Source organism: Mucilaginibacter calamicampi, from assembly GCF_042676765.1.
Taxonomy (GTDB): Bacteria; Bacteroidota; Bacteroidia; order Sphingobacteriales; family Sphingobacteriaceae; genus Mucilaginibacter; species Mucilaginibacter calamicampi.
This window is the reverse complement of record NZ_JBHTHU010000022.1, coordinates 57,672-173,014: the sequence shown is the minus strand read 5'-3', so window position 1 is coordinate 173,014 and position 115,343 is coordinate 57,672. Positions and strand designations below refer to the sequence as shown.

General features: G+C 43.2%; 107 protein-coding genes, 1 tRNA gene and 1 riboswitch (2 of these 109 cut by a window edge). Of the genes, 48 read left to right on the top strand and 60 right to left on the bottom strand.

Translation table 11 applies throughout. The features are described from left to right. On the top strand, positions 1-1,180 hold the 3' end of the coding sequence (locus ACFQZS_RS18275) for a M1 family aminopeptidase (protein WP_377102448.1). Its footprint begins 1,304 nt before the window's first position; 1,180 of the gene's 2,484 nt are visible here — the last part of the coding sequence; its start codon lies off the left edge, out of view; the stop codon is at positions 1,178-1,180. 108 nt (positions 1,181-1,288) lie between these two features. On the opposite strand, the gene ACFQZS_RS18270 is transcribed toward ACFQZS_RS18275, so the two are convergent. Further along, positions 1,289-1,362, bottom strand: a tRNA-Asp gene (locus ACFQZS_RS18270). A gap of 196 nt (positions 1,363-1,558) precedes the next feature. Continuing rightward, the gene (locus ACFQZS_RS18265; RefSeq protein WP_377102446.1) at positions 1,559-1,801 is read right to left on the bottom strand and encodes a helix-turn-helix domain-containing protein; all 243 of its coding nucleotides are present in this window, start codon (positions 1,799-1,801) and stop codon (positions 1,559-1,561) included. Positions 1,802-2,158: 357 nt separating this feature from the next. Between ACFQZS_RS18265 and ACFQZS_RS18260 the strand changes: the two genes are divergently transcribed. Together ACFQZS_RS18260 and ACFQZS_RS18255 are read left to right on the top strand one after the other, a co-directional pair. Beyond that, on the top strand, positions 2,159-3,298 hold the full coding sequence (locus ACFQZS_RS18260) for an acyl-CoA dehydrogenase (RefSeq protein WP_377102445.1): 1,140 nt from the start codon (positions 2,159-2,161) through the stop codon (positions 3,296-3,298). 39 nt (positions 3,299-3,337) lie between these two features. After that, positions 3,338-4,564 (top strand): TlpA disulfide reductase family protein, encoded by a 1,227-nt coding sequence (locus ACFQZS_RS18255; protein ID WP_377102443.1) that lies wholly within the window; start codon positions 3,338-3,340, stop codon positions 4,562-4,564. 72 nt (positions 4,565-4,636) lie between these two features. On the opposite strand, the gene ACFQZS_RS18250 is transcribed toward ACFQZS_RS18255, so the two are convergent. Next, positions 4,637-6,850: a YfbK domain-containing protein gene (locus ACFQZS_RS18250; RefSeq protein WP_377102442.1), complete on the bottom strand. Its 2,214-nt coding sequence runs from the start codon at positions 6,848-6,850 to the stop codon at positions 4,637-4,639. A 97-nt stretch (positions 6,851-6,947) separates the two neighbouring features. On the opposite strand from ACFQZS_RS18250, the gene ACFQZS_RS18245 reads away from it, so the two are divergent. Continuing rightward, entirely contained in the window at positions 6,948-7,520 is a 573-nt protein-coding gene (locus ACFQZS_RS18245) for an RNA polymerase sigma factor (protein ID WP_377102441.1), read from the top strand. Continuing rightward, positions 7,507-9,216, top strand: coding sequence for a hypothetical protein (locus tag ACFQZS_RS18240; RefSeq protein WP_377102440.1), 1,710 nt, complete (start codon positions 7,507-7,509; stop codon positions 9,214-9,216). The genes ACFQZS_RS18245 and ACFQZS_RS18240 overlap by 14 nt, the downstream gene beginning before the upstream one ends. A 9-nt stretch (positions 9,217-9,225) precedes the next feature. Here the strand turns inward: ACFQZS_RS18240 and pepT are convergent, their stop codons facing one another. Next, positions 9,226-10,479, bottom strand: coding sequence for a peptidase T (gene pepT, locus ACFQZS_RS18235; protein WP_377102439.1), 1,254 nt, complete (start codon positions 10,477-10,479; stop codon positions 9,226-9,228). Between the two features lie 57 nt (positions 10,480-10,536). Here pepT and ACFQZS_RS18230 point away from each other — a divergent pair, with 57 nt between their 5' ends. Genes ACFQZS_RS18230 through ACFQZS_RS18220 form a run of 3 tightly spaced genes read left to right on the top strand, consistent with a single transcriptional unit; the run spans position 10,537 to position 12,246 of the window. After that, positions 10,537-11,232: a hypothetical protein gene (locus ACFQZS_RS18230; RefSeq protein WP_377102437.1), complete on the top strand. Its 696-nt coding sequence runs from the start codon at positions 10,537-10,539 to the stop codon at positions 11,230-11,232. Positions 11,233-11,245: 13 nt separating this feature from the next. Continuing rightward, positions 11,246-11,605 carry an MmcQ/YjbR family DNA-binding protein gene (locus ACFQZS_RS18225; protein ID WP_377102435.1) on the top strand — a complete coding sequence of 120 codons (360 nt, stop codon included), beginning with the start codon at positions 11,246-11,248 and terminating at the stop codon, positions 11,603-11,605. 5 nt (positions 11,606-11,610) lie between these two features. Continuing rightward, positions 11,611-12,246: a rhomboid family intramembrane serine protease gene (locus ACFQZS_RS18220; RefSeq protein ID WP_377102434.1), complete on the top strand. Its 636-nt coding sequence runs from the start codon at positions 11,611-11,613 to the stop codon at positions 12,244-12,246. On the opposite strand, the gene ACFQZS_RS18215 is transcribed toward ACFQZS_RS18220, so the two are convergent. From ACFQZS_RS18215 to ACFQZS_RS18205, 3 genes are read right to left on the bottom strand one after another with little or no spacing between them, the layout of a single operon-like run. Then, complete coding sequence (locus tag ACFQZS_RS18215; RefSeq protein WP_377102433.1) at positions 12,212-13,201, bottom strand: hypothetical protein; 990 nt, start codon at positions 13,199-13,201, stop codon at positions 12,212-12,214. The two genes, ACFQZS_RS18220 and ACFQZS_RS18215, sit on opposite strands and share 35 nt — an antisense overlap. Before the next feature lie 45 nt (positions 13,202-13,246). After that, the gene (locus ACFQZS_RS18210; protein ID WP_377102431.1) at positions 13,247-13,549 is read right to left on the bottom strand and encodes a DUF2752 domain-containing protein; all 303 of its coding nucleotides are present in this window, start codon (positions 13,547-13,549) and stop codon (positions 13,247-13,249) included. Next, a complete protein-coding gene (locus tag ACFQZS_RS18205) occupies positions 13,542-13,949 on the bottom strand; it encodes a DUF4199 domain-containing protein (protein ID WP_377102430.1) in 408 nt (135 codons plus the stop codon). Before ACFQZS_RS18205 ends, ACFQZS_RS18210 begins: the two co-directional genes overlap by 8 nt. Before the next feature lie 102 nt (positions 13,950-14,051). On the opposite strand from ACFQZS_RS18205, the gene ACFQZS_RS18200 reads away from it, so the two are divergent. The 3 genes from ACFQZS_RS18200 (at position 14,052) to ACFQZS_RS18190 (ending at position 20,336) form a co-directional block, all read left to right on the top strand. Then, positions 14,052-15,419, top strand: a complete 1,368-nt coding sequence (locus ACFQZS_RS18200) for a tetratricopeptide repeat protein (protein WP_377102429.1) — start codon at positions 14,052-14,054, stop codon at positions 15,417-15,419. 44 nt (positions 15,420-15,463) lie between these two features. Further along, positions 15,464-18,817, top strand: a complete 3,354-nt coding sequence (mfd, locus tag ACFQZS_RS18195) for a transcription-repair coupling factor (protein ID WP_377102428.1) — start codon at positions 15,464-15,466, stop codon at positions 18,815-18,817. A 286-nt stretch (positions 18,818-19,103) separates the two neighbouring features. Then, positions 19,104-20,336 (top strand): MFS transporter, encoded by a 1,233-nt coding sequence (locus tag ACFQZS_RS18190; protein WP_377102426.1) that lies wholly within the window; start codon positions 19,104-19,106, stop codon positions 20,334-20,336. 286 nt (positions 20,337-20,622) lie between these two features. Here the strand turns inward: ACFQZS_RS18190 and ACFQZS_RS18185 are convergent, their stop codons facing one another. From ACFQZS_RS18185 to ACFQZS_RS18165, 5 genes are all read right to left on the bottom strand, one after another. Further along, positions 20,623-21,945 carry an endo-1,4-beta-xylanase gene (locus tag ACFQZS_RS18185; RefSeq protein WP_377102424.1) on the bottom strand — a complete coding sequence of 441 codons (1,323 nt, stop codon included), beginning with the start codon at positions 21,943-21,945 and terminating at the stop codon, positions 20,623-20,625. Between the two features lie 163 nt (positions 21,946-22,108). Beyond that, on the bottom strand, positions 22,109-23,398 hold the full coding sequence (locus ACFQZS_RS18180; protein ID WP_377102423.1) for a voltage-gated chloride channel family protein: 1,290 nt from the start codon (positions 23,396-23,398) through the stop codon (positions 22,109-22,111). 53 nt (positions 23,399-23,451) lie between these two features. Beyond that, a riboswitch (Fluoride riboswitch) is annotated at positions 23,452-23,517 on the bottom strand. A 12-nt stretch (positions 23,518-23,529) separates the two neighbouring features. Then, complete coding sequence (locus tag ACFQZS_RS18175) at positions 23,530-24,348, bottom strand: N-acetylmuramoyl-L-alanine amidase family protein (protein ID WP_377102422.1); 819 nt, start codon at positions 24,346-24,348, stop codon at positions 23,530-23,532. A 51-nt stretch (positions 24,349-24,399) separates the two neighbouring features. Further along, positions 24,400-24,831: a Fur family transcriptional regulator gene (locus tag ACFQZS_RS18170; RefSeq protein ID WP_377102421.1), complete on the bottom strand. Its 432-nt coding sequence runs from the start codon at positions 24,829-24,831 to the stop codon at positions 24,400-24,402. Between the two features lie 67 nt (positions 24,832-24,898). After that, a complete protein-coding gene (locus ACFQZS_RS18165) occupies positions 24,899-25,336 on the bottom strand; it encodes a MerC domain-containing protein (protein WP_377102420.1) in 438 nt (145 codons plus the stop codon). Positions 25,337-25,519: 183 nt separating this feature from the next. Between ACFQZS_RS18165 and ACFQZS_RS18160 the strand changes: the two genes are divergently transcribed. After that, entirely contained in the window at positions 25,520-25,927 is a 408-nt protein-coding gene (locus tag ACFQZS_RS18160; RefSeq protein WP_377102418.1) for a response regulator, read from the top strand. 3 nt (positions 25,928-25,930) lie between these two features. Here the strand turns inward: ACFQZS_RS18160 and rsmA are convergent, their stop codons facing one another. After that, a complete protein-coding gene (gene rsmA, locus ACFQZS_RS18155; RefSeq protein WP_377102417.1) occupies positions 25,931-26,710 on the bottom strand; it encodes a 16S rRNA (adenine(1518)-N(6)/adenine(1519)-N(6))-dimethyltransferase RsmA in 780 nt (259 codons plus the stop codon). 64 nt (positions 26,711-26,774) lie between these two features. On the opposite strand from rsmA, the gene pdxA reads away from it, so the two are divergent. Beyond that, positions 26,775-27,830, top strand: a complete 1,056-nt coding sequence (gene pdxA, locus ACFQZS_RS18150; protein ID WP_377102416.1) for a 4-hydroxythreonine-4-phosphate dehydrogenase PdxA — start codon at positions 26,775-26,777, stop codon at positions 27,828-27,830. A 4-nt stretch (positions 27,831-27,834) separates the two neighbouring features. On the opposite strand, the gene ACFQZS_RS18145 is transcribed toward pdxA, so the two are convergent. From ACFQZS_RS18145 to ACFQZS_RS18135, 3 genes are all read right to left on the bottom strand, one after another. Next, on the bottom strand, positions 27,835-28,569 hold the full coding sequence (locus ACFQZS_RS18145; protein ID WP_377102415.1) for a 3-keto-disaccharide hydrolase: 735 nt from the start codon (positions 28,567-28,569) through the stop codon (positions 27,835-27,837). A gap of 122 nt (positions 28,570-28,691) precedes the next feature. After that, positions 28,692-29,183 carry an SRPBCC family protein gene (locus ACFQZS_RS18140; protein WP_377102413.1) on the bottom strand — a complete coding sequence of 164 codons (492 nt, stop codon included), beginning with the start codon at positions 29,181-29,183 and terminating at the stop codon, positions 28,692-28,694. 17 nt (positions 29,184-29,200) lie between these two features. Beyond that, positions 29,201-29,503 (bottom strand): ArsR/SmtB family transcription factor, encoded by a 303-nt coding sequence (locus ACFQZS_RS18135; protein ID WP_377102412.1) that lies wholly within the window; start codon positions 29,501-29,503, stop codon positions 29,201-29,203. Positions 29,504-29,695: 192 nt separating this feature from the next. Here ACFQZS_RS18135 and recA point away from each other — a divergent pair, with 192 nt between their 5' ends. Continuing rightward, positions 29,696-30,706, top strand: a complete 1,011-nt coding sequence (recA, locus tag ACFQZS_RS18130) for a recombinase RecA (protein ID WP_377102411.1) — start codon at positions 29,696-29,698, stop codon at positions 30,704-30,706. A 277-nt stretch (positions 30,707-30,983) separates the two neighbouring features. Continuing rightward, positions 30,984-31,826, top strand: coding sequence for a phosphatidylinositol-specific phospholipase C/glycerophosphodiester phosphodiesterase family protein (locus tag ACFQZS_RS18125; RefSeq protein ID WP_377102410.1), 843 nt, complete (start codon positions 30,984-30,986; stop codon positions 31,824-31,826). Here ACFQZS_RS18125 and ACFQZS_RS18120 read toward each other — a convergent pair whose 3' ends face one another. The 3 genes from ACFQZS_RS18120 to ACFQZS_RS18110 all read right to left on the bottom strand — a co-directional run bounded on the left by ACFQZS_RS18120 (position 31,827) and on the right by ACFQZS_RS18110 (position 35,303). Beyond that, positions 31,827-32,621, bottom strand: a complete 795-nt coding sequence (locus ACFQZS_RS18120) for a DUF4249 domain-containing protein (RefSeq protein ID WP_377102409.1) — start codon at positions 32,619-32,621, stop codon at positions 31,827-31,829. It lies immediately after the preceding gene. Positions 32,622-32,623: 2 nt separating this feature from the next. Further along, positions 32,624-34,963 (bottom strand): TonB-dependent receptor, encoded by a 2,340-nt coding sequence (locus ACFQZS_RS18115; RefSeq protein ID WP_377102408.1) that lies wholly within the window; start codon positions 34,961-34,963, stop codon positions 32,624-32,626. A 91-nt stretch (positions 34,964-35,054) separates the two neighbouring features. Continuing rightward, positions 35,055-35,303 carry a DUF4342 domain-containing protein gene (locus ACFQZS_RS18110; RefSeq protein WP_377102407.1) on the bottom strand — a complete coding sequence of 83 codons (249 nt, stop codon included), beginning with the start codon at positions 35,301-35,303 and terminating at the stop codon, positions 35,055-35,057. Positions 35,304-35,452: 149 nt separating this feature from the next. Here ACFQZS_RS18110 and ACFQZS_RS18105 point away from each other — a divergent pair, with 149 nt between their 5' ends. The 3 genes from ACFQZS_RS18105 (at position 35,453) to ACFQZS_RS18095 (ending at position 37,448) form a co-directional block, all read left to right on the top strand. Then, the gene (locus ACFQZS_RS18105; RefSeq protein WP_377102405.1) at positions 35,453-35,938 is read left to right on the top strand and encodes an RNA polymerase sigma factor; all 486 of its coding nucleotides are present in this window, start codon (positions 35,453-35,455) and stop codon (positions 35,936-35,938) included. Continuing rightward, a complete protein-coding gene (locus tag ACFQZS_RS18100) occupies positions 35,928-36,422 on the top strand; it encodes a hypothetical protein (RefSeq protein WP_377102404.1) in 495 nt (164 codons plus the stop codon). Before ACFQZS_RS18105 ends, ACFQZS_RS18100 begins: the two co-directional genes overlap by 11 nt. A gap of 438 nt (positions 36,423-36,860) precedes the next feature. After that, entirely contained in the window at positions 36,861-37,448 is a 588-nt protein-coding gene (locus ACFQZS_RS18095; protein ID WP_377102403.1) for a fasciclin domain-containing protein, read from the top strand. A 77-nt stretch (positions 37,449-37,525) separates the two neighbouring features. On the opposite strand, the gene ACFQZS_RS18090 is transcribed toward ACFQZS_RS18095, so the two are convergent. The 5 genes from ACFQZS_RS18090 to ACFQZS_RS18070 all read right to left on the bottom strand — a co-directional run bounded on the left by ACFQZS_RS18090 (position 37,526) and on the right by ACFQZS_RS18070 (position 43,942). Then, positions 37,526-38,128, bottom strand: coding sequence for an HPP family protein (locus ACFQZS_RS18090; protein ID WP_377102402.1), 603 nt, complete (start codon positions 38,126-38,128; stop codon positions 37,526-37,528). Between the two features lie 151 nt (positions 38,129-38,279). Beyond that, on the bottom strand, positions 38,280-39,686 hold the full coding sequence (locus ACFQZS_RS18085) for a sialate O-acetylesterase (RefSeq protein WP_377102400.1): 1,407 nt from the start codon (positions 39,684-39,686) through the stop codon (positions 38,280-38,282). A 175-nt stretch (positions 39,687-39,861) separates the two neighbouring features. After that, entirely contained in the window at positions 39,862-40,785 is a 924-nt protein-coding gene (locus tag ACFQZS_RS18080; protein WP_377102398.1) for an RraA family protein, read from the bottom strand. 24 nt (positions 40,786-40,809) lie between these two features. Then, the gene (locus ACFQZS_RS18075; RefSeq protein WP_377102397.1) at positions 40,810-42,456 is read right to left on the bottom strand and encodes a hypothetical protein; all 1,647 of its coding nucleotides are present in this window, start codon (positions 42,454-42,456) and stop codon (positions 40,810-40,812) included. Between the two features lie 145 nt (positions 42,457-42,601). Next, positions 42,602-43,942, bottom strand: coding sequence for a cupin domain-containing protein (locus ACFQZS_RS18070; RefSeq protein WP_377102396.1), 1,341 nt, complete (start codon positions 43,940-43,942; stop codon positions 42,602-42,604). Positions 43,943-44,344: 402 nt separating this feature from the next. Here ACFQZS_RS18070 and ACFQZS_RS18065 point away from each other — a divergent pair, with 402 nt between their 5' ends. Beyond that, positions 44,345-44,902, top strand: coding sequence for a helix-turn-helix domain-containing protein (locus ACFQZS_RS18065; RefSeq protein ID WP_377102395.1), 558 nt, complete (start codon positions 44,345-44,347; stop codon positions 44,900-44,902). Between the two features lie 78 nt (positions 44,903-44,980). Here ACFQZS_RS18065 and ACFQZS_RS18060 read toward each other — a convergent pair whose 3' ends face one another. The 9 genes from ACFQZS_RS18060 to ACFQZS_RS18020 all read right to left on the bottom strand — a co-directional run bounded on the left by ACFQZS_RS18060 (position 44,981) and on the right by ACFQZS_RS18020 (position 54,719). Then, positions 44,981-46,273: an MFS transporter gene (locus tag ACFQZS_RS18060; RefSeq protein ID WP_377102394.1), complete on the bottom strand. Its 1,293-nt coding sequence runs from the start codon at positions 46,271-46,273 to the stop codon at positions 44,981-44,983. A gap of 192 nt (positions 46,274-46,465) precedes the next feature. Further along, positions 46,466-47,479: an AraD1 family protein gene (gene araD1, locus ACFQZS_RS18055; RefSeq protein ID WP_377102393.1), complete on the bottom strand. Its 1,014-nt coding sequence runs from the start codon at positions 47,477-47,479 to the stop codon at positions 46,466-46,468. Between the two features lie 9 nt (positions 47,480-47,488). Then, a complete protein-coding gene (locus ACFQZS_RS18050) occupies positions 47,489-48,265 on the bottom strand; it encodes an SDR family NAD(P)-dependent oxidoreductase (RefSeq protein WP_377102392.1) in 777 nt (258 codons plus the stop codon). Continuing rightward, positions 48,266-49,435 (bottom strand): enolase C-terminal domain-like protein, encoded by a 1,170-nt coding sequence (locus ACFQZS_RS18045; protein WP_377102390.1) that lies wholly within the window; start codon positions 49,433-49,435, stop codon positions 48,266-48,268. It lies immediately after the preceding gene. Positions 49,436-49,633: 198 nt separating this feature from the next. Next, entirely contained in the window at positions 49,634-50,947 is a 1,314-nt protein-coding gene (locus ACFQZS_RS18040; RefSeq protein ID WP_377102389.1) for a BamA/TamA family outer membrane protein, read from the bottom strand. Next, positions 50,920-51,051: a hypothetical protein gene (locus tag ACFQZS_RS18035; protein WP_377102388.1), complete on the bottom strand. Its 132-nt coding sequence runs from the start codon at positions 51,049-51,051 to the stop codon at positions 50,920-50,922. Before ACFQZS_RS18035 ends, ACFQZS_RS18040 begins: the two co-directional genes overlap by 28 nt. A 120-nt stretch (positions 51,052-51,171) precedes the next feature. Further along, the gene (locus tag ACFQZS_RS18030; RefSeq protein WP_377102387.1) at positions 51,172-53,181 is read right to left on the bottom strand and encodes a hypothetical protein; all 2,010 of its coding nucleotides are present in this window, start codon (positions 53,179-53,181) and stop codon (positions 51,172-51,174) included. Then, complete coding sequence (locus ACFQZS_RS18025; protein ID WP_377102386.1) at positions 53,159-53,764, bottom strand: hypothetical protein; 606 nt, start codon at positions 53,762-53,764, stop codon at positions 53,159-53,161. The genes ACFQZS_RS18030 and ACFQZS_RS18025 overlap by 23 nt, the downstream gene beginning before the upstream one ends. Beyond that, positions 53,751-54,719, bottom strand: a complete 969-nt coding sequence (locus ACFQZS_RS18020; protein ID WP_377102385.1) for a hypothetical protein — start codon at positions 54,717-54,719, stop codon at positions 53,751-53,753. Before ACFQZS_RS18020 ends, ACFQZS_RS18025 begins: the two co-directional genes overlap by 14 nt. Before the next feature lie 351 nt (positions 54,720-55,070). Here ACFQZS_RS18020 and ACFQZS_RS18015 point away from each other — a divergent pair, with 351 nt between their 5' ends. Further along, entirely contained in the window at positions 55,071-55,619 is a 549-nt protein-coding gene (locus ACFQZS_RS18015) for a hypothetical protein (RefSeq protein WP_377102383.1), read from the top strand. Between the two features lie 389 nt (positions 55,620-56,008). Next, positions 56,009-56,557, top strand: a complete 549-nt coding sequence (locus tag ACFQZS_RS18010; RefSeq protein ID WP_377102382.1) for a type 1 glutamine amidotransferase domain-containing protein — start codon at positions 56,009-56,011, stop codon at positions 56,555-56,557. Between the two features lie 404 nt (positions 56,558-56,961). Here ACFQZS_RS18010 and ACFQZS_RS18005 read toward each other — a convergent pair whose 3' ends face one another. From ACFQZS_RS18005 to ACFQZS_RS17990, 4 genes are all read right to left on the bottom strand, one after another. After that, entirely contained in the window at positions 56,962-58,545 is a 1,584-nt protein-coding gene (locus ACFQZS_RS18005) for an aldehyde dehydrogenase (NADP(+)) (protein ID WP_377102380.1), read from the bottom strand. Between the two features lie 36 nt (positions 58,546-58,581). Next, on the bottom strand, positions 58,582-59,421 hold the full coding sequence (locus tag ACFQZS_RS18000) for a fumarylacetoacetate hydrolase family protein (protein ID WP_377102378.1): 840 nt from the start codon (positions 59,419-59,421) through the stop codon (positions 58,582-58,584). A gap of 89 nt (positions 59,422-59,510) precedes the next feature. After that, positions 59,511-59,882 carry a response regulator gene (locus tag ACFQZS_RS17995; RefSeq protein ID WP_377102376.1) on the bottom strand — a complete coding sequence of 124 codons (372 nt, stop codon included), beginning with the start codon at positions 59,880-59,882 and terminating at the stop codon, positions 59,511-59,513. Between the two features lie 97 nt (positions 59,883-59,979). Then, positions 59,980-61,023, bottom strand: coding sequence for a hypothetical protein (locus ACFQZS_RS17990; RefSeq protein ID WP_377102375.1), 1,044 nt, complete (start codon positions 61,021-61,023; stop codon positions 59,980-59,982). A 407-nt stretch (positions 61,024-61,430) separates the two neighbouring features. Between ACFQZS_RS17990 and ACFQZS_RS17985 the strand changes: the two genes are divergently transcribed. Then, positions 61,431-62,123 (top strand): Crp/Fnr family transcriptional regulator, encoded by a 693-nt coding sequence (locus ACFQZS_RS17985; protein ID WP_377102374.1) that lies wholly within the window; start codon positions 61,431-61,433, stop codon positions 62,121-62,123. 9 nt (positions 62,124-62,132) lie between these two features. Here the strand turns inward: ACFQZS_RS17985 and pfkA are convergent, their stop codons facing one another. The 4 genes from pfkA to ACFQZS_RS17965 are packed head-to-tail and all read right to left on the bottom strand — an operon-like array spanning position 62,133 to position 66,095. Next, positions 62,133-63,110, bottom strand: coding sequence for a 6-phosphofructokinase (pfkA, locus tag ACFQZS_RS17980; protein WP_377102373.1), 978 nt, complete (start codon positions 63,108-63,110; stop codon positions 62,133-62,135). Between the two features lie 50 nt (positions 63,111-63,160). After that, positions 63,161-64,855, bottom strand: a complete 1,695-nt coding sequence (locus tag ACFQZS_RS17975; protein WP_377102372.1) for a protein-disulfide reductase DsbD family protein — start codon at positions 64,853-64,855, stop codon at positions 63,161-63,163. Between the two features lie 8 nt (positions 64,856-64,863). Continuing rightward, positions 64,864-65,322, bottom strand: a complete 459-nt coding sequence (locus ACFQZS_RS17970) for a protein-disulfide reductase DsbD N-terminal domain-containing protein (protein ID WP_377102371.1) — start codon at positions 65,320-65,322, stop codon at positions 64,864-64,866. Positions 65,323-65,324: 2 nt separating this feature from the next. Beyond that, positions 65,325-66,095, bottom strand: a complete 771-nt coding sequence (locus ACFQZS_RS17965) for a biotin--[acetyl-CoA-carboxylase] ligase (protein ID WP_377102370.1) — start codon at positions 66,093-66,095, stop codon at positions 65,325-65,327. A 48-nt stretch (positions 66,096-66,143) separates the two neighbouring features. Between ACFQZS_RS17965 and rsfS the strand changes: the two genes are divergently transcribed. From rsfS to ACFQZS_RS17930, 7 genes are all read left to right on the top strand, one after another. Continuing rightward, a complete protein-coding gene (gene rsfS, locus ACFQZS_RS17960) occupies positions 66,144-66,518 on the top strand; it encodes a ribosome silencing factor (RefSeq protein WP_377102368.1) in 375 nt (124 codons plus the stop codon). A 45-nt stretch (positions 66,519-66,563) separates the two neighbouring features. Beyond that, positions 66,564-68,675 carry an ATP-dependent zinc metalloprotease FtsH gene (gene ftsH / locus ACFQZS_RS17955; protein WP_377102367.1) on the top strand — a complete coding sequence of 704 codons (2,112 nt, stop codon included), beginning with the start codon at positions 66,564-66,566 and terminating at the stop codon, positions 68,673-68,675. A gap of 79 nt (positions 68,676-68,754) precedes the next feature. Next, on the top strand, positions 68,755-69,393 hold the full coding sequence (locus ACFQZS_RS17950) for a LutC/YkgG family protein (protein ID WP_377102366.1): 639 nt from the start codon (positions 68,755-68,757) through the stop codon (positions 69,391-69,393). 346 nt (positions 69,394-69,739) lie between these two features. After that, positions 69,740-70,672, top strand: a complete 933-nt coding sequence (locus tag ACFQZS_RS17945; RefSeq protein ID WP_377102365.1) for a hypothetical protein — start codon at positions 69,740-69,742, stop codon at positions 70,670-70,672. A gap of 14 nt (positions 70,673-70,686) precedes the next feature. Further along, entirely contained in the window at positions 70,687-71,364 is a 678-nt protein-coding gene (locus ACFQZS_RS17940; protein WP_377102364.1) for a hypothetical protein, read from the top strand. Beyond that, positions 71,343-72,161 (top strand): sensor histidine kinase, encoded by an 819-nt coding sequence (locus tag ACFQZS_RS17935; protein ID WP_377102363.1) that lies wholly within the window; start codon positions 71,343-71,345, stop codon positions 72,159-72,161. The genes ACFQZS_RS17940 and ACFQZS_RS17935 overlap by 22 nt, the downstream gene beginning before the upstream one ends. Beyond that, positions 72,133-72,768 carry a response regulator gene (locus tag ACFQZS_RS17930; protein WP_377102362.1) on the top strand — a complete coding sequence of 212 codons (636 nt, stop codon included), beginning with the start codon at positions 72,133-72,135 and terminating at the stop codon, positions 72,766-72,768. Before ACFQZS_RS17935 ends, ACFQZS_RS17930 begins: the two co-directional genes overlap by 29 nt. On the opposite strand, the gene ACFQZS_RS17925 is transcribed toward ACFQZS_RS17930, so the two are convergent. Both ACFQZS_RS17925 and ACFQZS_RS17920 read right to left on the bottom strand, forming a co-directional pair. Then, a complete protein-coding gene (locus tag ACFQZS_RS17925; protein ID WP_377102361.1) occupies positions 72,765-73,850 on the bottom strand; it encodes a metallophosphoesterase in 1,086 nt (361 codons plus the stop codon). The genes ACFQZS_RS17930 and ACFQZS_RS17925 overlap by 4 nt on opposite strands. A gap of 56 nt (positions 73,851-73,906) precedes the next feature. Then, complete coding sequence (locus ACFQZS_RS17920; protein ID WP_377102359.1) at positions 73,907-75,499, bottom strand: hypothetical protein; 1,593 nt, start codon at positions 75,497-75,499, stop codon at positions 73,907-73,909. A 154-nt stretch (positions 75,500-75,653) separates the two neighbouring features. Here ACFQZS_RS17920 and ACFQZS_RS17915 point away from each other — a divergent pair, with 154 nt between their 5' ends. Continuing rightward, positions 75,654-76,724: a PA0069 family radical SAM protein gene (locus ACFQZS_RS17915; protein WP_377102358.1), complete on the top strand. Its 1,071-nt coding sequence runs from the start codon at positions 75,654-75,656 to the stop codon at positions 76,722-76,724. On the opposite strand, the gene ACFQZS_RS17910 is transcribed toward ACFQZS_RS17915, so the two are convergent. The 4 genes from ACFQZS_RS17910 to ACFQZS_RS17895 are packed head-to-tail and all read right to left on the bottom strand — an operon-like array spanning position 76,721 to position 79,906. Then, the gene (locus ACFQZS_RS17910; protein ID WP_377102357.1) at positions 76,721-77,227 is read right to left on the bottom strand and encodes a shikimate kinase; all 507 of its coding nucleotides are present in this window, start codon (positions 77,225-77,227) and stop codon (positions 76,721-76,723) included. The genes ACFQZS_RS17915 and ACFQZS_RS17910 overlap by 4 nt on opposite strands. Further along, the gene (locus tag ACFQZS_RS17905) at positions 77,224-78,279 is read right to left on the bottom strand and encodes an ABC transporter permease (RefSeq protein WP_377102356.1); all 1,056 of its coding nucleotides are present in this window, start codon (positions 78,277-78,279) and stop codon (positions 77,224-77,226) included. The genes ACFQZS_RS17910 and ACFQZS_RS17905 overlap by 4 nt, the downstream gene beginning before the upstream one ends. After that, on the bottom strand, positions 78,276-79,427 hold the full coding sequence (locus ACFQZS_RS17900) for a BT_3928 family protein (RefSeq protein ID WP_377102355.1): 1,152 nt from the start codon (positions 79,425-79,427) through the stop codon (positions 78,276-78,278). Before ACFQZS_RS17900 ends, ACFQZS_RS17905 begins: the two co-directional genes overlap by 4 nt. Next, positions 79,424-79,906, bottom strand: a complete 483-nt coding sequence (locus tag ACFQZS_RS17895) for a DUF1599 domain-containing protein (RefSeq protein WP_377102711.1) — start codon at positions 79,904-79,906, stop codon at positions 79,424-79,426. The genes ACFQZS_RS17900 and ACFQZS_RS17895 overlap by 4 nt, the downstream gene beginning before the upstream one ends. A 224-nt stretch (positions 79,907-80,130) precedes the next feature. Here ACFQZS_RS17895 and folP point away from each other — a divergent pair, with 224 nt between their 5' ends. After that, positions 80,131-80,991: a dihydropteroate synthase gene (gene folP, locus ACFQZS_RS17890; protein ID WP_377102354.1), complete on the top strand. Its 861-nt coding sequence runs from the start codon at positions 80,131-80,133 to the stop codon at positions 80,989-80,991. An 11-nt stretch (positions 80,992-81,002) separates the two neighbouring features. Here the strand turns inward: folP and ACFQZS_RS17885 are convergent, their stop codons facing one another. Continuing rightward, positions 81,003-81,758 carry a LytR/AlgR family response regulator transcription factor gene (locus ACFQZS_RS17885; protein ID WP_377102353.1) on the bottom strand — a complete coding sequence of 252 codons (756 nt, stop codon included), beginning with the start codon at positions 81,756-81,758 and terminating at the stop codon, positions 81,003-81,005. A 3-nt stretch (positions 81,759-81,761) separates the two neighbouring features. Then, complete coding sequence (locus ACFQZS_RS17880) at positions 81,762-83,555, bottom strand: sensor histidine kinase (RefSeq protein ID WP_377102352.1); 1,794 nt, start codon at positions 83,553-83,555, stop codon at positions 81,762-81,764. Positions 83,556-83,788: 233 nt separating this feature from the next. Here ACFQZS_RS17880 and fumC point away from each other — a divergent pair, with 233 nt between their 5' ends. The 7 genes from fumC (at position 83,789) to ACFQZS_RS17845 (ending at position 92,716) form a co-directional block, all read left to right on the top strand. Further along, the gene (gene fumC, locus ACFQZS_RS17875; protein ID WP_377102350.1) at positions 83,789-85,186 is read left to right on the top strand and encodes a class II fumarate hydratase; all 1,398 of its coding nucleotides are present in this window, start codon (positions 83,789-83,791) and stop codon (positions 85,184-85,186) included. A 116-nt stretch (positions 85,187-85,302) separates the two neighbouring features. Further along, positions 85,303-85,797 (top strand): fumarate hydratase, encoded by a 495-nt coding sequence (locus tag ACFQZS_RS17870; protein WP_377102348.1) that lies wholly within the window; start codon positions 85,303-85,305, stop codon positions 85,795-85,797. A gap of 1 nt (position 85,798) precedes the next feature. Further along, positions 85,799-86,587, top strand: a complete 789-nt coding sequence (locus ACFQZS_RS17865) for a S1/P1 nuclease (RefSeq protein ID WP_377102347.1) — start codon at positions 85,799-85,801, stop codon at positions 86,585-86,587. 125 nt (positions 86,588-86,712) lie between these two features. Continuing rightward, positions 86,713-87,147, top strand: coding sequence for a low molecular weight protein-tyrosine-phosphatase (locus tag ACFQZS_RS17860; RefSeq protein WP_377102346.1), 435 nt, complete (start codon positions 86,713-86,715; stop codon positions 87,145-87,147). Positions 87,148-87,364: 217 nt separating this feature from the next. After that, positions 87,365-88,174 (top strand): hypothetical protein, encoded by an 810-nt coding sequence (locus tag ACFQZS_RS17855; RefSeq protein WP_377102345.1) that lies wholly within the window; start codon positions 87,365-87,367, stop codon positions 88,172-88,174. Positions 88,175-88,256: 82 nt separating this feature from the next. After that, complete coding sequence (locus ACFQZS_RS17850; protein WP_377102344.1) at positions 88,257-90,563, top strand: Rv1355c family protein; 2,307 nt, start codon at positions 88,257-88,259, stop codon at positions 90,561-90,563. 17 nt (positions 90,564-90,580) lie between these two features. Next, the gene (locus tag ACFQZS_RS17845; RefSeq protein ID WP_377102342.1) at positions 90,581-92,716 is read left to right on the top strand and encodes a sensor histidine kinase; all 2,136 of its coding nucleotides are present in this window, start codon (positions 90,581-90,583) and stop codon (positions 92,714-92,716) included. A gap of 45 nt (positions 92,717-92,761) precedes the next feature. Here the strand turns inward: ACFQZS_RS17845 and ACFQZS_RS17840 are convergent, their stop codons facing one another. Then, positions 92,762-93,424, bottom strand: coding sequence for a hypothetical protein (locus ACFQZS_RS17840; protein ID WP_377102341.1), 663 nt, complete (start codon positions 93,422-93,424; stop codon positions 92,762-92,764). A 117-nt stretch (positions 93,425-93,541) separates the two neighbouring features. Between ACFQZS_RS17840 and trhO the strand changes: the two genes are divergently transcribed. Further along, the gene (trhO, locus tag ACFQZS_RS17835; protein ID WP_377102339.1) at positions 93,542-94,519 is read left to right on the top strand and encodes an oxygen-dependent tRNA uridine(34) hydroxylase TrhO; all 978 of its coding nucleotides are present in this window, start codon (positions 93,542-93,544) and stop codon (positions 94,517-94,519) included. A 22-nt stretch (positions 94,520-94,541) separates the two neighbouring features. On the opposite strand, the gene ACFQZS_RS17830 is transcribed toward trhO, so the two are convergent. Further along, positions 94,542-94,904: a hypothetical protein gene (locus ACFQZS_RS17830; protein WP_377102337.1), complete on the bottom strand. Its 363-nt coding sequence runs from the start codon at positions 94,902-94,904 to the stop codon at positions 94,542-94,544. 72 nt (positions 94,905-94,976) lie between these two features. On the opposite strand from ACFQZS_RS17830, the gene ACFQZS_RS17825 reads away from it, so the two are divergent. Beyond that, positions 94,977-95,741 carry a M15 family metallopeptidase gene (locus ACFQZS_RS17825; protein WP_377102336.1) on the top strand — a complete coding sequence of 255 codons (765 nt, stop codon included), beginning with the start codon at positions 94,977-94,979 and terminating at the stop codon, positions 95,739-95,741. A gap of 31 nt (positions 95,742-95,772) precedes the next feature. Further along, positions 95,773-96,537 (top strand): DUF4846 domain-containing protein, encoded by a 765-nt coding sequence (locus ACFQZS_RS17820; protein ID WP_377102335.1) that lies wholly within the window; start codon positions 95,773-95,775, stop codon positions 96,535-96,537. A gap of 217 nt (positions 96,538-96,754) precedes the next feature. On the opposite strand, the gene ACFQZS_RS17815 is transcribed toward ACFQZS_RS17820, so the two are convergent. Then, positions 96,755-97,738, bottom strand: a complete 984-nt coding sequence (locus ACFQZS_RS17815) for a pyruvate dehydrogenase complex E1 component subunit beta (RefSeq protein WP_377102334.1) — start codon at positions 97,736-97,738, stop codon at positions 96,755-96,757. A gap of 149 nt (positions 97,739-97,887) precedes the next feature. Here ACFQZS_RS17815 and ACFQZS_RS17810 point away from each other — a divergent pair, with 149 nt between their 5' ends. Further along, on the top strand, positions 97,888-99,756 hold the full coding sequence (locus ACFQZS_RS17810; protein WP_377102333.1) for a DUF4153 domain-containing protein: 1,869 nt from the start codon (positions 97,888-97,890) through the stop codon (positions 99,754-99,756). A 46-nt stretch (positions 99,757-99,802) separates the two neighbouring features. Beyond that, entirely contained in the window at positions 99,803-100,288 is a 486-nt protein-coding gene (locus ACFQZS_RS17805; RefSeq protein WP_377102332.1) for a hypothetical protein, read from the top strand. A 64-nt stretch (positions 100,289-100,352) separates the two neighbouring features. Here the strand turns inward: ACFQZS_RS17805 and ACFQZS_RS17800 are convergent, their stop codons facing one another. The 5 genes from ACFQZS_RS17800 to amaB form a co-directional block, all read right to left on the bottom strand. Next, entirely contained in the window at positions 100,353-100,724 is a 372-nt protein-coding gene (locus ACFQZS_RS17800) for an ASCH domain-containing protein (RefSeq protein ID WP_377102331.1), read from the bottom strand. Next, positions 100,724-102,220, bottom strand: a complete 1,497-nt coding sequence (locus ACFQZS_RS17795; protein ID WP_377102330.1) for a PIN domain-containing protein — start codon at positions 102,218-102,220, stop codon at positions 100,724-100,726. The genes ACFQZS_RS17800 and ACFQZS_RS17795 overlap by 1 nt, the downstream gene beginning before the upstream one ends. After that, positions 102,204-102,740, bottom strand: a complete 537-nt coding sequence (locus ACFQZS_RS17790; RefSeq protein ID WP_377102329.1) for an ATP-binding protein — start codon at positions 102,738-102,740, stop codon at positions 102,204-102,206. The genes ACFQZS_RS17795 and ACFQZS_RS17790 overlap by 17 nt, the downstream gene beginning before the upstream one ends. A 247-nt stretch (positions 102,741-102,987) precedes the next feature. Further along, positions 102,988-104,625 carry a S8 family serine peptidase gene (locus ACFQZS_RS17785; RefSeq protein WP_377102327.1) on the bottom strand — a complete coding sequence of 546 codons (1,638 nt, stop codon included), beginning with the start codon at positions 104,623-104,625 and terminating at the stop codon, positions 102,988-102,990. 325 nt (positions 104,626-104,950) lie between these two features. Continuing rightward, complete coding sequence (amaB, locus tag ACFQZS_RS17780; RefSeq protein ID WP_377102326.1) at positions 104,951-106,492, bottom strand: L-piperidine-6-carboxylate dehydrogenase; 1,542 nt, start codon at positions 106,490-106,492, stop codon at positions 104,951-104,953. Between the two features lie 245 nt (positions 106,493-106,737). Between amaB and ACFQZS_RS17775 the strand changes: the two genes are divergently transcribed. Then, a complete protein-coding gene (locus ACFQZS_RS17775; protein ID WP_377102325.1) occupies positions 106,738-108,141 on the top strand; it encodes a tetratricopeptide repeat protein in 1,404 nt (467 codons plus the stop codon). A 95-nt stretch (positions 108,142-108,236) separates the two neighbouring features. After that, complete coding sequence (locus tag ACFQZS_RS17770; protein ID WP_377102324.1) at positions 108,237-108,992, top strand: phosphosulfolactate synthase; 756 nt, start codon at positions 108,237-108,239, stop codon at positions 108,990-108,992. 86 nt (positions 108,993-109,078) lie between these two features. On the opposite strand, the gene ACFQZS_RS17765 is transcribed toward ACFQZS_RS17770, so the two are convergent. Next, entirely contained in the window at positions 109,079-109,504 is a 426-nt protein-coding gene (locus ACFQZS_RS17765) for a hypothetical protein (protein ID WP_377102323.1), read from the bottom strand. Between the two features lie 168 nt (positions 109,505-109,672). Here ACFQZS_RS17765 and ACFQZS_RS17760 point away from each other — a divergent pair, with 168 nt between their 5' ends. Next, on the top strand, positions 109,673-110,941 hold the full coding sequence (locus ACFQZS_RS17760; protein ID WP_377102322.1) for a mandelate racemase/muconate lactonizing enzyme family protein: 1,269 nt from the start codon (positions 109,673-109,675) through the stop codon (positions 110,939-110,941). Between the two features lie 68 nt (positions 110,942-111,009). Next, positions 111,010-111,690 carry a hypothetical protein gene (locus tag ACFQZS_RS17755; protein WP_377102321.1) on the top strand — a complete coding sequence of 227 codons (681 nt, stop codon included), beginning with the start codon at positions 111,010-111,012 and terminating at the stop codon, positions 111,688-111,690. Positions 111,691-111,777: 87 nt separating this feature from the next. Here ACFQZS_RS17755 and ACFQZS_RS17750 read toward each other — a convergent pair whose 3' ends face one another. Further along, a complete protein-coding gene (locus ACFQZS_RS17750) occupies positions 111,778-112,953 on the bottom strand; it encodes a glycosyltransferase family 2 protein (protein ID WP_377102320.1) in 1,176 nt (391 codons plus the stop codon). 149 nt (positions 112,954-113,102) lie between these two features. Here ACFQZS_RS17750 and ACFQZS_RS17745 point away from each other — a divergent pair, with 149 nt between their 5' ends. Next, entirely contained in the window at positions 113,103-114,788 is a 1,686-nt protein-coding gene (locus ACFQZS_RS17745) for a glutamine--tRNA ligase/YqeY domain fusion protein (protein ID WP_377102319.1), read from the top strand. Between the two features lie 105 nt (positions 114,789-114,893). Here ACFQZS_RS17745 and ACFQZS_RS17740 read toward each other — a convergent pair whose 3' ends face one another. Beyond that, positions 114,894-115,343, bottom strand: the 3' portion of a protein-coding gene (locus ACFQZS_RS17740; RefSeq protein ID WP_377102318.1) for an N-acetylmuramoyl-L-alanine amidase. The gene runs 444 nt beyond the window's last position; only the last 450 of its 894 coding nucleotides appear in the window; its start codon lies beyond the right edge, outside the window; its stop codon occupies positions 114,894-114,896.

Below are 115,343 nucleotides of genomic sequence, written 5' to 3'. Positions count from 1 at the left end.
GCTGCGCAACTATTTAGGTAACGATGCTTTTTATAAAGGCCTTAACATTTATCTTAAAGCCAACGCCCTTAAAGCAGGCGAGGCCCATCAGTTAAGATTGGCCTTGGAAGAAGCCAGTGGTTTAGACCTTAACTGGTTCTTTAATCAATGGTACTTTGGTGCCGGCCACCCGCAACTAAGCATCAGCTATAAATGGGATGAGGCTAAAAAAACGCAAACTGTTTATTTAGCACAAACCCAACCCGGCGACGCCTTTATCTTGCCTATGGCTGTTGATATTTACGCGGGAGGCAAAACTACACGCCACAAAGTATGGATGCGCAGCAAAGCTGATACCTTAACTTTTGCTTCGGCTGTTAAACCAGACCTGGTGAATGTTGATGGCGATAAAGTGATCCTGGCAGAAAAGAAAGACACAAGAACCATGAGCGAATTCGCGTTCCAATATGCTAACGCGCCGTTGTATCTTGATCGCCTTGAGGCCATACAGGCTGCTGCACCGGCACAAGGAGACAAAGACGCGCAAGGCATAATAATTAAAGCGCTTAATGATAAATACTATGGCCTGCGTGCAACAGCAATTGCCGCGCTTAACATGACCAATGACCAGGTACGTAATGCCGCGCAACCTATACTTACCAATCTTGCGCAAACCGACCCTAATACATTAGTGCGCGCAAGTGCCATAGCTGTATTAGGTAAATTAAAGGCATCGGGTATGATGAATATATTTAAAGACGCTTTAAAAAGCGAATCATACGCTGTACAGGGAGCCGCGTTAAATGCCATTACACAGTTAGACGCACAACAAGGCTTCCAATTGGCTAAAGGCTTTGAAAAAGATAATAAAGGAGCACTTACTACTTCTATTTTGGGTGTTTATGCCGCAAATGGCAGCGATGCTGAATGGCCTTTTGTTTATGCGGAGTATAAAGAAGCAGGTGCCCAGACGAAATATAACCTGGCCCGCGCGCTGGGTACAATGGCAGCTAAAGTGAACAGTTCTGAATATGCCCAGCAAGCTATTGGCGAACTTAAGGCGTTCGGTATGCAATATAAAGCGCAAGGTATAGCACCAAACATTATCACCGTGCTTGAAGCCATAAAAGCGGCTCGTGCACAAAAGAACGACACTCCTTCAGTAGCAGCAACTGACGAGGCGATAAAGGCGCTTAAATAACGTTAAAATGCATTTTGAAAGAAAGGGAGACTGCCATGTGCGGTCTCCCTTTCTTTTTTTGGAGATTTTACGGTACAAAAAAGCCTTCAGAATTTCTGAAGGCTTTAGCGGAATGGACGGGACTCGAACCCGCGACCCCATGCGTGACAGGCATGTATTCTAACCAGCTGAACTACCACTCCGTTGGGGCTGCAAATATACCCTACATTTTTTATTACACAAGGTATTTTTTAAAAAAATTTAATTCAATCTGTCTGCTGGTCCGTAATGTCTATTGATCGCCTTGGTTTTAAGGGTGTTATTAACACAATGGGTGTTGTATAAAAAATACAACACTTGTATACAATAACAGACTTGTGTGCAGGATTTAAGACTATATCAATAAATACCCCTGAAGAAACCGGCCAATGAAACATCAAAATAATAGCAAACTTTTCTGAGTGTTTCTATACGGATATCAATTTTGCCAGACTCTAAACGGGCTATATTTATATTGGTGTCTGCATAAAATTTCTCCTGGGTCACCTGGTTTTGCCTCCTCAGCCTTTTAATTTGAAGCGACACTTTACGCTTAAAGGCATCGTCAGAACCATTAATATACTCAAAATCAGTTAACAACATAGGTTTGGGTTTTTTTACCTGTTTACGAAATATAAAATTAAACGTTTAGTCGTTATGCGGAGTAAATAAGTTTTAAACAAGGGCTCTAATTTTTCAAATATGACATATAAGTCAGTAGAAAGGCCGCGTATGGCGCTAATTTTGTTATAGCACATGTGGCCCTGCATATACATCTATGAAAAACAATACGCATCTGCCAAAAATTATTTGAATTCTCAGACGCCCAGGCTGAGGTTTTTTGTTCTTTGTTTTGGGTTTAATCAATAGTTTAAATTAATTAGGGGAAAGGGAGCTTCAAAAGAGCTCTCTTTTTTTTTGCAAAAATTTCTGATGTATATTTATTAAAAGCGTAGCGAGATGAATTTTGAATTGACCGAAGAGCAGCTAATGATACAGCAAACCGCGCGGCGTTTTGCAGCGGAAGAACTTAAACCCGGCGTAATAGCGCGCGATGATTTACAGCAATTTCCGGTAGAGCAGGTAAAGAAACTGGGTGAACTGGGTTTTTTAGGCATGATGGTTTCGCCGGAGTATGGAGGCAGTGGTATGGATACCTTGTCGTACGTGGTAGCTATGGAAGAATTTTCAAAGATCGATGCTTCCGCAGCTGTAATAGTTTCGGTCAATAACTCGTTGGTGTGTTACGGTTTGGAGAAATACGGCACCGAAGCACAAAAGCTAAAGTACCTGGTTCCGCTGGCAAGCGGCAAACAGATAGGTGCCTTTTGCCTTTCTGAGCCCGAGGCCGGTTCTGATGCATCGTCACAACGTACATCTGCCATAGATATGGGCGAATATTATTTGCTGAATGGGGTTAAAAACTGGATAACCAACGGCAGCTCGGCTACTACCTATATTGTTTTGGCACAAACCGACGCGGAAAAAGGACATCATGGCATAAACGCGCTGATTGTAGAAAAAGGCATGCCCGGCTTTACAGTTGGTGCAAAGGAAAATAAAATGGGTATGCGCGCATCCGATACGCATTCGCTGCACTTTACAGACGTTAAAGTACCTAAACAAAATAGGATAGGCGAAGATGGGTTCGGGTTTACTATGGCGATGAAACTATTGGAAGGTGGGCGCATTGGCATTGCTGCGCAGGCTTTAGGCATTGCCGCCGGGGCCTTTGAACTGGCTTTAAATTATTCAAAAGAGCGAAGAGCTTTCGGCAAAACATTAGCAGAGTTGCAGGCTATACAATTTAAACTGGCCGACATGGAAACAGAGATAGAAGCCGCGCGACTACTTTGCTACAAAGCCGCCTGGCTAAAGGACAACGGACAGCCCTACGGCCACGCCAGCGCAATGGCCAAGCTTTTCGCATCACAAATAGCCATGAGAACCACAATTGAAGCGGTGCAGATACACGGCGGTTACGGTTGCGTAAAAGAGTACCATGTTGAGCGCCTGATGAGGGATGCCAAGGTAACGCAGATCTATGAAGGAACGTCAGAAATTCAACGTATTGTCATATCGCGCGATATACTGAAGTAACGGTCTGTTTTTGGTTAACTTTGGTTAGATACAATTGCAATGAAAATATTCAGATTTCTGCCTGCGTTACTAATACCCCTTGTATTTTTAGCGGGATGCGCCAAACCGCAGTTACAAACAGGTATTTGGCGGGGCGCGCTTAAAACAGCTTCGGGCAACGAAATACCTTTCAATTTTGAAATTACTGATACCGCCGGCAAAAAACAGATGACCATTTTTAATGGATCTGAACGCTTTAAGGTGACGGATGTAAATATTAAGGGCGATAGCGTGGCGATTAAAATGCCGCTGTTCGACTCGGAGTTTAAATTGAAAATTGAAAAAGATGTTTTAATAGGTAAGTGGATAAAGCATTTGGCCGATAGCGACGCTGTATTGAACTTTAATGCCTTCCATAATGAGGATTGGCGCTTTAAAACGCAAAGCAAGCCCTCGGCGGATATTTCGGGCAGGTGGGCTACTACCTTTGGAGCAGCTGAGGATACCAGTTTTGCTGTGGGGGAGTTTAAACAACAAGGTGCCAAAATTACCGGTACTTTTTTAACCACTACCGGCGACTACCGCTTTTTAGAGGGTGTGGTTAGCGGGGACAGTCTTTACCTGTCTGCCTTTGACGGTGGTAATGCCTATCTGTTTATGGCCAAAGTGAGTGGTGATAAAATTATTGGGGGTAAACGTTATGCCGGAAAAAGCGGGTATAAGGAATGGACGGCGGTGAAAGACAATAATGCTAAATTACCCGATGCCTACTCGCTTACCGCGCTAAAGCCCGGCTTTAAAAAACTGGCTTTTACGTTTAATGATTTAAATGGAAAGAACGTTTCATTAAGCGACGAACGCTTTAAAAACAAGGTAGTGATAGTTCAGATAATGGGATCGTGGTGCCCTAACTGCATGGACGAAACCGTTTATATGGTAAACTACTACAAAAAATATCAGCCAAAAGGTGTTGAAATAGTGGGACTGGCTTATGAGCGAACTACAGATTTCGCCCGATCGCAAAAAGCGCTGCAGCACTTGAAAGAGCGATTTGATATTCCCTATCCCTTATTAATAACCGGCTATACACCCGCCACGGGCGAACCTGCCAAAAGCCTGCCTATGCTTGATAAGGTGCTGGGCTTTCCCACTACCATCATCATTGACAAAAAAGGTGACGTGCGTAAAATACATACCGGCTTTAGCGGCCCCGGAACCGGCGAGCATTATATTGAATTTATAACCGAGTTTGAAAAACTTACTAACGATCTGTTAGCCGAAAAATAACACCCAAGCCCCTCTACCTGAGGGAGAGGGGCTAAAAAAAGGTATTGCAGGTTTAGGTAGTTCGGTATCTTATCATTCGGCGGCCAGGGTGTTGCTTTTAGCCATGTCGCGGGTACTTTCCGCAAGGCGTATAAATTCTGCGCGGTAGCCTTGCTCATCCTTTCCTTTCGCGTTTTTGGCTAAGGTTATTACCTGGTTAAAATTGGCACTTTGCTTAAATTGAGAGTTGCGCAATAATAAACCATATTCTGCAACGGCTGCAGCAAAACGCATATCTTCTGTTGAATTATTCAGCTCAACAGTTTTGTTTTGTATCACAATTGATTCCATTTTGCTTACATCTGCATGAGGGTCTTTGTAGCGGAATTTTACCGTCATCAATTCATCTGATGCATTTTTAATAGCCGGGTTTTGCTCTTTTTGATATTTTAACGGATCTACGCTGGCTGAAAAAGCATCATCTTTTACTCCTGCCGGGATGATCTCATACAACGCGGTTACATTATGACCCACACCCATGTCGCCGCCTAATTTGGCATCATTATTAAAATCTTCTTTAGCTAATAACCTATCCTCGTAACCCAGTAAACGGTAGGCCTGCACTTTAGCCGGGTTAAACTCCACCTGTAGCTTCACATCTTTTGCAACGGTGAATAAGGTTCCGCCAAACTCGGTTACCATGCAGCGGGTGGCTTCTGTAACGTTGTCAATATAAGCGTAGTTGCCATGGCCCTTATCAGCCAGCAGTTCCATTTTACTGTCTTTATAGTTACCCATGCCGAAGCCTAAAATAGAGATGCTAACACCACTTTGGCGCTCCTGTTCAATCAAACCTTCCATATCCTTATCGCTCGACTGGCCCACGTTAAAATCTCCATCAGTAGCCATAACAATACGATTGTTGCCACCTTTTTTAAAGTTTTGGCGCGCAATGTTATAAGCCAGCTTAAGGCCGACACCTCCGGCTGTACTCCCTCCGGCACCTAACTGGTCAATGGCATCTTTAATTTTTTGTTTCTGATCGCCTGGTGTTGATGGTAGTACCAAACCGGCCGCGCCCGCATAAACTACCATTGCAACATGATCGATATTACGCAGTTGGTCCACCAACATCTTTAGGGATGTTTTTACCAGCGGTAGCTTATTGGGCGAATCCATAGAGCCAGAAACATCAAGCAAAAACACCAGGTTGCTTGGGGGCAGCTTGTCGTTATCAATGGTTTTGGCTTTTAAACCAATACGTACCAGTTGATGTTTGGCGTTCCATGGCGCGTTGGTAACTTCAGCCTGAATGGCTACCGGCTTGCCGGCTTTTGGCTCAGACAGATCATATTTAAAGTAGTTGATCATTTCCTCAATGCGTACAGCATTTTTAGGCGGTAGTTGCCCGGAGTTGATGTATCTGCGCACGTTGGCGTATGATGCCGCGTCTACATCTGTGGCTAGTGTGGATAGAGGTGTTGTTGTGGGATTGATAAATTGATTTTCAACAATGGGGCTATAAGATTCATTGTTATCCGCAATACGATTAACCACACCGCGTAACTGATTCATAGCAGGAGGTGCACTTATTGCCGTTGGATTTATTGTAGTTACCGAACCAACAACGGCTGCCTTTTTTTGCACACCGTACCCCGTTACTACAACTTCATTTAACGCACTGTTTTTAGTGTTAGTTAAGTTGAGCACCTTTGTTGGCTCGCCCGATTTGATACCTGTTTTGCCGGCAGAGTTGCCATAATCATCTATAACCTGAATATGTTCTATTATATCTGATGGAAGACTTTGAAGAGCTTGCGCCGCATCACCTCCCGTGTAATCTTTACCGGTTAACCTAACTTTGGTTACCGGCTGTCCCTGGAATGTTACGTTACCATTAGCATCTACTTCAAAACCCTCTATTTTTTTAATCATTTCGCTAACGCTTGCGTTGCTCTTTACCTTATAGTTGTTTGCAGCGTAAGCAGCTGTATCTGCTTTATAAATTACCGGCATTGGTTTCAGGTACACGTTAAGCGTATTGGTTTTGCCCGGCAGCAAGGTATCCGACTTGTAGCCTATAGCCGAAAATATTAACCGGGACTTATTTCCGGGCACGGCTATGGTGTAGTGCCCTTTTGAATCTGTATACACGGGCTTTTTATTCCCTTCAACCGTTACGGTTACCCCGGCCATTGACTTTTTATCAAGCGAATCGTAAACGATTCCGTTTATATTTCGTGGGGCGTTTGGGCTTACCTGTGTAAGGCAAACGGCTGCGGTTAGTGCAATTAAGTAAGTTCTCATAATAAATATTTTTAAGATTTATGGATTTCTGCCTGTATGATGCGTCATAGTATTAGTTTTCCATAAACGATGTAAAAAAAATTATTTTAGATGCTTGATGAACTTTCTTAAAAGCCATAACAATTACAGCAGATCAGCAGATGAAGTGCTGCTGTTAAAGTACCGGGAAACCGGCGACCTGGAAGTGCTTGCGGCTTTATATGAAAAATACATGCACCTGGTTTACGGCTTATGCATAAAGTATTTAAAGGATAAAGACAGTAGCAAAGACGCTGTAATGCAAATATTTGAGGAGCTGATCATCAAATCGGCCCGGCACGAGGTTAGCAATTTTAAAAGTTGGCTGCATGTGCTTACGCGCAATTTTTGCCTGTCGCAAATGCGGTCTGTTAAGAATAAGCAAAAAGAATCACTGGATGCTGTAGATAATATGTCTGATGGGGTACAACATGATCAGGGTTGGGATGACGAAATGTGGAAATTAGATCAGTGTAAACAGAAGCTTTCGCAAGAGCAACGAACGAGCATTGAACTGTTTTTTATTGCTGATAAATGCTACAAGGAAATAGCAGACAGCACCGGATATGATGTGAAGGAAGTTAAAAGCTACATCCAGAATGGTAAACGGAATTTAAAAATTTGTATGGAGAAGAGTCGTGGCAAAAAGTAAAACCAATATATCGCAACTCAACAAATACGTTAAGGGGAGGCTTAACGCGCAGGATATGCATCAACTGGAGCGGGAAAGTTACGATGATGCTTTTTTAAATGAGGCATTAGAGGGATACGAAGCGTTACCTGATGATGATCATGAGGAAACTTTTGCGCTGCTTAAAAACCAGCTACATCAACGGGCGGCAAAATCAAAACAAAAGCCGGTCGTATTTTGGCGTGTTTTGCCCATTGCGGCAACTGTATTGGTTTTGTTAGGAGCCGGATATTGGTTTTTAAAGCCGGAGCCAATTAAAACCCAGAATACACACGCAGCGCTAAAAAACAATAAAAGGCAAATTGCAATTACCGGGCCTGGGCTGCAAAAAGTAACAACCAAAGAACGCAAATTGGTGGCTGATGCCCATGTTGAGCCCGAACGTATAAAACAACCTGCACCCATTTTAAACGAAGTGGTTATTGCAGGCAATCCATCAGTCAAATATAAAGCGGACACCGTTGAGTACATAGCAAGCGATTATAAGGTAAAGAGCAAGGCAAGCGTTGATGAAATACTTAAGAAGGCAGAAGGTTTTGAGGTAAGCCCCGACGGATCTTTGTCCTTTAACGGAACCGAAGTATCAAAGGCTCGTTTAAATGGGAAGGATTATACCGGCGGCGACGTGGCGAAGGCGATTAAAAGCCTGCCCGCTGATATTATTGAAAAATTTCAGGTTGTGGACAATTATGGCGATCAGGCGGGCAAAACGGGTATCAAGTCGGGCGAGCCCGACAAAGTGCTCAACTTAACTACCGCTAAAAACAGCGTGTTAAATGAAGTTGTGGTAGTGGGCTACGGCGCGCAGAAGAAAACCGCCCTTACCGGGGCGGTAACTACATTAAAGCCAGCACCATTAAGCATACCGCCTGTTACAAACCGGTTAAATGGGGCGGGTAATGGTATTTCGGATAAGGTATTGAATCCGGGAACCCGGCCGGAACGGAATAAAAGTCTGGGAGCACCTGCCGGGAGTTACTTAAATGAGACGGTAATTTATATGCCTCAGATAATTTATAAAACGGACACTACTGAAATTATTACCAACAATTACCCTATATCAAACGCTGCAAAAGTTTTAAATGTAATACGCAGGACCCCGGGATTTGAACAGGAAGACCGCAATCTATATTACGAGGCGAAGCCGATAAAAAAAATCAAGGTAAATGGTAAAGAATATCCCGGCAGAGATTTGATTGAGGTTACGCGAAACTTACCTGCTGATATTTTAGAGAAAGTACAGGTGATAGATGATTATAGCAACGTGGCGAATAGAGGAATTAGAGACCCCGGCCCTGAAAAAGTAGTTAATCTTGTAGTCCGTGATATTAAAAACAGACGTTTACCTTGGGCGATTGACGGGAGAGGCGTAATAATACCCGGTGACACAGTAGCTAAGCCTAAGCCACAATTGGGTTGGAAGAACTATGTAGATTACATTCGCTTAAATGCTGCGGCATCAGCCAAATCTAGTGATGAGATTATGATTTTTTTCTATGTTGGCCCGGATGGTACGATATCAAATATTCAAGCAGTAGGTTATAGCTCAGCAGCACAGTATACTAAAGCGATATCTATTATTAAAAATGGCCCGGCTTGGTTGGGTTTTACAGAACCACGACAAATTTGGTTTAAAGTAAAACTTCCAAAAAAATAGAATGTTGCTTTACGCCCGCTCCTCCCAAATCATACACAAATGCAAAATGGTTTCAACGCCCTTTTGCATGTCCTGTACAGATACCCATTCCTGCTTGCCATGAAAAGCATGCTCGCCGGCAAAGATATTTGGGCAGGGCAAACCCATAAACGACAGGCGCGAGCCATCCGTGCCGCCGCGGATGCTGCACAGTTTGGCATCCAACCCAGCGCGACGGATGGCCTCCATGCCGTATTCAACTATTTGCGGGTGCTGGTCCAGCACATTCTTCATGTTGCGGTATTGCTGTTTTATTAGCAGTTCGTAGCTGCTTTCGGGATAATCAACTAACACGGCCTCGGTTATCTTACGTATCATCCCAGCATGTTCGGCCAGTTTTGCATCATCAAAATCGCGGATAATGAAATCAATTTCGGCTTGCTCTACATGCCCGCTTATACTTACCGGGTGCACAAAGCCTTCCATTTCTTCGGTGCCTTCGGGTGACAGATCATAAGGCAGTTGCGCCACTATACGCCCTGCTATTTTTATAGCGCTTTGCATTTTCCCCTTAGCAAAACCGGGATGCGAACTAACGCCGCGAATGATAAGCTTTGCTCCATCAGCAGAAAAAGTTTCATTCTCCATATTGCCCGCGCTTTCGCCATCCATAGTATAACCGGCATAGGCGCCCAGCTTTTGCATATCAACCTTATCAACGCCCCGGCCAATCTCTTCATCGGGCGTAAATAGTATGCGAATATCGCCGTGTTTTATTTCGGGGTGTTTGAGTAACTGGTAGCAGGCATCCATAATTTCGGCAAGCCCGGCCTTATTATCAGCACCCAGCAATGTGGTGCCACTTGCTGTAATGATATCATTGCCGATCTGGTTTTTCAGATCAGGGTGGTAAGCAAACCGCAAAACCTGCGTCGGGTCATCCGGCAGTACCAGGTCCTGGCCCTGATAGTTTTTGTGAACTATCGGCTTTACACCCTCGCCGCTGCAATCAGGCGATGTATCCATATGCGAGCAAAAACAGATCACCGGTACAGTTTTCTTTTCGGTATTAGATGATATGGTTGCATACACGTAACCATGCTCATCTAAATGCGCGTCGGTAGCGCCCATTGCCAGCAGCTCTTCAACCAGCAATCGTCCTAAATTTTTTTGCTTTTCTGTTGATGGACAAGTTGTTGATGCAGGGTCCGACTGTGTGTCTACAACTACATAGCGTAAAAAACGTTCGGTAACGGTAAAGCCTTCGGCTAACTTAAAGTTCATATATTTGTGCCGTGTTAATGTTTGTGTATTGCTTGTAAAAATGACCATTTTTTTATTGTGAAGAAGCTGCTTTTATTGTTTTTTGTTTTGGTGCTGGCCAACCCTGTTAAATCACAATCCTACAATTACAACACCTATGGTTTGGGGGTATACTATAACGCATTATATCCCTATGCAGACTTGGCCTCGGCCAAAAACAGCAGTGGCGTTAGTGTAGTAGGTTATTATAATCTGTCCTTGTTTTTGCCGCTTGGGCTTGAGTTCCAAACCGGCGAGTTAGCGGGCGGCGGGGTCCTTACAGATCTGCACGGTCGTGAATATAAAAATAAATACACCGCTATAATTGCGCGTGGCGACGTTTTCCTTGGCCAGATAATGGGGGATTATGGCTACCGGGGACCAATACGTTATTTAAAGGATTTTTATGCCGGCACGGGCGTAGGCCTTATTAGCAATAATATGGCATTTATTCAGCGCGTAAGTCCGGGCTCCAACTACGTTTTTCCGGGCAAGGATAAAAGTATGAATTTAATGGTGCCTATACGCGTAGGCTATGAATTGAAGATCAACAACAGCTACGGAGAGCCATTTATAGGCGTAAATTTAGGGTATGTAATGAATATTACCTGGGGCGAAGGTCTTGATGGCTATGATGACTCTGCGAAAGATTTTAAAAACAACGTACCTGATCTGTACCGCCAGATAGTTTTGGGTATTAAGGTAAACTTTGGGCCAAGCAAGTCAAACTATTAAAGAGAATAATATTTTGAATATAGAGCAAGTGCGTGATCATTGCCTGGCTAAGCCGGGAGCTACAGAAGGTTTCCCTTTTGATGAAGATACGCTTGTTTTTAAAGTTGGAGGAAAAATGTTTCTTCTGATAAGTTTATCCGCAGCCGGTAGTTTCAACGTAAAATGCGAGCCAGAGCTGGCTGTTGAGTTGCGCGAAAGGCACCCCGAAGTTAAACCCGGCTACCATATGAATAAAAAGCTATGGAACACTGTTGATATAACCGGCGCTTTAAGTGATAAACAACTGAAAGAAATGATAGATCAATCCTACCTTTTGGTGTTTGCCGGTTTGCCAAAAAAGGTGCAGGCCGAGATCAATACTTCTAAACCCTAATCAAAATGATGCAATACCTTACCCTGGCACCGGTTGCCTCGTTTATTTTTGCCATAACCATAGCATGTTCTATAATGGCGTTCTCTAATGCCGACTTGTACGGAAAAATGATATTGCATCCCTACAGTGTTGCCCGAAAACAGAACATGTTTACTTTGATAACCAGCGGATTGATTCATGCTGATTGGATGCACCTGGCCTTTAATATGTTCTCTTTTTACGCTTTTGCCTTCCAGTTAGAGGTTTTAATGGGGCACTGGCAGTTTGGGTTACTTTATTTTGCCAGTTTAATTATAAGCGACCTGCCAACGGTAGCCAAACATAAAGATCATTATCAATATCATAGCCTGGGCGCATCCGGAGCGGTAAGCGCGGTGATATTTGGGTTCATTCTGTATTCGCCGCTAACCACGTTGATGATAATACCGATACCCATACCAATTTATGCTATTGTGTTTGGCGTGCTATACCTTCTTTACTGCCATTTCGCATCTAAACACGCGCGAGACAATATTAACCATGATGCGCACTTTTACGGCGCTCTCTGCGGGCTTTTTATAACCGCCATTTTGCACCCTGAAATATTGCCGCTTTTTGCAGAGCAGATCAACGCGAAAATTCAATACTGGCGGCAGGCTTAAAGCCACCATGTTCATCCAGTAAAAAAGTCATTGGGTTTTCGGGGTCTTTAATGATCTCTAAAAGCAAAAAGCCCCAGTTTTTCCAAAAACTTTCCAACACCTGGCCGTAGGTTTTATTTTGCCAAAAATCAAACAGCGGCTTGCCCGTCATGCCGCGCAGCGGCATCGCCTCAATGTATATCTCATCATTTACAGGCATCACGGTATATTCGGGCAGGCGATTAAATAAGTAGGCGGAGTAAAACACCCTCGCGCTGATCTCTTCAAACTGAATGGGGTGAAGGGTTTGTCCCTCAACTTTTGTCAATATTTCGCGATGGTAACTTTTGTTAGCGCCGTTATCCTGGAAACAGATTATCAGGCCAAAATCGTTAATGCGTAATGCAAACGTGAGCGTATTTATCTCATCGCGATAACCAAATTCCTCTTCGGCATTATCAACCTTAAACAAAAACAGGCTGTAGGGGGTAAAATCCTCAAATATTATATTTTGATTAATGCTTTGCAGCATTAAATGCAGGTTGCTAAACTTGTGGATAATAGACTGAGAAATATTAAAATCTTCGCCATGTGAGCGCTGCAGTTTAATGCCCGATTGTATTTCGGTAAAGATTATACCATACAGCAATCGCCCTGCCCATTGAAACAGCTTTAAGGTATCTAATTGCTTAACCGCTTCGTATCCTTTTCCAAATGCATCAGCTATTTCTTTCTCAAGCGGTTCCAAATAGGCCTCGTTAATTGCTGCGCTGCATGGCAATTTAAGGTCCTTATAGGTGGCCATGCTCTCATCAAGCATTTTAAAAGGTTTGTCCTCCAGCTTGTAGCGCGTCATTAACCATTGCGGGAATATATTAATGCGTTCTTCTTCGCTATTGAGCGTTGCGCCTGTTAAAAAGCAATTGCGGTTGCTAAAATTAAAAGTATCAAAAGGCGAATAAATGGGTGCGGCCATAGGCGCAAAGATAGCAAAAGCTTGTAAGCCGTAGTTGTGCTACGGTCATTGAAAAGCCAGTTTGCGTGGTCGGATTACGTTGACAGACAATGTAATTATTCGCCAGCAAATAATGCCTAATGCAGGCAGACCAAGCCAATGGGCGTTAAAAGAACCGGCAATGTCGCCATGAAATAAAAAGGCGATTGCGTGGCCAATACCGCAGCCGGGGCACCAGGTTATGCCTAAAAGCTTAAAAGGGCAAAGGGTAAAATGGGATGGTTGGGCCGGATCGCAGACGGCGAGGGCTATCAATGCTGCGATCCAGAATACCAGTTCAAAATATTTAAAGAATAACTTTTTAATCAAGCTTGTTTGATTTGTTGGCTAGCAACAAAGATACGCCAAAAGCTGATAACACACCAACAAGCAGCGCGCCGAACAAACGCCCCGAGAAAGCGCTATAGTTATTGGCCTCGGTTACGTAGTTAATATAAACTATGCCTGCAAACGCGGCTATTATACCGCCAAACAGTAAAACTTTAAAACTTTGTATCAGGGCCTCTAAAAAGCTCATTTTGCCGCCCATATCCGTTTCTTTGTAGCTCTTAATAGCTAAAAGCAATACCACTACAGGTATAAGTACAGAGAAATATTCATAAGGCGACGCCTTATCATCCTTAATATCATACCCCATCCAGTGCATGATAAACAGCCATAATCCGCTAAGTATACCGATGACCAGGCCCCATGTTAGTGCATTTTTCATTTTATAAGGTTATTTGTTGTGAGTTATTATAATAAATACGTGTTAAAACACCATACGTTGCTTAACTACCATAAAAAGTGTTTTTAAGGCAATATTGTTTTTATGGATATTGCATTAAATATTAAATTAGCCAAAAGCTATCCTGTAAGCATGTTTAAAAAGCTCGCGATATTTATTCTTTTAACCCTCCCGTCTGTGGCTATTGCGCAGAGCACCACACAGATTGTAGACCAGGGCGATGAGAAATTTTTTGTTAAAGATTACGCCGGGGCAATAAAACTTTATACCCAGGCAATAGATGGAAACATGCGTTTTGCCGACGCTTATAATCGCCGCGGACAGGCTTATTTTGAATTGGGCGACTATAAAAACGCCTTTAATGATTTTACTTCCGCTATTACTGCCGACCCCAGCCATGCAAGTTATTATAACAGAAGAGGCATCTCCAGGTTTAAATTGACAGATTTACCCGGTGCCATTAACGATTATAACAACGCCTTGGCTTTAGACTCTGCATTTGAACTGGCTTATAATAACCGGGGCCTGGCAGAAACGTATTTAAAGAACTACCAGGCGGCAATTACCGATTACACCAGGGCGATTCTTTTTCGGTCTGAGTATCCGGAGGCCTACTTTAACCGGGCATATGCTAAACAAAATATTAAAGAATTTGCTGCCGCGTTAGAAGACTACAATCAGGCTATAGCGTTTAAGCCACGTTATAAAGATGCCTACTTTAACCGGGCCATGTTAAAAATGAGAACAGGCAATAAAGAGGGTGCGTATGTAGATTTTACAAAAGTGATCGATCTGGATTCGGCATCAGCAGAAGCCTATTTGAATCGCGGGGTGTTAAAAGCAGGCCAAAAAGATTACCAGGGCGCTTTGCTCGATTACAAAAAAGCGGGCGAAATTAAGCCTGCCGACGAGAGTTTATTAATTAACCGTGGAATTGCCGAGAGCGCTGTTGGTGATGTGAAAAGCGCGGTTAAAAGTTTTAACGCTGCCATATCTTTAAACCAGGGTAACGCTATTGCTTACAATAACAGGGCATTGGCCAAAAGTCAGCAGGGTGATTTTAACGGTGCTATTGCCGATTTCAATAAAGCAATTGAACTTAACAAGCTATATGCCGACGCGTACAACAACCGGGGGTATGCAAAAATCCAATTAAAGGCATTTACTACGGCTATTGCCGATATTAAAACATCGCTAAAGTTAGATTCCCAAAGCGCTGTTGCCTACTTAAATTTAGCTAATGCAACAGCATCATTAAAAGACTATAAGGGGGCTGTAACTTACTACGATAAGGCTTTACAAATAGACCCTAATTATGCTAACGCTTACAATAATAGGGGCCTTGCGCGGTATTTTGCAGGCGACAAGGCAGGGGCTTGTACAGATATGAAAAAAGCCACCGCACTTGAATTTCCGGCAGCTGCAGGCAATTTTTCTTTGTACTGTAAATAACCTCGCTCGTTTCGGCATACTATTTTCTGTATCTTTACCTCGGTTTGAACATCCGTGATATATTAGAAAAATATAAAGCTGATGACCGGGTAAAAGAGCTGGCTACGGCCATTAACAGCACTAAAAACCCCAGAATACAGCTACGTGGTTTGGTTGGATCAGGCGATGCAACCCTGGCGGTAGCTTTGTATTTTTTGCAGCATAAGCACATGGTTTTTGTGCTGCCCGAAAGGGAAGAGGCCGGCTATTTTCAGGCCGATCTGGAAAACCTGACCGGCAAAGAAGTTCTTCTTTTCCCATCATCCTACCGTAAACCCTTTGAATTTACCCAGCCCGACAGCAGCAATGTTTTGGCGCGTGCCGAGGTTTTGAATGAGTTAAATCACTCAACAGAATTCGGGCAGCTGATAGTTACCTACCCCGAAGCACTGGCCGAAAAGGTGATCGACCGCGCATCGCTTGAAAAAAACACCCTTGAGATAGCTGTTAACAACAAGCTCAGCATTGATTTTATAAATGAGTTTTTGGTAGAGTACGATTTTGACCGGGTTGATTTTGTTTACGAGCCGGGGCAGTTCTCTATCCGTGGGGGTATTGTTGATATCTTCTCTTTCTCACATGATCTGCCTTACCGGGTTGAGTTTTTTGGCGATTTGATAGAGTCTATCCGCACGTTTGAAATAGAAAGCCAGCTGTCTGTAGAGCAGGTGAAGAGCATCACTATTGTTCCTAATGTGCAATCAAAATTCTTAACAGAAAGTAACATATCCCTGTTGGAATATATTGATGCAGGCAGCCAGGTCTGGATAAAGGATGTGCAGTTTACTTTTGATATAATACAAACCGGATATAAAAAAGCGGTACAGCTGTGGAATGCCTTATCTGCAGACGAAAAAAATAAAAACCCCGACTGGATAGACCCCAAGTTTAGCTTTACCGATGATAAACTAATTGCCGACCAGCTGCACGATTTCCCCGTAATTGAGTTTGGCAAACAGTTTTTTTATCAGCCTACGCAAAGCTTTAATTTTGATATGCGCCCGCAGCCATCTTTCAATAAAGATTTTAGCCTGCTGATACATAACCTTAAAAATAACGAGGCCGAGCACATAGAGAATTTTATCTTAACTGATTCATCCAGACAGATAGAGCGATTGTACGCCATCCTGGATGACCTGGATAAAACAGTAAAGTTTACCCCGGTTAGCATCTCCATTCGCGAAGGTTTTATTGATCGGGAGCAGCAAATAGCCTGCTATACCGATCACCAGATATTTGACCGCTACTATAAATACAAGCTTAAAAAAGGCTATCAGCGCTCGCAGGCCATCACCCTAAAAGAACTGCGCGAGTTAAAGCCCGGCGATTACGTTACCCATATAGACCACGGCATTGGTAAATATGCCGGGTTAGAGAAAGTGGAAGTAGCAGGCAAGCAGCAGGAAATGATCCGCCTGATCTATGCCGATAATGACCTGCTTTACGTAAACATTAATTCGCTTAACCGCATCTCAAAATACAGTGGGAAAGAAGGCACCGTACCCAAAATGAATAAGTTGGGTACCGATGCCTGGGAGAAGCTAAAGAAAACCACAAAAAAAAAAGTTAAAGACATAGCCCGCGATCTGATTAAGCTTTATGCCGTACGCAAATCGCAGCAGGGTAATGCTTTTTCTCCCGATAGTTATTTGCAAACCGAGTTGGAAGCTTCGTTTATTTACGAAGACACCCCCGACCAGGAAAAAGCTACTACTGATTTTAAGCGCGATATGGAATCGCCGCACCCTATGGACCGCCTGATATGCGGCGACGTGGGTTTCGGTAAAACCGAAGTGGCCATCCGCGCGGCATTTAAAGCCGTTGCCGACAGCAAGCAGGTGGCCATATTAGTGCCCACCACTATTTTGGCAGCGCAACATTACAAAACATTTAGCGACAGGCTGAAAGGCTTCCCTTGCAATATTGATTACGTTAACCGTTTTAAATCAAGCGCGCAAATAAAGCTGACGCTGGAGAAGTTAAAAGAAGGTAAGGTTGACATTATCATCGGCACCCATCGCCTGGTGAGCAAAGACGTTAAGTTTAAGGACCTTGGCCTGATGATAATTGACGAAGAACAGAAGTTTGGCGTTAGCACCAAAGAAAAGCTAAAGCAAATGCGCGCCAATGTTGATACGCTTACGCTTACGGCTACGCCTATACCACGTACGCTTCATTTTTCTTTGATGGGCGCAAGAGACCTTTCCATTATATCAACCCCGCCACCCAACCGCCAGCCGGTGGTTACCGAGCTGCATGTGTTTAATGATAAGCTAATAAAAGAAGCTGTTGAGCATGAACTGGACCGTGGCGGGCAGGTGTTCTTTATCCATAACCGGGTGAATGACTTGCCGCAATTAGGTGGCATGATCCATAAGCTGGTGCCTAAAGCACGCATAGGCATAGCGCACGGGCAATTGGAGGGCGACGCGCTGGAAGATGTGATGCTTAAATTTGTAAGCCATGAGTATGATGTGCTGGTAGCCACCACCATTATTGAGGCCGGGTTGGATATTCCCAATGCCAATACCATCATTATTAACCACGCGCACATGTTTGGCCTGAGCGACTTGCACCAGATGCGGGGTAGGGTAGGCCGGAGCAACAAAAAGGCTTTTTGTTATTTGCTTAGTCCGCCGTTATCTACTTTAACCAACGAGGCGCGTAAACGCCTGAGCGCGATAGAGGAGTTTAGCGATCTGGGCAGCGGCTTTAACGTAGCCATGCGCGATCTGGACATTCGCGGCAGTGGTAACCTGTTAGGAGCAGAGCAAAGCGGCTTTATTGCCGAAATTGGGTTCGAGATGTATCACAAGATACTGGACGAAGCCATACAGGAGTTGAAGGACGATGAGTTTAAAGGCCTGTTCCCGGATGATAAGCCCAAGCCATTCATTAGCTTTACGCAGATAGATACCGATTTGGAGATACTGATACCGAACGAATATGTTACCAGTCTTTCTGAACGTTATAATCTCTACTCAGAATTGTCTAAACTGGAGAATGAAACCGAGTTGCTGGCATTTCAGCAGCAACTGCACGACAGGTTTGGCCCTATACCGCCGCAGGTTAATGACCTGTTGAACACCATGCGTTTGCAGTGGCTTGGCAAAGCCCTCGGTTTTGAAAAGATCTCGCTTAAAAAAGGCGTATTGCGGGGGTACTTTATTACCAACCAGCAATCTGCTTACTATGAAACCCCGGTGTTCCGCAATATCCTCAACTTTGTGCAGGGCAATCCCCGCCGTACTAATTTAAAGGAAGTAAAAAACACCCTGCGCCTGAGTATTGAAGGCGTGCGGGATATTGATGAGGGGATTGAATTGCTGAGTGGGATATTGGAGCCGGAGCGGGCGTAACCTCCTGCATAAGAATTAGACCGTTAGACATAAACCTTACGTCTTTGCGAGGAACAAAGCAATCTCTACACATGCTAATAAACGCAAGGTGATTGCACAGAGATCAAAAACGCTTCAAGCATCACCTAAAGAAATAATAGCCTATGCTTAACTCTCGGGGATTGCTTCGTTCCTCGCAAAGACGAGCGGTGGTGTTACTTGATGTGGAGAGCTACTTTTTAAGTTCTCGCTCACAAAGTTTAACTTAGCCACATTGAAAAACAGGATCAGACAAACTGATTTAGCTATGAAGGATACATTTAACACCACCACTCAAAATACCGATACCCAACAGGCCATCCAACAAACCGTATTCTCCATCCTGTTTACCATAAGCGCGGCGCATTTTATTAATGATGTGCTGCAATCTTTAATCCCGTCTATTTATCCGCTTATAAAAGCAAAATACAATCTCACATTCGCGCAAATTGGTTTAATTACCCTGACCAATCAGCTCACAGCGTCTTTGCTGCAGCCGGTTGTAGGCGCGTATACAGATAGAAGGCCCCGGCCGTACTCGTTAGCCATTGGTATGTGCTTTACGCTAACGGGCTTGCTTTTTATATCAGTTGCCGATAGCTTTATTCATCTTTTAATGTCGGTGGCACTTATAGGCATAGGCTCGTCAATTTTTCACCCTGAAGCATCGCGGGTAGCGCATTTAGCATCAGGAGGTAAAAAAGGCCTGGCGCAATCTATATTTCAATTGGGGGGTAACGCGGGCAGCGCTATTGGTCCGCTGTTGGCAGCTATCATTATAGTGCCGCACGGCCAGTTCAATGTTATTTGGTTTTGCTTGCTGGCTATTGTTGGCATTTTCCTGTTGTCTAAAATTGCCAGATGGTACCAGGCACACATGGCGCTAAAAGTGGCTAAAAAGTATGGCAGTGCCGACGATTCGCGACCGATGTTGTCTAAACAAAGAATCGCTTTCTCGTTGTTTATCCTGCTCATCCTGGTATTTTCTAAATATTTCTACATGGCCAGCATGACAAGCTATTACACGTTTTTTCTGATCCATAAATTTCATGTAACGGTACAGCAATCGCAGATCTACCTGTTTGTGTTTTTAGGGGCTGTAGCGGCTGGTACATTGTTTGGAGGGCCGTTGGGCGACCGCTTTGGCAGGAAATACATTATCTGGATCTCTATACTTGGCGTAGCACCATTTACTTTAATACTGCCCTATGCATCCTTGTTTTGGACTGTTGTGCTTTCGGGCATTATCGGCTTGATCCTGGCCTCGGCATTCTCTGCTATTTTAGTGTACGCTACCGAGTTGGTACCCGGAAAAGTAGGTATGATAGCGGGCCTGTTTTTTGGCCTTGCTTTTGGAATGGGTGGTTTAGGCTCGGCGCTGTTGGGTAAACTGGCAGACAATACCAGCATTGAGTATGTATTTAAGGTTTGCGCCTTTTTGCCGTTGATAGGCATATTTACGGGTTTGCTGCCTGATATTGAAGGCAAGAAAGGCCGCTAAAACAGGCGTTATTCGGGCGAAAAACATTATTTCTAACAAGCCGGGGTGTATACACCCAAAAGTTGTATTGGTCATTTTGGGCGTGTTTTTATAAATAGCAGCCGAATATTTTATGCATAAGCAATTAAATAAGAGTGTTTTATGCAAAAAAGTGTATACAGCATAAACAGAGTGAATACGCGTATACGGCTACACCTTAATTGTTTGTATTAGTCGCGCGATTCGCTAAATAAAAAAATCCCGCTTTGTGTTAACAAAGCGGGATTTTTTGTGGGATAATAATTTCTTATTTCTTAAAGTCGGTAACAGCAAAGTAAGCAGGTTTGCGCTCCAGGTTTACGCCAAATAAAAGCGGGTAAGCTTTTACCACCGGACCACGAGGACGACCTTGTCCAAATCCGGCAGGCGGGCCACCAGCACCAGGGGCACCGGCAGGACGATTGCCAGCAGCAGGAGGACCGCCGGCAGGAGGAGCACCCGCAGGAGGGCCGCCAGCTGGTGGAGCTCCGGCAGGTGCTGCTGTTGCAGCAGCGCCACCGGCAAACATGTTGCGGCCATCTAACCAGCTTCCGCGGTCAGAAACGTTCCAGAAAGTAACACTGTTAAGGGCTTTTTTATTCTCACGGAATATTTCGAACACTTCTTTGTAACGCTTGGTTTGTCTTTCAGACATTTCAGGACTGTATGCAGCTGCAGTGTCGGGTGTTTCACCACGTGGGCGTTGCTGACGGGCAGTTATATCCAATTCAGTAACCTGTAACTTTACACCTAACGATGCGTACTTAGCAAAGGCTGCTCTGATATCATCTGTGCTTGGGCTCTCTATTTTCCAGTGGCATTGCAGGCCTATACCGGTAATAGGGATCTTTTTCTCTAACAGGCTTTGAACCAATTTATATATTTTATCTCTTTTGCTCGGGTTACTTTCGTTGTAATCGTTGTAGTATAGTTCAACATTTGGGTCGGCAGCGTGCGCATAAGTAAATGCCGCTGGTATAAAGTCATCGCCGGCTATCTGGTACCACAGCGAATTACGCATAAAAACCTCTGGTTTATCATCAATGGCTTCGTTAACCACGTCCCAGGCATAAATTTTGCCTTTGTAACGGTTAACTACCGTGGTAATATGTGTTTTTAAACGCTGTAAAAGCACCTCTTTGCTAACGTTTTGACCGGTTAGGCTGTCCTTAAACATCCATGCGCCCACTTGTGAATGCCACAATAAATTATGACCACGTAATTTAATGCCGTTTTTAACGGCGAAGTCAGCAATTTTGTCGGCATTTGTCCAGTTCCACACGTGTTCTGAAGGGTGCACCGAGACCATTTTCATATCATTCTCGGGCGTTATGCTGTTAAATTCTTTTTTTATCAATTCCGTCTCGTCACCGCCGCCTGTATTACGGACGTTAACGGCTACGCCAATTTTAAAATAATCCTTGTAGTAGTCTTTTAAGCCTTTTTCTACCGCTGCGCGTGTTTTTGGGGCTTTTGGTTTAGGGTCCATCCATTGTACAGCTACAATGGCAGATCCCAGCGCTAATGCAATAACAGTTGTTTTTGCATGCCTTTTTTTGGCGGCGCTAATGGAACGATACAGATTTGACATTTTGTTTTTTGTTGGTTAATAAAGGGTTATGTGTTGAGAAGTTACCAGCCATGGCGGCAGGTAATGTATACGCATTTCTTTTATAAAGCTAATGAAAGGACTTTACTTGTCAAACATGTTGATTGTCACAAATAGTTTACAGTGGCCAACGCTAATATTTTGATTAGGTATTGCTATGAACTTTGGGTACCGCCAGGCGCTGTGCGCCATAAATACCCTTTTTACCGCTAAAAAAATAGGCGGTAAAGCAGGCTACCGCGAAGAAAAGAACATACTCGCCGCCAAAAAGCTCAACCCCCATTATAGTACATGCCAGCGGCGTATTGGTTGCCCCGGCAAAAACAGCAATAAAGCCCAGCGCGGCAAAAAGGCTTACCGGTGCATCCATTAAATGCGATAAGGTATTACCCAGCGTTGCCCCAATATAAAACAGCGGAGTAACTTCGCCACCTTTAAAGCCTGAACCGAGGGTTATGGCGGTATAAATAGTTTTCCAAAGCCAGCTCCAGGTGTGTGCGCCATCCGGGGTAAAAGCTGATGGTATGGTTACAGCACCGGGATATTCCGCATTAACACCGAGGCTTAAATAATCGGGTTTGCCAATAATTAATGTCAATAAAATAATAAGTACCCCGCCAACTACCGGAACCAGCCATTCAACAGATACAATTTTATTTAAAGTGTTTTTTACCGTATGCACAGCCTGCGCAAACAACCTGCTGGTAATACCGAATGCGATTGCCGCGATAATTACTTTTAATAATAGCAATACATCTAAACGAAAATAAGGCGAAAGGGCGGTATGCGCTGCCGGTATAATATCAATGTGGTAAGCGGTGTGATGAATGCCCCAGGCACTCACTGTCAGGTCGCCTATTATGGCCGCTACAAGGCAGGCCAGCAAGGCATCGTATTGAATGCGGCCAATGGTTAGCACTTCCAGGGCAAAAACAGCTCCTGCTAAAGGCGTTCCGAAAACCGCGCCAAAGCCCGCCGCAATACCCGCGGTAAGCATAATGCGGGTATCTGTTGCGTTTAGCTTGAATTGCCTGCTGAAAAATTGCGCTATACTGCCGCCAATTTGCACGGCCGTTCCTTCGCGCCCGGCCGATCCGCCAAAAAGATGTGTAACTACGGTCGCCACCAAAACAAGGGGGGCCATGCGTTTGGGTACACCGCCGCCGGGTGTATGGATCTCTTCCATTATCAGGTTATTACCTTTATCAGAAGCTCCGCCCCACTTTTTATAAGTGAACCATATAACTATGCCTGCCAGCGGTAGTGCGTAAAGCAACCAGGGGTGGTCAAATCTAAAATGTATGGCCCGGTTAAGCAACCATAAAAACAGCGCCACCATGCTGCCTATTGCAATAGCAACGGGCGTAGTGATGGCCGTCCAACGGGCAGTATGTTTTAATGTGTTGAAAGAAAACGAAGCGAATAATTTGTTCATAGCCTACAAAAAATACTGGTTATAATGCTTACGCAAAACAACATGGTTAATTAATTTTTGCAGGCGCCATCAGCTTTTTAGGGCGGTTCAAATCGGAAGACACCATTTCCGTTATGGTAAAGATATAAATTTTATTGGGAGGAGACGCTGGCTTTATAGTTTTTAACGGCACGCAGTATGCCCTGTGCAATCTCATTCTGCCCTTCTGCAGAGGCCAGATATTTTTCCTCTTCAGGGTGATTGATAAAGCCGGTTTCAACCAAAACAGCCGGCATGGCGCTGTGCGCCAGCACCAGAACGCCTTGTTCCTTTACACCTATACTTTCACGGCCATCACCTTTAAACGCTTTATTCAGCAGGTCGCCAAACAGTATGCTGTATTTGCGGTATTTTTGAAGGTAAGCGTTCAACACAATGCGGTTTATCGGGTCGCTGGCATCGTATTTTTTGTATTTTTCCTGATAATCTTTCTCCTGGTAAATCGCCGCGTTCTCGCGTATGGCCTCCACTTGTTCGCTAACGCGATGCATGCCGTAAACCAGTAGCATTACACCCTTTCGTCTGCCCGGTTTTTCAGGCGAGGAGTTGCAATGAATGGATATGAACAGATTGCCGTTGGCTTTATTGGCTATTTCAGACCTTCGGTTCAGTTCAATAAAGGTATCGTCGCTGCGGGTCATCACCACGTCTATACCGGGCATTTGCTCTTTTATAGCATCTCTTAACTTTTTAGCGATAGCCAAAGCCACAGTTTTTTCTGACGCGCTTGAGCCGTGAGCGCCCGGGTCTTTACCACCATGTCCGGCATCAATAACTATGGTTTTAAACTTAAACGTAGTTTCTGCTTGTGGCAGCTTAGTTTGTTGGGTAAATGAACTTAAAGTGAGATATATTGAAAATGCTGCGAAACTTAAAAATGCTGCGGTAATGCTCAGTTTACGGATGTTCATTAATATAAATTTCTTTTGGGTATAAATATGACCGGAAAAAGCGGTAATAGTTTAGCTGCACTTAGGGCATAAACCCGTAGCGCTAAAGTTAAACCCTTCCAGTTTGAAGCCCTTAGGCAGCGTTATCTGCGGAAAATCGTGATCATCAAGGCAGTATACGTTATTACATTTGGTGCAGTTAAAGTGCAGGTGCTCATCGCGGTGATCGTGCTCGTCGCAATCAGATGAGCAGAGCGCGTAGTTTGCCGTTCCGTTCAGGTCAAAAACTTTGTGAATAATTCCTTTTTCTTCGAACGCGCTTAAAATTCTGTATAAAGTTACCCGGTCAACATCGCCAATAACGCCTTCCAGGTCAGGTTGCGAAGTAGCTACATTTTTAGCCGAAAGCATAGAAAGCACCCTTAGCCGTGGTTCTGTACGTTTTAGGTTATGCTTTTTAAGCAAATGCTCAAAATGTTGTTCACTGTTATGTGTATGTGCCATTTGTGGTAGGAATAATAAAACAGAGCAGCAAATTTACTAACAATAACGCCGTATTAAAAATAGTGTTTTAATCGTGTATATGTCCTGGCCGCCTGTTGTGTTTTAAATGAAAAAAATGCGGCTCTGTGTTGCACTTTTCAACAAACTTGTAATTTAAAAAATGCGCTAATGCAATGATAAGGCCCCCGGCGGGTACAACAATGGCCTCGGCCCATAAATGCAGATAAACATGGCCTAATATAATCAGCGCAAAACCCACTAAAAGCAGCAATAGCGGTAAAGCGCGGCGGTGCGTGCGAAAGTAAGCCATAAAGATGGATGATACACCCAACAGTAAAGCCAATGCGATCATTCCCCACTCAAATAAAGGGTTGGTTAAAAACCCCAAACCGGCAAGCGGCAAAAATGTGAGCAGTAGCGGCACAATAGCGCAATGCAGCGCGCAAAGCGTAGACGCTGTCATGCCGATATGATCTAATTTTGAATGACGCCTTTTGGAATTCACGCTGCAAATATAGGATAAATGCAACTACATTGCGTTTTATTTTTTTATGATTATATTGATATGACATTTACGAAATGCGGTTTTAAAACTATATTTGTTTAGTTGGAAACCGGGGAAAAACTTTTTTCGTATACAACTAACAGGAATATAACTTTTTTTAAACCGATACGTATAACCCTAAATATGAACGCCGATAGTAAGCCTGTAAGTATCCTGTTAATTGATGATGATGAGATCAATAATTTCATTTCAATAAAATTGATAAAAAAAGCTATAGAGAATACCGAAATATCTGCCTGCCTTAACGGGAGGTTTGCTATTGACGAGTTACTTCAGATACAAAAGAGAGACCCCAACGAGCTGCCCGATTTTATTTTACTGGATATTAATATGCCTATTATGAATGGCTGGGAGTTTTTAGACGAATACAGGCGACTTAATATTGACCCGGCAGGCAAAAGCAAAATATTTATAATCTCCTCATCAGTTTTTAGCAACGATATCAACAAGGCTAAGTCCTATCCGCTGGTAAAAAACTTTATTTCGAAGCCGCTTAGTGTAGAGAAGATTAAGGAAATGTTCGCGTTGTAATTGTTATCGCGCCGCCATTATCCGCTGGGTAAGCCCAACAAAATCTTCAACGCTTAACCTTTCTGCCCTCAGATCAAGTGTGGCGTCATCGCTCATCTTTTCTTTATTAATTAAGGAGGATAAGGCATTGCGTAAAGTTTTGCGGCGTTGGTTAAACCCGGCTTTTACTATCTGCCAGAAAAGTTTTTCGTCGCAATTTAGCGCCTCGTTGCTATTACGGGTAAGCCTTATAACAGCTGATAAAACCTTTGGCGGCGGATTGAATACGCCTGCCTTTACCGTAAAAAGATATTCTACTTTATAATAAGCCTGCAAAAACACGCTCAAAATGCCGTACTCTTTGCTGCCTGGTTTAGAGGCGCAGCGCTCGGCCACTTCTTTCTGGAACATGCCCACCACTTCAACCACCTGCTGCCGGTTATCTAATATTTTAAAAAGTATCTGCGATGATATATTGTAAGGGAAGTTGCCGATAATGGCCAGCGGGCCGGTAAAGGCAGCACCGAAATCCATCTCTAAAAAATCAGCATTAATAAGCCTGCTGCCTAGTTCCGGGTACTTTTTCTGCAAAAACTCGTACGATTCGGTATCAATATCTATCAGGTGTACCTGGTAACCTTCGCGCTGCAATAATATGTCAGACAGGATGCCCATTCCGGGCCCCACCTCCAATACCTGGGCGTATCTTCCATCGGGCCGCAGGCTGTCCACAATCTTTGTGGCTATGTTTTTATCCGTAAGAAAATGCTGCCCTAAATGTTTCTTCGCCCTTACTAATGACATTGTGTTATGTAATATTTGAACAAATTACGTCATATTTGTTCTTTTACAAGGAATAAATAATAACATGAGCGAAAAACCTAAGGTAGGGATAAGCATAGGTGATGTAAACGGCATTGGCCTGGAGATCATCATCAAAACACTTGCAGACAGTAAAATATTTAATTATTGCACTCCTATTGTTTACGGGCATATAAAGGTGGCATCGTTTTATAAAAAAGCGATGGAGGCCACTGAGCTTAATTTTAATATAATTACACATGCATCGCAGGCGCAGCACAAACGCGCAAACCTGCTTACCTGCTGGGAGGAAGAAGTAAAGATAGAACCCGGCACCCCTGATAAAGAAACCGGCAAGTTTGCATTTGCGTCGCTTGAAAAGGCTACTGCCGATTTGTTATCCGGAGAAATAGAAGCGCTGGTTACAGCACCTATTAATAAAGATACCATACAAGGCGAAGATTTTAATTTTCCGGGCCATACGGAGTATTTACAGAGCAAGGGCGAGGCGGCAGATTCGTTGATGTTTTTGGTGAGCGATACTTTGCGGGTTGGCGTGGTTACAGGGCATATCCCGGTATCGCACATAGCCCCCAATATTTCTACAGAGAAAATACTGGCCAAGATAAAGCTGATGAACACCAGTTTGAAGCAGGATTTTTGGATCCGCAAACCTAAAATAGCGGTATTGGGCCTTAACCCTCATGCCGGTGATAACGGTTTGCTGGGCCATGAGGAACAGGATGTTATTATCCCTGCCATTGAGGAAGCCCGCGCTGCGGATATCCTGGCTTTTGGTCCGTATCCTGCTGATGGTTTTTTTGCAAACGGAACCTATTTACAGTTTGACGCGGTACTGGCCATGTATCATGATCAGGGCCTTATTCCGTTTAAACAAATAGCATTTGAATCGGGTGTTAATTTTACTGCCGGGCTAAAGTTTGTGCGCACATCGCCAGATCATGGTACGGCGTATGATATAGCAGGTAAAAATAAAGCCTCAGAGGTTTCCTTCCGCGAAGCGTTGTTTAGCGCTATTCACATTGCCAAAAGGCGCAAAGAAGGTTTAGAGCTGGCAGAAAATCCCTTAGCATTCACCAAACTAAGCCGCGACAGGGATTAAGGGCTTATTTAAGCTCTTTGATCTTCAGGTTTCTATAGGATACTGTATTGCCGTGATCTTGCAGAAGAATGTGGCCTTCCTTTGCCTCGCCAAAGCCTGGGTAGATCTTGTATTTACTTTCGGCTACCAACTGTTTAAACGCCGGCGAACCACGATCGTATTCCAGTACTTTAACGCCATTTAGCCAATGCTCAACGTGGTTGTCTGGTGTTACTTTAACCATTGCTTCGTTCCATTCGCCAATGGGCTTTATTGCTGATACTGGTTTATTGGCGGGAATAAGATCATACACAGACCCCAGTTTGCGGTTGCCATCTTTACCGGCTCGTGCATCGGGGTGTTTTTCGTCATCTAAAACCTGGTACTCTAACCCAATGTTAGAACGGCTTTTTTCATCGCGGGTAACAAAATATTTCAGGCCGCTGTTAGCACCATCGGTCAGTTTAAAATCAAACTTTATTATAAAGGCAGCGTATTCTTTTTCAGTAACTATATCACCCGTAGTGCCGTAACCGGTGGTAGCCATTATGGAAAGCACACCGTCGTTCATTGCCCATCCTGTCGGAAAATCAGTTTTAGAGCCACCACTTTTCCAGCCGGTTGATGTTTTACCATCCCAAAGAAGCGTAAAACCATCTTTTTGCTCTGCTTTAGTGAGCTGATTGTTTTGTGCAGATGCGCTACTCACGTTAGCAGCTAAACTAAACGCGCAAAATATTAAACGTATGCTTCCTTTCATAATTGGTTATTTGATGCTTACTCAAAAGTATTAATCAGGTTTTTCAAAACCCAACAATCAGGATAAAATAAAAGAGGCTGTAACGTTTGCGTAACAACCTCTTTATAAACACATATTTTAAATTACGACGCAAGCAATTCATCCAGATTGCTAAGCCCCATTTTAAAGCCTCCCTCAAAGCCCATTTGCAGTATCTGCTCTAAACTGGCCTGGTCATCAAAACTTAGTTTTACATCAACTTTTGATCCTGTTTCGGTAGCCGAAAATACGTTGTGCCAATACATGGTTGGCATGCCAGCGGTTATATTGCCGTTCTCATCGCAAAAATTACTGGCGGCTCTAAAGCTTTTACCGGGATCTATTTCCGCAAAATCAACCCTGCAGTAGTGGGGCTCGCCTTCGGGGCCTTGCATGTAATATAGCCATACGCCGCCGCCTTTAAAATCCATACTTTGGGTAACGGCTTTCCATGGGCGCGGTGCCCACCATTGGTCAAGCAGTTGGGCTTGCGTCCAGGCGGCCCAAACGCGTTCTACCGTACCTTTAAATTCTCTAACTACATGAAGGGTTTTGTTAGGCAGATCTTTTTCTACCACAGTCTCATAATTTGTCATAGCTATTTGTTTTTTGGTTATCCTATTAAGTTGTCTAATTGATCAAAGCGGTCTTCCCATTGTTTTTTAAACTGTTCTAACCATAAGTCTATCTCTTTCATTTTTTTAGCGTTAAAGTGATAATAAATTTCGCGGCCGGTTTGTTCTTGTTTAACCACCTCGCACTCTGTTAATATTTTAATATGTTTTGATACTGCCTGCCTGCTGCTGTTAAAATGCTCGGCCAGCGCGTTGGGCGTCATGGCTTGTAGTGCCAACAGCGCCAGTATGGCCCGGCGGGTGGGGTCGGCAATTGCCTGGAAAATGTCTCTTCTTATCATAATTTGCAACCGTTTGATTGCAAACATACATGCAACCGATTGATTGCGCAAATTTTTGTTGAAATTTATTTTAGTTTTTTATGTACAACAATAATTAGCTTTGATAAAGCCTGAAAATAAAACATAAAATTTACTAAAAAAATTAGCATTTATCAATTTAATTATTATTTTTGCTGAAGATATATTTTTAAGATGAGCAACGCAGATAAGTTAAAAGCATTGCAGCTTACATTGGATAAGCTGGAAAAATCATACGGAAAAGGCACCATAATGAAACTTGGCGACTCTGTTATTGAAGCGACAGAAGTTATTTCAACCGGATCATTAGGGTTGGATATTGCATTGGGCGTAGGTGGTTTACCTAAGGGCCGTGTGATAGAAATATACGGACCTGAGTCATCAGGTAAAACTACATTGGCCATACATGCCATAGCCGAATCACAAAAAAATGGTGGCATTGCCGCGTTTATTGACGCGGAGCACGCGTTTGATCGCTTTTATGCTAAGAAGCTGGGTGTTGATGTAGAGAATTTATTGATCTCTCAACCCGATAACGGCGAGCAGGCACTTGAAATTGCAGACAACCTGATCCGCTCCGGCGCTATTGATATATTAGTTATTGACTCGGTTGCGGCATTGGTGCCTAAGGCAGAGATCGAGGGCGAAATGGGCGACTCGAAAATGGGTTTGCACGCGCGCTTAATGTCTCAGGCTTTGCGTAAGCTAACCGGTACCATCAGCAAAACAGGATGCTGCTGTATCTTTATTAACCAGCTGCGTGATAAGATAGGCGTAATGTTTGGTAACCCAGAAACTACTACCGGTGGTAACGCGCTTAAATTTTACGCTTCGGTACGTTTAGATGTTCGCCGCATATCGCAGATAAAAGATACCGACGAAGTATCAGGCAACAGGGTTAAAGTTAAGATCGTTAAAAACAAGGTTGCACCTCCGTTCCGCATTGCAGAGTTTGACATTATGTTTGGCGAGGGCATTTCAAAGGCAGGCGAGATCATTGACCTGGGTGTTGAGCACAACATCATTAAAAAAGCAGGATCTTGGTTTAGCTATGGCGACACCCGCTTAGGCCAGGGCCGCGACGCCGTTAAACAATTAATATTGGATAACCCTGAGCTAATGGATGAGCTGGAAACCCGTATTAAAGCCGAAGTTACCGGTGATAAACTGGTAGAAGAAGCTTAGTTGGTGGATTAGTGATCAGAGAACAGAGATTAGTTATTTATAAGCCGCTCATTTTGAGCGGCTTTTTTGTGCCTTTCTGTTTCTAACAAACTAATTTTTAACCAAATTTCAATAGGTTGTTAATTAAACGATCACTAGTCAACTAATCTCTAGTCACCAATCCACTAAACCCAATTTAACATTAACCCATATATATTTAACAATTTGGTTAATCAAACTTGAAGTTGACCTTATAAGCGTTAGGTAGTTTTGTAATATAATTTAGCAGTATTACTTAATGCAACATCAAAGGCTTAAAGTAACATTTCTAAAAACAATATTTCTTGTTTTACTGGCTCTGCCTCCCCTAATAAGTAGCGCCCAGGTTATTCCCCTCCCAAACGCCTTTGCCCATAACGATTATTTTCACGACAGACCCTTGTTTGACGCGCTTGATAACGGATACACCTACATTGAAGCTGATGTGTTTTTAAAAAACGGAAAATTGATCGTTGCTCATCTGAATCCCTTTTTTAAAGAAAGCCGTACGCTTGAGAATCTGTATTTAAAGCCTTTGCAAAAACGTATTGCCGAAAGTAGTGGTACGGTTTACAAAGGATACAATGATCAGTTTACCCTGATGATAGACATAAAAAACAATGCCGACGAAACATACGCAGTGCTAAAAAAAGTTTTGCAGCAGTACAGTAAAATTTTGTCGCGTTACCAAAATGGCGTTTTTATACCCGGCCCTGTTAGTATAGTAATATCAGGTAATAAGCCCCACAATGCAATTATGTCAGAAACAGACAGCTTTGCTTTTATTGATGCTGATTTGCTGCAAAGTTCCGGGCCAATAAGTGTCAGGCATATTTACACCATGGCCAGCTGTAAATACTCCAAATTACTTAACTGGAAAGGCGATGGCAATATGCCCGCACCACAAAAACGGCGTTTAACATGGTTTATAGCCGAAGCACACAAAGGCGGTAAAAAGGTTAGGCTTTGGGCATCGCCGGAGAATAAAGATGTATGGCGCGAACTGTTGAGTTGTGGCGTAGATCTGATCAATACAGATAAGCTAACCATGCTTAAAAGCTTTTTGATTGATAATGCCTCAATATACGCCAGCGCAAATTGACTACTTAACCGAAATCTGGCGCCGGTTTACCGTATGCGCGCTGAAATAACCTAACACCGGTTTATCAAAATTGTTGGGTGGGTTGGTAGGCGCCACCGAGGCATTGCCCATGCCGTTGCCACTTTGTTTGCTAAAGGTGAACCAATAAGTATAAATACGTTCATCAATACATTGCATTTCCAGGTCTATTTTGTCCCCGGTTTTTATTTCTATATCGTCCTGATACAATGCAACGCGCACCGGGCGGCCATCATTAAACTGGTCGTTCCGCGCAAATACTTCTTTAACCAACTTACCGTTTACTGTCATAACAAAACGATACTGATTTTTTATACCGGGAGCATCGTCGTAATATAAAACAACCGTTTTATCTATTTTGCCCTGAAAACTCTGCTCTTCTATCCCAACTGAGTCTATAGATGTCTGATTGGGCATTGTTGACGACGCTTTGTAGGTTTGTCCGTCAACATCAACCTGCAACGTATAAGTTCTGCCCAGACGGCCTATAAAGGTGGGACCCTGATATACCCCTGGTGAGGTTTCGATTAATGATAAAGAAGTGGTGCCACTTGTTATTTTTACCGTTGCCCCGCTAACCCCGGGAAAATTGCTTGGCTCATCAAAGCCTACTGACCGTGAGATCCTTACCGTTGGGGTTTGCGACACGTTGATAATAGCGCCCTCAATAACCAGCTGTGGGGCAGACGCCTTTAAATTAAGGTCTATAACCTTTTCGCAGGAACTAAAAGCTATAACTGTTATACAAAGAGCCGTTAACCTATATAGTGCTTTCATTGTTAAAACTTAAAGTTATAAGTAACTGATGGAACTATACCAAACAAACTTGTTTTTACTGCCTCGGTTCGCGATGGATCAGCGGCATTATCTCTGAATGTAATGGTGTACGGGTTCTTTCTGTTATAGGCATTATACAACCCGAACGTCCAGCTGGAATGGAACTTTTTATGTTCGCGGCCGTCAAGCGTTATCCCCAGATCCAGGCGATGATAGGCAGGCATTCTATCTACATTACGTAGTGGATAATAGAAAGTTGTAATGCCGCCAATACGATATTTTCCCTGCGGATAAGTTACAGCGTTGCCTGTGCCATAAACAAATGTTGCAGATAGCGTTACGCGTTTACCGGTCTTATAAATACCAACCACAGATATATCGTGTGTGCGGTCATAGGTAGCCGGAAAATACTTGCCGCTGTTTATCGCATCAAACCGTCTCTCTGTTTTTGACAGGGTATAACCAATCCAGCCGGTAAGCTTTCCAACCTTTTTCTTAACAAATAATTCTAAGCCGTATGCTCTTCCCTGGCCGTATACTAATTGCGATTCAACATCATCATTGCCAATAAGCTGCGAGCCATCACGATAATCTATCAAATTGCTCATATTTTTATAATAGGCCTCGGCAGAAAACTCATAGGTGTTATTGGCTTGGTTTCTGAAATAACCTACAGCATACTGATCTGATATACCCGGTTTTATGTTATTACTGCTCATCACGTACAGATCTGTTGGTGTACTTGCAGTTGAGTTGGCCAGCAGGTGGATGTTCTGCGTGTTACGATTATAGGATGCTTTTACCGAACTAAGCTCGGTGAGCTTGTAATTTATTGAAACGCGCGGCTCGGGGTTAAAGTAGCTTTTAATTGCCTGGCCGGATGAATAAGTGTTTGTTGCAGTTATGGCTCCGCCGGCATCATATGTATTTATTTTACCGGGCCCGATAAGCGAAAACCAGCTTAGCCGGGTTCCAAAAATAATATCAAATTTGTCAGATGGCCGCCACTCGTCAGACACATAGGCGGATGTCTCAAAGCCATAGCGGCTTTGGATCTCCCGCGGGTTGATAGACGATGACCGCGACGAGCTTATTTCGCCGGGAGCTATATTGTGACGAACGGCGTTAACACCAAAAAAAAGCGTGTGCTTATCAGATAGGTAATACTGAAGGTCTTCTTTAAGATTAAGATCACGTATTCTGGAAGTTACCCTGAAGTCTCGGTTGGCATTATAACTTTCTATAATGTAACTGTAATTGCTGTAAATAAGCGAGGTGTTTAAAAACAGCTTACTGTTAAAAACATGATTGAACCGCAGGGTACCGGTTTGATTGCCCCAATTGGTTTCAAAATTGTTTTTAAGGCCCAGCACATCTTTTCCAAAGTATCCTGATATAAAAATTGTGTTTTTGTCATTCAGATGATAGTTGGCCTTGGCGTTAATATCATAAAAATAAAGGCTGGCATTACGCGTGGTCGAATCGGGCGATAGCTTTAAAAACATATCGGCGTATGTGCGCCGCGCGCTAACCATAAACGAGCCCTTATTTTTTACAATTGGCCCTTCAACCTTTATGCGCGATGCTATAAGCCCTATGCCACCTTGCACAGTAAAATTCTTATCATTACCATCAAGCATCTTTATATCCAGTACAGATGACATGCGGCCGCCGTATTGAGCGGGCATCCCGCCTTTATACATGCTTACATCCTTAATGGCGTCGGTATTAAAAGTTGAAAAAAAGCCGAACAGGTGCGAGGCATTGTATACCACAGCTTCATCCAGCAAGATAAGATTTTGGTCTGATCCTCCGCCGCGAACATAAAATCCGGTATTACCATCGCCGGTTGTTTTAATGCCCGGCAAAAGCTGGATGGTTTTTAAAACATCTTTCTCGCCAAAAATTACAGGAATATTGTCCAGCTGTTTAACATCTAACCGCATCATACCCATCTGCGCGCTTTCAATATTATCCGCCTCGTGGCCTGAATTGGCATTAACAGATACTTCGGTAAGGGTATTATTAGCGGTGAGCGTTATGTTAACCTGTGTATTTGCAGTTAAAGCCAGCGTTTGCGTAAACGTAGTATAACCCACAAAGCTTACCACCAATGTATAATTGCCCTGCGCTGCGCTTAACGAATAGAATCCGTAGGCGTTGGTTGCCGCAGCGCTTTGTTTTATTTCAAGCAATCTAACAGTGGCGCCAATCAGGGTTTCGCCGGTGGTGGCATCTTTAACCTTCCCACTAACGGCATAGTTTTTTTGCGCGTAAACATCGGTGCAACAAAAACAAAACAGCAGGGAAAGCAACAAATAAAAAACCGGAAACTTATACATTAGCGGCGGGTCATGGTTTAATTGGCCCAAATATATTCTATTAAGCCTTATCAAAACGGCATTTATGTTATAATAGTGTGTTTGGTGGCTATTATGTCGTTTCTTCTTCTCTTTCAACGGTAATAGTACACTCGCCAACAAATGCGGCTAAAGCACCAACGGCCGCTAACACAGGCGCTATTACAGCAGCAACAACCCCTATGGTCACCGGGAAAGTTATTAGCTCTTTTCCTTCTTTATCGCTAACGGTTATTCTCCGTATATTGCCTTCTTCAATCAGTTCCTTTACTTTCCTTAAAAGGTTTTCGCCCTTCAAGGTAAAACTTTCTTTAATTGCCATAATGTTTTTATTGTATGACGGTGATCTATATTACATTGTTACATTTTTGATTAAAACCCAATATTAGTTGTTAAATCCTTATATTTAATGTGTGCAAGACCGGGAATCTGTACAGAAAAGAAATGTGTGAACGAACAAATTTATAACGCATGGAGCAAGACCATAAGAATAATGATCTCCTGACGCCGGATCACCCTGTCAATTTAAAGAGCTTGTACGCTCAGTATGCCGGTAAGCTGCTCGGATACATTTTGCCAATTGTAAACAATCGCGAGCTGGCCGAGGAATGTGTTGTTAAGGTTTTCGCCTATATTTCCACATCAAAAACCGGTTTACCTGCAAGTAACTACAGCAACACGTGGAGCTGGCTCACAAAGCTTGCAAATAACCAGATCCAGCCGCTGAGCGAAGCCACAGGTGAGTGTAAATCCGTTATCAATAATACTACGTATATACAAGGCCATAAATATCTTAACAGAATGAATGAAGCTCAGCGCCGGGTTTTTTGCGGGGTGTATTACCACCGTAAAACTACTGCCGAATTGGCTAATGAATTACATTTGCCTGAACAGGAGTTGAGGCATACATTGAAGGAAGCTTTTATGATAATAAGGAAAGTGAAGGATGCATATTAAGGAATACATAGAAAGCGGAGCATTGGAAGCTTTTGTGCTGGGCGTGGCAAGTGAGGCTGAGGAGAGGGAGCTTATGCAACTCAAGAGGCAATATCCGGAAGTGGATAAAAACCTTGCCGAGCTGGAAGCCGATATGGAGCGGATAGCCCAATATATGGCTGTGCCTCCGCCACCTGACATGTTTGAGCGGATAGAAAATACCGTTAATGACCTGGTGATAGCCCCTGAAACCAAGGTAATGCGTTATGCCGATAGGGAATGGCGGCAACAGAACCAGCAGGAAAACAAAAGCCGTTATATTGAGGTTGAGGCCGAATCTAACTACATGCGCTTACACAAAAGCTGGAAGTGGGTTTTTGCCGCTGTGTTTGTTTTAGGTAAGATATTTTTAGCCTGCGCCATTTACTTTTATCTGGAAAGCCGCCAGGCCCAACAACAGGTGCAAGAGCTTAAAGCTGAAAGCAGAGCGCTGCAACATCGTTAAAAACAATATTTTATAAATACTTGATTATAAACGTTAAAAAAGAAAACGTTTGCGTAGTGAATTTTAAAAAAAATTGTGTATAGTAAAATAATCACTATATTTGTGGTTTGGTAAGAATCCTTTCTTACTAATGTGATAAGGTTTAGGTTGGAGCCTTCTGACAGCGAGTGTCGGGAGGCTTCTTTTTTTGTAAAAACCGGTAATCACATTGCATTTCTTCAAATATTCAGGTCAACACATCGCGTTTTATCCTTTAAAACAAGGCTATAGCAGGCCAGTTTTTTATCTTGAAAACCAGCGCGTTAAGTAAAAATATGCGGGCAGGTACAACAATTGGGCGGCTAAAAACGTCATTAATACAGGTTTTAACAAAAAGGAAGGAAACGTATAACGCACTTTACTCAACTAATATCTATTTATTCACTAAAAGAAAATTACATGAGAAAGTTCCTTTTTATAGCAGCTGTAGCTACGTCGGCATTATATTTTGTAACCGGCAATGCTTCGGCACAAGTAGCAGATACAACCAAAAAAGCAACACCAGCAACCACAACACCAGCTTCAGCAGCAGCAGCAGCTCCGGCTGATGATGTGGCAAGGGTATTATTAAGCAATGCCGATTACTCTACCGCGGCTGCCGCATTTAAAACAGCAGGATTAGATACTGTATTGAAGGCAGGCGGCCCTTATACTATTTTTGCACCTAATAATAACGCTTTCACCAAGTTGCCCGCCGGCACGTTGGAGGGTTTAAGTAAAGATCCGGCTAAGCTAAGTGCTTTTTTAAAGGGCCACGTTGTGAATGGAAAATACGGCAAAGCCGACATTATAAAGGCCTTAACAGAAGGGAAGGGCAAAGCAACTTTTACAACAATTGACGGGCAGGCTTTAGCCTTATCGGTAAGTCCGAATAAAACATTGCAGCTAACCAATTCTGCAGGCAATAGCGCCGAGGTTTCGCTTTACGACCTTATTGGCACCAACGGTGTTGTTAATGGTATAAACGCGGTATTACTACCCAAGTAAAATTAATTAGCGTATAATTTTGCAATGCCCCGGTTGGTAGCCGGGGCATTTTTTATGCGAACTACCAACAGAAAGTATCATCTCTTTTGTGGATGGCTTGTACGTTTGTACCTGCGCCACACTTTATACCAGTTTTTGTTGTTGGGGTAGTGTCGTTGTGCGGTACTGTTATTAAAAATAACAGCTACCATTAACAGTATTATTGCGCCCGCCAAAACCGGGTTTAATACATAGATATAACCTAATGCATGTATTTTTTCAGAACCTATATTGGCTATTAAGGCGGTGGCCCCACCAGGTGGATGCAGCGTTTTTGTGATCTGCATTAACACAATTGATATAGACACTGATAGTGCCGATGAAAGCCATAGCTGGCCGGGTATTAACTTATAAATGGTAACACCCACCAAAGCTGCAATAACATGGCCGCCTATAAGGTTGCGGGGTTGTGCCAGGGGACTGTTGATAGCGCCATAAATTAAAACAGAAGAAGCACCAAAAGATCCTATCAGGAAAAGATTATCAGCGCCGTTAAAGTGCCGGCTACTTATTATTCCTATTAATCCAATACCGAAGAAAGAGCCCAGAAAGGTCCAGAAATGCTCTTTGTAGTTAACAAGTGTTTCTTTGTAAACAATGTATCGCGCCGTTCTAACATGCCGGTGTATCTTTTTAATCATTACGGCGGCGAAGTTAACATTTAAGCGGTTTGTACGGCTATAAATTAAGAACAGATAACGTTATCCATTTATTTATACCATTCGCCAAAACTATAAAAGCCCTGCATTTGCAGGGCTTTTATAGAAAATAATGTTTGCGTATTAATAAGTACTACTTCCAGTCATCGGTTCTGAAAGGGTTAACCGGCAAACCCTCTTTGTTAAACAGGTTTGACATGGCTATGTTAGTGAACGAGAAGCGTACAGCCACCGGGTTAGGCACTGCCTTGCTCGAAACCACTATTTTTCCTTTATCTAATTTTACTTCATCAGCCGGTACAAAGTTATGGTCTTCGCCTGCTATGGTAAACTCCGTGGCCTTTTTGGCATCGCCTTTAAGCATAAAACCGTTTGGCGCGTAATCAAGGTATAAAGTAGCCTTGCCTTTGCTTATCTCCATGCGATTAAACATGGGGTTACGGTATTCTGGCAGTGGGATAGGCTTTTTATAAGTATCAGCCAAAGCCAGGTTAGCCAGCCTGTTACCTACGGTAAGCTTGTCTATAGGGTGCTGGCTTTTAATATCATCAACAAGGTCGGTTATTACCACCATGCCTGTTTTAGGGTACTTAAGTGTACGGGTTTGCTGCTCGTACAACAAAGCCGCATCAATAGGTAATTCGTAGCCCGAAAATGGTGCTATCTGCACAATATAAAACGGAAACTCGTTGCCATTCTTTGTGCGCCAGTCGGCAATCATGCCGGTAAGCATTTTCTCGTAAGCATAGGCGCGTGGCACGTTACCTTCGCCCTGGTACCATAAAGTGCCTGCAATTGTATAGCTTATAATAGGCGCTATCATTGAATTATAGATAAGGCCGGGTTTGTCAGGACGGTAAGTAACGGTCTTTATCGTTTTTGAGGCCTTTATCATATCGGCATCGCTATCAATAATTGATTGCGGCTCCCACAATTCTATCGGCGTTCCGCTCCAGGCCGACTGGATCAAACCTATAGGAACATTCAACTCTTTGTTTATCTTTTTACCAAAAAAGTAAGCTACTGCGCTAAATCTTTTTAATGATTCCTCGTTACAAGCCACCCATTTTCCATCTGCAAATTCCTGCGGATATTCTGACGATGCATGAGCTACCTGAAAAAAGCGGATCTTATCATTAGCCGCAGTTGGCAACTCGTCTCTTATTTGCTTGTTGTTGCTCACTTCCATGTTAGACTGGCCCGAGCATAACCACACCTCGCCTATTAAAATATTCTCTAAAACAATGGTATTGCTTCTCCCTTTCAGGGTAATGGTGTACGGCCCACCTGCGGGTGGGGTAGCTATCTGGATCTTCCATTTGCCTGCCGGACTTGACGTAACTTCATCCGGTGTGGTTTTCCAGGATGAGATCACCGTAAAGCGTTCGCTGGCATCGCCCCAACCCCATAAAGTGGCCTTGGCGTTTTGCTGTAACACCATATTGCTGCCGATGATAGGGGGAACGCGCACCAATGCGAAAGAGTTGGTTGCGCATAACAGCACAGCCAGTAAGGGCAATAAGTATTTTATCTTTTTCATTTATGAAGGATTATAATGCTTTAAAAATATAGGCAATCCACTACAATATCCTTAAAATAAGGAATTTGTCATTTCGAGCAATAGCGAGAAATCTATACATTGTTGAGCCACAAGACAGGCTTGTGTATAGATCTCTCACTGCGTTCGAGATGACATTTCTCCTATGTAAGAAACCTTACCAAGTCCTCTTACTCATCATTTTATCCACCTCGGCACGGGTCATTTTACCCAGTTCCGGATGGCCTGCCAGCCATTTAACAAATTCATCTTTTATAACGTCTGTCCACTGGCTGTCAATTTCGCCGGTGCTGAATTTTCCGGTACGCACCATCTCAAAACCAAACTGGTCCTTCCTTACTACAAATTCGCCGGTGCTTACTACCTCTTCGGCCATGTGTGCGGGTATAAATAATACACCTTCTTTTTGTACCAGCACCAGGTCGCCGGGTAATACCATCACATCACCAATACGAATAGGCCCGTTTAAGCCCATTAGCACCATATCCTCAGTAAATGATGGGTGAAAATCGCGCACCAAAGCACTGAAACCCTGCATGCGGCTTATCTCCTGCAGATCGCGGGCAGCACCATCAAACACCACGCCGTTGCCTGATTTTGCGAAGATGGAATTAGCCAGCGTTGAGCCCATAATGCCACCACCACTTATTTTACCAAAAGCATCAGCAACATAAAGATCACCTTTTTGCAATACATCAATCGGCCAGGAGTTGGTATTACCCTTGCGGCCCTGTTTAGCGCCGCGCTCCTTAACGTTCTTTTCAACATCCGGGCGGCTTGGCATATACATAGCCGTTACAGCACGCCCTGTCATGGTGATATCGCTGCTGCGTTTAAAATTACCTTCGTACTGATGTAAGTATCCGGCGTTTTTTAATACTGTCCAGGCATCATCAATCATAATGGTTTTGGCGCGCTCCAACAGCGCATCAGGTATTTTGGGCCTGCCATCCGCAAAGCGCTCACCCTTCCACTCTGATGTAAGGAAAAGCATTTCCTCTTTAGTAATAGTTTGTGCCAGCGTAGTTTTAACGGCTGCAACGAAAACCAATAGCAGTATTATAATCCCTCTTTTTTTCATCTGTTCAAATAGTGTAGTATGTTATTAAAATTTAAAATTGTCTGCTTTATCTAACATGATATTAGAAACGGCCTCTATACCCATACGCTCTTTTAATTGTGTTAGGTACAGGCTTTTTGGTGCAACGTGTTTGTCTAAAGACTCAATATAACCTCTTGGTTTTGAAAGATCCTGCAACGGCGCGTTATAAATTACTGATGCGGTACCGATATGACCGAATGAGTAGTTTTGAGCCGTTGGCGGTTGTTGGATCAGGAAATCACCCTCGCAGTTCCACATTACAATGTTGGCACCTGCCCAACCGATGATGTAATCCCAGAAACGGGCTGTTAAAGGCGCTTTTACGTTATCATACAATACACCGTTGGCCCATTTGTTATGCGGCTCGCTGGTTGAGTAAGGGTTTACAGCCTTACAATCTAAAAACACATTACCGCTTGCTTCCTGAGCTTGCAATACAAACGAGTGACGCCCTTTTTGTGAGAAGCAACGTTGTACTAAAGCCAATTGGCCTTGCAAATGGAAAATAAACCTGCGTGCACCCTGACGTACAGATACAGGCTCCCACGATTCTACGTCCTGAATAGTTACCCATTTAGTGCCTGCATTGGTTTGCACAACGCTATTAACAAAGTGATAAGCCGACATGCTGCGTACCCATACGTTTTTAGCATTGCTGATTGTTACCAGGTTTCTGTAATGGTTCTCATCAGAAAAATACTCTTCGCCTTTATAAGCGGCGGCAGGTTTATTATCGGGCCTGTCCATGTTATAATATTGCGAAGTACGTACAGTAGGATTGTATTCTGATATGCCACGAAGGTTCTCAACGCCCACGTTCTCAATACGGTTATCATCATATTTCACCACATCGCCGCCGCCCCATCTGGTTTCAATGGCGGTAAAGATGGGTGCGTCAACAGTAATGGTATTACCGCTTACGGCGGTTATCACACGGTCATACGTGGTTACAAACGGCCTCCACCTTTTGCCGTTGCCTACTGAGGCGCTGTCTACACCAAGTTCTTTTATCCACTCCTGGTTGCCGTAACGCCTAACCGAAACCTTATCGCCTACCTTAAAGCCTTTGGCAGATGCTAAGTTGAGTGAGCGCGCGCCAACGGGTACATACTTATCTGTAACCAATTGCTTGGTAGCTTCCTGTACAGCTATTCCTTTCTCGCCTGCAAGGTTGATCAATGAGGAACCCGCGTTACCGGCAGGACGTGGGGTAACCGTTCTGCCAAATAATATGGTACCAATCTCGGTTGATCCTTCTCCGCGCAATATAACGCCCGATGCTTTTATAGTTAAGGGTTTATCTAAAGGATAAGTGCCTTGTTTTAAAAGCACTGCGCCGCGGAAGCCCTGCGCATCTAACGGCATGGCTGATACTTTGTCAATGGCTGCCTGTATAACTACAGAGCAATCGCCTACTACCGGCCAAACGGTTACCTTATTAGGCACATAAGGTATGGCAACGCCACCGCCTTTGTAACCCGCGTTAGAAAAATCGGGGATCTTGTTGCCTAAACTATCGGCAGCGTAAACTAACTTACCATCCATCCCCGGATAAACCTTTGAGGTGTAGGGAGGAATGTCCTGCGCATGGCCCAGCATAGTACCGGCACACAGCGCAAATAAAGTAGCGGCGTAATATTTAATCTTCATAATAGGTTGTTATTCTTATTGTTTAGCCGGTTATTGGTAGCCGGTTTTGGTTTTTATTGAATTTAGCTGGTTAGCTAAGTAGTATATTTTATGCTTTAAACAACATGAACCGGACTTCCGGGCCGGTTCATGTTGCTTATTAAGATTATTTTATCTTCACGTTGTCGTCGCCGATCACGTCATAACCGCGCCATTTGAATGATTTGGCCAACTTTACAGCCGCAGGCCATGCTGTGCCCATGTGTTCTTTACTGTGTACCCATTTCATACGGTTAACTTCTGTATCATATGATAGCTGCAACTGGTAATTATAATCTGTAGACTCGCCCTCAATTTTTTTCTCGGTTGCTGCAGGGTATATTCTAACCAGCTTTGATTCTAAGTATCCTACCTGCTTTCTCATAGCAGGTACGTAAATGCTGGTGTACATTTTTTCAAAAGCCAGGGCATTCTTTTTCTCAACAACAAAATCCATTTGCAATAACATGGCTTTTGGTTGCGCTGCTGCAACACCACCTGTAGCGCCCGCGCTACCTACGGTAACGGCTGAGCCAATTGCTTCGCTTGAAGCGCCCGGTACAGGTGCCGCGCCAAATCTTGGTCCGGCAGCAGGCATTTTAGTTTTATCAACAGCTATACATACAACCAATAACTCCAGTTCTGATGTTGAGCTAATGGTCAATTTTTCGCCAACTGCGCCATAAAAGGCATCGTCCTGGGTAACAGGATATTTGGTTCCGTTAATATCCACATTACCGGCGCCATTTACTACATAGTAAATTTCCTCAAAGCCTTCCATTGTGCGTGTGCCCATAGCGGTGTTAGCCGGCATAAGTACATGGTCTACATTGTTCCAATTGGTTTGGAAAACGTCAGGGCTAAACAAGCGGCGCGAAGTGATGCCAGTACCTGTGTAGGTATTACCTGCACGCAGTTTTTCGCGGTCAAGCCTGCCTGAAACAAACTGAGGGATAGCATCCAACGGGGTTGAGCCCGGTAAGCGCGGATCGCCCAGGTTAAATACACCGCCGCCGCCGCCTCTGCTTTTACCTATACCAAAGTTTAGCCATTTACAGGTTTTGCCTGATGTATTGTACATACCATGTGCATCGCCCAATTTACATGGAACAAGTGCAGGGGCTTTGATTAAAGATGTACGGCCATTAATGGTGAATTCCGCTTCGCCTTCTAACAATACATACATTTCTTCCATGCTGTGGTGAAAGTGCTCGCCTATGCTTGAGTTGGCGTTTATTACACCCGCGTGCAGGTACATTAGGTTGGTGGTAAGTTCGCGTGGGCCAAATAACTGGGTAAAGGCCATAGTGCCTGCACCATCGTGTATTTTACCCTGCGCCCTCAGTTTTGAAGCATCGTTTTTAACAACACGTGATTTAGCAGCCGGCGGGCCGCCGGCACCCGGGCCGGGTTGAGCGTTGGCCACAAAAGTTGTAAGCGCTAAAAACAGGAATAATATTCTTTTCATGATTTTTTATAATTGGTTTAACTAATATACTTTTTATTTTAAAAAACACTCCGCACAATTCGCGAAGGTATCCGGTTTATGTTTAAACCTTTTGATCTGCTACCTGACAATAAGAATTTATAAAAATAAATTGGTTTAAAACGATTTATCGCAACCGGTTCTCAATCGTTTGCATACTAAACGGCTAAGTACAAATATAAATCTATACCGCACTATTGAAAGACAAAAAATGTAACATATTTGTCACCCTGTTAACTAAGCAATTAGCGGCGGATTACCGGATGTACTTTGTGCGTTTTCGAGCTAATTTACAAGGCTTTAAACAGACCATTTTTTTGTAAAATAAGTTAACTATTTTAGCGGCTGCAAAAAAGTGTCTGTGCATGACAATATTTTTTATTAATGGAAGAAACCCGGGCCGAAAAAACCTTTAATGTTGGCGACAGGATACGCATATTGCGTATTACACAAAAACGTACGCTGCAAGAGCTTGCAGACAATTGCGGCATGTCAAAAAGCATGATCTCAAAAATTGAGAATAACAGAACCATGCCGTCAGTTGCCACGCTGGTAAAAATTGCCCAGAGCCTTGGTACCACCATATCTAACTTAATGGAGCAGGATGGCTGGGCCAAAGCAATTGTTACTACCCGCGCCGAAGCTGAAGACAATCTTATTCGCACCGAAAAGGGATATTCCATTTTCCCGTATGCTTCTGAGTTTCACGAAAAAAAAATGCAGCCTTTTCTGTTCGTTGCCAAAAAGGGCGAGGTTAAATCGCACCAGCTATCGCACGATGGGGAAGAGTTTATATTTGTTATTGATGGCGAAATGAAAATGAAAGTTGGCGATGCCGAATACACCTTAAGAAAAGGCGACAGCCTGTACTTTAACACCATACAAAAACACGGTATAGTGCCAATATCAGACGTGGTTACTTACCTGGATATTTTTGTTTAATTATTGAATTACAGATTTACTGAATTATTGATTGAGTTGGTAGTTTCACTTATTGCTCGCCGCCGCAACTCATCACCCTTACGCGTTATGCTGTTGGTTGATCTCGGCTGAGTAAGCTTCCAATTCTTTATTCCTGATGATAGGCCCCATCAGCAACCATATGATCAATAAGCCTATTGCTGATATACCGCCGTACATAAACAACAGGTAATTATAACCCTGGGTAATATCGCCTTTGCCGAATACATTTAATGTGATACCCGAAAGCGACTGGAACAATGCACCGCCCAAACCTGTACCTACACAGGCAATACCCCATACCGTTGCTGATGAAGATTTTGGTACCACATCCGGCGGGCAAGCCAACGTGTTTGATGTGTAAGAGGTGTAACCAAACCCCGCGAAACCAAATATTATAAGAGCAGACAAGGGCGAGGTGATAACAAATGGCGCGCTTAATAACGAAATACCCATTATCCCTGCCGACAGGCAAACCGAAAGCTTACGGGCCTTGTAAATTGGCATCCCTCTTTTTATGATAAACTGCGTAAAGTAACCTCCCAGCACATTACCGATATCTGCTATAATGAATGGAATAGTTGCATACCAGCCAATTTGCTTTAAGCTCCAGTGGTGCACATCCACCATGTAACGGCCCAGCCAAAAAGTAACAAAATACCAAACCGGGTCAAGGAAAAACTTGCTGATGATAAGCGTAATTACGAACCTCGATTTTAAGAGTTGCTTAAGAGGTAGCGTTTTTTGCTTTTGCTCATTGATCTCCTGTTTAGGAGTATAATATATAAACCAGAATGCGGCCAACCATAAATATCCAAAAGCGGCTAAAATAATAAAAGTGGTTTGCCAGCTGTACATTATACTTAAATAGGCAACAAGGGGCGGTACAATAATTGCACCTAATGCGGCCCCGCTGTTAAATATACCCGATGCTGTTGAACGCTCTGCCGGCGGGAACCACTCGCTGGCCACCTTAACCCCGGCCGGCCAGTTCCCGGCTTCACCTATCCCTAAAAAAAAACGCACAACACCAAATTGCAATGGTGTTTTAACAAACGCGTGGCACAAGCCGGCGGTGGTCCAGAATGCCATGCATAGCGAGTAACCCAAACGTGTGCCCAGCTTGTCAATAACAAAGCCCGAAAAGGCATTGGAGATCATGTAAGCGATGAAGAACGCGGTGCCTATGTATCCAAAAGCACTGTCAGGTATCAGCTCGCGCAGGGGCCCCTCGGCACTGAGGTAGTTGAACGACAGGCGATGAACATAGTTTAAAACCGTAGCTAAAAACGCCATGCCGATCATGATCCAGCGCATTTTTAAAGGCTTAGGGAAGACAGCGGCATTTTCCATTGTTGAACGGTTTAAATATGTTAAGGCAATAAAAAAGAAAAGGAGGGGTCATGGTGAGCCCGTCGAACCACGGCGCGCAGGCCTCCCCGCGCACCCTTCGACAAGCTCAGGGTGACACCCACCCACGTTTGGTTTATAATTGGTATACATCCGCATCCCTCTTCTCACGGTGGGATGCGGATAATTATATTTTTATAGGGCCTTTACCGGCACTAATTTTTCTTCTTCGTTAACTACATTTATGTAGTTTTTAAGCGCACGGCCCATGCCTTCCCATTCAACCAGCATTTCATCATCCTGCTGCAGCAATACGCCTTTGCCAAAACTAAACTGGCCCGTACCAAAGTAGTGCACATGCGCCTGCAAAGGTATGCGGTGGCCTTCGTACTTAAATTGATGGTACTCTAAATTAGGCAGGTTGTGCGCCATAGCAGCCTCGCCTGTTTTAATGTTTTTGGCTTCCCAAAGTATCTGACCCTTGCGGCTCACGCTAACGTTGCCTGTAAGATCAGAAAAATCATCGGTTATTACCAACTCCGGGCCAATGGCGCTTTGCCTTAATTTAGATGGGGCCAGGTACAGGTAGTTTTTCTTTTCCATCACGTGGTCAGAAAACTCGTTACCGGTGGTAAAGCCTATTCTGTAAGGGTTGCCCTCGCGGTCAATAATATAAGCGCCTGCTATTTCGGGTTCCTCGCCGCCATCATTGGCATACGCCGGCACTTCTAAAAAATCGCCATGGCCCTTTAATGCAGAACCGTTGCCTTTGTAAAACCATTCAGGCTGTATGCCGGGTTTAGCTCCGTTGGATACGCCACCATCAACACCCCACCAGTACATTACCATGCTATCCGTGGGTTTTTGATCTGCCGACTCGTGCATGGCCTGGCGGTTAGCCGCGCTGTTTTTATGCGTAAGGCCGGTGCCTGATATCATGCACTCCAAAACGTTGGTAGGATGATCAAAAGCAGGCAATAATTTCCATTCGCTTTTGCCTTCGTATATTTCGTCGTAGCTTAATACCTTATCGCTGATGTTATCTTCAATAAGCTGCGTAATGGCTTTGCCGCCATCAATAGCTGCCAGCGCCAGGCTATAAACCGAATCAAATTTATTTATGATGTGCAGGTTGGGTTCTTTAACCACTGCCACGCATCTTGCCGAAGCGTTTTTAAGCTGTACTAAACGTGTCGTATTTTTTTCCATGCCGCTAATTTACTGAGCTATCCAGCCACCATCAATAGAAAACATGCCGCCCGTAACAAAACTTGATGCGGGGCTTGAAAGATACAGTGCCAGTCCGCCAATTTCGTACGGCTCGGCCCAGCGGCCAATAGGTATTTTAGCCATAAAGGCCTGGTACTTTTCAGGATCATTCAACAGCGGCAAATTCAATTCTGTAGCGAACGGTCCGGGCAATAACGCGTTTACGTTGATGCCATCCTTTGCCAGTTCCATTGCCAGGGCGCGGGTAAGCTGCAAAATTGCGCCTTTTGCAGTAGCGTAAGGCGTGCGTTCTGCCATTGCAGTTACGGATAACATAGAACCTAAATTTATAATGCGGCCGTAACCATTTTTCCGCATAGATGGGATAACTTCTTTAGCTGCCAGCCATGCCCCGGTAACATTTACCTGTTGCACCCGGTTAAAATCATCTAAAGAAACATCTTCAATTTTACCACGGATATTAATGCCCGCCGAGTTGATCAGGATATCTATTTTGCCAAAATGCTGTAAAACCGAGCTAACGGCCTGTTTTACACTCTGCTCGCTGGTAACATCGCAGATCTGGGTTATGCAGTCAACAGTAAAATCTGCCTTTATAACCTCTAACGCCGTTTGGTTTACCGCTTCATCTCGTGCTGCGATGGCAATTGCTGCGCCTGCTTCTGCCAGGGCCTGCGCCATAGCCAGACCAAGGCCGCGGTTGCCACCAATTATTAATGCTGTTTTGCCCGTAAGGTCAAATTGTTTTAATACGCTATGTTCCACTTATTCTATGATATTAAAATGTTCAAGACCTTCTGTTTTTAGGGTAAGCCCCATGCCCGGTTTGTTATCGTCCAGTTGTAGTTTGCCGTTTTCGGCTACCGCTTCGCCGTCAAATATATACCAAAACATTTCATTGCCCACCTCAATTTCTGTTTGCGGGAAATACTCTGCCATAGGCGATGCGAACGAGCTCATTACCACATGCAGGTTGTGCATTTGCCCGCCATGCGGAATAACCTCAACCCCGTTCATGTATGCTAATGTGCAAATTTTCTGCGCCTCGGTAAAGCCGCCTACGCGGTTGGTATCAAACTGAAATATATCCAAAGAGTCCGCCTTCAACAAGTCATAAAAACCAAAGCGGGTATACTCATGCTCGCCGCCGGATAGCGGGATATCAGTATAGTTTTTCAGTTTAGCAAAGTTGTGGATCTCATCCGGCAATAACATCTCCTCTATCCAGCGCAGGTTATAAGGCTCCAGCTCTTTAAGCAATTGCCTGGAGTAGTTAAAGTTGAAGCCCATGTAGCACTCCAGCATTATCTCCACGTCGTCGCCAACGGTTTCGCGCACTTTTCTAACCATTTCCACATTCTTCTTTAACCCGGCGTTGCCTTCGGTTAAAGGATACCCGCATCGCAGTTTCATGCCGGTAAAGCCTTGGGCTTTATAATGCGCGGCTTCCTGCTGCAATTGATCCAGATTACGGGTGTATAAACGGCTGTAATAAGTAGGGATATATTCTTTAGTACGGCCGCCCAGCAGCATAAAAACGGGTTGTTTGGCTGCCTGGCCTTTAATATCCCATAAGGCAATATCAATGGCGCTGATGGCTGCTATTACAGAACCCTTACGACCGTAAGCAACAGATGAACGGTACATTTTTTCGTACAGATACTCGTTATTCAGCGGGTTTTCGCCAATTAAAAGCGATTTAAATTTACTGTCGATAATAAGCTTGGTAACATCCGGACTTAACCCGGCGTTGCCGTAGCCTACTAAGCCATTATCAGTTTCAATCTCAACAACCAGCCAGCTAAAAAAGCGGTAGGCAGCTTGTGCGTCTTCCTGAAAGGGTAATAAACTAACGGGCGTTGCAAAAACGGTATCTATTGTTTTTACCGGCCCTTTCCATTGATAAAGTTTGGTGCGTATTGCTGTTATCTTCATTTATTATAAAAAAGTAATTATAGCATTAATTGGTTGTATGCCAGGCAATAATAAAGGTTGTTGCCAATTGGTAAACATTGTTGAACAAACATAAAATAAAAAGTGATTATGAAGGAATTTATTTTGCAACTATTGTACACTAGGAAAAGCGAGGTGTTGCAAAGAAGATGTGTACAGTAATGTTAATTTGATAAATGCCTAAAAAGCCTCGTTCAGGCCCAGAAAAAATCCCCGGGCGCCGTACCTGCCCCAGGCATAATCCAGGCATAAGTTGGTGCGTGTTGCTTTGTTAAACAAAACCCGCAGGCCACCCCCATAACCCGGCTGCCAATGCTCAAATAGTTTAGCGCCTGCATCATCATTAGCGGTTTGCATGTTTAAAAAGGCTACACCGCTCAAAAATTTATTATTGGTAATGGGGAAACGGTACTCTGCTTCTGAGTAGTTGTATTGCGTGCCTTTAAAATAGCCGGTAGTATAACCCCGCCCGCTGCGGAAACCGGCATCTTTTGCCGTCCCGGGCAATTCAAGGTAAGGCACCGCTCCGCTTAACAGGTACGATCCCCAGTTCCAAAAAGCAATAACATGCTCAGGGTGACTGGCTGACAGACTAAAATATTTACGAAAATCAGTAGTAAACTGCAGCGCGTTCTTGCTGCTGCCCATCCAGCTTTGGTTGGCGCGGAAACCCGCGTCTATATAAACGCCCTTATAGGGCCGGTTAAGGTTATCGCGCGTGGTATACTGAACATTAAATAACAAGGCATTGGCGGTATACCGGTCTCGTGCAAACCCGTAGCTGTCGCTATAAATATTGTAAGGTGTTGGGGTATTGCCCGCGGCACCTTCGTCAATATTGCGGCGGATGTCAAACGATACACCTGCACCTACAAAAAGGCCCTTATCAATCTCCTTATATACCTTTTCTCTGAAGTTGAAATAGAGCGAGTGGAGCGCCCGGGCCTTACGGTCGGGATTAGCCAGTACCTGGTCGGTTGCGTTACCTGTTGCCGGTGCCTGTCCAATACCCAGCCCAAAATCGGGCGTTACGGTTTTAGCCACCACCAGGTTACCTTGCAGGTTCCACTTATTGCCGGGGGTGTAAATGTTATGGTTGATGTAAAAATAAATGATGCCTTTGGTGGTGACAGAGGCTGATGTGGCCGCTACAGACATAAGGGTGTTAGGGTCGGTTCCCAATTTACGACCGGCTACGGCTTTAATACCTATTTGCGCGCCAATACTGGGGTTGGCCGCCACGTTGGGGATGATAGTAATGCCCGATCGCTTTTTCAAAGGGTCGGGTTTTTGCCGCGGGCGAAAAATAGCCTGTGCAAGGTCGCCCACATCATACTGCCCGGCGAGCGATTCAACCGCTTGCGCGTTTTTGTGCCGCGAATCGGCTTTTAGCGAATCTCCCGGCAGGGTTTGCGCATCGCTGTAACTATAGTAGCTTATACACGCTGCTATCAGTAAAATTTGCTTTAAATGATATTTCCACCTCGTCCCCATGCTATGTAGCCTTTAAACTGTCCGTTTAAAAACCATAATAGCTGCACAATGTTTGGTTTGATGGCGGGGGTGATCAGTGGAGGAATGGCCAATTTATCATACATGTTGGTCCGGATTTTAAAATCCCGGACTTGCGGGTAGACCGTACTTCTCTAGTCCCGTGTGGAACATGAGGGGTGGACGGATAACCACAAGCGGGAGAAGACTAAATGATTGTCAGTTTATTAGTTAGCCAACTGTTTTTTTAGAAGAAAATCTGTCTTAGACTTCATTTCATATATAATATGTTTTTCGAGTTTTTGTCGATCTTCGGGCAATTCACTATACGTTGTTAAAATAATCTGGCTCGAATTGTTAGACATTTCTACCATGAGCTTTACAGAGTCAATCAACGAGTCGTTATCGAGATTTTGTTGTTTAGGTTCGTCCAAAATAAGGATGTCTGGAAAAATAATCCTACCATTGGATTTAAGCTTAAGTGAGGTTTGAAGCAATGCGAGGTAATAGCTTAAAATTATACGAATGTTATCGCTGGAACTTGAAATATTGTAAATATCAAAATTATCTAGGTATGGGGTATAATTATCCGATGCATCTAGTTTGATGGAATTAATTAAATCCGCTTTTCCTTTAAAAAGGCCTAGCTTTTTTACATTACTTCGGATAAAGCCTCTGATAGTATCGATGATTATTCTATCATTCTCAGTTTGAGCATATTTATTAACTTCCTCTTTTAATTGGTCGACGAGTGCCTGATTAGTTTTTATAGATTCTCTCAGGGGGCTTAAATCTGTCCAACGCTTTAGAATTCGTTCGTATTTTTCGAGTTCCTTATTAAGGTTGTCTGCACTCAAAATACGCTGTCGCAAGATGGCGAAATCGCTTCCAGCATAAGTGGTTATTTGATGATCAAGCTCCGCCTCCAGCTGAATAATTTCGTCTTTTATATTGTTTTGTTCTTCGAACACTCGTCGTCTGTCCAACAACCGTCTTTCAATGACCTTTTTAAAAGTATTTTCTTCGTCTTCAAGAAATTCAAGATTTTGCTCGGGCGTAGATAGTTTTTTTGTTAGATCGTTATGGCACAAAAAGCATTCATTTTCGTCATGCGGTAACAGTTTGGATTCACAAACCGGACATATTTTTATATTCAAATCTGTAGAAAACTCTTGAATTTTTTTTAGCTGTTTGTTCTTGTATTTATTACTTTGAATACGTTGAAGATAGCTTTGGTATTCCGCCAGTTCAAGCGTTACTTTGTCGACTTTTCCATTAGCTGATCTTAATCTGTAATTAAGGATTTTTAATCTCTCGCGGATACTGGAGCTCCGATTTTCTTCGTCAGTTTTTATGCCAATACTGCCATCAATTAACGCAGTTTCTGCAATATATCGGTCTTTTAAATAGGTAATATAGTCATGTATGCTTACTTTTCCGATTGGCTCCGTTCTAATAAGTAAAACCTCGTCCAAACCTTCTCCATTAGCTATAACAAAAAGGTTTTCTTCTTTTTGAAGCAACTCATCCTTCTTCTGACGGAGTTCGTTTTCAAGCTCTTTGAGTTTTATCTCGCTAATGTGAATTTTAAAACGGTCTAAACCAAGAAGATATTCAAACGCGACTTTCTTAACTTCCTTTATGTTATACCTAACAACTTGTCGTGCTTGAATTTGCGACCACCCTGCACGCTGCTCGACAAAAAACAGAGGCAGAATATTTTCGAGATACAATTTTGACAATTTTTGGTCGTAAGTTGGTAGTTCAACTTGATGTAGTCCCAAAAATTGAAACAGGTATCTTTGGAAGCCGTTTTCTGAAAAAACGCCATCACCAACTACTATCAGTTTCTCTGTATGGTCGTTTGTAAAGAAGTCAGAGGCAGCGCAACGTTTAATAGCTGCAAGTGTATTGTCACCCCCCACGATGTACCGGAAGATTGTAATTATATCGGTTCCATTTGAGATTTCTAAGAGTAAGTATGACCTTTTTACATCTCTATTGTCAATTTTCTGATAGAATTCTGGTTTAAAAGGGTTTTGAATAGACTTAAAAATTCCTAAGCCCTTCTCAGCACCTAAACCGTAAATGATACCGGTAATGATACTTGTTTTACCAACCGAGTTCGGTCCGAATATTATGTTTAGTCCATCTTTAAATGGAACTTCAGCGCCATATTTACTATTATCAATAGTTACTATCTGATAAATTAGCTTATTGATTATCAATCGCGACATTTTGTTTCCAATAAGAGTTAGGTATAACTTCGGTTATAATTTTGATAAGCTTGTCCTCAACAATCCGGGTTCCAAATAAGTCTAGGAAGTTCAATTCTCTAGGAAAAGCATTTTTTATCTGTTCGAAATATTGTTTCCCTATGTCGGAAAGAAAAAGACGTACGTTCTTATTATCCTTATCGCTTTTGTGATTTATTAACTCGCGAACGTGTAGGTATAAAAACATATCGTTAAATCTTATATCCCATGGCACGCTTTTATACTGGACAATGTTAAAATCTATTTCAGTCTGAAGAGAAGTTTCAAAAGTATTTACTTTAGAGATAATATTTTTTTGGCCATTAAAGTATTCCACTATAAATTTAGATTGAAAAGCTTCGTTACGCAGAAGAAAATCGACACACGCAATGACGGTCTTACTTAACCCATTAGCAGTTGTCAACATTCCAAGTATAATTACAATTCTTGCTGACCTAAACTCCATTCTGTCTTCGGGTTGCACGAATATTGGACGATCGAGATTTACCCTAAGCGTAAGGTGCCTCTCAGAAATCGAATTAATTAACAAATCAATTGGCTCCATTCTTCCTCCAGTCTAATGGGCACTGCGCCGCCAATTCAAAAACCAATCCATGCAACAACTTGTCTTTATCTCCTTTTAATTCCCAATCTTTGTAAAAACTTAGAATTTCCTTTTCAGCTTCAATAAAAAAATCATGAAAAAACTTTTGTGGCGTATACGTGTCATCAAGAACGAAATTGTGAGTGAGCCTAGCCGCTTTAAGCCGCATATTTTCCTCCCAATTGAGAATGTTTTGCCGAAGATCAGAGTTCACATCGACTAAACTTTCTAAATACACTTTATAGTCTGCCCTCGTTTTGTGGTAGCTAATGCGATTGGGATCACTATCCTCAAAAATTGCGTTTAATTTTTCGTCCAGCGTTGTCACTAAGTTTTGATCTTCAGATGGTTGTTTGTCCGATTCTGCAATCCTAATCACATTCGAGTAATCAAGAATATCTTTTTGTTGTATCAACAGATCTACCATTGCTTTTATACGCTTGACTTCTTTCTCCTTATCAACGATTACATCGCATTTCGCTTTGTTGAACACCTTTTTGTAAACGTCTTCATCTAGTGCGAACATGTTTTCAATATCTTTATCAGGTGTCCAAAACTCAACGGGGCACCTGAACATCTTTGTCGCTTTTGCTTGTATGTTGTGATCAATATTGCTTAAGTTTCGCAGCGGTGATAAAGCTATAAAGGCTGTTGGAACGTGATTAGATGCCTCAAGCTGTATTTGTTTAGCGAATATTTCACTCCAATCAAGTGCAACTGTTGTGTAGTATTTACATTCAATGAATATCTCTCGCTTCTGTTCATTACCATCGAGAAACAGAATGCTTATGTCGAAGCCATTCTGAGTTCCTGAGTTTTGCTTTCTTACTTGAATTACAGTAAATCCCATTTCATTAAACAAAGTCTTAAAGAAAGGCTTTACGAGTTCCTCAAAATCGGTACCGCTAATTGGCATCGTGATATATTAATTTGTTTAGATTGGTCTGTATCTTAATGATTTGAGTCGGGAAAGACACAGAACTATCAATATTAACAAATTAAATTGTCATAACGTTAAATCATTTACAGTACTGTAAAAGAGAATTATTGATATACCTTGCTTCGGTTTAAAATTTATTTAAAATGCAAAGATATTGCTAAAAATATTAGCAATGAAATTATTTGATTTTTTATGACTCGCAAAGACACGCATGGTCCGTATTAGCTCGATCTCTATTGGTGTTTGGTTAAAAAATTATCATTTAAATTAATGAAACGGTTTTTTGGCAACTTTTTTGATACAAACAACAAAAACACAACAAATACCATGAAGAAGCTTAGTTTATTTTTAATAACAGCAGGCCTGGTTTGGACAGTCCAAACCGTGGATGCACAATCTGTAGATACTACAAAAAACAAAGTAGAAGTTAAAAAGAAGGTTAGAGAAAAGGCCGACGGTACTACAGTAACCAAAGTTAAAATGACCGGAAAAGGAACACCGACCGCAATAAAGGACCCTGCAAGTAACGCTACAAGCAGTCCATCAGAAGCCAAACCAGCTGCGCCGGCTGTAGTAACGCCAGCGCCAGCAGTAGTAGTAGTGCGGGATACTGTACATAATACAGTTTCTGTTCCGGTACCGGTTCCCGTTATTGTTCGTGATACCGTACGACCTAAAACAACTACAACCGAAGTAACTACAACTACTGAAACCAGACCGGTTGTTAAAACTACAGCTACAACACGGGTTTCGGCAACAAAAAAACCGTATCGTAAACCTGCAACTACGGCTCGTAAAACTACAACCAAAACAGCTTTAGCTGCACCGGTTGCCAAAGTAACTACAACAACCACTACAGTTAAAAAAACAGAATAAAAATTTAGCAAAAACCCGCATTTCTAATTTGTCATATTCAAACCGGAAATGTACATAAAGAGCATATTTACCGAGCGATAACGCCGTTAAATATGCTCTTTGTTTTTAAAGGTAGCGTGGCAGAATTGGAGCTTTGAAAATTAAAAGAAACGGTAGACCGTGCGATTCCCCTCTTGAGAGGGGTGGAGGGGTGTGTTTAGTAAGCGGCTTAACACACCTCGCAGCCGCACTGTCCCACCGCGCCCCCTCTCGAGAGGGGAGTTTTGGCCGACATACTTTTTCAACTTTCTTGATGCCAGGATTTCAAATTTTCAAAAACCATCATACGCCCTTATCTGTACTAATATTAACACAAACAAAATATTTGTAAACTATAATTAAAAATGTTTATGGCAACATTAAGCAATAAAAGAGTAGCTATCCTTACAGAGGAAGGCTTTGAGCAGGTGGAGTTAACCAGTCCCTTAGAGGCGCTGAAGGAAGCGGGCGCGCAGGTGGATGTGATATCACCAAAAAGCGGTATAATAAAAGCATGGAACCATACCGACTGGGGTATTGAGATTGCGGTTGATAAGGAACTAAACACTGTTAGCCCTGATGATTACGACGCGCTGGTGCTTCCCGGCGGTGTGATGAACCCGGATAAACTGCGCATGAACAAGGAGGCCGTTTCCTTTGTATCGGCCTTTTTAGACGAGGGTAAGCCCGTGGCTGCTATATGTCATGGTCCGCAGGTATTGATAGAGACCGGCATGATAAGCGGCAGGAACATGACCTCGTTCCCCTCCCTGCAAACCGACCTTAAGAACGCCGGCGCCAATTGGACAGACGAAGAAGTTGTGGTTGACAATGGCCTGGTTACCAGCAGGAAACCCGATGATCTGCCCGCCTTTAACAAAAAAATGATAGAAGAAATTGCCGAAGGGGTGCATGTTTAGTTGATCAGAGATTGGTTGATTAGTGATTAGGTTGAAATGGCGTATAGTTTTCTGCCAAAACTCCTTCCCTTGGGAAGGGTGCGGATGACCAGAGCGGTGGCGGGAAGGGGTTACACGGCGGATTAACCCCTCCCTGCCCCTCCCAGGGGAGGGAATCGCACGGGCCCAGGCTCCCCGCCCCGGAGCTAAAAAATTGGGACAAAAAAGTTCAATTTTACAGCAATCTGAAAATGAGGCGATTAAGCAAATATTACAGCTAAATTCCCTGACGAATAAGTTGTCTCACTTTGTCCCACGCGAAAACAGTAAGACGCTTATTGTCAACAAATTACCAAAAAATCTGTCCCAACCTGTCCCACTTTGTCTCACACACACGCGGGACAAAAAACGAGACAAAAACGCAACTAACTAACCCTTCCCTGGCTAACAGCACCATTTAACCTGCGCCATATGTTAAGGGGGTTGTTGTTTTGCAGCTCGGCAGGTAAAAGGGTATCGGGCATGTTCTGATAAGCCACCGGCCTTGTAAAACGGAAGATAGAAGCCGTACCTACAGAGGTAGCCCGGGAATCAGAAGTAGCGGGGAATGGTCCGCCGTGCACCATGGCGCTGCTTACATCAACCCCCGTAGGGAACCCGTTGATGATGATGCGGCCCACCTTTAACTCTAAAATGGTTATCAGCTCTTTGTAAGCTTCCAGGTCGGCCTGGGTGCCATGTATAGTAGCCGTTAAATGGCCCGACAGGTTACGGGCAATGTTCAGTATCTCGTCTTTAGAAGTAGCCTCCACCACAATACTCTCCGGCCCAAATATCTCTTCGGCCAGGGTAGCGTCGGCCATAAACACGCTGCTGTCGGTTTTAAACAGTATCGGCGAGCCAATGTTCAGGCCCTCCAGCGTTTGACCCTTAGAAAGCGTCTCCACCCCCGGATGCTCAGCCCTGTGCTGCACCCCGGCATTATAAGCGCCTGATATATTAGGTGCCAGCATAACACCACCAACTGTGTGTTGAAAGTGCTCCTGCAGCTTGTTAGCGAAGTCTTCGGCATCCTTAGATTTCTCATACAACAAAATGCCCGGGTTGGTACAAAGCTGCCCAACGCTGGCGCTCACCGAGGCTGCAAAGCCCTGCGCAAAGTTATCAGCCTGGTTCTTAGCTATCTCTGGCAATACAAACACCGGGTTAGAGCTTCCCATTTCTGCATACACCGGGATAGGTTCATCGCGCCTTACGGCCATATCAAATATCGCCTTGCCGCCACGGTATGAGCCGGTAAAGCCCACTGCTTTAATAACAGGATGCACCACCAGTGCTTGCGCAACGGCTAATCCATTATCGTACAAATGAGAAAAGACACCATCGGGCATACCTGTTTTTACAGCGGCACGCTGTATGGCCTTAGCCACTAACTCGCCCGTTGCGGGGTGTGCCGGATGCGCTTTAACAATAACGGGGCAGCCGGCAGCCAGCGCCGCGGCAGTATCGCCCCCCGCGGTTGAGAACGCGAAGGGAAAATTACTTGACCCAAATACCAGCACCGGACCCAGTCCAATATGCATAAACCTTACATCGGGTTTGGGGCGGGGTGTGCGGTTGGGTTCGGCGGTTTCAATGCGGGCGTCCAGCCACGAGCCTTCGCGCAGCAAATTGCCGAACATTTTAAGCTGGTTAATAGTGCGGTTAAGTTCTATGCTGAGGTTAACATGCAACAGCGCCGTTTCGGCTATGCACATGGTTAACAGCTCATCGCTTATGGCGGTCATTTCGGCTGCGATAGCATCCAGAAAAGCTGCCTTTTCAAGTCCTGATTTTTTGCGGTAGATCAAAAAAGCTGAAGCGGCTTTAACAGCGGCTTCTTCAATTTCGGTAGCGGTGGCTGAGTGGAAATCGGCGATCTTCTCGCCCGTGGCAGGGTTAGTTGACTGCCAAAGAACATCGCCCCCAGCTTTAATTTCAAAACCTATGATCTGTTTTCCTTCAATCATGATCGAATAAATTAACGCCGGGGGCGTGTTTGTATATTAAGAAGTAACGGTGTTGCTCAGTGTGCCAATACCTTCAATAGAGATATTAACAACATCGCCTACCTGCAGGGTAAATTCATCCTGAGGGATGATACCTGTACCTGTCATCAGGAATACGCCGTATTTAAAGTCTAATTCTTTAAACAACCAGGTAGCTAATTCGCTGTGTTTGCGTTTCATCTGGCTGATAGCGATAGATTCTGTAAATGCTACCTCGCTGCCGCGTTTGATCTCCAATGTAATAACTGCTTCAGGGTTGATAGGCGCATCGCTTACATACACACATGGGCCAACAGCTGCTGATCCGGTGTATGATTTTGCCTGCGGCAGATACAAAGGATTTTCGCCTTCAATATCTCTTGACGACATATCGTTACCAATTGTATAACCTTCAATGGTTCCGGCAGAGCACATAAACAATGTTAGCTCAGGCTCCGGTACGTTCCATTTTGAATCTTTACGAATGCGGACATCGGCACCAGTACCAACGGTACGGTAAGCAGGTGCTTTAAAGAAAAGCTCCGGTCTGTCGGCATTATAAACACGATCATAAAAAGTACCGCCACCGGCATCTTTTGATTCTTCGATACGTGCAGTACGGCTACGGAAATAAGTAACGCCCGAAGCCCATACTTCCTGGTTAGCCAATGGTGCCAAAACTTCGCCGTTAAGCGCGTCAGCTAATGATGCATCAGCAGTTAAGCCGCCTATTTCGGCAGATACAGTGGCATATAAGCCTTGTCTGTTAATAAAAGTATCCCAATTGGTTTCTTTTGATAGAAAGTATTGCCCTTCGTTATCTATGACAATGCCGCGTTTGGTGTTGTATATCTTCACTTTGCAGTAGGTTTTAATTAAGTGGCGAATATAGCGGTTATTGGCAATATACCCAATAATACACAGCGTAAAAACAATATTACGTAGTGTTATGCCGTCAGCACGCCGTCAATTGTGCGCTCCATATCTTCCAGATCAAACGGTTTTGCTATGTAAGCTTCGGCCCCGGCCTGTTTGGCTAACAATTGTATGTCGCTGTTGGCAGAAAAATAAATAACGGGGATACTTTTCAACTCGTCGCTGCTTTTTAGTGCCTGCGTGGCTACAATGCCGCCTGTATCGGGGATCCAGTTATCCATTAAAATAACATCCGGCATAATTTTGCTCACCTTATCAATAATCTGGTTGCAGTCGGTAAAAACATGTACTTCCCAGCCCTGCTCTTCAAGTACATAGGTACAAACACTTAGTATGTCTTCATCATCATCAAAAATGATGATCTTTTTATTATTAACCTTCATTGATTAGTTCGCTAATGAGTTGCTAATTAGGGGCCGTGAAGCTATACATAACTATAAAGAAAAGCAAATTTTTTGTTTTAAGAAAGCGCCGGCAATGTTAAAATGCCACGTAGGCAAGCACAGTTACCTGCTTTGTGCTTCTGTTGGCATCTGTAATAATAAGTGCGCCCTTATTAAACAACGTTAGGCCCTCCCAGTTTTTTTTAAAGCCGTCAAAAATGGCTACGGTTTTCCATTTTTTTTGGCGATGGTTTTTTAAGTGGATGATGCGGGCAAAGGTGTGGGTTTTTAAATAGTCAGGATTCCTGGCCAAATCGTCTTTTAGCGCGGGAATGGCACGTTTAATATCATTTTCGGCATTTTTAACCAGGCCGTTGTTTAGGTATTTATCATAATCGCCATCCCAAAAATAATTAATGGCATAAATGCTTCCATTGACTGCAGTAGCCGCGTCGGTATTGCGGAAATATAAAAAAGGAGTGTTAACCGGTTCAGGAGCCTTGGTTAATGATGTGTCTATCAAATAAGCTGAATTGCCGCCCGGGGATGCATTAAATTCATAAAATGCAATCAATTTTTTTTGCTGTGGCAGCCAGGTTATGCTTTCGTATCCGGCATTACTAATGTTAAATGGCCTTTTTAGTGTCACATAGTTTTTGTAGTCGATGTTGATCTCGTTTTTTGCGGTATCAATAGTTCCTTTTAACAAATAACAATTGGCAGCGGTATCAACCGTCTCAATGGCCATATAAACAGCATTGCCCAAAAAAGTAAGTGTTTCAAAGCCCTGGTAAGTGTTCTTTATAAAACCCGGCAGTTTTTCAAGATTGCGAACTTTTAGCGTATTGAAAGAGGTTAAGGAAGTGTCTTTTCCTTCAATAACACGGGTTATGCTATCAGCGCGTATGCTGTAGATATTAAAATAGCTATCTAACCCCGTTTCTTTACAGCTGCCGTATTGGGGCAGTAAGTATACCCTGTTGCCCAGTTGCGCCATGCCCGAAAACTCCTCGTTAACATCCCTGAGCTCAATTGGCAGCGGAATGTCTTTGTAATTGGATTGGCCAATGGCAACGCCCGCAGCAAAAACCATTGCCACCATCAGGTTTACTGATAAGAAGTTTAATTTATATCCCATCATTAATTAGAAGCTAAAATAGTTATCTGCAGGAATTTCTTTGACGGATTGGCATAATTTAATCGGGAAATAACCTTTTATTAACAAGCAAGGAATAAGAAGCGCCAGTATTCAAATTTTCCTTTAAAAAACAAAAAGTCCACCCAATTAAGGGTGGACTTTTGATAAATGTTGTAGTAATATACATTTATGAGCATTAATAAGATCAGTTAATGGTCGCAATATATGCCATATTTTAACTACTTTATAATTTTAATTGAAAATAAAGCCTTTCACCAATAAAATTTTTATTAATAAATCAATTTTATGATAAAAATTATAGAATATAACACATAATTTTATATTAATGATAGAAAATGCAAGAAATTACTAGTATTTTTAATGTAAAATTGTAAGTAAATTAACTGATAATGAAAAAAAGCAAACCAATATGCAATCAAAACAACTGTTTTTTGTTTAACAACTGCATGAAGGAATGGCATCCTGCAATTTTACAAAACCAGAAAACTTTCCGCGTAAAAAAGGGCGAGGTGATATTTAAAGAGGGCGACGAAGTTAAAGGTGTGTTCTTTGTTAACTCGGGCAATGTAAAGGTGCATATAAAATGGGATGCCTATAAGGAGTTGATAGTAAGGTTTGCTAAAACGGGCTCAATAGTTGGTCACCGGGGTATTGGGAGCACTACGGGCTATCATGTATCTGCCACGGCGCTTGAAGACAGTACTATCTGTTTTGTTGATATTGATTTTTTTGAGGCCACATTAAAGGTAAATACAGAATTTACATATAAGCTATTACATTTTTTTGCCAGCGAGCTACGTGATTCTGAGCGTAAAATGCGCAATCTGGCGCATATGCCGGTAAAGGGCCGTGTGGCAGAGTCATTGCTGTTACTGCAAAAGCAATTTGGTGTTACCAACGAAGGATTTATCAGTATTGACCTAAGCAGGCAGGACCTGGCATCTTTTTCGGGCGCCACTTACGAAACAGTGTTCAGGGTAATAAATGAACTGGTGAGCGAAAAGCTGGTTTCGCTTTCGGGTAAAAGCATCGCTATTATAAACCAGGATGGGCTTTCAAAGCTTACAATACTGGATAGTTAAAACAGCTTGCTACAACGAAAGCATTTCAACCACTTTTAACAGATCCGGATTCAGATCGATGTTGTGTTTGATGGAGCGCTCAAAAGAAGTGCATATAATGCTGTTATGAATTAAACCCACCATTTCATTGCGATGTCCGTTTCTTAGCACCTCAACAGCGGCAACACCTAAACGGCTTGCTAAAACGCGGTCCATGCAAGTTGGTTTTCCACCCCGCTGTATGTGGCCCAATATGGATATACGGGTATCGTAATTTGGATATTTCTCTTTTATGATGCGGCCAATTTCAAAGGCCTCGCCGGGTTCTTCGCCTTCTGCAACTACAACAATTTTTGAGGCCTTGTCTTTGCGACCCATTTCAAGCCGGGCAAATAAAGCGGGCATATCAGACCGCGTACCAGGAATCATCATAGCTTCGGCACCAATGGCTATGCCCACACGCAGGGCAATCAAACCAGAGTCGGCACCCATAACCTCAACAATAAACAAGCGGTCGTGCGATTCGGCAGTATCCCTTATCTTATCTATGGCTTCAATGGCGGTATTAATAGCGGTATCATATCCAACGGTAAAATCGGTACCCAGCAAGTCATTGTCAATAGTACACGGCACACCAATAATGGGCATATCATACTCACGGCCCAGCTCTTTCGCGCCAATAAAGGTACCGTTTCCGCCAAGCGCTACCAGTCCATCAATTTGTTGGGATTTAAGCTGTTCATAAGCTTTTTTACGGCCCGCAGATGTTTTAAACTCCTCGCTGCGCCCGGCTTTCAGAATTGTACCGCCACGTTGAATAATGTTAGATACTGATCCACGATCCATGTCAGTAAATTCGCCCTGGATCATCCCTTCGTAACCGCGGCGTATGCCTACAACGTCAAGGTCGTACAATTTGGCCGTTCGCACAACCGCCCTTATGGCGGCGTTCATTCCCGGCGAATCACTTCCTGATGTAAAAACACCTATTTTCTTTATCTGAGCCATGCTGAATTTGCGAAGAAACTGTTACTATATCGAATGCGCCGCAAATTACGTTATTTTTTTGCCGCCTGTAAAGTTTTATAAGCAGAAATTCCGCTGTCAAGGTATTTTATAAACTCCGGGATCTCAAACGTAGCGCCCTGGGGTGGCACAAGCGTTTGCCCGTTTTCGTCTATAATAACATAAAAAGGCTGCGCGTTTGAGTTGTATTTAGACATCTCAAAGTCCAGCCATTTACCGCCAACGGTAGTTATGCGCTTTTTTGTAAGTGTTGATGTAAAATGTTCGGCCGCGGGGAGATCGGTTTTATCATCTATAACCAGCTGTAGCATTACAAATTCATTCTGAAGCCGTTTCAATACTTCAGGGTCCGGAAATACATTTTGCTCCATTTGGCGGCAGTTAACGCAGTTCCATCCTGTAAAGTCAATCAAAACAGGTTTATTTAGTTCTTTTGCAACGGCTTTGGCTTGTTCAAAATCATACCATTCATCAATACCCTTAACCTTTGGCAGGCGTTTAAAAAGCGCTTCGTATTTTTTTTCTTTTATTGATGTAGTGTTGTTTGCTACGGGCCCGGCTGCTAATCCCGAAGACATATCAAAATCCTGCGTGCTTAGGGGCGGCAATAAGGCGCTAACTGATTTTAAAGGCGCACCCCAAAGGCCGGGTATTAAATAAATTGTAAAGGCAAAAACGCCCATTGCTATAAACGTACGCGGAATAGAAAGAGACTCCACCGGGCTATCATGCGCAAACCGGATCTTGCCGATAAGATATAAGCTCATTAATATGCCAATGGCTATCCAAAGCGATAACACTACTTCACGATCTATTAAATTCCAGTGATAGGCTAGATCAACATTCGATAAGAATTTAAGGGCAAAGGCTATCTCAATAAACCCTAAAACAACTTTTACACTGTTTAACCAACCACCAGATTTTGGAAGGCTTTTCAGGGCCGATGGGAACATGGCAAACAACGTGAATGGAAGCGCCAACGCTAACGAAAAACCAAGCATGCTTACCGCGGGCCCAATGCGCTCGCCTTTAACGGCCGCGTCAAGCAAAACGGAACTAACCAATGGCCCCGTGCACGAGAAGGACACCACAACAAGCGTAGCTGCCATAAAAAATATGCCAGCCAGGCCACCCTTATCTGAGTTTTCATCCAGTTTATTGGCAAGCGAGCTGGGTAAAGTGATCTCGAAAGCGCCCAAAAACGACACACCGAAAGCAATGAGCAGCAAAAAGAAAAAGAAATTAAAAATGCCGTTAGTGGCCAGCCCATTAAGTGCCGCGGGCCCAAAAACCACAGCCACCAGTATGCCGATAAAAACGTAAATAAATATGATGCAGAGGCCGTATAATATGGAATTGAATATTCCTTTGCTCCGGCTGCCTCCCTTCTTTGTAAAAAAAGAAACGGTTAAAGGCAGCATGGGGTATATACAAGGCATTAAAAACGCCGCGAATCCGCCTAAAAAGCCGGCGATAAATATGGTCCACAAGCTTTTGGGAGCCTGAGATGCGGGGTTGGAAGCATTAACAACAGATGATGCGCTCACTACTTGTTGGGTATCCTTTTTCGCTTGGGTAAGGCTATCAGTAGCTGTAGTTATTTCCGTAAAAACGATACCGCTGGTATCAGGCTGTTGTGCCAGTGCTGCGGGGGCATTAAACCACACCGAAATAATAAGAATAGTAATTGCAGCAGCCTTGGGTAATAGCAATTTTAAGTTTGGCATGCCCTTTTTTATTTTTTTGCAGGCACAGCCACATTAAACGCGATCTCATCAGGCGGAAGGCATTTATGGTCATTACAAACCATAAACTCCAATTTGCCTTTAACTGTAGCGGCGTTTGCAGATTTTAACTTTACTTTTTGTTCAAAAAGCACTTCTTTTTCAAAAAAGCCAATGTTCATTTTAAACTGCTTGTCAAACTTAACCACTGCCTTTGGTTCGGCAGTTTTGCCTGCTAAAGTATAATCTTTTGATTTTGAAAAAGTGAAAGAGGTTTTTATTGGTCCGCCTTCTTCAACATACTGCGAATACACATGCCAGCCATCCTCAATGGTAGCTTTTATAAACACTGTGGCATCTGTAGCACTGGTTCTTTTAGCGGCGTAAGCCCATTTTACCGGATTTTCTATCTGAGCGAAAGCTCCTAATGTTAACATTAAAGCGGCTGCTAAGGCCAATACTTTCTTCATGGTTATTTGTTTAAAAATTCTATCTCTTTTAAATTGTAGCTGGCGGTTAATCCGTCCCGGTAAACTTGTAGCAAACCGTTATCGGCAACGCCTTTTATTATTCCGGTAAAAATCTCATCGCCTGCTCTAAAAGTGCGTTCTTCATTCAACCAATATAAACGGCTTAAATAGCTGCTTCTTATAAGATCAATTTTACCTGCCTTTAAATGTAGGTAGTATGCTTCAATATGACTGCAAATCTCTGACAATAAAAGCCGTAAATCGTAATCTTTGTGTAAGATTTGTTTTACAGACGTGGCGTTGCCTATCCCTTCGGGAAAATCGCCCTGATTTATATTAAGGCCTATCCCCACAACTGAGTTGTTTATACGGTTGCCCTGTACCATATTTTCTATAAGCATGCCGCCTAACTTCCTGTCGTTATAATATATGTCATTGGGCCACTTAATTTTAAGCCCGTCGCCTAATAGTGTTCGCAGTGTATCATAAACGCCCACGCTTATTGTCCGTGTCAGGTCAAACTGATTGACCGCGTTTAAAAAGGTAGGTTTAAATAAAATGCTAAATGTTAGGTTTTTACCGGGTTGGCTTACCCATTTATTTTGCTGCTGACCGCGGCCTGCATATTGATGTTCTGCCATAATGACCGTACCTTCGGGTAATGGCTTGGAATTTGTCAATAAATTTTTAAGGAAATTGTTGGTTGAATCTACTTCTTTTAATGTCAGTAAATTTTGTCCAACAAATAATCCTGAAAATATGTTATTTTGCAATGTTATAATAATGACTAGCCGAAAACGTTTCAAAACTAATTCTTTTTGATGGTAAAAAATAAAGCGAAAACTGAATCCGCTTACATTTCTGAACTGGCCATACACGGCATACAGGAAAAAAAAGGGAACGATATTGTCAGATTAGATCTTCGGAATTTAAATAGCTCTGTGTCTGATTATTTTGTTATCTGTCATGCCGACTCGACCACACAGGTAAAAGCAATAGCCAACAGCATTGAAGATGAAATATTTAAAGCCACACAGCAAGAGCCCTGGCGTAAAGAGGGTTTGCAACATGGCGAATGGATATTGCTTGACTATGTAAACGTAGTAATACACGTTTTTAGAACAGATAAGCGCGAGTTTTATGGTGTAGAGGAACTGTGGGGCGATGCTGAAATTAAAAGCTACAAAAGCGCGTAACCTAACGTGTTAGCTTTTAAAAATTTAATATTTGAATAAATTAAAATGAAAGATAATAATTCTGAAAAACCAAAACCGGTAAGGAAGATCCCTGCCAAACGTATAACTCCTAAACCCCCTAAATTTAATTTTATGTGGGTTTACGCGCTTGTTATTGCCACTTTTATAGGTATTGCTGTTTTTTCGGGAAACACCGGCGGAAGGGTAATTGATTTTAAAACTTTTGAAACGAAGATGCTTAAGCAAGGTGACGTTAACTACGTACTTGCTTACAAAAGCGGGGACCTTGTTATTGCGGAGGTTCATATAAAAAAAGACAGCCTGAAGAAATCCGTGTATGATGACACAAGAAAAGCGCAAAACACTTTTAACATGTCAGCCAATGAGCCGGAATATTCATTTTCAATGCCATCGTTTGATTTGCTTAAGCAATCAATGGATAACGCTCAGAAAGATCTGGCCGACACGCAGAAGGCTTACATAAAGTATGATCAGCGCGATAGCTTGTTATCTAACGGCCTGGTGCAAAGTGTAATTATGATAGTGCTTTTTGCAGCGGTGTTGATGTTTATTATGCGCCGCATGTCTGGCGGTGCGGGTGGTGGCCCGGGTGGGCAGATATTCAATATCGGCAAATCAAAGGCTACCTTATTTGATAAAGAATCTCAGGTTAACGTTACGTTTAATGATGTAGCCGGTTTGGAAGAAGCCAAACAGGAAGTAATGGAGATTGTAGACTTTCTGCGCAATCCCAAAAAATACACTAATCTGGGCGGTAAAATTCCCAAAGGCGCTTTATTGGTAGGTTCTCCGGGTACCGGTAAAACCTTGTTGGCCAAAGCCGTTGCCGGCGAGGCGCAGGTGCCTTTCTTCTCACTGTCAGGTTCTGATTTTGTTGAGATGTTTGTAGGGGTGGGTGCATCACGTGTGCGCGATCTTTTCCGCCAGGCTAAAGACAAGGCACCATGTATCATTTTTATTGATGAGATTGATGCCATTGGTCGTGCCCGTGGCAAAAACAATATTGTAGGTGGTAATGATGAGCGCGAAAACACCCTTAACCAGTTGCTGGTTGAAATGGATGGTTTTGGAACAGACTCTGGTATTATCATTTTAGCCGCAACCAACCGCCCGGACGTATTAGACTCAGCTCTGCTTCGCCCGGGACGTTTTGACAGGCAAGTATCAATTGATAAACCTGACCTGATAGGCCGGGAGCAAATATTTAAAGTTCACCTTAAGCCGGTTAAACTGGCCGAAGGCGTTGACGCTAAAAAACTATCTGCCCAAACGCCTGGTTTTGCCGGTGCAGAAATAGCAAACGTTTGTAACGAGGCAGCCTTGATAGCCGCCCGTAAAAACAAAGAAGCGGTAGATATGCAGGATTTTCAGGATGCTATTGACCGTGTAATAGGTGGTTTAGAGAAAAAGAACAAGATCATATCGCCCGAAGAAAAACGCATTGTTGCTTACCACGAAGCGGGCCATGCTATTGCAGGCTGGTTTTTGGAACATGCCGATCCGTTGGTTAAAGTATCTATTGTGCCACGTGGCGTTGCCGCGTTGGGTTATGCGCAGTATTTGCCTAAGGAGCAGTTTTTATATACCATTGAGCAATTAGAAGACGGTATGTGTATGACCATGGGCGGCCGCGTTGCAGAAGATATTACTTTCGGTAAGATCTCAACCGGTGCACAGAACGATTTGGAACGCATCACCAAGCTTTCGTACGCAATGGTTACCATTTATGGTATGAACGATAAAGTTGGTAATGTATCATTTAATGATACCCAGGGCGAGTACCAATTTAACAAACCGTATTCAGAAAAAACATCTGAGCTGATAGACCAGGAGGTGCGCAACCAGATAAATGCTGTTTACGCACGTACCAAACAGTTATTGACTGATAAGCGCGACGGCCTGATAAAGCTGGCTGATAAGCTGTTGGAGAAAGAAATATTGTTCCAGTCTGATCTGGAAGAGATATTGGGTAAACGCCCGTTTGATAACCGCACTACTTATGATGAGTTTGTAAACGGCCCTACGGAGTCTAATCAGGAACCGGCTGCCCATTCACTTACTCACGAAGGTGTAGCCGATCATTCAGGAACGTTTAACCGAAACCCTGAGGAAAAAGACGCATCAGGAAAAGAATAATTATTAGCAGAAAGCCAAAGGCAGAAAGCAGAAAGTAATTTTGGCTTTCTGCTTTCTGCTTTCTGCTTTAAGCTAATCAATGAGGAACATCACCACATCAAAGGAAAAACTGCTAAAGAAAATAAGGCAGGCGCTTTTAGAAAAAAGGGATAACCCATACCCTAATCTGGAAAATTTGCCGCACTATCCGCCGGCAGATGATCTGTTGGAGGTGATGTTTGCCGAGGAGTTTACCGCAGTAGCGGGTCAGTTTTCTTTTTGTGAGGATGAAGTGCAGTTTATTGAAAACCTGCTTACCCTGGCCGAAGAACGCAGCTGGCGCAAAATATATTGCTGGGAGCCTGCTCTGCAACAACTGCTTGACCAGTATGGATATCCTTATTTTGAAACAGACAAAGACTTTGAACAAGCCGAAGTAGGTTTCACCCTATGCGAGGCATTAATTGCCCGTAACGGCAGCGTACTGCTATCAAATGCCGGTATGGCCGGACGCCGCTTAAGTATTTACCCTTCAGTACATATTGTGCTGGCCTACACGTCGCAATTGGTTACCGATCTGAAAGATGGATTTAAACTGCTAAAAGAGAAATACGGCAGTAACATACCTTCAATGATAACAAACGTGACGGGCCCAAGCCGTACCGCTGATATTGAGAAAACCCTGGTTTTAGGCGCCCACGGCCCAAAAGAACTGTTTGTTTTTCTGCTTGACGGATAGAGCGTAAAAAAAGCCGACCCCAATTCCCCTAAAGGAGCCGGCTAATAGTTAGAGATGAAGGTTTAGGTAAACTGATACTTATTGTAAAAACTATTTGTCTGTCGACTAATCATTGTAAAAAGGGAAGTATCCGGCCCTTAATTTCTGATAGTATTTATTTCTACTTATTTCATTGTACTGTTAGCAATGCTTATTGCTTAAACCAAATGTCAGTTAATTACTGCTATTAAAGCAGCAGTAATTAACGGCATTTTAAACAGGGATTTACACGTAAAATACCGTGAAAAAACGGTGTATAGGTGTATTGCTTTGGTTGTAACTTCGCTGATTACCCTAACCCTAAAAAATGATGAGAAAACTATTATTTTACCTAATGCTCGCTGTAACAGTAATGGCGGGATGTAAATCTGGCGGTGATGAGAAAACTGCGGAAAGCAATGATACCTCTGCGGCCACTACAGCCCGCACTGTAGAGGTAGCTACCTCCGGCGTCACTGTTAAAAAGACACTTAACAATGTTGATTCTACCGAAGCCAGCGCTTTAATTGCAACCTACAAAAAAGCCATGGAAGGCCAGGGGATGGTTGTTGAAAATGCCAGCTATTTTTTTAACAGGCGCATGGTTGAGAAAATTCTGGCTTATCTGGAAAAAGAGGGAGGCAATGCGGATGGTATAAGGTTTTACCTCGGAAAAAAATCAGCCACGGATGCGGAGACGATGTTATTGCCGGTAACAACTAAAGCCGGTTCTGCAGCTAATAAACACACTGACTATTATGACCATGATGAGGCGCTGTTTGACACCGCCCGTATTGTAACGCTACGTGTAAATAAAAAAGGAACCGACCCGGGAGCAGTTTTATATGATAAATGCCCAACCTGCCCCGATCTGGAAAATGGTTGTAAACTTACACCCGGATCATTACCAAGAAGCTACGCCGAAAAAATGATACAAAAATTTGATGGCAAAAACATGAATACTAATGCTATTTGGCTGCCATTAAGCCTGTTTAAAAACATGGCAAAGGAAAAGAGCTTTAATGGCATAAGGGTTTATTTTGGCACATATCCTGATAAAACATATACCCCGCCGGGCCAGCCAAGTTATGAGGGCAGAAACACCATTGTGTTAACTTATGTTGACAGAAACGGTATGGATGATTTTAATTGCGACCCTTTACCGCTTGCTAAGGCAAAAGGTGTAAACGCGCTTGATGGAGGTGGTTCTGCAGGCCCGCCGCAAAATAATGGCGGCCTATGCCCTATTTTATGTGATTAACTTGCGATAGCGGAATGTCTAAATATTTTACAATGTATACCAGCGCCGAATTGATATGTCTCATTACGGCGCTGGTATGCCTTTTTAAAACGAAGGAGTTACACTGGCGCTTATTAATACCGTTTCTGCTGCTTATTACAATGGTTGAGTTTGCCAGCATTCCGCTCAAGGCATTGTATCGGGCCAATCCCATCCCTATAAATTCAACTGTATGGCTGTATAATTTACTATTGCCTATACAAATAGGAGTCTTTGTAGCGGTGTTCAACGGCATTTTAAAAAAATATGCAGCATATAGTAAAGTATTGATACTTGCCGGAGGAGGCTTTTTGTACCTGTTTTACATCTACGAACTGCTGACGAACGATGCCGGCATCTTCAATTTTAACTCAACAACTTATTCTGCAATGTCTGTGCTGTTAGTTGTATACAGTTTATATTACTATTACGTGTTACTTAAAAGCGAAGAGTATGCAGACCTTAAGAGCCTCCCGGAGTTTTGGTGGGTAACGGGTACGTTGTTCTTCTTTTTCGGAACAACGGCTTTTAACCTGTTTTACACGTACCTTTTAAAATCATATACGGGTAATAAACTATATTTATTTTACATAAGAGACCTGCTTATAGTAATTTTATACGGTTGTTGGAGCTACGCATTTATCTGTAAAAGATGGATAACATCAAACAAATAATACTACTTGCCACCTTTATATTTTTGTTGGCACCGCTGGCGTTGGTTGTTTATGTAACCATATATAACAAGCGTAAAAAGAAGCATATTGAAGAGAAAGAGCATCTCAAAGGCGTTTTTCAACAAGAGCTGCTAAAAACGCATATAGAGGTACAGGAACAAACGCTTAGCAACGTAGGCCGCGAAATTCACGACAACATTACCCAGGTATTATCATTTGTTAAACTTAACCTGGCCCTTGCTGCAAACATAAATGCCGATGCCCAGAAGAAAAAGATCAACGAGAGCCGCGATCTTATAGCCCGCGCCATTAATGATCTGCGACACCTTTCAAAAAGCCTGAACTTTGAACATATTATGCAACACGGCCTGTTAAACGCGTTACAGAGCGAAGCGGACAGGATAAACAACAGTGGTATAATACAAATAAATTTAAGGATAGAGGGGGATAACTATAGTTTGGGTGCGCAACGCGAACTCGTATTTTTTCGCATTTTTCAGGAATCGTTAAATAATACTTTGAAACACGCCCGGGCAAGCCGGATAAATATAACCTTGCAATATTCTGAACAATTGTTTAATTTGACCATCGAGGATGATGGCATGGGATTTTCGCCCGAAGAGCTGACAGGAAACACCGGCTCGGGCTTAAAAAACATGGAAAACCGGGCAGCAATGATGGGCGCTGAAACTATGCTTTACAGTTCGCCCGGCAAAGGCTGCAGCTTAAATGTTACCTTAAACCCTAATAAAAAACAATTGTACGCTGATGGAAATCCTCCAAATAGCATTAGTTGATGATCATAGCCTCTTCAGAAGCGGTATTGCCGCGTTGGTTAATGAACTAAAAGGTTATAACATTCTATTTGAGGCTTCGGATGGCCAGGATTTCATCCGGAAAATATCACCTAAACTAAAGCCACATATAGTTTTACTGGATATTAACATGCCGCAAATGGATGGCATAGCCACCGCCAAATGGTTGCGCAGCAATTATCCCGGGATCCATATTATTGTATTATCCATGTTTGAGGATGCTGAAAAAGTACTGGCCATGGTAAAACTGGGCGTTAAAGGGTATTTATTAAAAGATGCCGACCCGCACGAGTTTGAACAGGCGTTAAATAACGTGTCGCAAAACGAGGTATACTTCCCCGCCTTTGTTACCCGCCACCTCATCACCAACATTAATAAGCCTGCCGATCCGATCAAATTAAATAGCCGGGAAATAGAGTTCCTCAAATTATCGGGCACAGAGCTTACCTACAAAGAGATTGCCGACCAGATGTGCATCAGCGTGCGCACGGTAGATGGTTACCGCGACCAGCTTTTTGAAAAACTACAGATAAAAAGCCGCGTGGGCCTGGTGTTGTATGCTATAAAAAACAAATTAATAGAGGTTTAAAGTTTCAAATCGCTCAATCTGCATTCTTCCAAAACTTTACGTTCACTTACCCTGCCGCTATATTCCCATTTTACCAATCTGATACATTCATCGGCAATTTCAATTCCCGTAATATCACCATCATCAAAACAACAACAGCCGGTATTAAAGTAAGTATCAAGGTAGGCACTAAAATCCGTTACCACATCGCCTTTTAGGTGCAGTGCCGTTATTTTGTTTTGCAGCAGCGTTATCGCCTCTACGTTATTGGCAGCACGGGCATGGGCAAGTTTTTCGTAAATACTTTCCAGTTCGGTAAAAGATCTGAATACGGGCTGGTGCGTATGCCCGGTTATCAACAGTGTATTGGTTTGCTTAGCGCTCCATTCATACATCAGTCTGTTATGATCGGTTTTTAATTGCTGGTTGTTAGCAGGTGTATTAGGATTGATAGCCAAAAACGCCTGTGTTGGGCCCCATATATTTGATACAAACCATTTACTAAACCAGTTGCCATCACTTTGCAGGTCTCCTTGATGGCCATGCGTCATAAAAACAGAAATTGCGCGATTGTCTGCAACAGTTTGCAATACAATACCCTCATATATGGGAATGGCCTCGCCATATATCTGCATCAGGCTTAAAGCAGCCAGCGGATCATTATCCCAGTACAGGTCATGGTTGCCAAATATCTTTACAAAAGCTTTGCGTTTTATAAATCTCTTTTCGTTTTCAAAAGTTGCCTTGTTGTGTTTTTTAACAGCTAAAAACGTATTACCCCACAATTCTTCGCTATCACCCAAATTAATGTAGGTAAACATTTCCCGGTCATAATGATCAAGGGCAGCAAGGTAATTTTTTGATGATCGCGTAAATATATCGGCACCGTCCCGGCTACCCTTATGCTGATCTGAAAGAACAATGAATTTGTCTTTTTTTCCATCAAACGGAATAACCAGCCCACGTTTGCCGGGGTTGGTTATTATTTGCTGATAAAGTTTGGACAGGGCGCTATTTACACGTCGTTTATCTGGCCTTGTTGAATATTTATTAGCCAGTTTTATTACAGTAGGGGTTAATAAACGCTTTATAAACGAAGCCATAGTCTATTTAAAGGAAAACACCCCCTGGCCCCCGATGTTTTTAAGGCACAAAACTATTACGGAACTATTTTGTAAATAGCACCTATTGATGGGTAAAACGGAAAGTTTTTGGCATTGCTTACATAAATATTACCTGCGTTATCCATTGTCAATCCGGTAATATCGCTCCCGCTTACAGGGTTTAGGTAAGTGTTTGAGCTTACAGCATCTTTAATTTTATACAGATACCTGCCGTTTGATAAATAAATAGTGCCTGTTGCATTTACTGCCATATTGGTTACAAGCGATGAATTTATAATTATTGTATTACTGCCTAAACCTCCCTCAAGGCTTAGGGGTATGGTACTAACCAATCCCGATGCTGTAACTTTTCTGAAAGTTCTGCCGCCTCCGTCTGTAAGGTACAAGGTGTTAGTTTTGGTGTCAAAAACCATTGCTGTTATATCAACAAACCTGGCAGCCACGCCCTGCCCATCAAATTGTACCAGGCCATTTACAAATACATCACCATGTCCAGACGATTCGTTATGACCCGCAAACGTGCTTACCTCGCCGGCAGGTGTTATTTTTCTGATCACCTTCGCGTCATTTACGTATAAATTGCCGGTAGATGGATCAATGGTCAAACAGGTAGGACTTAAAAATTTAGCATTAACACCCTGCGCGTCAGTAAATCCCTGTGTGCTGCCCGCAAAAACGCTTAAAGTGCCTGCCGGGGTTATTTTAAATATTTTAAAGCTGTTTTCGGTCGGCTCAAATTTGCCGTTAGCCGTGTAAGAAGTACCGGATGATACATATATATTTCCGCTGGCGTCAACCGCGGTGCTCCCCAGAATCAAAGTGCTCACATTGCCTATTGTAGCCAAAGTTGTAGTAACACCACTGGTTGTTACCTGTACTACCGTATTATTTACGGTGCCGTAAAAATTGCCGGCAGCATCAATTGAAATGTTTTTTAGACGGGAGGCGCCGGTGCTAACGCTGGTTAGGGTAGAAGGGAGAATTTTAAAATCCTTGTCATAGCTCATCACCAAATTATCATAAGTAGTTAGTACCAGTTCTCCGCTGGTTGCGTTGTTGGGTATAGTAAAATATACCGCCCCTACATCTACCGAATCTATAACTACAGGGCTACCGTTAAGGGTTACTTTGGTCCTGGCTATATTACTGCTGAAAGTGTAGCCATATATCGCCATTTTACTGCCCCGCATAGCACCGGCGACGCGCAGCCAGTCAGCCAGTTTTGGCTTGGGTGCCTCAACGCCAAACCCCATGCCCTGAACTACAATGCTTTTACCATTAGTAATAACGGTTATGCCATAACCTCCCGGAACCGCGTTATCCGGCACATTAACTGATATAAAGGACTCGTCGCCTGCTATTGCGTTAGCAGTTAAGTTGCCAAACATTATTTTACTTTCTCTGAAATCCTTGCTGAAGTTGCGCCCGACAACAATAAAACCACTATTAGGTGGCCCGAAATTTCCACCGCCCATGGTACCGGTTACTACCGGCTCTGTATCTGTTACAGTTTTTGTATCATCGGGATATGGCTCTTTGTGTTTTTTGCAGCCTGAAATAAACAGGAGGCCGGATAACAATAGTAAAAACGTGATACAGGTAAAAGCGTATTTATTTAATACTTTCATTTTATTAGTAGATGAAAAAATTGCGCACCGTAAATGTAGCTAAACTATTAGTTAAGGGCATCCCCCATAATGGGGGATTTTTTGTGTTAACGGCCGCGTAACAATATTTCTATACATTACACAAATTTGCTAAATATTTTAGCAAATTTGTGTAATGGCACATCAGGAGAATCCCGAATTTTTTAAGGGGCGCGGGGCGCAGGTAAATACAGACAACAAGTTTTTAAAACGTAAATATGTTCTTGACCACATAGAGGGTTTAGACGAGCCATTGTTAGAGAACAGCGCTACGCAACTTTTTGAAGAAACGCCCAAAAAGATAGTAAGCGAATCAAACAGCCCTGATCTGAGCCATATGTATTCTATCAATCCTTATCAAGGTTGCGAGCATGGCTGCATTTATTGTTACGCGCGCAACAGCCACGAATATTATGGCTTTAGCGCCGGGCTTGATTTTGAGCGCAAGATTGTAGTAAAAAGGAATGCGCCCGAATTGCTCGAATCTTATTTTAATAAGAAAAACTATCAGCCGGTTACCATTATGATGTCCGGGAATACGGATTGTTACCAGCCCATTGAGCGCAAGCTTAAAATAACCCGCAAGCTGCTGGAAATCTTCCTTCAATACAAAAACCCGGTAAGCATCATCACAAAAAACAATGTAATACTGCGCGACCTGGATATTATAAGCGAACTGGCCCGGCTTAACCTTATCCATGTAAATTTATCTATCACATCATTAAATGAGCAGCTACGGCAAAAGCTGGAACCGCGCACGGTAACGGCAAGCGGCAGGTTAGGCGTTATTCAAAAACTGGCCGAAAAAGGGGTTCCGGTTAGGGTAATGGCTGCTCCTATTATTCCCGGATTGAACAGCAACGAAGTACCCGATATTATTAAAGCGGCGGCTGACAGAGGGGCCATGTCTGCGGGGTTTACTATTGTTAGATTGAACGGTAGTATTGCTGAAATTTTTACAGACTGGATCTATAAAGCATTTCCGGACAGAGCCGAAAAGGTACTTAACGCCATTAAGGCTTGCCATGGTGGCAATTTAAATGACAGTGATTTTGGGCGACGAATGAGTGGGGAAGGGCAAATAGCGCAATCCATTCAGCAGTTGTTTAAAATGGCTTGTAACCGTTTTCTGGCAGGCAGGGAAATGCCGCCATTAGATCATACTTTGTTTATCCCTAAAGGCGGCAAACAAACAACGCTGTTTTAGGCTGATGGATTTACCAGTTCTGCTAAGGAATCAGGCGTCATGGTTATGCCGTCAACAATATGGGTAGCCTGCTCATAAAAGCTTTCGCGTTCGGCCAGCTTTTCGGTAATAAAGGCTACCAGTTCATCGCCGTGCTTGCCTAATATAAGTGGGCGGGTGGTTTTGCCTTTATCCAAACGTTCGGCCAAAGTTGCCGGACTCAATTTTATGTAGAGGGTTTCGCCATTGGCATTCATCCAGTCCATATTATCAAAAAATACCGGTAGCCCGCCGCCGGTTGAAACCACAACATTTTCGGGGTATGGCGTTTCTTTAAGCATCTTTGATTCTAATAAGCGAAAGGCATCCTGCCCGTGCTCGGTAAAATACTCGGTAATAGTGGTGCCCACCTGTTCTTCAAATACCTTATCAAGGTCAATAAAATCATACTCCAGCCTGTTAGCCAGTTTACGGCCCCAGGTGGTTTTACCGCAGCCCATAAAGCCCACAAAAAATATTTTCATTGTAATTTAACTCTCGGATCTATCCAAACATAAACAATATCAACCAGGATATTGATCATCACAAAAATAAAGGCGATGAACAATATAGCGCCCATTACTACCGGAAAGTCTGACATTTCAAGCGCGTGCACAGTTGTTTTCCCTAAGCCGTTGTAGCCAAAAATGTACTCCACAAAAAAAGAACCCGCCATTAATGACGCAAACCAATTGGCAATAGCGGTAACAACAGGGTTAAGCGCGTTTTTCAACGCGTGCCGGTAAATAATAGCGCCGCGGCTAAGCCCCTTTGCTTTGGCGGTACGAATATAATCCTGACTTAAAACATCTAACATGGCATTGCGTGTAAGCTGCACTATAATTGCCAGTGGCCGTAAACCAAGCGTTACCATGGGCAATATCAGGTTCTTCCAATTAATTACTTCGCCTTTAAAAGGATCGTACCCATATAAACTGCCGGACATGTTTAGCCCCGTATAATTGCTTAACACGAAACCGAAGATCCACGCGATTATAATTCCTGCGAAAAAAGACGGAGCAGATATCCCCAAGGTTGAAAACGCCAGTGCTAGGCGGTCAACCCAGGTCTCCTTGTAAAGGGCGCTTAAAACCCCTAAAAAAATGCCTATTACAATTGCAAAGACCATAGCTGTAGTGGCCAGCACCAGCGTATTGGGAACAACTTCTAACAATAGCGAGACAACATCTTTACTGGTTTGGTAGGAACGGCGCAGGTAGGGCCATTTTAATGCTATAGTTTTTGTAGCAGATACAGAAACTAGCGGTACAAATTTATATCGCTCCCTGTCTGTTTTTAAATGTATGCCAACGGGCGAAAGATCATTAATATAATAAGCAAACTGAATGTGCAATGGCTTATCTAAACCAAACTCTTTACGTACGGCTTGTAATGATTGCACATCGCCGCGCTGGCCCTGCGTCATACGGGCGGGATCAACAGGGAGTACATTGAATAAGAAGAAGACTACCACCACTATGCCTAACATAACTGCCTGGCTGTAAAAAAACTTGCGAAGCAGGTAGCGGCCTATCATTGCTGCGGAAAGTATTGTTTTACCAGATCATCATAGGCGGGCACCGTATGGTAATGCCATTTGTTTATAATAGTGCCGCCCTTTAATAATAGTACGCCCGGGTTGGCTCTTACCATTGATTTAAGCGGAACACCGTCGGCATAAAAAATTTCGCTTATTAAATGGTACCGTTTGGCAAATGCTTCTGCCTCTGTTGCCGCGGCCGAAGTAAGCAAAATGGTGCGGGTATTAAAGCTTCGCGTTAAATTAATGGCAAGGGCATTTATACGAATGATGGCGGCAGTGTCTGTGTGGTTCAGATCATAAGCAACAATAAACAAATTGTTAAATGGGTTAGCTAATAGCTCCTGCGTGTAGTTATTGCCTTGTGCATCCTTTATTATCAGGTCCTGTATTTTAGGCGTAAAACCTTTTTTTATCAGCTTGCTTTCCGGGTTGCCCACCACTTCCCAGTTGCTATCCTTCCAAATACCGCTGCTGATGTATTCCTTATCGGTTACTTCTTTGGTCTCGGCGGTTTTTTTGTTTTTCAGGTTATAATTAACCTGGTATTCATCAGGAATAGCGCCCGGAGGCGTTTTCATGGCATCCGGAATATTCGCGCCAACCTTATAAGGCAAAAAGTCTATCACCGGTAAAAAGTTGTAAGTGTACAGGCCAAACCCTAACGCAACTACTGTAGCTGCTATCAGCAGCTTGTCGCCTGTTTTAGCGCTGAAAAGGGGTTTAATGCTTTCTTTGTTTTTAAACAAAACCAAAATCAGCAACAATAAAATAAGGTCTTTGCTGAAAGATTGCCAAGGGGTTAATGGTATGGCATCGCCAAAACACCCACAGGTTTGCACCACTTTGAATGCTGCTGAGTAAAACGTAAGGAAAGAGAAGAAAATAATGAGCAGCAATAACCCCCAAACATTTTGTTTAGCGCGTACCCCAATAAGCAAGGCGAAACCCATAATGATTTCAAGAGCGCAAAGAACAATAGATAAGCTTAAAGCCAGGCCGTTTAAAAAGGTGATATGGAAAACCTCAAAGTATTCTTCCAGTTTATAGGAGAAGCCCAAGGGATCATTGATCTTGATAAGGCCCGAGAATATAAACAGCAGGCCAACAAAAATGCGGCAAAACCATATCAGGCCATTTTTCATTTTACTCCCAATTTTATCAATGCGAATACTGAGTAATTTAATATATCCTGGTAATTAGCTTTTATACCTTCGGATACCAGGGTTAGGCCTTCATTATCTTCTATTTGCTTAACCCGGCGCAATTTCATCAGTATCAGATCAGTTAATGAACTTATGCGCATTTCGCGCCAGGCTTCGCCGTAGTCGTGATTTTTAGCAAACATCAGTTCCTTTGTTTCAGTCGCTTTTTCATCAAATAAATCACTTACTTTATCTGCCGCAAGTTCAACCGGTGCGTTTTCGTCACATTCCAATTGCATCATGGCTATTATGCAATAATTAACTATGCCAATGTATTCGCCTGTTATATCCTCATCAACTTTTGATACTTTTTTTTCTTCGAGCGTGCGGATGCGCTGCGCTTTTATGAAGATCTGATCGGTGATAGACTCAGGGCGAAGGATACGCCAGGCTGTACCATAGTCATGCGTTTTCTGCATAAAAAGCCCTTTGCTTATGGCTATTACTGCGTCGTATTCGGTTGATGTATTGCTCACTCTAATTATGTTGTAAGTTGGAGGTTGTGTGTTGTAAGTTTTTAACGCGGTGCAGGGTTTGTATTAAACCACATGTTGCGCCCCGGGGAGGTTTCGCGTTATTAATTAAAAGTTGAAGATATGAAGTAACTTTACAACATTCCAACTTTGTAACATTTCAACAAACAGTGGCTAAAGATACATTTTTTCATAAAAAGATAACCCTTAACGCCAAGGGCAAACTCATTGATTTGAGTACGCCGAAAGTGATGGGTATTATTAACCTCACACCCGATTCTTTTTTTGAAGGGAGCCGCAACCAAAGTGTTGATGATGCCCTGCAACAGGCAGAAAAAATGATGAATGGTGGCGCTACATTTCTTGACCTTGGCGCTTACTCGTCTCGCCCCGACGCGGATGATATTTCTGTACAGGAGGAATTGGACAGGCTGTTGCCTGCGGTTGAAGTAATTGCCGGGAACTTACCGACTGCTGTTTTATCTATTGACAGCTTTCGCGCCAAGGTGGCCGAGGCGGCAATTAACGCGGGTGCGCATATCATCAATGATATATCGGGCGGGCAACTGGATGATGAGATGTTTGCCACCGTTGCCAAACTTAAAGTACCTTATATATTAATGCATATGAAAGGTAACCCCAAAACCATGGTGCAATTAGCAGAATATGAGGATGTATTTAATGAAGTGTTTGATTACTTCAACACCCGCATTCATAAGCTAAGGCAATTAGGTGTTAATGATGTAATAATAGACCCGGGTTTTGGTTTTGCAAAAAAGCCCGAGCATGGTTACGCGCTATTGAGCCGACTGGCGGAGTTTCAGCAGTTAGGCCTGCCACTCCTTGCAGGCGTTTCCCGTAAAAAAATGATCTACGGAACTTTAGGCATTACCGCTGATGAGGCCCTAAATGGTACTACCGTTTTGAACACCATTGCGCTAACAAAAGGCGCATCTATTGTACGGGTGCACGATGTAAAGGAAGCTGTGCAGGCGGTTGAATTATTTAGTATGATGAATAATAAGGGTTAAGCGAAAGCCCATCACAGTTTAAACTGCGCTGCCAGCATATCCTTCACTTTAGTGCGGTTGATCTTTGAAATGGGGATTTTTGTGCCATCCTTCAGCAACAGGCTGCCGCCATCCTCGCGAATCCAGCTTTTAATGTAGGCCATGTTAACCAGGTGGGTTTGGTGCGTTCGCAAAAAGTTGTATCGCTCCAGCATATCTGCATATTCTTTCAGCGTTTTTGATACCAGCACCTTTTCGCTATCTTTCAAGAAAAAGCGGGTATAAGTGTTATCGGCTTCACAATGCATAATGTCACTCACATTTACATATCGCGTTTCGCCAAACATAGGCAAAGCAATGCGCGGACTAACCTGTTTTTCATCTTTAAGGAACTCCAGCAAATGGTCCAGGCGTTCATGCTTTTTATTTTTTTGTAGCGCCTTTTGGGCCTTTGCCAAAGCAGCCGTAAGCTCGTCAATATCTATTGGCTTTAACAAATAATCTAATGCTGCAAATTTTATAGCCTGTATGCCATATTGATCATAAGCGGTAACAAAAATTATGGCAAAATCTATTTCGTCAAGCTGCTTTAGCAAATCAAAACCCGAGTGCCCATGTAACTGAATGTCCAGAAAAACCAGGTCGGGACGGTGTGTTTTTATGGCGATGGCGGCTTCGTTAACGTCGCCCGCCACCGCTACCACCTGCACATCAGCTGCATAAACTTTAAGCAACTGCTGCAGGTTTTCCTGGTTTGACACTTCGTCATCAACAATAATTGCTCTCATTTTTTATAGCCAGTTTTTTAATTCAATGGTTATTACAGTGCCGTTATCAGATGGATCTATATGCAGCAAGATATGCGTATTTTTATGAATGCTGTTAAGCAATGTAATACGTTCGCGACAAAGTTTTATTCCCTTTCCATTAGCCAAATCACCCTTAAAGCCGTTGCCATTGTCTCGCACTTTCAATAAAATACCATTGTCGCTTTGGGTTATTGAAACATCCACTTGTCCTTTCTCTTTCAGTGCCGATATGCCGTGTTTTACAGCGTTCTCTACAAAGGGTTGCAGCAGCATGGCCGGGATCTCAATTTGCAGGTCTAACCGCTCGTCAACCTTTAGGTTATAATTAAAACCAAAGCGGGTTTGCTCCATTTGCAGGTAATCGTTTAGCAGATCAGTTTCTTTTTCAATGCTGATCAGATCCTTCTGGCCATCATCCAACACGTTACGGGTAAGCCTGGCAAAGCGGGTGAGATACTTGTTGGCATCCTCAATAGCATTTTTATTGATCAGGTTCTGTATACCTGCCAAAGCGTTAAAAATAAAGTGCGGGTTTAATTGGGATCTTACCGATTGCAGTTGCAGGGTAGCTATCTGCCTGTTTTGCGCCTCCTGCGCCAGCTTACGTTTTTGCCTATTACGATAAAGTGTAAAATTTATGGCTACGGCGGTCATCAAAATAAGGATAATAGATATTACTGTTCTTAAAGGGATGTATTTTTTTTCCGCAGGCAATACTGTAAAGGTAATGCTGGTGGCTAAACTGTCAAGTTTGTGAACCGGCCACCCGCCGTGTTTTACAAGCCATGGGGTAAACGTAATTTTATATTTTCCGGGTGTTCTCCAAATATCTTTAATAACCTCTATCCTGTTATTTGCTTCGCCCAGTTGAATCGTTTCGGTGCCGTTTTCGGTAGGCCTGGTAAGCGTCACTTTATTGTTATAGGCGATATCCCGGTTTAGTAAATGAAAGCTCACGTTCTTTACAGAGTCATCTGCCCTGAATCTTATATCGTTTTTATCAATGGTCTCAATAAAATCTTTTACACTCACGGGCCGTTGAAAGCTAACATATTTTTCACCTATCATTCTCCCATAAGTTTCTACAGTTCGCTGTGTATCCGTCAAATATTTTGCATACAGTGATCCGTCGGGCAAGGGGTGTTTGGCCGAAAAGTATTGTATTGCGCTATAAATCTCCGGCTTTTCTGCCTTACGCCAGTCAATAAATGCGGCGTCAGAGTAGGCATAATTATTTACATTATATACTTCAACTTTTAATACCTGTCCGGGTACATAATCAAATCTACCCAGATAAGCGTAAGTTATTTTACCGTCTGCTGTTTTCTTAAAAACAGTGGGTTTGGTCCATGATACTAACTCTTTTCTGTTGTTTTGTACAACGTGGTATCTAAAGTCTTTAGCATTTGCCGGGGTAATATCAGCCGCGGCAAACTGCACAGCGCAATTGCCATCAATAATAATGCTGTTATCACCTTGTTGTCCCCTGTAAATTTCGCTTTTCTTACCGCTGCCACCAGTAAAGCCTATCCCTAAAAGTTTAGCCGACTGGCTAAAAAAGTAATGCTCTTTAGCTAAGCTTCGCTTTAATATTTCTTTATTAATAATGGCCCTTTGCACCGCCGGAGATTTGTTTAAACCGATATAATGGACGCCGTAACCATTCCAGTATTTGGGTAGCATGGCGGTGTCAATTTTAATTTTTTGCCCGGGAGCTGTAGTATATATAAGGCATATAAAGCCGGTTGCTATAATTTTACTAATGTGCAGTTTCATGTCTGTTTAGTTTTAGGTGTTAATAATTGATGTAAAACTGCATAGTGTGCTAAACTTACACAACCGGTAAACAGTAAACAAGCACCGGCGATTAGTATTTGGGGTGATTAGCGCCAAAGAGTAAAGTAATAATTGATTTTTAACCGATTTCCCTCAGCAAATTTTTACACATAAAAATTTATTTAGCAAGCCTTTTAGCCCTACCTTTGCCGCGTAAAAAAATAACAATACCAATGAGTTTCAGAACCGAACATGATACCATGGGGCCTGTAGAGGTACCTGCAGACAAATACTGGGGCGCGCAAACCCAACGCTCGCGCAATAACTTTAAAATAGGTGCAGAAGCATCAATGCCAACAGAAATTATTGAAGCTTTTGCTTTCCTTAAAAAAGCCGCTGCATACACCAATACAGATCTGGGTGTATTACCCGCTGAAAAGCGCGACCTGATTGGCAAAGTATGTGATGAGATTTTAGCCGGCGATTTGGCAGGAGAGTTTCCGCTGGTAATTTGGCAAACGGGTTCGGGCACGCAATCAAACATGAACGTGAATGAGGTTGTTGCTAACCGTGCGCACGTTATTGCAGGTAACCAACTGGGCGAAGGCAAAACCTTTGTTCATCCTAATGATGATGTGAACAAATCACAATCATCAAATGATACTTACCCAACTGCTATGCACATCGCGGCTTATAAAATGCTGATAGATGTTACCATCCCTGGCATTGAGAAGTTACGCAATACTTTGCAGGCAAAATCTGAAGCATTTAAAAGCGTGGTTAAGATCGGTCGTACGCACCTGATGGATGCTACACCACTTACTTTAGGTCAGGAGTTTTCCGGCTATGTTTCACAATTGAACCATGGCTTAAAAGCGTTGCGTAATACATTAGATCACTTATCAGAATTAGCTTTAGGCGGTACCGCTGTTGGTACCGGCATCAACACGCCACAGGGCTATGATGTTAAAGTAGCAGAATATATAGCGCAGTTTACAGGCTTGCCTTTCCGCACCGCCGAAAATAAATTTGAAGCATTGGCCGCGCATGATGCTATTGTAGAGAGCCACGGCGCTTTAAAGCAGATAGCCGTATCATTAATGAAAATTGCTAACGATATCCGTATGCTGGCTTCTGGTCCGCGTTCTGGTATTGGCGAGATCCATATTCCGGATAACGAACCTGGCTCATCTATTATGCCGGGCAAGGTTAACCCTACCCAAAACGAAGCGGTAACCATGGTTGCGGCACAGGTAATGGGTAATGATGTTACCATATCAATAGCGGGCTCAAACGGCCATTACGAACTGAACGTATTTAAACCCGTTATGGCCGCTAATTTCCTGCAATCGGCAAGATTAATTGGAGATGCATGCGTATCATTCAATAATAATTGCGCTGTTGGTATTGAACCAAATTACGAGGGTATAAAAAAACACCTGGAGAACTCGTTGATGCTGGTAACGGCGCTTAACCCACATATTGGTTATGAAAAGGCTGCTAAAATAGCTAAGACAGCGCTTAACAACGGCTCGTCATTGCGCGAGGCGGCTATAGGCTTAGGCTACCTCACTAACGAGCAGTTTGATGAGTGGGTACGCCCTGAGGATATGATTGGCAGCTTGAAATAACAGTCCAAATTATTTTGTCATTCTGAGCGACAGCGAAGAATCTTGTACGCATTGCTAACCGCTTTTATAAGATTCTTCGCTATGCTCAGAATGACAGTTCTTTTTTAATTAAGCAAATGCAAAAAGCTTTTACCTTTCTCCTTTTAGCTTTAACCTTAGCAAGCTGCTCATTGAACCCAAGCTTTCAGGGCAAAGGCGAAGCTTCATTGCAGGGCGAATGGAAGCAGGATACTATTGCTATGCAAAATCAACTGCTTAACTACTCGCTATATGAGTTTAAGTTTAGTTGCGACTCCGTTTACGGCACTATCCGTAGCTTTAGCAAGGTTAATAATGGCTATGATACCTGCATGAACGCCGGAAAATGGGCAGAGTATTTCCGTGGAACCTATGAGCAAAAGAACGATACGATGCGCATTAAGGGTAACTTTTGCAATGCCGATTTTAGCCTGAAAGGTCCCGAAGGATGCTTCCGGTCTGGTGTATATCAGGACGTTTTTAAAGTAAGTAGACAGGGCGACTCTCTTGTTCAGCTTTCAAGCACATCTAATGTTATCCCTTTAAATCTGCGTTTAACACATAAATTAGTTTGTAACCCCAAACCCTTGTGATATGAAAACATTTAAAAAATTAATTACAGGTATCGCATTATTTTACATCCCGCTGCAAACAATGGCATGGGGCAATAACGGACATCGGATAACCGGACAAATAGCTGATAGTTATTTAACACCTAAGGCTCGCGCGGCCATAAAAAAAATATTAGGTAATGAGCCTGTTTCAATAGCAGGTAATTGGGCCGATTTTGTACGCTCTGATCCTAATTATAAATATACAGAAGTATGGCATTTTGTTGATTTTGACAGGCAAATGGCTTACCCCGAATTAACGGAATATTTAGAACATGACAACAGTGAAGATGCTTACACCAAGCTGAAATTTTTTGTTGGAGAGTTAAAGAAAAAAAATTTGCCGCAAGATAAAAAATTGATGTATCTGCGCTTTTTAATACATCTGGTAGAAGATATACACCAACCCATGCATGCGGCGCTGAATGGAACGCAGGGCGGCAACAGCATTAAATTACAATGGTTTAATGAGTCAACCAACCTGCACACCATATGGGATAGTAAGCTGATAGATTTTCAGGCGCTTAGTTATACAGAATACGCGGCACTGATAAACCATACTACGCCTGCGCAACGTGCCGAATGGCAAAAGGCGCCTATAACCAAATGGGTATTTGAATCCGAAGAAATATCAACTAAAGTTATTGCTGAAGCTAAGACATTGGACCTTCAGGCATACAATTATAACTTTAAATACATTAGCACAATTAACCAGCAACTACTAAAAGGTGGTGTAAGGTTAGCGGGATTATTGAATCAGATATTTGGATAGTTTATAGATACGTGGATGTGCAGATGGGAAGATGTGCAAATGTTTTTCTGAATGTAATATCAACGGCTTATTTGCTAATCAACATATCTGCACATTCGCACATCTGCATATTTGCACATTCACAAATGAAGATACTAATGGTATGCTTGGGCAATATTTGCCGCTCGCCGCTGGCAGAGGGTATAATGCAGCACCTGGCCGATAAAGAAGGACTGAACTGGACGGTGGACTCTGCCGGGACCGGTAACTGGCATGTGGGCGAAGGACCGGATAGACGCTCGGTAAAGGTGGCGGGTAATTACGGCATAGACATTAGCAAACAAGTATGCCGCGTGTTTAAGCCCGCAGACTTTGATGAATTTGACCATATTTTGGTAATGGACAGATCTAACCTGGCAAATGTGCTGTCGCTGGCGCAAAACAATGAGCATAAAAGTAAAGTAAAACTTCTTTTAGGTTCAGCCGTGGTGCCCGACCCTTATTATGACGACAATCTGTTTGACCCGGTTTTTAAATTGATTGAACAAGGTTGTAAAGATTTTATAAAGACTGTGGCATAAACGTTCTTTGATTACGCAACAGAACTCTAAATTTGGGTTCTGTTTTTATGCGCCCTTTCCAAATTAATTATTATTTTACGATACTAAAACCTAAAGTTGTAAAAACAGCTTATTAAGTATATTGTTCGTCAGAATAGGGTAGCTTTTAGCAGTTTTTACATTTGTATATACTACCAGGTTACCCTATTTAATATTTAGTTGCTTTTGATTGATTGAAATGGAAGGCATAATAGACAAAGACAAACCCGAAGTACGTTTGAGGGCCTTTAGGGCAATTGACGAGCCGGAAACATGCGCGCGGTTTATTGAGGGCCACACCCATGTTTTAACCAGCATAGGCGTCACCAAAGTATCCTACAGCAAAAACGAGTGGGTAAATAATCCCGGCGCATTTGTAATGGTGGTCGAATCGTTAGATGGGATGCGGGTTTTTGGCGGGGCCCGGGTACATGTTGCCGGAGGAAGCGAGCCGCTCCCTATTGAAGCCGCTACAGGGGCTATGGATCCCGGCATATTTGACCTGGTATGGAAGTTTGCCCAACATGGCACAGGCGAGCTCTGCGGGCTTTGGAATTCGCGCGAGATCGCCGGTTATGGCATCGGTTCAATATTTTTAATCCGTACGTCTGCCGCTATTGCCTACCAAATAGGGTTACAATCTATGTTTGCGCTTTGCGCCCCTTATACTATTCCGCCGGGGCAAGCGGTAGGAATGGAAATTGAGACCAGCATTGGCCATAGCGGTACCTTTTACTATCCTAAGCTTGACCTTGTTGCCACCACCATGATAGTTAAGGATATACCTACATTGGCTAAGGCTTACGAAGAAGATAAAGCCGCGATTATAAAGATCCGCGAGAATCTTAATATCACCAGAACAGAAGTATTGCGTAAAAAGGAGCTAACCATCCATTACGAAATAGCCATACCTAATTTAGATAAGTGGGATTTACAGGCAGTAATAGCAAACGCCAAAAAAACTTATTTGCAAACTAAAATAAAAGAGGAAGACCTGGACTTTTTATAATAAAGCATAACGGAACTGCAATAAACCATAACGATTTAATTTATGGTGCGTATAAAAGCCCTCTGACCACATTTTATCAGCTATGAAAAACATACAACATTTGCAAGCCGGCACCGAAGAAAACCGCGTTTTTAAGCCGCTATTGTTGCGCCTTGTAAATGCGCCGGATAAGGAAGTTTTTGACAGGTTGATTGCCGGTGGAAAAGTGGTTTTTGTAAATGATGAGATCTACACCCAATTGCAGGAACTGGTAAAAAGCCTCAACCCCTCCATACGTATTAAAGCGGACGATTATCCGGCTATGATAACGGAGCATTTAAAGGGCCATGATATTGATACTTACGGTGTGTGGGCCTATTATCCCTGGAGCAAACGTTTAGTGCATTTGTTGGATGAGGAAGAGTTTGTTGAGGTGCGCACCAATCGGAATCAATATAAAATTACGCGTGCAGAGCGTGATACATTGGCAACCAAACGTATAGGTATAGTTGGCCTTTCGGTGGGGCAGTCTATAGCGCTTACCTTGTCAATGGAACGCTCATACGGCGAGTTGCGACTGGCCGATTTTGACGTGCTTGAGTTAAGTAACTTAAACCGCATCCGCACAGGTTTGTATAACATGGGTGTACCTAAAGTAGTAATAGCCGCGCGGGAAATAGCCGAGATAGACCCGTATTTAAATGTTAACTGCTTTTTTGAAGGTCTTACCGACGCTTCAATGGACGACTTTTTCCTAAAGGATGGCAAACTTGACTTGTTGGTAGATGAGTGCGACGGATTGGACATAAAAATTCTGTCGCGTTTTAAGGCCCGCGAACTCGGCATTCCGGTTATTATGGACACCAGCGACCGGGGCATGTTAGATGTTGAGCGTTTTGACCTGGAACCCGACAGGGAGATATTACACGGCACAGTACAAAATGTTGACCCCGGCAATATAAAAGAGCTAACCAACGAAGAAAAGATCCCTATCATACTGCAAATGCTCGGCATTGAAAATGTATCACTCCGTGCACAGGCATCAATGGTTGAAGTAGAGCAAACTATTAACACCTGGCCGCAGCTGGCCAGCTCTGTAACGCTGGGCGGAGCGATAGGGGCTGATGTGGCCAGGCGTATTTTGCTTGACCAATATCATGACTCGGGGCGTTATTACATCGATTTGGAGGAGCTGATAGCTGATAAAGATAAAAAGCAACCGGCAGACGAAGAGCGGGTTAACCCCTATACGCCTTTAACGGCAAACGAAATGAAGCAGCTCGCAGCTTCGGCAGCTGTGCAAAGGCAACCCGACGAGATTAAACCTGACCAGGCGATTATACATGATTTGGTTAAAGCTGCCAATGCCGCACCTTCTACCGGGAACGACCAGCCCTGGAAATGGCTTTACAACGATGGTGTGCTCTATCTTTTTCATGACAGGCACCGTTCTTTTTCCTTTGGCGATTATCGCAATACGGCTTCATTTATTACGTTTGGGGCTGTTTTTGAGAATTTGTATATCCATGCGCTCGGGCTTGGTTTAGAAGCGCGATGCCGGTTTGCACCTGTTAATGGCCAAGAGCAATTGGTTGCGGCAATAACGTTCGGTAATGCTGAAGATACTGCTACATCCGGCGAAGTAAAATCGTTAGATGCGGCTATCTACAGCAGGCACACCAATCGTAATCCGGCACCTAAAAGCATTATCGACCCAAATAAACTTAACGATCTTAAAGCGCTTACAGAAACTATCCCCGGGGCCAAATTAAAATGGTTTACTGATGATGCTGACTTAAAGGGCCTGGGTGATATAATAGGTGCCTGCGACAGGATAAGACTACTGAATAAAGAGGCTCATTACGATTTTGTGCACCACGAAATGCGCTGGACAACAGAAGATGCCGAGCAAACTTTGGACGGCATTGATATAAAAACCCTTGGGTTAAGCAATTCGCAACTGGCGGCCTTGGGCGTTATAAAAAACAAGAACGTGGTACGTACCATAAACCAGCTTCGCGGCGGTAAGGCGTTGGATATGCTGGCAAAACGCACAATAGCATCCGCGTCGGCTTTATGCCTGATAACCCTGCCAAACCGCAACCTGGAGGGTTTTTTTGAAGGAGGCCGCGCTATGGAGCGCTTTTGGCTCGGGGCAACTAACCTTGATATCGCAGTGCATCCGGTAATTTCGCCGCTTTATATTTTTCCGCGCGTTTTTTGGGGAAATGGAGAAGGGCTTACCGAAGAAAATGTGGAGGAATTAAAGGTTTTGAGAGAGAAGTTTAAGGCTATTACCGGCATTGAAGATGACCTTGCCGAAGTGTTTTTGGCCAAAGTTGCCATAGCACCAGAGCCGGAATTAAAAAGCCATAGATTGCCTGTTGAAAAAACACTGATATTTGAGTAGCCGTTAAACCGAAACATATGATCAAAAGAATAATTGCTTTCTTCTTTACGCTGGCAGTTTTTGCAGCGAATGCGCTCGCACAGGCCCCGGTTGTTTTCAACGGCGGCGACAATGTGGTTATTGGCGAGCATGTATCAATATTAGAAGACACCGCAAATAACCTGACGGTTGAGTCGGTAAAGAACCATCCTGGCTTCTCGGCATCTACATCGCAAGTGCCTAATCTGCAATTAAGCAAATCATCGTTTTGGCTAAAATTTACCGTTACCAACAAAAGCGATGCGGACCATTTGTTGCTTTGGGCAGAGTACCCTATGTTGAACACCTGCGATTTTTATTACCCCGTTAATGGTGTATACAAGGTTAAAAATTTTAGCGACAGGAAGATTTTTGCCGAACGAAAATATAAGCATCAGGACTTTGTGATAGATATTGACCTGGCTAAAGACAGTACAGCAACGTATTATTTAAAGGTGGCCAGTACAGAGCAAATAATATTGCCGCTAATTTTAGGCACGCCGCAAAAAGTAGCCGAGTCTACCCTTACCAAAAACCTGTTGTGGGGCATACTGATGGGCCTGCTGATAGTTATGGTGCTTTATAATTTTTTCGTCTTTATATCTACCAGGGACGTAAGCTATCTCTACTATGTGCTTTATACACTTTTTATTGGCTTAACGCAGGCATCCTTGTCGGGTTATACCTATCATTATCTTTTTTCTAATTCACCGCTATTATACAGCAAAGTACTTATTGTATTCCCGGGGCTGGCGGGCATTTCGGCGGTGTTGTTTGTAACATCGTTTCTGCACACCAAACAGCGCACACCAAAATTGCATAAAGTGTTCCCTATAGTTGCGCTGTTATATGCTGTCGCTATTTTTTTGCGCCTTTTCGGCTTTGACCACGCCAGTTACAGAATGATAGACATTTCTGCATTATCAGTAACTATCAGCATCTACGCCGCTGCTATTATAACATCTATACAGGGCTACAGGCCCGCCAAGTTTTTCCTTGTTGCCTGGACCATATTTTTAATAGGCCTGGTATTATTTGTATTGCGCAATTTGGGCGTACTGCCCTATAACGGTTACACCAGTTACACCATGCAGGTGGGTACCGCGTTTGAGGTTACCTTACTTTCATTAGCACTGGCCGACAGGATAAATATATTTAAAGCCGAGAAGGAACGCTCTCAACAGGAAACCCTGGAAGCTTTAAAAGAAAATGAACGCATAGTACGTGAGCAAAACATTGTTTTGGAAGCTAAGGTAACTGAGCGTACACATGAATTGAACGAATCATTAGAGAATTTGAAAGAAGCTCAGTCGCAATTGGTAGAGGCGGAAAAAATGGCATCGCTGGGTCAGCTTACCGCCGGTATAGCGCACGAGATCAATAACCCGATCAATTTTGTTACTGCCAACATCAACCCGCTAAAACGCGATCTGGATATGGTGCTCGATGCTATAAACGTTATAGAAGAGATTGGCTTATCCGAGGCATCATCTACAGAAAAACAGAAAAAGATAGCTGATTATAAAGAGGAGCTTGACTTTGATTACCTGTTGGTTGAAATGAACCATCTGATAAAAGGCATACACGAGGGCGCATCAAGAACAGCAGAGATTGTTAAAGGGTTACGAATATTCTCGCGTTTGGACGAAGACGACCTTAAGCGCGCCGATTTGAATGAAGGCCTTGAATCGACCATGATAATAGCCAACAATTTGATCGGCAATAATGTAAAAATTATAAAGGAATACGGCGAGTTGCCGCTGGTGGAGTGTTATGCAGGTAAGCTGAACCAGGTGTTTTTAAATATCATATCAAACGCGGCCTACGCTATTGAAAAGAAGTTTGAGGGCAGCGAAGGCGGGGCGCTCAAACTGGAAACCTATATTGATGGCGATAACGCGATTATAAAAATATCCGATAATGGTATAGGCATGAGTGATGAGACCATGCGCAAGGTGTTTGAACCATTCTTCACTACAAAAGATGTTGGCGAAGGAACCGGCCTGGGCATGTCAATAGCATACAATACCATTAAGAAGCATCACGGGCACTTGCTGGTAAAATCAGAGGTTGGTAAAGGGTCTGAGTTTACTATGCAGATCCCTGTAATTTTTGATGCTTCGGGCCAGGTGTAATTTGCAGATAAACCCTCAAGTTGTAAATTGTCTGGTCGTTGCTAACTAATTTTTCCTTATAAGATCTTCTACGTTTTTAAGCTGGCCTGATATTATTGTAAACTCAGCTGGGTAATTGTCTGATGCCATTAACGCGAACTTCTTTTTCCCTTTGATTCGTTTGATTGGTTTGAGCCTTTCGCCGTAGCTATAAATTTTCTGAAGAACTACTTCGTTTTTTAAGCCATAACAAAACGTTATTTCAAAATTGTTACTTGGAAATTTTGATGTTGGATAGAACGACTGCCCACCAAACGCTAATATCCTGTTATCAGAAAGCTGAAAAAAGTAGTGAACCCCTTCATCTTCGTTTTCCGGCAGTTCGATGTAGCTGTCTGTGTTTATCTGTAAGAAATTTACTCTGCCATCCTGCAATACAAAATTAAAACTTTTCACTTTCCGGGTTAACCGTCCATATTGCTCAACAAACACCCAGCCGCCAATTAAAATATAAACCAAAGCGCACCCAAATAACAGATAATGTTCCTGAACGGTTGCAAACTTAAAGTAAGAATATGTGCCGATAATTAGCGCGATTGCAATGTAGCCGCTTAGGAATTTTTTCTGAAACGCAATCCTTTTAGTAGTATATGCCAAGTCGAGTTTTAAGCTTTTAATTTCTTTGTCGGATAGTGCTCTTTCCTGAAATATAGAATATTGATTAGACATACCATTTAATAATCACAGGATAAATTTACAATTGATGCTCGAAATTAATTTCTGATTTGCTTAATTTCTTATCTTTGCGCTTCATTTAACACCGTTTGCAGCGGTATCAATGTTGTTATGGCTAAATATAATACACTACTGTACTATTGTTATTCAACAATAGCCGATGCGGAGCAATTTGCTGCCGATCATTTAAAATTTTGTAAAAGCTTAGGTTTAACCGGCCGCATTATTGTAGCCGAAGAGGGTTTAAACGGAACAGTTTCGGGCCCTGCGGAAGCTTGCAAAACCTACATGAATACCCTCCATGCCGACCCGCGCTTTGCTGCTATAGATTTTAAAATTGACGAGGTTGATACCCCATCATTTGTAAAAATGCATGTGCGTTACAAGTCAGAGATCGTACACTCGGGTTTACGCGACCCTAACGTGATCAATCCGCAACAGCAAACCGGCAAACACCTGGAGCCTAAAGATTTTATGGCGATGAAGGATGATGAGGATGTGGTGATATTGGATGTACGCTCTAATTACGAACACTCTTTAGGCAAGTTTAAAAACGCCGTTACGCTGGATATTGATAACTTCCGCGATTTTCCGGATAAGATAAACGAGCTGGCCAAGTATAAAGACAAAAAGATCCTGACCTATTGCACCGGCGGCATCAAGTGCGAAAAAGCCTCAGCGCTTTTACTGCACGAGGGCTTTACCGATGTTTACCAGTTACATGGCGGCATTATAAAATATGGTAAAGAAGCTGGTGGCGAAGACTTTGAAGGCAAATGCTATGTGTTTGATAATCGCCTTTCGGTTGACGTAAACAGTGTTAACCCTAAAGTTATTTCAACGTGTTTAAACTGCGGCAAGGTTACCCCTAAAATGATCAACTGCGCTAACCCTGAATGCAATGAGCATTTTACCCAGTGCGATGAGTGCGGCACTGCCATGGATGGCTGCTGCAGCGATGCTTGCCAAACGCACCCGCGCAAGCGTATGTATGATGGTACGGGCTATTACGTTAAAGTTCCGCAGCCAATAGGCGTTTCTTTAAAGAAGCAGGAGTTAAGAAACGAGAATCAAGAGGTTGTTGAATAGCAAAAAGGAAAAAGCTTTTATATTACCATTGCATTACGCGGATACCTATTTGGCCGTCAATTATAGCAAACTCTTTAGCCCCCCAGGGTCTTAAAGTAACCTGGTTAAGGTTGGGATGCAGCATTTCCGGGAAAACCGAAGACACCTTTTGATAAACTTCATCTATGTTCTCCGTTTCAAGGCGCAATTCCGGATGATCGTTTTCGGCCTGAGCCGCATCCTGGAAGATCATTACCGTTAATCCGCCTTTATTAACCACGCAGTAAGGGGCTTTGCTGTTTAACTCCTGATGGCCCATGGTAAATTCAAGGCAGTTGATAAAGGTGTTGATCCCCGTTTGTATATCCTTGTAAAACACACTCGGAACCAGCTTTGTGAAATTCATAATAGGTTGTTAATTAGAGCAATGAAGGCAATATATGATAACAATAATAGTTATTTTTGATACTAGCTCCAAATGAAATACACTTGCGCCCTTCTGTTATATCTGCTGGTTGGCGTTGCTGAACGGCAGACGGCAGCCATACCTGCCGGGGCACAGAAACTAATAGCGAGCTATCCTGATGCCATAGCCGGTTTTAGCAATAATTACGTCCTGTTTAAAGACAACGCTAAGCTGCTTTGGGACGATGGTATAAAAAATAAATCGGCAAAGCAGCTGTTGGAAAGCCCGGACGTTGAAGATATGTTTACTCAGGCTTACCCCAAAGGAGACATGCTGGCATCCCCTCAAAAAGGCATCGATCCCGGCAGGATAAGAAACGAAGCGTTCTTAAAAAAACTTTATGGCGAAAACAGGTCGGCGGTTAATAAAAACCTCGTGCAAATAACCTGGTGCCCCAAACTGGTTGGGCAAAAAATAACAGTTACCCGTTTAAATGGTGTTGCCCAACAATTGATGAAAGTATCAAAAGAGCTGGATGAGCATCCCGAACTAAAAAAGTATTTAACCAATATTGGCGGTACCTTTAACTGGCGCTACATTAACGGTACAAAACGGCTGAGCACGCATAGTTTTGGTACCACAATAGATATCAATACCACTTACTCAGATTACTGGGAGTGGGCATGCAAGTGCACCAGCGAGGACGTTAAAGTAAATTACCGCAACCGCATACCACAGGCTATTGTTGATGCGTTTGAAAGGCATGGCTTTATCTGGGGCGGCAAATGGTATCTTTATGATACCATGCACTTTGAGTACCGGCCCGAACTATTGTAAATAGTATATTTACCTAACCAATAACCTGAGCATGAAATACCTTATTGTTTTATTTACATTGATTTTTACTGCTCCGCCCAATGCGGATAACGTAGTAAGCAGATTTTCTGCCCCTGCAGGCTACACACGCCAAAAAACCGACGGAGGAAGCTTTGCAGAGTGGCTGCAAAAAGTTCCTCTTAAGCCGCCAGGCACCCATACCAAAATATTTAACGGAGATATTGCGCGTACCGATGCCTATACTGCCGCCGTGGCAGATGTAAGTGTTGGCAATGCCGACTTGCAGCAATGTGCCGATGCCGTGATGCGGCTGCGCGCTGAATATTTATACCAGAAGAAAGACTATAGCCATATAACGTTCAATTTTGTAAGCGGCTTTAAATGCGACTATGTGCATTATGCCAACGGGTACAGATATGTTAACGGCAAGTGGGCGCTTACCGGTAAAAAGGATTACACTTACCCCGCATTTTTAAGGTACATGAACCTGGTGTTCAGCTACGCCAGTACCTTGTCGCTTGAGAAGGAATTAAAACCTGTATCAAACGCAGGCGATATCAAAGCAGGTGATGTATTTATCCGTGGCGGCGCGCCGGGCCATTGTTTTATTGTGATGGATGTTGTAGAGAATAAAGATCACCAAAAACAGTTTTTGCTGGCGCAAAGCTTTATGCCAGCGCAAAATATACAGGTGTTACAAGCCGACGGAACCCCATGGTTCAGCATGAACAGGCGAGCCAATATCTTTTACGCAGAGCTGATAAGCCCGCAGTATTTACGAAGATTTGCAGATTGATGATAAAGGATGCCCAAGAGATTCTAAAACCCCTCTTGTCATCCTGAGCGATAGCGAAGGATCTTGTAAAAGTAACAAGTAAAACGCAGATAGGCCGCGCGAGTTGCAAGCTTATAAGATATTTCGCTATCGCTCAATAATGACAACCTATCTCGATTACTTTCAGAACAGACATATAACAAGAAACGCCCCGATCTCGGGGCGTTTCTTGTTTATTTTATTTAGTAACGTACATTACTTCTTTTACTGCTTTTATAACCCTGTCGGCATTTGGCAGGTACTCTTGTATCAGTGTTGGTGCGTACGGCAACGGTACATCACCACCCATAATGCGTAGAATTGGCGCATCAAGGTAATCAAACGCGTCTTTTTGTACTTTAAAGGCAATTTCGGTGGCTATTGAGCCCAATGGCCAGCTCTCTTCAACCAATACCAAACGGTTGGTTTTCTTAACCGATTCAATAATAGTTGGATAATCAATAGGACGAACAGTGCGAAGATCGATAACCTCGGCGCTGATGCCTTCTTTTTCCAGCTCGGCAGCAGCAGCGTTAACTACTTTCATTATTTTACCAAAGCCTACCAAAGTAACATCTGTACCTTGTTTGGTTACGGCTGCTTTGCCTATCTCAATATAATAAGTTTCTTCAGGAACAGGGCCTTTATCGCCATACATTAATTCTGATTCCATGAAAATAACCGGGTCTGGATCAATGATACAAGATTTTAACAAACCTTTAGCATCAGCAGGGTTTGATGGCACAACCACCTTTAAACCCGGGCAGTTAGCATACCAGTTTTCAAAGCACTGGCTGTGTTGCGAGCTTAGCATACCGGCGTTACCTGTTGGGCCACGGAACACGATAGGAACAGAGAACTGCCCACCACTCATTGACATGATCTTGGCAGCGCCGTTTATGATCTGGTCAATAGCAACCAACGAGAAGTTAAACGTCATAAACTCGATGATCGGCTTTAAGCCGTTCATGGCCGAGCCTATGCCTATACCGGCAAAACCCAACTCAGAGATAGGCGTATCAATAACGCGTTTAGCGCCAAACTCATCCAGCATGCCCTGGCTTACTTTGTAGGCACCATTATATTCGGCAACCTCTTCGCCCATCAGGTATATGGTTTCGTCATTGCGCATTTCCTCCTGCATTGCTTCGCGAAGCGCTTCTCTGAACTGTATTTCTCTCATCGTATATAATTATGATGTTTTTCAGCCGCAAATATAAGCACTAATGTGTGAAAAGCAATTGAGCGGCGATTGCCTGATGGTTTTTGTTACGGTAACGATGTAGAATTTGTACATTCGGTAAATCAACAGCAACCTCAGTCACGCATATTATGAAATTTCCATCTATAAAATCCCTTGCCGAGGGTTTTAAAACAACGCTAAAATTATATCCGGTAGAAGTTGCCTTCGCACTTGCGGGCACAATAGCGGCCACTGTAAATGTTGAGCTGGATAACATTAACCGGGTTGGCGAAAGCTGGTGCCTGCGTATAATGATGGCCGCCAACCTTGGGCTTTTGCTTAGCCTGGCAACTACCCTTTACCTGCGAAGCAAAGAGATATCCGGAACTAAAAAATTGATTTTAAAAAGTTTGGCGGCTGTATTGGCAGTGCTTATCTGCGCCATTTTAGATCCCTACTACCGCCAGAGCGATTACATGCGTTTCTTGTTACTGAGCCTGTCTTTTCATTTATTGGTTGCGTATGCCGGCTTTACTATCAAGGGGCACATTCAAGGCTTTTGGCAGTTTAACAAAACCTTGTTTTTACGGTTTTTAACCAGTGTGCTTTACAGTGGTGTATTGTACCTGGGTTTAGCAGCCGCTATGGGCGCGCTTAATTTTCTGTTCAATTTTAAATTTGAGTGGGATGCCTTTTTGATTTTGTGGGTATGGATAGCAGGCATGTTTAATACTTTGTTCTTTTTGGCTGGGGTGCCTACCAACCTGGGAGCCCTTGATCAAGACGACACTTACCCTAAAGGCTTAAAGGTTTTTACGCAATATGTATTGGTGCCCCTTGCTACCGTCTATGTTTTAATTCTGTTAGCCTATGAGGCTAAAATATTGTTGGAGTGGAGCCTGCCAAAAGGGTTGGTATCTAACATTATACTGGGTTATGCCGTATTTGGTATATTATCATTACTGCTGGTATACCCCATCCGCGAACGCGAAGAAAACAAGTGGTTAAAAACCTATGCCAAAAGCTTTTACTTTTTGTTGTTGCCCTTGCTGGCGTTGTTATTTACCGCGGTGGGCACCCGCGTTTTTAGATACGGAGTAACAGAGGAGCGCTATTTTTTAATTTTACTGGCCTTTTGGCTCCTGTTTATATCGGTTTATTTTCTGGCGTTTAAAAAACAGAACATCAAGCTTATTCCTGTTTCACTATCCATAATAACAGTACTTTCTGTTTACGGTCCGCAGAGCGCGTTTTCTGTTTCAAAATATTCGCAAACGCGTATACTCATCAATATTTTTAAAAAGCATAATGCATTTAGCGCCGGTAAATTAAAACCACTTACTACAAAGATAGATTCACTATCGGGCGCAGAAGCGGCCGCTAAAGTCGATTACCTTGTCCGCGAGCACGACTTCGCATCTTTACAAACCTACATAAGCCCGAACCTGGACGCTGTAAGCGACTCGATAGCTAAGGGAAAGGACCGTAACGTTTATTTTAATCGCTACGAGTTTAAATATTTGAAAACCGAGTGGATGATAGCCTATTTAAAGCTACAACATTATGGCAGATATGGAAGGATAGATACTGTGACATCTATGGGAGGCTATTACCGTTTTGAACCGGAAAATGGGATAGTTGGTTTAAAAGAATACGACTATATATTAATGGGCGTTGGCGCGGATTCTGCCGCTTTAAAAATAAATAACCTGAGCATAAAGCGAACGGAGAAAGAAGAACCGAGATCAGTAGGTTTATTGGTTAACGGTCAGCGTGTTGAATTTAATATTGATCAATTAGCCAGGCAGCTTTCAGATATTAAAACTAAACCCAACAACGCGAAATATGATCCGAACGACGCTGCTAAACTTCCGCTCTCAAAAATGAGTATCGTAAAGCAGGTAAAGGGTTTTAAGGTGACCTTGGTGGTAAGTAGTATTAACTTCAATATGACTAATAGGGTGCCCGAGGACAAAATATATGTTGATGGCTATTACCTTTTAAAAGAGATACAATAATAGGAAAGGCGCGCACACAAAATTTTTTATAGCGGTGTTGATGTTAATGCCGGTTGTTGTATTTGGCCAGTCTACAAGTCTTTATAACGCCGATGGTACCCTTAAAGCCGATAAGCAATTTAAGATAACAAAGGAAGTGCTTTTGAAAGCACCTGTTATTGAAAAAGAATTGTTGGCCTCGGTCTATAATAATTTAAAGTATCCGGTAATGGCCAGGGAGAACAATTACACAGGGTGGGTCATTGTAAAGTTCACATCTGTTGGCGAACGCGTAAGTTTTGAGATAGTAAAGTATAAGGATGAAGTATTCAGAGATGCTGTAAATCAATTTTTCAAGTCGAGGCCCGAAGGGTATTTGCGCAGTAAGATAGGCGGGCATGGCGATATTGTATTTTATTTGCCTATAAAGTTCCAAATGATAAATAACCGGTTTAAAAAAACCTTATCAACAAACAAAATGCTAACCATTGAAGCGATAGAGCCGGCACCAGATCCGGTTGTTACAGATGGTCCGGTTTATATCGGCAATTAAAGTTCTGGATTTAAAATCCGGACCAACATAAACCCATACAGGCTGAAAGCCATCTTGACTACCGCTATAGGTAATAAGCAAAGGATTGTGGGGGTAACAAATTATAATATTCCTTTAAACATCTGGGAGCATCGTACGTGATGGTGTTTTTTATACTGATCGCATATCCTTCGACCTTTTGTTCGAAGTACTTAAAGAAGAAGTCCTCCGTAATACCGGACTCTTTTTTGGTCAGCTCCCAAAGTTGTGCTTTGTCGCACTTCAGGATTTCCCCTATCTCAAATTCGCCGATCACGCGTTGCACTGGTGACGAAGCATATACTATCACCTTATTTACGTCTGGGTTTTTGAATATAGCCTTTCGGAACTCGAAGCGCTTGGTACCATTAAAGATCTTGAACGCAAATTCTGGTTTTATAGATAGTACGACTTTCATTAACTTCTTGAATATTTTACAATATTATCAAAATCCTGCTGACTGATACGGCTAAATCCGCGGGGAACGCTGTCTACCCCAGCAATGACCTCATTATCAATCAACCATTTTAAGTTTGCTCTTTTTCTGAACGAAGCAACATACAAAAAGTTCACGATAAAGGGTGGATTGTTTTTTAGGCGGTTCCAATGTTTGACCAGCTCCTCATCACCGAACACACTCCTTTTACGGCATAACCGTACAAATGTTTGAGCATCGGGGATATCGGTTATCACCGATTCCACGACCCCTACGGTCGTCACGACCCCAGCATAGTAACCACCGGTCCGATAGAAAACGATACGGTCGCCCGCTTGCATTTCGCGCTCGTGTGACCAGGAAATATAGACTTTACTAATGGCGTTCCGGTGCGGTTCGTTCTCAACGAAATCCTTGGGACTTTCTGTACGCAGGATCGAGTCGGGAAAAAGCTCGGTATGGTAATCGGGCCAGATGGGCACGATGTAAATATCGGTATCGGTAGAAACATAGGGATAACCTGTCTTTGGATGTGTGGGATTCACCTGCGCATGTTTGCCGAAAGGCTTTACAAGCACGGACTCCGAACCGTTACCGGTCTTCTTTTGCCCCCAATGGTTGAAACCATAGTCTTCCAGCAGCGAGATCAGCCGCTCGTGCTCCACGGTCTTCTCAAAGATGGTCACGTAGATTTCTTCCACCTTATTCAACACTGCGTTATCGAAGATGATCTTCAGAAAGCGCTCGCCGATCTTATATCCGTTTGCAGTTACTTTAAGTGTACCAACTTTCAGACGCTTCCGTTTCGGGAATGGTGGGACAATATCGGGGTAACCTTCATCATTTCCCTCAACTTTGATGTATAGGAACGCACTTAAAACCTCGTCTTGGTAGCAGACGTAACAAACCTCATCTGCCTTACGGTTGAACCATCCGTCGAATTCCGCATAATCCCCTCGGAACGAATCAAAGAACTGATCCTTCAGGTCCACTTCTCCAAAAAATTGCTTCTTGACCGCTAACACCTTGTATTCGACCAATCCGGGATGTTCGGCCGAGGCCTTTTCTAGATACTCATCGATCTTAAACACCCTAGGACCAATGCCGAGCAGCCGGGCTTTGATATGTATATTCTTGTCTTCTGAAATGAGTAGGTCCACGCGGCCTGAAAATACTTCGTTAACCAATAGGGTGTCGACCAGGTCGTTCTCGTTCTTATCAATCTTATCCGCAACCGCTTTCACTTCTGTGGCCATTGGTGCTACTGTCTTCAGGACGTTATAGTTTCCAATTTTTACGTTCATGCGCTTGACGGCTTGTTCATTGCCAAAGCGCGCTAGCTCCTCTATCGTGGCCAGGTGTACGCACTTCTCGATCTTTAGCCGGTCCAGCCAGTTGAATAAGACTCCTATGTCCTCATTCTGTAAACGTTCAGCTTCGCGGTGGATAATGATATTGGTATCAAGTAAAGCTCTCATTCAATTCGTGGATAAGTTGTTCAATATTCGTCTCTTTTATATTAAACACGAAAAGCCGGATAGCCAACTGATTCGCGATCATCTGAGCATGAATGAGTTCTTGTTCCTGCATTTCCGCCAGTAGGTCTGCGGCATAGAAACGCTGGTCCCTTTCCTTCAGCATGGACGCTATATGGTTGGGATCGCCTGTGACCAGTAACAGTGCTATAGGGTTTATACCGGCGAACGTATCAAATGGTACAGGAGTTACGTCTCCATTTTTGTTAAATAAGCAAAAATGCCCGTCCAGGATGTACTTTCCGTTTTGTTCGATAGCCGCAACAAGTCCCTTTAACAAGCGGTCCTGTGTATCGGGGATATCCGTTACTTTTTTGTTCTTTTCATCATTGGTATTAAGGTCTTTCCATTTCAACAGTTCGCTCGCGGAAAGGTGGATAAGGCCAATCCTTTCTGCGATGTCTCGACACAAAGTGCTTTTGCCAACACCGTGAATTCCACCGGCAAATATGATTTTTTCCATGCGTGATAGGATATAAGGTTATTAAATATAATAGAATATTTAATACAGGGGTTAAATATCTATAAATTAGGCAATTTTACAAAATATCCGACTGCCATTCAGGGAGACAAAGTATATTTTAGAATAATTAAAAATCTAATATATGAAAGAAGCAAATCTCAATAATTGGCTTTGAATCATACCAACACAAACAAAAAAAGCGAGCCTTTCAGCCCGCCTTCAATAAAGTACTGTAATCAGCCAATAACTACTTCCTCTCCCCCTTCATTGTAGCAGCGATCTGAAGCGCGCGGTACGCATTGGCAATGCCACCAGTTTTTGAAAGTGTAGTAAAATCAACTTTATCCTGCGTACCCGGTTTTAGCACCATGGTGCCGGTAAGCGGGGTGGCAGATTGTAATATGACTTGTTTTAACTGTTTGGCACTAAGTGTTGGGTAATATTCTAATATCAAACCAGCCATACCGGCCACAATTGGCGAGGCAAAGCTGGTGCCGTCGGCAGTGTTAAATTCTGCATCCATGTCAATAGAAGTAACCTTTGCGCCGGGTGCAAAAACATCAACATTTTTTTTGCCGTAGTTGCTAAATGTGGCGGCAAGCGTCTCATCCTTCCACGCGCCTGATGCGCCAACACAAATAACGTTAGGCATATCGGTAACAGACCCGTCCTCAAAAGTATCATTCGGGAATTGTGGTTTAACATCAACATCCTGGTTATCATTACCTGATGCCTGTACCAATAAAACATCTTTAGCCGCGGCGTATTTAAATGCGGCATCAACCCAGTCTTTATGCGGCGATAGTTTTTTACCAAAACTCATATTGATCACCTTTGCGCCGTTATCCACCGCATAACGGATGGCGTTGGCTATGTCTTTATCATACTCATCGCCGTTGGGTACCGCTTTTATGGCTATGATACGCGCGTTATCGGCCACACCGTCTATGCCATAGCCATTGCCGCGTGCCGCCGCCATCAGGCCCGCTACACCTGTGCCATGCGATGCATCCGGAAATTTAACCAGGTTGCTGCCGTATGGCTTGCCGTCCTGAACGTCGGGGTCATCGCCCACAATTGTTTTACGCGAGGTAAGGTCCGGATTGATGTCGTTATTCAATTTGGCCATATAATCGCTCAGCTCTTTTATTATCTTGCCGTTATCCACATTTCCGCCTTGCTGGTCAAACACCTGCATCCATATATCCTTGCTTTGCTTAATGGTATCGTTAGCAACAGACTTTATTTTTTCAACGTCTGCCTTTGTAAATGTTCCGGATGCATCCAGCTTAAGCTCGCGTTTAAGGTAGCCGCTGGTTACCATCAACGCGTTCATCATCGGCGAATATTGCTTCAGCTCCGTATCCGATTTTTGCACCGTTTCATCATGCACCGCTTTTACCTTTAACCAATAAGCGTATCCTTTTGCATCATTAGCAGGTGCCGAGGTAATATTGCCATATTTTGTTTTAAGGCGATTGTACTCGCGCACCTCTTCGGTAGTTTCGGTATAGTCGCATTTGCCGCCGGGCCCGCCTAAAAAGTTCCAGCCGTGCACATCATCTATAAAGCCATTCTTGTCATCGTCTATGCCGTTGCCGGGTATTTCTTTGGGGTTAACCCATAAAATGCCTTTCAGGTCGGTTTGGGCGGTGTCAATACCACTATCAATAGTGGCCATTACCACCGTTTTGCTTTTTTTGCCCTGTACCAGTTTGTAAGCCTGGTTTAAGCTAACACCAAAATAGCCATCGGTTTTAAGGTCAAGGGTATGCCAGTTTTTTGGCGCATCTGCTTTAGGTGCCTGTTGCGCAAGCGCGCCAAAGCTTATTAAAACGGTACCCAAAAATGCCGGGCCAAACATATAATTTCTCAAACTGCTCATCTATATCAAATTTTGCGTAATATATTTAAAATATGGTTAAAATACTTGCCACATAACGATGGGTTTCAAACCCATCGCTATATGTAAAGCATTTTTTGTTTCCCGGCGAAGTATAAATTCGACATTAATGCAATTATTTAATAATCAATAACTTATACTTAAATTATGCATGGTCTTGCTGACTTAAAAGTAGTTTCACTTTGTTTCACCCCAATAAATTAACTGCTTATAAATCAATATTTTAGATATTTATTGTGTTCCCTTTGTTCCACCTGTTTCATTCTGTTCCGGAACACTTTTAATGCTTTTGCAACCTGTTACCCGCCTACAGATCAAACTTTATCCCTTGCGCCAGGGGTAAGCTTGTTGAGTAATTGATGGTATTGGTTTGCCGGCGCATATAAACCTTCCATGCATCCGAGCCCGACTCGCGGCCCCCGCCGGTGTCTTTTTCGCCGCCAAACGCTCCACCAATTTCCGCGCCTGACGTGCCGATGTTTACATTAGCAATACCACAATCTGAACCTGCTACCGATAAAAATGTTTCTGCCTCGCGCAGGTTGTTTGTCATTATTGCTGATGATAAGCCCTGCGGCACGCCGTTTTGCAAGCCAATAGCTTCCTCAATGGTTTTGTACTTTATCAGATACAAGATAGGTGCAAATGTTTCGTGCTGAACTATTTTATAATGGTTTTCCACCTCGGCTATACAAGGTTTTACATAACAGCCGGATGCGTAAGCGCCGCCTTCCAGTTTTCCGCCTTCAACTGCAAATCTCCCACCCTCGGTCTTGCATTCAGCTATTGATGCTAAGTAAGCAGCAACAGCGGCCTGGTCTATCAACGGCCCCATGTGGTTGTTTTCGTCCAGCGGGTCGCCTATGCGGATCTGCCCGTAGGCGTTAACCAGTTTTTGCTTAAAGGCATCGTAAACACTTTCATGAATAATAAGCCTGCGGGTACTGGTGCAACGTTGCCCGGCGGTGCCGACAGCGCCAAATACAGCGCCTATCAGCGCCATATCCAGGTCGGCGTTCTCTGTAATAATAATGGCATTGTTGCCGCCCAATTCTAATAAGCTGCGGCCCAGTCTGGCGCCCACTGTAGCGCCCACTGCTTTACCCATACGCGTTGAACCGGTTGCCGAGATCAACGGCAGGCGGGTATCATTGGCCATCAATTCACCTATAGCCCTATCGCCTATAACAAGGCATGATACCCCTTCTTCAACACCATTAGCTGCAAAAACCGCCTGTGCAATATGCTGGCAGGCAATGGCGGTTAATGGCGTTTTTTCTGATGGTTTCCAGATACAAACATCGCCGCATACCCAGGCCAGCATAGCGTTCCAGCTCCATACCGCCACAGGGAAGTTAAAAGCAGATATAATGCCCACTATACCCAATGGGTGATATTGCTCGTACATGCGATGCAGGGGGCGCTCAGAATGCATGGTAAGGCCATGTAGTTGCCTGCTCAGGCCAACGGCAAAATCGGCAATGTCTATCATCTCCTGCACCTCCCCCAATCCTTCCTGCAGGCTTTTACCCATTTCGTATGATACCAATGCCCCCAGATGCTGTTTGTTTTGGCGCAGCGCTTCACCTATTTGCCTTATGATCTCGCCCCGCTTGGGTGCGGGCACAGTTCGCCATGTTTTAAAGGCCACCTGAGCTTGCGCAACGGCTCTTTCATAGTCAGCAGGCGTAGCCATTTTTACCGAAGCAATGGCCTTTCCATCAACAGGCGATGTAACTGTTTTTACTTCGGCACCAGCGCTGCTGCCCCATTTACTCCCGGTGCTGAAAGCCTCATTAATAACATCTATATGTAAATGTTTCAGCGTGTCGCTAATATTGATGTGCATATTGTGTACTTTTGATCAAAGTTAAAAATCTTTTAAGGCAATTACAGTTTACCCACCCCATTGCCGCCGCAAATGCTTTCTGATTAATAATCAACTAATTGCAATTGCAGCTGTTAGCCAATGTTTGTATGTTGAAAACTTAATTGCTTCAATAGGGGTTTAACTTGTAATTTAAACTTAACTTAAAACCTGATGTCCAACCTAAAAACTGTATGTTAGGTAAAATGTTCTGCAAACACTATTGAATGGAAGAAGAATTTGAATTTGGCTTTACCGAAGATCCAAAATTCTCGGTGGAGCGGTACGAGGAGATGATTCGCAATCAGGACCAGTACTTTTTTGATGCCCAGGCGTTTGAGAACATTATCGATTACTATATCGAAAAGAACGACCCCGCCCGGGCGCTGCAGGTTGCAGAGTATGCAATTAGTCAGCACCCTTTTGCTGCAGTTTTCCTGATAAAGCAAGCCCAGCTGTTGGTGATAGCCAACAAGATTGACGATGCCTTTGCTTCGTTGGATAAGGCGGCTATGCTGGAAGCTTCCGATCCGGATATCTACCTTATCCGCGGGAACATATACGAAGGCATGGAGCGTTTTACAGAGGCTTTAGAGAGCTATGAAAAAGCGCTTGACCTGGCTGAGGAAACCGACGAGATACTGCTGCATATTGCTTATGTATATCAAAACATGGGCGATTATGAAACGGCCATAACCTACCTTAAGCTGTGCTTAAAACAAAACATGGAAAACCAGGACGCGCTGTACGAACTGGCTTTTTGCTATGATGTACTCGACAATCAGGAGGAAAGCGTGCAGTTTTATCAGCAATATATTGATAACGAACCCTACAGCTATGCAGCATGGTATAACTTAGGCAACGCTTTTACCAAATTGAGCTTGTTTGAAAAAGCTATTGATGCTTATGACTATGCTATATTGATAAAGGACAGCTTTGCATCAGCCTATTTTAACAAAGGCAACGCGCTGGTTAACCTGGAAAAATATGCAGAAGCCATTGAGGTTTACCGCCATACTTTTGAGTACGAGCAGCCCAATGCCGATACCTACTGCGCCATTGGCGAATGCTATGAAAAGCTGGAGCAGATGGACGATGCGCGGGTGTTCTATAAAAAATCAGTAAAAATGGATCCTAAGCTGGCCGATGCCTGGTTTGGGATTGGTGTAACCCTTGATTTTGAGGAACGCTATTTTGAGGCTTTGCATTTTTATAAAAAAGCCCTTGATCTGGACATTGCCAATGCCGACTATTGGTTTGCCATTGCAGATGCTGAGTATAAACTGGGCCACCTGACTGAAGCCGAAACTGCCTACGAAAAGGTGGTAGAGCTGAATCCTATTGATGTTGATGCCTGGCTGGATTACTCATCTATTTTGTATGAGCAAAGCCGGCTAACGGGTGCTATTGAAATAATGGCCGAGGCTATAAAAAACAACCCGGACGCTGCGGAATTATATTACCGCATGGTAGCTTATTTGTTTGCTAAAGGCGATTATAATGAGGCACTTAACTATTTGGAATTAGCGCTGGCAGCCGATCCGGAGAAGCATTATATATTATTTGATTACCTGCCCCAATTGCAGGAAAACAAAGTGATATTAGATATAATAAACCGTTATAGCAGGTAAACAAATTGCTATGCTAACATAAATTAAACTAAAACTTCTTTCGGGGTTTTAGTTTTTTTTATGACTTTTACCGCGTATAGTATTTACGTTGTTTTATGAATTACACCATCAATAATCTTCCGGATAGAGTGCAAAAGCCAAGGGATAGCGGAATTACCATGGTTATGGATAAGGGCCTTAGCCTGCGCGAGGTGGAGAATTTTATTGAGGTTGCCGGAGTTTACACGGATATGGTGAAGCTGGGCTGGGCCACATCATACGTAACGCCTAACCTTGACCAAAAACTTAAACTTTATAAAGAAGCGGGTATTCCGGTTTACTTTGGGGGTACCTTGTTTGAAGCCATGATAGTACGCGGTCAGTTTGATGATTACCGCCGCCTGCTTGACAAATATAACCTTGCTTACGCCGAAGTTTCTGATGGATCCATTGAAATAACACACCAGGAAAAGTGTCGCTATATTACTGAGTTGGCTAAACAGGTAACTGTTATATCAGAAGTTGGATCAAAGGATGTGCAGAAAATTTTTGCCCCCTATAAATGGATCCAGTTGATGAAGGCCGAAATAGAAGCCGGATCATGGAAGGTGATTGCCGAGGCCCGCGAAAGCGGAAACGTAGGCATTTACCGCGACTCGGGCGAAGTACGTCAGGGCCTAGTTGATGAGATACTAACCCAAATACCTGAGCAATCCATTATCTGGGAAGCTCCCCAAAAACCGCAGCAGGTTTGGTTTATAAAACTTGTTGGTGCCAATGTAAGTTTGGGTAACATCGCTCCTAATGATGTTATCCCGCTGGAGACACTGCGCTTAGGCATCAGAAGCGATACTTTTGATCATTTTTTGTAGGTCCGCCACCTTGAATTAATGTGTTATTGTAATCTGATTCCGGGTTTTACGTGGAGTGAGGTTCGCAGTTAAGATATTTCGAATATTCAGTCTTTTAGTTGGTTGTCCGTATTGTATATTTCATATGGCCATATACTGAGTGGAATGGCTAGTAAAAGGGGATATAAATATCGGGGCCCTGCCCACGCAGTAATTTTCCAAATACCCTGATGTTGGTAGTCAAGTTGTAGAATTATTATGGCGTACGTTGAAATAACCAGGAGCATTTCGGTAATGCTTAAAATGGTTTTTATAAATGTGGGCGATTTTTTTACTCGCGCTAACAACCAGGCTATGCTGAAAAGGTAAAGGCAAAACGGAATTGAACATACAGAAAATGTAATTAAATCCTGCCATATATCCAAAAAGCTATGATCGTTGTCTGCATACATTTCATAGCCATGTGTAAATACCGAGGCCAGAACAACAAAAGAGAGCCACGCTTTTAAGCTATATATCGCGATTGATTTCATTGTGTGGTTGTTTTTTAAATGTAACATATTTAGCTGTGCACCATCAAATAAGCTTTTATATAAATTACTACCGCAATCGTAATAGTTTTAACAATAAATAATATATTTGGCTACCAGGCCTGTCCATCAGGCCGCTAACCAATTGTAATTATTTATTGTCTATTCCAAATGAGAAGACGCAGCTTTATCCAAAAAATGGCCGTTGCAGGCGCAGCAGCAGTATTTATGCCTTATCTTGATCTGATGGCATCGCCAAACGTGCGCAAGGTTAAGATCACCAACGTTAAAACCCTTCGCACTAAAATTGGTTTCAGGCCAAGCCTTTTGGTGAAAATTGAAACCGATGCCGGTATTATTGGGATAGGTGAGTGCCATCACGACGAAAACAGTTTTGGTGCCAAAGACATCATCAACAGTGTTTTTAAACCCATATTGATGGGGCAGGACCCTTATGAGCTGGAACGCTTGCTGTTTAAAATGAGTACGCGTACTTCTTATTACGGGGGCAACCACGGTATACCGCAACATGCCATAACAGGTATTGAGATGGCGCTATGGGATATTCTGGGTAAACTGGCCGATCAGCCTGTTCATAATATATTAGGCGGCGGCGCGCACCGCAAACAGGTTCGCGCTTATTGCACTACTCGTCCCCGCGATCTGTTGAGCAAAGACTCTTGCGCGGAATATGCCGCGAAAATGAAGCAATGGAAATTAACCGCCGCTAAGGTAGATTATATCCGTGATCAGAACTGGGAACGGTTGGATAACCGTATGCTATCCAACAATGAGGTGGAGCGTAATGCGCGTGGCTTTCAAAACGTGCGCGATGCTGTAGGTCCTGATTTTGAAATTGTTGTTCATACCCATTGGGAAATGGACCTTGACAGCGCATTGCGTCTTGCCCACGCCGTTGCCCCTATGAAACCATGGTGGCTGGAAGACCCGCTGCCCTTCGCTTATAACGACCAATGGGTAAAGCTTACCCAGCAGTCGCCGGTGCCAATATTAACCGGAGAGAACCTGTATACCCGCGATGATTTCCGTCCGTTTATTGTAAACGGCGCGGTACATAAAATTGAGATAGATGTTTCTATGACAGGTGGTTTACTGGAAGCCAAGAAGATAGCCGATATGGCCGAAACCTATTTCATCCCAGTGGTAACACACAACGTAGCCGGACCAGTAGCTACAATTGCTTCTGCACATTGGGCGGCAACTGTGCGCGAGTTTGTTGGGCACGAAGCGTTTATGAACCAGGCGATTAACCAGGATGGAAAAAGCTGCAACGGCGATCCGGAAGTTTTGGGCTACGGAATCGACATGCTAAAAGACGGCTACCTGCAATTTAACGGAAAAGCCGGTTTGGGCATTACACTTAACGAAAAACTGGTAAAAGAGAAGTATATGGTGCCAGGTGAGACCTGGTGGGATTAAGCATAGAAACCCTCGCCAAACGGCGAGGGTTTTTTGTTACCTTTAAGTTGATCTTTCGGGCTTATCACATGAAGAAGTTTGGTTTACATTTGTCAGTATTGCTGCTTTTTAGTGGGTTTGCAAGCGCTCAAATAACATCCGGCGTAATAAGGGCCCTCACTTTGCCCCAAATGGTACACTCGCGTATAGGTTTCCACATGCAACTAAAGGCTGATCAGCCGGCTGCGGTAACATCCATTATTCAGGTGGGAAAACTCAATGACACAAGTTTTGTCGGCACAGTGATGTTATATGTAAAGGAGTTTGTTGAGCTGACAAAAGAAAGACCAATAGATAGGTTTTATTATTCTAAAGAAGATCTTACAAAACAAGAAGTAAGGGAAATTTTAAAATATGCACAGGCTAATAACATAACGGATATACCTACGGATTCTGTTATAAAGGGATGGAAACCTGTGCTTGATGGTACGGTTTATGAAATATCTACATTAGACAACGGAATTTACAGCGAAAAATCATACTGGTCGCCTGATGCGCAAGAAGGAGTAAAAGAAGCTAAATCAATTCAAAGATTCGTTGATAGTGCTTCAGCAGTTATAAAAACTAAACTAAGTAGATTTAATTCTAACATTTCTTTCGAGGCATGGAGCGATGGTTTCGTAATTGTCAGAAAGAAGTTGGGCGCTTTTAAAAAACATAAATACAAAAAAGAAAGAAACCTCTATCGTAAACAGGAAGGAATCAAATAGTCGATTAAAACGCTTGCTAAAGCGATGTTTTAAAATATGCGCAAATAGCTCACAGGGCTCACCCTGGCTGCTTAGAGCCTCCATCGTTTACAAACTAAAAATGGTTTCAAAGCTTTCAAAAAACACTAAACCCTCCTCTAAAAACTGCGAAATAGTTAACGCGATAACCGGCGCGCCTGCGCTGCGTTTTTTAACTACAGGCTTAACGCCCAGGTGGAGTTGGCGTTTTTTGAATATGGATTGCCCAAACACAGCATAAAATTGCTGGTAAGCCGAAACAATTTTGCCCGTTAGTATATAGGCTATTCTTCCGGTAAATCTGCCCGGCTCTGTTAAGCCAATTGATTTTTTATCGAAAGAAAAGGCAGGATTAATTCCTTTATAATACCCGGTGATGTTACGTAGCTTATAACCTAAAAAGTTATCTGCAATTGACGCCGGAATTTTAAAGCGACGGCACAATTGTTTAAACAGGTAAAAGTCGTTACGTAAAAAGCCTTGAAGCGTTTCGATCTTTAATGACTCATTGTTTAAAAAGCGGTATACAGAGGCTGTTTTGTTCAGTTTATAAACCTCAAAGTAGTGGGCAAACAGCGTTACAAAGCATTTATCGGCTGTCGGAAAAAAATCCGGATTAAACCCGCCTGTCAGGAAAAATTTTTCCCGGTTAATCATTACACCCGTAGGGGCGCCAATACGATCAGCCATTAACTGATCTATCTCGTAAACCCGTTGCAACTCTCCCGCGCCTTGATGGTTAGAAACATCAGGATGTTGGCCGCCATCATCAACCCAGTGGTGCCACTGCGGTTTTAAGAGCCCTGTTTCGGGGCGTTCAATTACAACGGTGAAGCAATCATGTAAGAACGACTCCAGCAGCAAGTCATCATCATGAAGCATAACTACCCATTTGCCGTTTGCCAATTCAAAGCAGCGGTTCCAGTTATTTATCTGGCCCAGGTTTTGGTGGTTTTTGTAATAGCTAATTCTTTTATCAGCAATGCTCCTCATTAATTGTTCAGTATCGCAATTTCTCTCGGGGTTATCGTCAACAACAACAACTTCAAAATCAGGGCAGTTTTGTTGATTTAAAGCACTTTCTATAGCCGCTTTTAATAATACTGCCCTTTTATAAGTGGGTATAACAATGCTTGCCAACGGAAAGACAGCAGGGTTGCTTTTAGAAATACGTACAGAGCCAACTTTATTAATGCGGGCAAAATTGTCAATTACTTTAAAAAAATCGTGCTTGCTGTCTGTCATAGGCAAATATTTGGTGGAAAATTACCAATTGAAATTTTTTTTCCCTTCAAAAAGTCATTAGAATTTCATTAGAGTTTTACCGAGACTATTTGGCAACAGGCCTTCCTTTCTGTTAAAAAACCCTACTTTTGCAGCATTGCAGAAATAATATGAGCGAAGAGAGATCATTAAACTTTTTAGAAGAGATAGTTGAAGAAGATATAAGCGCAGGTAAACATGGCGGCAGAGTGTTAACTCGTTTTCCGCCTGAGCCTAACGGATACCTGCATATTGGTCATGCCAAATCTATATGCCTTAACTTTGGCTTGGCAAAAAAATATAACGGAAAAACCAACCTGCGCTTTGACGATACCAACCCCGTTACCGAGGATACAGAGTATGTTGAAAGTATTAAGAACGATGTGCGTTGGCTTGGTTTTGAATGGGCCAATGAGTTATATGCATCAGATTATTTTGACCATCTGTATGATTTCGCGGTAGCGATGATTAAAAAAGGCCTGGCGTATGTTGACGACAGCACTGCCGAAGAAATTGCCGCGCAAAAAGGAACGCCAACCGAGCCGGGTACGCCTAACCAATACCGCAGCCGTACAGTTGAAGAAAACCTGCAGCTATTTGCCGAAATGAAAGATGGTAAATACCCCGATGGTGCAAAAGTATTGCGCGCCAAATTGGATTTGGCAGCACCTAACATGCACCTGCGCGATCCGTTGATGTACCGCATAAAACATGCACACCACCACCGCACAGGCGATAAATGGTGCATTTACCCGATGTATGATTTCGCACACGGACAATCAGACGCGATTGAAAATATTACGCACTCTATTTGTACACTTGAGTTTATACCGCACCGCGACCTGTATAACTGGTTTATTGAACAGTTGAATGTATTCCCGAGCAGGCAGTATGAGTTTGCCCGTTTGAACATGACGTATACCGTTATGAGCAAGCGTAAGCTAATGCAATTGGTGAATGATAATTATGTTGATGGCTGGGATGACCCGCGCATGTCAACCATTAGCGGTTTGCGCCGCAGGGGGTACACCGCGGCATCCATCCGCGAGTTTTGCGAACGTATTGGCGTAGCCAAACGCGAAAACATGATAGACTTTAGCCTGCTGGAGTTTTGCATCCGGGAGGACCTGAATAAAACTGCCTGGCGCCGTATGGCTGTGCTTGACCCTATTAAACTGGTAATAACCAATTATCCGGAAGGGCAGACAGAAGTTATGCATGGCGAGAACAATCCTGAAGTGGAAGGCGGAGACGGTGGTCGTGACATTCCGTTCAGTAATGAATTATGGATTGAAAGGGAAGATTTTATGGAGGAACCGCCTAAAAAGTTCTTCCGCCTGGGTGTTGGTTTGAGCGTGCGCCTTAAAAACGCCTACATAGTAACCTGCGAAAGCTATAAAAAGGATGCGGAAGGTAATGTTACAGAAATACATTGTACTTATCTGCCCAACTCAAAATCTGGCCATGATACCAGCGGTGTAAATGTAAAAGGAACCATCCACTGGGTGAGTGTACCGCACGCAAAAACCGCGGAAGTGCGTTTGTACGATCGCTTATTTAAAGTAGAAGATCCATCAAACGAGGAAGGCGATTTTAAAGACTATATCAACCCGGAAAGTTTAACCATTATCCCCAATGCCTATATAGAACCCGATCTGGCTACCGCCAAAGAAGGAAAAGGCTATCAGTTTATTCGTAAAGGATACTTTACTGTGGATAAACTGTCAACCCCGGATAAGCTGGTGTTTAACAGGACGGTAACGCTAAAGGACGGCTGGAAAGCCCAAGCCCCCCAACCCCCTAAAGGGGGCGCGTAAGTCCCGGTGTCGTAAAATATATAACAGCAAAGGCCGCTCGAAAAGCGGCCTTTGCTATTATATTATAATTGTAAACTACCGTCCCCCTTCAGGGGGTTAGGGGGCCTAATATTTCTTATACACGTTATACAACACATTCAGATCCAACTGGCTCATTATAGGGCTGCTGTCTTGCTGTACAAAATGGCGCTTGAATGCAATTATAGCAGCGTTAAGGTCTGATGTATCATAGCCTATTAACCGCAACGCTGTAGCATAGTCAAAATTAGGTGGTGCCGGTACTACAATGGTATCGCTCCACAATCCAAAACCTTTATTTGCCAGTGCTTTCCACGGAAACAACGGGCCCGGATCGGCTTTTCGCTTAGGTGCAAAGTCCTGGTGACCGATAAAGTTAGCTGTTGGTATATTGTATGCCTTTTTTAGCTGCGTCAACAAAAGCAACAGGCTGTTTATCTGCGCATCAGTAAAAGGCTCTGTCCCGGCGTTGTCTATTTCAATACCTATTGAAGAACTGTTCATGTCAGTAACGCTTCCCCATTTACCCAGCCCGGC

Excerpts from the sequence above, each read along its gene's own strand:
- ACFQZS_RS17760 (WP_377102322.1), top strand. The coding sequence starts at position 109,673 with ATGAGAAGACGCAGCTTTATCCAAAAAATGGCCGTTGCAGGCGCAGCA.
- ACFQZS_RS18075 (WP_377102397.1), bottom strand. The coding sequence starts at position 42,456 with ATGAAGATTAAATATTACGCCGCTACTTTATTTGCGCTGTGTGCCGGT.
- ACFQZS_RS18140 (WP_377102413.1), bottom strand. The coding sequence starts at position 29,183 with ATGACAAATTATGAGACTGTGGTAGAAAAAGATCTGCCTAACAAAACC.
- ACFQZS_RS18185 (WP_377102424.1), bottom strand. The coding sequence starts at position 21,945 with ATGTCAAATCTGTATCGTTCCATTAGCGCCGCCAAAAAAAGGCATGCA.
- rsmA (WP_377102417.1), bottom strand. The coding sequence starts at position 26,710 with ATGTCATTAGTAAGGGCGAAGAAACATTTAGGGCAGCATTTTCTTACG.
- ACFQZS_RS17930 (WP_377102362.1), top strand. The coding sequence starts at position 72,133 with ATGGAAATCCTCCAAATAGCATTAGTTGATGATCATAGCCTCTTCAGA.
- ACFQZS_RS17975 (WP_377102372.1), bottom strand. The coding sequence starts at position 64,855 with ATGCCAAACTTAAAATTGCTATTACCCAAGGCTGCTGCAATTACTATT.
- ACFQZS_RS18190 (WP_377102426.1), top strand. The coding sequence starts at position 19,104 with ATGAAGGATACATTTAACACCACCACTCAAAATACCGATACCCAACAG.
- ACFQZS_RS18145 (WP_377102415.1), bottom strand. The coding sequence starts at position 28,569 with ATGAAAGGAAGCATACGTTTAATATTTTGCGCGTTTAGTTTAGCTGCT.
- ACFQZS_RS18180 (WP_377102423.1), bottom strand. The coding sequence starts at position 23,398 with ATGAACAAATTATTCGCTTCGTTTTCTTTCAACACATTAAAACATACT.
- ACFQZS_RS18095 (WP_377102403.1), top strand. The coding sequence starts at position 36,861 with ATGAGAAAGTTCCTTTTTATAGCAGCTGTAGCTACGTCGGCATTATAT.
- ACFQZS_RS17825 (WP_377102336.1), top strand. The coding sequence starts at position 94,977 with ATGAAATACACTTGCGCCCTTCTGTTATATCTGCTGGTTGGCGTTGCT.
- ACFQZS_RS18220 (WP_377102434.1), top strand. The coding sequence starts at position 11,611 with ATGATGCAATACCTTACCCTGGCACCGGTTGCCTCGTTTATTTTTGCC.
- ACFQZS_RS18100 (WP_377102404.1), top strand. The coding sequence starts at position 35,928 with ATGCATATTAAGGAATACATAGAAAGCGGAGCATTGGAAGCTTTTGTG.
- ACFQZS_RS18020 (WP_377102385.1), bottom strand. The coding sequence starts at position 54,719 with ATGCCAATTAGCGGTACCGATTTTGAGGAACTCGTAAAGCCTTTCTTT.
- ACFQZS_RS18035 (WP_377102388.1), bottom strand. The coding sequence starts at position 51,051 with ATGTATGATAAATTGGCCATTCCTCCACTGATCACCCCCGCCATCAAA.
- ACFQZS_RS18065 (WP_377102395.1), top strand. The coding sequence starts at position 44,345 with ATGGAAGAAACCCGGGCCGAAAAAACCTTTAATGTTGGCGACAGGATA.
- ACFQZS_RS17815 (WP_377102334.1), bottom strand. The coding sequence starts at position 97,738 with ATGAGAGAAATACAGTTCAGAGAAGCGCTTCGCGAAGCAATGCAGGAG.
- ACFQZS_RS18060 (WP_377102394.1), bottom strand. The coding sequence starts at position 46,273 with ATGGAAAATGCCGCTGTCTTCCCTAAGCCTTTAAAAATGCGCTGGATC.
- ACFQZS_RS18260 (WP_377102445.1), top strand. The coding sequence starts at position 2,159 with ATGAATTTTGAATTGACCGAAGAGCAGCTAATGATACAGCAAACCGCG.
- pfkA (WP_377102373.1), bottom strand. The coding sequence starts at position 63,110 with ATGGCTCAGATAAAGAAAATAGGTGTTTTTACATCAGGAAGTGATTCG.
- ACFQZS_RS17775 (WP_377102325.1), top strand. The coding sequence starts at position 106,738 with ATGGAAGAAGAATTTGAATTTGGCTTTACCGAAGATCCAAAATTCTCG.
- ftsH (WP_377102367.1), top strand. The coding sequence starts at position 66,564 with ATGAAAGATAATAATTCTGAAAAACCAAAACCGGTAAGGAAGATCCCT.
- ACFQZS_RS17805 (WP_377102332.1), top strand. The coding sequence starts at position 99,803 with ATGCCGGTTGTTGTATTTGGCCAGTCTACAAGTCTTTATAACGCCGAT.
- ACFQZS_RS18250 (WP_377102442.1), bottom strand. The coding sequence starts at position 6,850 with ATGAGAACTTACTTAATTGCACTAACCGCAGCCGTTTGCCTTACACAG.
- ACFQZS_RS18015 (WP_377102383.1), top strand. The coding sequence starts at position 55,071 with ATGAAGAAGCTTAGTTTATTTTTAATAACAGCAGGCCTGGTTTGGACA.
- ACFQZS_RS17800 (WP_377102331.1), bottom strand. The coding sequence starts at position 100,724 with ATGAAAGTCGTACTATCTATAAAACCAGAATTTGCGTTCAAGATCTTT.
- ACFQZS_RS17855 (WP_377102345.1), top strand. The coding sequence starts at position 87,365 with ATGGAAGGCATAATAGACAAAGACAAACCCGAAGTACGTTTGAGGGCC.
- ACFQZS_RS17985 (WP_377102374.1), top strand. The coding sequence starts at position 61,431 with ATGAAAAAAAGCAAACCAATATGCAATCAAAACAACTGTTTTTTGTTT.
- ACFQZS_RS17865 (WP_377102347.1), top strand. The coding sequence starts at position 85,799 with ATGAAAACATTTAAAAAATTAATTACAGGTATCGCATTATTTTACATC.
- ACFQZS_RS17880 (WP_377102352.1), bottom strand. The coding sequence starts at position 83,555 with ATGAAACTGCACATTAGTAAAATTATAGCAACCGGCTTTATATGCCTT.
- ACFQZS_RS17935 (WP_377102363.1), top strand. The coding sequence starts at position 71,343 with ATGGATAACATCAAACAAATAATACTACTTGCCACCTTTATATTTTTG.
- recA (WP_377102411.1), top strand. The coding sequence starts at position 29,696 with ATGAGCAACGCAGATAAGTTAAAAGCATTGCAGCTTACATTGGATAAG.
- ACFQZS_RS17850 (WP_377102344.1), top strand. The coding sequence starts at position 88,257 with ATGAAAAACATACAACATTTGCAAGCCGGCACCGAAGAAAACCGCGTT.
- amaB (WP_377102326.1), bottom strand. The coding sequence starts at position 106,492 with ATGCACATCAATATTAGCGACACGCTGAAACATTTACATATAGATGTT.
- ACFQZS_RS18120 (WP_377102409.1), bottom strand. The coding sequence starts at position 32,621 with ATGAAAGCACTATATAGGTTAACGGCTCTTTGTATAACAGTTATAGCT.
- ACFQZS_RS18135 (WP_377102412.1), bottom strand. The coding sequence starts at position 29,503 with ATGATAAGAAGAGACATTTTCCAGGCAATTGCCGACCCCACCCGCCGG.
- ACFQZS_RS17810 (WP_377102333.1), top strand. The coding sequence starts at position 97,888 with ATGAAATTTCCATCTATAAAATCCCTTGCCGAGGGTTTTAAAACAACG.
- ACFQZS_RS18255 (WP_377102443.1), top strand. The coding sequence starts at position 3,338 with ATGAAAATATTCAGATTTCTGCCTGCGTTACTAATACCCCTTGTATTT.
- ACFQZS_RS18030 (WP_377102387.1), bottom strand. The coding sequence starts at position 53,181 with ATGTCGCGATTGATAATCAATAAGCTAATTTATCAGATAGTAACTATT.
- pdxA (WP_377102416.1), top strand. The coding sequence starts at position 26,775 with ATGAGCGAAAAACCTAAGGTAGGGATAAGCATAGGTGATGTAAACGGC.
- ACFQZS_RS18090 (WP_377102402.1), bottom strand. The coding sequence starts at position 38,128 with ATGATTAAAAAGATACACCGGCATGTTAGAACGGCGCGATACATTGTT.
- ACFQZS_RS17745 (WP_377102319.1), top strand. The coding sequence starts at position 113,103 with ATGAGCGAAGAGAGATCATTAAACTTTTTAGAAGAGATAGTTGAAGAA.
- ACFQZS_RS17900 (WP_377102355.1), bottom strand. The coding sequence starts at position 79,427 with ATGAAAAATGGCCTGATATGGTTTTGCCGCATTTTTGTTGGCCTGCTG.
- ACFQZS_RS17895 (WP_377102711.1), bottom strand. The coding sequence starts at position 79,906 with ATGCAGAAAACGCATGACTATGGTACAGCCTGGCGTATCCTTCGCCCT.
- ACFQZS_RS18125 (WP_377102410.1), top strand. The coding sequence starts at position 30,984 with ATGCAACATCAAAGGCTTAAAGTAACATTTCTAAAAACAATATTTCTT.
- ACFQZS_RS17995 (WP_377102376.1), bottom strand. The coding sequence starts at position 59,882 with ATGAAGGTTAATAATAAAAAGATCATCATTTTTGATGATGATGAAGAC.
- ACFQZS_RS18215 (WP_377102433.1), bottom strand. The coding sequence starts at position 13,201 with ATGGCCGCACCCATTTATTCGCCTTTTGATACTTTTAATTTTAGCAAC.
- ACFQZS_RS17970 (WP_377102371.1), bottom strand. The coding sequence starts at position 65,322 with ATGAAGAAAGTATTGGCCTTAGCAGCCGCTTTAATGTTAACATTAGGA.
- ACFQZS_RS17750 (WP_377102320.1), bottom strand. The coding sequence starts at position 112,953 with ATGACAGACAGCAAGCACGATTTTTTTAAAGTAATTGACAATTTTGCC.
- ACFQZS_RS17830 (WP_377102337.1), bottom strand. The coding sequence starts at position 94,904 with ATGAATTTCACAAAGCTGGTTCCGAGTGTGTTTTACAAGGATATACAA.
- ACFQZS_RS18265 (WP_377102446.1), bottom strand. The coding sequence starts at position 1,801 with ATGTTGTTAACTGATTTTGAGTATATTAATGGTTCTGACGATGCCTTT.
- ACFQZS_RS18110 (WP_377102407.1), bottom strand. The coding sequence starts at position 35,303 with ATGGCAATTAAAGAAAGTTTTACCTTGAAGGGCGAAAACCTTTTAAGG.
- ACFQZS_RS18245 (WP_377102441.1), top strand. The coding sequence starts at position 6,948 with ATGAACTTTCTTAAAAGCCATAACAATTACAGCAGATCAGCAGATGAA.
- ACFQZS_RS17940 (WP_377102364.1), top strand. The coding sequence starts at position 70,687 with ATGTCTAAATATTTTACAATGTATACCAGCGCCGAATTGATATGTCTC.
- ACFQZS_RS18070 (WP_377102396.1), bottom strand. The coding sequence starts at position 43,942 with ATGAAAAGAATATTATTCCTGTTTTTAGCGCTTACAACTTTTGTGGCC.
- ACFQZS_RS18105 (WP_377102405.1), top strand. The coding sequence starts at position 35,453 with ATGGAGCAAGACCATAAGAATAATGATCTCCTGACGCCGGATCACCCT.
- rsfS (WP_377102368.1), top strand. The coding sequence starts at position 66,144 with ATGGTAAAAAATAAAGCGAAAACTGAATCCGCTTACATTTCTGAACTG.
- ACFQZS_RS17765 (WP_377102323.1), bottom strand. The coding sequence starts at position 109,504 with ATGAAATCAATCGCGATATATAGCTTAAAAGCGTGGCTCTCTTTTGTT.
- ACFQZS_RS18045 (WP_377102390.1), bottom strand. The coding sequence starts at position 49,435 with ATGAAGATAACAGCAATACGCACCAAACTTTATCAATGGAAAGGGCCG.
- ACFQZS_RS17845 (WP_377102342.1), top strand. The coding sequence starts at position 90,581 with ATGATCAAAAGAATAATTGCTTTCTTCTTTACGCTGGCAGTTTTTGCA.
- ACFQZS_RS18175 (WP_377102422.1), bottom strand. The coding sequence starts at position 24,348 with ATGAACATCCGTAAACTGAGCATTACCGCAGCATTTTTAAGTTTCGCA.
- ACFQZS_RS17795 (WP_377102330.1), bottom strand. The coding sequence starts at position 102,220 with ATGAGAGCTTTACTTGATACCAATATCATTATCCACCGCGAAGCTGAA.
- ACFQZS_RS17915 (WP_377102358.1), top strand. The coding sequence starts at position 75,654 with ATGGCACATCAGGAGAATCCCGAATTTTTTAAGGGGCGCGGGGCGCAG.
- ACFQZS_RS17840 (WP_377102341.1), bottom strand. The coding sequence starts at position 93,424 with ATGTCTAATCAATATTCTATATTTCAGGAAAGAGCACTATCCGACAAA.
- ACFQZS_RS17870 (WP_377102348.1), top strand. The coding sequence starts at position 85,303 with ATGCAAAAAGCTTTTACCTTTCTCCTTTTAGCTTTAACCTTAGCAAGC.
- ACFQZS_RS17785 (WP_377102327.1), bottom strand. The coding sequence starts at position 104,625 with ATGAGCAGTTTGAGAAATTATATGTTTGGCCCGGCATTTTTGGGTACC.
- ACFQZS_RS17990 (WP_377102375.1), bottom strand. The coding sequence starts at position 61,023 with ATGATGGGATATAAATTAAACTTCTTATCAGTAAACCTGATGGTGGCA.
- ACFQZS_RS18115 (WP_377102408.1), bottom strand. The coding sequence starts at position 34,963 with ATGTATAAGTTTCCGGTTTTTTATTTGTTGCTTTCCCTGCTGTTTTGT.
- ACFQZS_RS18085 (WP_377102400.1), bottom strand. The coding sequence starts at position 39,686 with ATGAAAAAGATAAAATACTTATTGCCCTTACTGGCTGTGCTGTTATGC.
- ACFQZS_RS17905 (WP_377102356.1), bottom strand. The coding sequence starts at position 78,279 with ATGATAGGCCGCTACCTGCTTCGCAAGTTTTTTTACAGCCAGGCAGTT.
- ACFQZS_RS18005 (WP_377102380.1), bottom strand. The coding sequence starts at position 58,545 with ATGATTGAAGGAAAACAGATCATAGGTTTTGAAATTAAAGCTGGGGGC.
- pepT (WP_377102439.1), bottom strand. The coding sequence starts at position 10,479 with ATGAACTTTAAGTTAGCCGAAGGCTTTACCGTTACCGAACGTTTTTTA.
- araD1 (WP_377102393.1), bottom strand. The coding sequence starts at position 47,479 with ATGGAAAAAAATACGACACGTTTAGTACAGCTTAAAAACGCTTCGGCA.
- ACFQZS_RS18080 (WP_377102398.1), bottom strand. The coding sequence starts at position 40,785 with ATGAAAAAAAGAGGGATTATAATACTGCTATTGGTTTTCGTTGCAGCC.
- ACFQZS_RS17790 (WP_377102329.1), bottom strand. The coding sequence starts at position 102,740 with ATGGAAAAAATCATATTTGCCGGTGGAATTCACGGTGTTGGCAAAAGC.
- ACFQZS_RS18200 (WP_377102429.1), top strand. The coding sequence starts at position 14,052 with ATGGATATTGCATTAAATATTAAATTAGCCAAAAGCTATCCTGTAAGC.
- fumC (WP_377102350.1), top strand. The coding sequence starts at position 83,789 with ATGAGTTTCAGAACCGAACATGATACCATGGGGCCTGTAGAGGTACCT.
- ACFQZS_RS18040 (WP_377102389.1), bottom strand. The coding sequence starts at position 50,947 with ATGGGGACGAGGTGGAAATATCATTTAAAGCAAATTTTACTGATAGCA.
- ACFQZS_RS17770 (WP_377102324.1), top strand. The coding sequence starts at position 108,237 with ATGAATTACACCATCAATAATCTTCCGGATAGAGTGCAAAAGCCAAGG.
- ACFQZS_RS18205 (WP_377102430.1), bottom strand. The coding sequence starts at position 13,949 with ATGAAAAATGCACTAACATGGGGCCTGGTCATCGGTATACTTAGCGGA.
- ACFQZS_RS17925 (WP_377102361.1), bottom strand. The coding sequence starts at position 73,850 with ATGGCTTCGTTTATAAAGCGTTTATTAACCCCTACTGTAATAAAACTG.
- ACFQZS_RS17885 (WP_377102353.1), bottom strand. The coding sequence starts at position 81,758 with ATGAGAGCAATTATTGTTGATGACGAAGTGTCAAACCAGGAAAACCTG.
- ACFQZS_RS17920 (WP_377102359.1), bottom strand. The coding sequence starts at position 75,499 with ATGAAAGTATTAAATAAATACGCTTTTACCTGTATCACGTTTTTACTA.
- ACFQZS_RS17820 (WP_377102335.1), top strand. The coding sequence starts at position 95,773 with ATGAAATACCTTATTGTTTTATTTACATTGATTTTTACTGCTCCGCCC.
- ACFQZS_RS18025 (WP_377102386.1), bottom strand. The coding sequence starts at position 53,764 with ATGGAGCCAATTGATTTGTTAATTAATTCGATTTCTGAGAGGCACCTT.
- ACFQZS_RS17910 (WP_377102357.1), bottom strand. The coding sequence starts at position 77,227 with ATGAAAATATTTTTTGTGGGCTTTATGGGCTGCGGTAAAACCACCTGG.
- ACFQZS_RS18170 (WP_377102421.1), bottom strand. The coding sequence starts at position 24,831 with ATGGCACATACACATAACAGTGAACAACATTTTGAGCATTTGCTTAAA.
- ACFQZS_RS18010 (WP_377102382.1), top strand. The coding sequence starts at position 56,009 with ATGGCAACATTAAGCAATAAAAGAGTAGCTATCCTTACAGAGGAAGGC.
- ACFQZS_RS17755 (WP_377102321.1), top strand. The coding sequence starts at position 111,010 with ATGAAGAAGTTTGGTTTACATTTGTCAGTATTGCTGCTTTTTAGTGGG.
- ACFQZS_RS17860 (WP_377102346.1), top strand. The coding sequence starts at position 86,713 with ATGAAGATACTAATGGTATGCTTGGGCAATATTTGCCGCTCGCCGCTG.
- trhO (WP_377102339.1), top strand. The coding sequence starts at position 93,542 with ATGGCTAAATATAATACACTACTGTACTATTGTTATTCAACAATAGCC.
- ACFQZS_RS17945 (WP_377102365.1), top strand. The coding sequence starts at position 69,740 with ATGATGAGAAAACTATTATTTTACCTAATGCTCGCTGTAACAGTAATG.
- ACFQZS_RS18160 (WP_377102418.1), top strand. The coding sequence starts at position 25,520 with ATGAACGCCGATAGTAAGCCTGTAAGTATCCTGTTAATTGATGATGAT.
- ACFQZS_RS17950 (WP_377102366.1), top strand. The coding sequence starts at position 68,755 with ATGAGGAACATCACCACATCAAAGGAAAAACTGCTAAAGAAAATAAGG.